Raw genomic sequence first — 115,343 nt, 5'->3', positions numbered from 1 at the left:
TGATCAACCGCATGGGGTTCAACAACGAGGGCTCCGCGGCCGTCTCCGAGCGTCTGGCGGCCCGTACGCCCGTCTTCAGGACTGTCGTGGGCGTCAACATCGGCAAGACCAAGGTCGTACCGGAGGCGGAGGCCGCCGCCGACTACGTGAAGTCGACCGAGCGGCTGGCCGCGCACGCCGACTACCTCGTGGTCAACGTCAGCTCCCCGAACACGCCCGGTCTGCGCAATCTCCAGGCCACTCAGTCGCTGCGACCGCTGCTGACCGCGGTCCGCGAAGCAGCCGACCGTGCGGTGACCGACCGGCGCGTGCCGCTGCTCGTCAAGATCGCGCCCGATCTCGCGGACGAGGACATCGACGCGGTCGCCGACCTGGCCGTCGAGCTCGGCCTGGACGGGATCATCGCCACGAACACCACCATCGCGCGCGAGGGACTCGGTTTGAAGTCCGAACCCTCTCTGGTGAAGGAGGCCGGCGGACTTTCGGGCGCGCCGCTCAGGGCACGTTCCCTGGAGGTGCTGCGCCGCCTCTACGCGCGCGTGGGCGACCGGATCACCCTGGTGGGCGTCGGCGGTATCGAGAACGCCGAGGACGCCTGGCAGCGCATTCTGGCCGGCGCCACGCTGGTCCAGGGCTACAGCGCCTTCATCTACGAGGGCCCCTTCTGGGGCCGCGCCATCCACAAAGGGCTCGCCGCCCGCCTGCGTACGAGCCCGTACGCCACCCTCGCCGACGCGGTCGGCGCCGACGTGAGGAAGCCCGCATGAGCCTGGAACCCTTTGGCGCCCGTCTTCGCCGCGTCATGGACGAGCGCGGCCCCCTGTGCGTGGGCATCGACCCGCACGCCTCCCTGCTCACCGACTGGGGCCTGAACGACGACATTGCGGGCCTGGAGCGCTTCAGTCGCACCGTCGTCGAGGCGCTGGCCGACCGGGTCGCCGTCCTCAAGCCGCAGAGCGCCTTCTTCGAGCGCTTCGGGTCGCGGGGGATCGCCGTCCTGGAGAAGTCGGTCGAGGCGGCGCGGGCGGCCGGGGCGCTGGTCGTGATGGACGCCAAGCGCGGCGACATCGGTTCGACCATGGCCGCGTACGCGGAGACCTTCCTGCGCAAGGACGCACCGCTCTTCTCGGACGCGCTGACCGTGTCGCCGTACCTCGGCTACGGCTCGCTGAAGCCCGCGGTGGAGCTCGCGCGCGAGAGCGGGGCCGGCCTCTTCGTCCTCGCGCTCACCTCCAACCCGGAGGGCGGCGAGGTGCAGCACGCGGTCCGTGCGGACGGCCGGAACGTCGGAGCGACGATGCTCGGGCACTTGGCCGCCGAGAATGCGGGGGAGGCGCCCCTCGGCTCCTTCGGCGCGGTCGTCGGGGCCACGCTCGGCGATCTCTCCTCGTACGACCTGGACATCAACGGACCGCTCCTCGCGCCCGGAATCGGCGCTCAGGGGGCGACGGCGGCCGATCTGGCGGGTGTCTTCGGCACGGTGGTGCGCAATGTCGTCCCGAACGTGAGCCGGGGTGTTCTGCGTCACGGTCCCGACGTGGCCGCGCTGCGTGAGTCCGCGGAGCGGTTCGCGCAGGAGATCAGGGCCGCTGTGGCCACCGTCTGAGTCCTCGGACAGTCGCTCGACAGTCCTGCGATGAGTGTCTTCGGAGCGCCCTGAGTCTGAATACATCCCCAAATCCTGGGCAGTATGTCGGAAATGTCCAGCTCCAGGGAGGCTGACCAGGACTTTTCCGCTGTTCTCGCTGACTCTGGCGCACTTGCCCGCTAGTCTCCGTCGAGTGAGGGCACCTCCCACGCCCTCAAGGCAGTGGGGGAGAACGGGCAAGCGTGTTGCTCGTAGCTCCCCAGGTGTGGGGCGACTAGGTTCCTCACCGGTCCGTATCCGACAGTTCGACATCCGAGGTGACGTAGGCGTGGCTCTTCCGCCCCTTACCCCTGAACAGCGCGCAGCCGCGCTCGAAAAGGCCGCCGCGGCTCGCCGGGAGCGGGCCGAGGTCAAGAATCGACTCAAGCACTCCGGCGCCTCTCTTCACGAGGTCATCAAGCAGGGCCAGGAGAACGACGTCATCGGCAAGATGAAGGTCTCCGCTCTCCTCGAGTCCCTGCCGGGCGTGGGCAAGGTCCGCGCCAAGCAGATCATGGAGCGACTCGGGATCTCCGAGAGCCGCCGCGTACGCGGCCTCGGCTCGAACCAGATCGCCTCCTTGGAGCGTGAGTTCGGCGGCTCCGGCGCCTGAGTCCTGGGCACTCCGGGATTGCTGGAATAATCGCTGCATGAGTGAACGTCCGCGGCTGACCGTGCTCTCCGGCCCCTCAGGGGTCGGCAAGAGCACGGTCGTCGCCCATATGCGCAAGGAACACCCCGAGGTCTGGCTCTCGGTGTCGGCGACGACCCGCAAGCCGCGCCCCGGTGAGAAGCACGGAGTCCACTACTTCTTCGTCACCGACGAGGAGATGGACAAGCTGATCGCCAACGGTGAGCTGCTGGAGTGGGCCGAATTCGCCGGCAACCGCTACGGGACGCCGCGTCAGGCCGTCCTGGAGCACCTGGAGGCGGGTGTGCCGGTCCTCCTGGAGATCGATCTCCAGGGTGCCCGTCAGGTCCGTGAGTCCATGCCGGAGGCCCTGCTCGTGTTCCTGGCCCCTCCCTCCTGGGAGGAGCTGGTGCGCAGGCTCACCGGGCGGGGCACCGAACCGCCCGAGGTGATCGAGCGCCGCCTGGAGGCGGCCAAGATCGAACTGGCGGCCGAGCCGGAGTTCGATGTCACCCTGGTCAACACCTCCGTCGAGGACGTGGCGCGCGAGCTGCTAGCCTTGATGGACGTTGTGTGATCTTCACTGATCAATCCCACCTTTCGGAAGGCCAAGCGTGTCCTCTTCCATCACCGCGCCCGAGGGCATCATCAACCCTCCGATCGACGAGCTCCTCGAGGCCACCGACTCGAAGTACAGCCTCGTGATCTACGCGGCCAAGCGTGCCCGTCAGATCAACGCGTACTACTCGCAGCTCGGCGAGGGTCTCCTCGAGTACGTCGGTCCGCTCGTCGACACCCACGTCCACGAGAAGCCGCTTTCGATCGCCCTGCGTGAGATCAACGCGGGTCTGCTGACGTCCGAGGCCGTTGAGGGCCCCGCCCAGTAGTCACCGCTTCTTTCCTTCATCACAGGCCCGGCAGCGCGACTGTCGGGCCTGTGGTGTGTCATGGGGTTGTACGTTTTCGAGTGTTGGGGAGGCCCGGTGGACAAGCCGAAGGTCGTTCTGGGGGTCAGCGGCGGTATCGCCGCCTACAAGGCCTGCGAGCTGTTGCGTCGTTTGACCGAGTCCGGTCATGACGTACGGGTCGTCCCCACCGAGTCGGCGCTGCACTTCGTCGGCGCCGCCACATGGTCCGCGCTCTCCGGCCACCCCGTGTCCACCGAGGTCTGGTCGGACGTCCACGAGGTCCCGCACGTTCGCATCGGCCAGCAGGCCGACCTGGTGGTCGTGGCTCCCGCGACGGCCGACATGCTCGCCAAGGCCGCCCACGGCCTGGCCGACGACCTCCTCACGAACACTCTGCTCACGGCCCGCTGTCCGGTCGTCTTCGCGCCCGCCATGCACACCGAGATGTGGGAACACCCGGCCACGCAGGAGAACGTGGCGACGCTGCGCCGCCGCGGCGCCGTCGTCATCGAGCCCGCGGTGGGCCGCCTGACCGGCGTCGACACCGGAAAGGGACGGTTGCCCGAGCCCGCCGAGATCTTCGAGATCTGCCGCCGGGTGCTCGCGCGGGCCGTGACCGAGCCCGATCTGGCCGGCCGTCACGTCGTGGTCAGCGCGGGCGGCACGCGCGAGCCGCTCGACCCGGTCCGCTTCCTGGGCAACCGCTCCTCCGGCAAGCAGGGGTACGCCCTCGCCCGTACGGCGGCCGCGCGCGGCGCCCGGGTCACCCTGATCGCCGCGAACACCGGACTGCCGGACCCGGCCGGGGTGGACGTCGTCCAGGTCGGGACGGCCGTGCAACTGCGCGAGGCGGTGCTGAAGGCGGCCGCCCACGCCGATGTCGTGGTGATGGCCGCGGCGGTGGCGGACTTCCGACCGGCCACGTACGCGGCCGGAAAGATCAAGAAGAAGGACGGCCAGGAACCGGAACCGATCGTTCTGATCCGCAATCCGGACATCCTCGCGGAGATCTCGACGGACCGCCCGCGCCCCGGCCAGGTCGTCGTCGGCTTCGCCGCCGAGACGGACGACGTCCTCGCCAATGGCCGTACGAAGCTGGAGCGCAAGGGCTGCGACCTCCTCGTGGTGAACGAGGTGGGGGAGCGCAAGACGTTCGGCTCCGAGGAGAACGAGGCCGTCGTGCTCGGGGCCGACGGCAGTGAGACCCCGGTGCCGTACGGGCCCAAGGAGGCCTTGGCCGAGACCGTGTGGGACCTGGTGACACGCCGCCTGCGGTGAATGTCTCGTTCGCCTCAACGGACGCCTCCATCCGCGCGAATTACGGTGTGACGAACCTGGTGAAGACCGATCGTCATGGCGCAGAATGCCCGTGTCGCAGGTCACAGCGCTTCCGAGAAGCGAGACAAGGGAGCCCGCGGGCGAGCGCGACCGATAAACTGTTCTCGGACGACGCCGGGCGCAGCCTCCGTCCCGTCCGCCAATGATCAGCCAGCAGCCGCTGCAACCACAGGGAGCGTTGTGTCCCGTCGCCTGTTCACCTCGGAGTCCGTGACCGAGGGTCACCCCGACAAGATCGCTGACCAGATCAGCGACACCATTCTTGACGCGCTTCTGCGAGAGGACCCGACGTCCCGGGTCGCCGTGGAGACGCTGATCACGACCGGCCTGGTGCACGTGGCCGGTGAGGTCACGACCAAGGCGTACGCGCCGATCGCGCAGCTCGTGCGGGAAAAGATCCTCGAGATCGGCTACGACTCGTCGAAGAAGGGCTTCGACGGCGCGTCCTGTGGCGTCTCCGTGTCCATCGGCTCGCAGTCGCCGGACATCGCGCAGGGCGTCGACACGGCGTACGAGAACCGGGTCGAGGGCGACGACGACGAGCTCGACCGGCAGGGTGCGGGCGACCAGGGCCTGATGTTCGGTTACGCGACCGACGAGACGCCGAATCTGATGCCGCTCCCGATCCACCTGGCGCACCGCCTGTCGCGCCGCCTCTCCGAGGCCCGCAAGAACGGCACGATCCCCTACCTCCGTCCCGACGGGAAGACCCAGGTCACCATCGAGTACGACGGTGACAAGGCGGTCCGCCTGGACACGGTCGTGGTCTCCTCCCAGCACGCTTCGGACATCGACCTGGACTCGCTCCTGGCACCCGACATCCGCGAGTTCGTGGTCGAGCCGGAGCTGAAGGCTCTCCTGGACGACGGCATCAAGCTGGAGACCGAGGGCTACCGCCTCCTGGTCAACCCGACCGGCCGCTTCGAGATCGGCGGCCCGATGGGCGACGCCGGCCTGACCGGCCGCAAGATCATCATCGACACGTACGGCGGTATGGCCCGCCACGGTGGCGGCGCCTTCTCCGGCAAGGACCCGTCCAAGGTGGACCGCTCCGCCGCGTACGCGATGCGCTGGGTCGCGAAGAACGTCGTCGCCGCGGGCCTCGCCTCCCGCTGCGAGGTCCAGGTCGCCTACGCCATCGGCAAGGCCGAGCCCGTCGGTCTGTTCGTCGAGACCTTCGGAACCGCGAAGGTCGACGCCGAGAAGATCGAGGCCGCCATCACCGAGGTCTTCGACCTCCGCCCGGCGGCCATCATCCGCGACCTCGACCTGCTGCGCCCGATCTACTCCCAGACGGCCGCGTACGGCCACTTCGGCCGCGAGCTGCCCGACTTCACGTGGGAGCGGACGGACCGCGTGGAGGCGCTGCGCAAGGCCGCCGGTCTGTAGGACCAACTGTTCGGCGAGGCCCGGTACCCCTGCGGGGGGCCGGGCCTCGCCGTTTTCACGCGCAGCCGAAATTGACTGGCTCGGCCGGCCACAGGTTCGTACGCTGGTGATCTCCCGGTGCGATGGCCGCGGTTACTTCGGTGGAGTGCACCCATGGTGCGCGGTGAATCTGGAACATGGTCCGCTGCCGCTTGGAACTCGGGAGGTGCTGACGTCGTGGCGCCCGGTGCGATGGTTGCGGGTACTTCCGGGAGATCTCCTTCGCAGGTTCGAATCCTGCTGCCGGTCCTGGACCGGTATGGCCGAGTGGTCCATGGCAGAAGCGCCCTCAGGGCGTTCGTGATCCGCGGCCGGCTTGATCTCGGGCGCGCGGCGGTGTCAGTGGGGTCTGGTAGGAATGTTGCTGTGAGCAGCGCGAATGGGCGGGGTGAGGGTGGCGCGGAGGGTGCGCCGCCCGAGCAGCTTGCGCTGATTCGCGAGGGGGTGCGGCAGGCCAAGGCGAAGCCGCGGACGTGGCGGGGGGCGCCTCTTGCCAAGGAGTTGCCCGTCGCGCGGGTGCTGGTCGACAAAGGTGTGCTGCATCTGGATCGGTACTTCGACTACGCCGTGCCCGAGGAGCTCGACGAGACAGCTCAGCCCGGGGTGCGCGTCCGGGTGCGGTTCGGGGCCGGGCGGCATCGCGTGCGGGAGGGCCGGCGTGAGGGCGGGGGGCTGATCGACGGGTATCTCGTCGAGCGGCTCGCCGACTCCGACTACTCCGGGCCGCTCGCCGCGCTGGCCCAGGTGGTGTCTCCCGAGCCGGTGCTCGGGCCCGAGTTGCTGGGGCTGGCGCGAGCCGTCGCCGATCGGTATGCGGGGAGCCTCGCGGATGTGCTGCAGCTTGCCGTGCCGCCGCGGAACGCGCGGGCCGAAGGGAAGCCCTCGCCCGCGCCGCTGCCAGTTCCCGGGGCGCCCGAGGTGGGGTCCTGGGCGCGCTACGGGCGCGGGGCCGCCTTTATGGAGTCGCTCGCGGCGGGCGGGGCGCCGCGGGCTGTGTGGAACGCGTTGCCGGGGCCCGATTGGGCCGAGGAAATCGCCAGAGCCGTGGGCGCGACGCTCGCCTCCGGGCGGGGGGCCCTCGTCGTCGTACCGGACGGCCGGGCCGTGTCCCGGGTCGACGCGGCGCTGACCTCGCTGTTGGGGGAGGGGCGGCATGCGGTGCTCACCGCCGAGGCCGGGCCCGAGAAGCGGTATCGGGAGTGGCTCGCCGTCCGGCGTGGGTCCGTGCGGGCCGTCGTGGGGACCAGGGCCGCGATGTTCGCGCCCGTGCGGGATCTGGGGCTGGTCGTCATCTGGGACGACGGGGACGACAGCCACAGCGAGCAGCACGCGCCGCAGCCCCATGCGCGAGAAGTGCTGCTGCTGCGCGCCGCCCATGACAAGTGCGCCTTTCTGCTGGGGAGTTGGGGCTGTACGGTCGAGGCGGCGCAGCTCGTCGAGAGCGGGTGGGCGCTGCCGCTGGTCGCGGAGCGCGAGCAGGTGCGGGGGGCCGCTCCGCTCGTGCGGACCGTGGGGGACGGCGATCTCGCGCGGGACGAGGCGGCTCGTGCCGCGCGGCTGCCCACACTTGCCTGGCAGGTTGTCAGGGAGGGACTGAAGAGCGGGCCCGTGCTCGTGCAGGTGCCTCGGCGGGGTTACGTGCCCCGGATGGCCTGCGCGCAGTGCCGGGCGCCCGCGCGGTGCCGGCACTGCGCCGGCCCGTTGGAGGCGCAGGACGCTGGGGCGCTGCGGTGCGCGTGGTGCGGGCGGGACGAGGCGGCCTGGCACTGCCCCGAGTGCGGCGGGTTCCGGCTGCGGGCGCAGATCGTGGGGGCGCGGCGCACCGCCGAGGAGCTGGGGCGGGCGTTTCCGGCTGTGCCGGTGCGGACGTCCGGGCGGGAGCAGGTGTTGGACACGGTCTCCGAGGCGCCCGCCCTGGTCGTCAGCACACCGGGGGCCGAGCCCGTCGCCGAGGGCGGGTACGCCGCCGCGCTGCTGCTCGACGGCTGGGCGATGCTCGGGCGGCCCGATCTGCGGGCCGGTGAGGACGCGTTGCGGCGGTGGATCGGGGCCGCGGCCCTCGTACGCCCGCAGGGGGCAGGGGGCACCGTGGTGGTCGTCGCCGAGCCGACGCTGCGGCCCGTCCAGGCACTTGTGCGGTGGGACCCCGTCGGGCATGCGGTGCGCGAGCTTGCCGAGCGGGCCGAGCTGGGGTTTCCGCCTGTCTCCCGGATGGCGGCCGTCTCCGGTGCGCCGGAGGCTCTCGCCGGATTTCTCGCCGTGCTCGAACTACCGCATGAAGCCGAAGTGTTGGGGCCCATACCGATGGCCGTCACGGAGGCGGGGCGGCCGCGGCGGGTGGGCGCGCCGCCTCCGGGTGAGCGCTGGGAGCGGGCCCTCATCCGCGTGCCGCCCGGGAGTGGCGCGGCGCTGGCGACCGCGCTGAAGACCGCGCAGGCGGCGCGGATGGCGCGTGGGGGGAGCGAGCCCGTACGGGTGCGGATCGATCCGTCGGACATTGGGTGAGGGCGCGTCAGTGAAGGCGTGACCCCTGGGCCGCCTCGGCGCGGGCTGCCTCACCATGAGGCTGCCTCCCGGGCCGGTCTGCTCCGGGAGGCAGCGGGGGAGTCGGTCAGCCGTTGCGCGGGCCCGGGAACGCGGTGGGCCTGACGTCCTCTCGGAGAGTGGGACTGCCCGCCGTCGGCTGGGTCGGCATCGAGCGGGCCGCGGGGACCGTCGGCACCGTGGGGATGCCCGTGTTGACGGCTACCGTGCGGCTGTCCGACGTCTCCGTGGCCCGCTCGGCCTCGGCCGCGGCCTGGGCGGCGGCGCGGCGGGCGCCGTAACGGCGGTGCACGGCCTGCTTGGTGACTCCGAGGGCCGAGCCCACCGCGTCCCACGAGAAGCCGAGTGAGCGATCGAAGTCCACGGCGGCCGTGACCAGGGTCTCGACACTGTCCCGCAGCTCCTGGGCGAGGCGGACGGTCGGGGCGGGGGCGCGTCCGTAGACGACGAAGCCCGTGGAGGGGCCGGAGCGGCGCGGGCGGTAGACGTTGCCCAACTGGGCGGTGAGCGTGCGCAGTGCGTCCACCTGCCGGCGGACCCGCTCGATGTCCCGCACCAGCAAGTGCAGGCTTGCCCGAGCCTGGGCGTCGTGGGTTGCGTGGTCGGCCATGAACAAGCCTCTCGAACCGGCGTTGAAAAGGATCGGGCCGCGATTGCGGCCCGTTGTGGTCAACTCTTTCTTGACCAACGCGTTTGCGCTCCGCTGGTCACGCATCAGGTGCGTAAGGGCATATGCCCGGGGCGCGTCTTGATGCGTACGCCCCCGGTGCGGGACTCGCCTCGGCCTTCGGTCTTGGCTCGCTTGTTCTCCCGCCCGCGCACGACCCGTACGAGTCAGGTGTCAAGTGCGGGTCTCCCGTGGCGGCGGGGCGCCGTTGGCGGCTGCGGTTGGGGGCTGCCGGGTGGGACCGCGGGTTGTTGGGGCTGCGGGTTGGGGGCTGCCGCTTGGGGCTGTGGGGTGGGGGCTGCCGGTTGGGACTGACGGTTTGGGCTGGAGCTTGGGCTGGCGGTTTGGGGCTGCCAGTTGGGGCTGCGGGTTGAGGCTCAGTGTTGGGGCTGCGGGTTGGGGCTGCGAGTTGGGGGGGCGGGCGGCGCGGAATCTGCGCGCCCCCGGGTCCCGGCGCCGCATAGACTGGTGCGCTGCCCCGTGCTTCGCCCCACCGGCAGGTGTGCGGGGGCTCAAGAACTCCCGCCCGAGAGGCCAACCGCCACCCATGAAGCTTGTCTTCGCAGGTACCCCCGAGGTCGCCGTTCCCGCTCTGGACGCCCTGATCGCCTCCGGGCGGCACGAGGTGGCCGCCGTCGTCACGCGGCCCGACGCGCCGGCCGGGCGGGGGCGGCGGCTCGTCGCGAGTCCGGTCGCCGAACGGGCGGAGGAGGCCGGGATCGAGGTGCTGAAGCCGGTGAAGCCGCGGGACGAGGAGTTCCTGGCCCGGCTCGGGGAGATCGCGCCCGACTGCTGCCCCGTGGTCGCGTACGGGGCGTTGCTCCCACGTGTCGCCCTCGACATCCCCGCCCACGGCTGGGTCAATCTGCACTTCTCGCTGCTGCCCGCCTGGCGCGGCGCCGCTCCCGTGCAGCACGCGATCATGGCCGGCGACGAAATCACCGGTGCGTCCACGTTCCTCATCGAGGAGGGGCTCGACTCGGGGCCGGTGTACGGGACCGTCACCGAGGAGATCCGGCCCACCGACACCAGTGGCGACCTGCTCACTCGGCTGGCCTTCGCCGGCTCCGGCCTGCTCTCCGCGACGATGGACGGGATCGAGGACGGCAGCCTCAAGGCCGTGCCGCAGCCCGCCGACGGCATCACCATGGCGCCGAAGATCACCGTCGAGAACGCCCACATCGACTGGGCCGCCCCGGCACTGCGCGTCGACCGGGTCGTCCGCGGGTGCACGCCCGCGCCCGGCGCCTGGACCGTGTTCCGGGGCGAGCGGCTCAAGCTCATCCAGGTCGCGTCGGTGCCCGATCGCACGGACCTCGCCCCGGGCGAGTTGTCCGTCGGCAAGAACAACGTGTACGTCGGGACCGGTTCGTACGCCGTCGAGCTGCTCTGGGTCCAGGCCCAGGGCAAGAAGCCGATGCGCGCCGCCGACTGGGCGCGAGGCGTACGGATTCCCTCCGGGGAGCGCCTCGGGGTCTGACCGGAGGACGCGGCCCGCGAGGGCCGCCCCCTCCGCCCCGCCGACGAGGCCGGGCCCCTCGCGGGCACTGGGCGCCCGCGCCGCGTGCCCATGTCTGTTCGGGCGCATGCCGCCCGCAAGGCCTCCTCGCGCCTGTCCGGACGTAGGCTGGACGGGTCGAACCATCCAGAATCCGGAGCACCTTCTTCGTGAGTGAGCAGTCCCGTCGGCCGCGCAAGCCCGGCAAGCCCTATCGCCGTCCGCAGAAGGACCCGGTTCGCATGCTCGCCTTCGAGGCGCTGCGGGCGGTGGACGAGCGGGACGCGTACGCGAACCTCGTTCTGCCGCCGCTGCTGCGCAAGGCGCGGGAGAAGGGCGACTTCGACGGGCGGGACGCGGCGCTGGCGACTGAGCTGGTCTACGGGACGCTGCGTCGGCAGGGGACGTACGACGCCGTCATCGCGGCATGTGTCGACCGCCCGCTCAGGGAAGTCGATCCGCCGGTGCTCGATGTGCTCAGCCTCGGTGTGCATCAGCTGCTCGGGACGCGGATTCCCACACACGCCGCCGTCTCGGCCTCAGTCGAGCTCGCCCGTGTCGTGCTCGGCGACGGTCGCGCCAAGTTCGTCAACGCCGTACTGCGCAAGGTCGCGCAGCAGGATCTCGACGGCTGGCTGGAGCAGGTCGCGCCGCCCTACGACCAGGACCCCGAGGACCATCTCGCCGTCGTGCACTCGCACCCGCGCTGGGTCGTCTCCGCGCTGTGGGACTCGCTGGGTGGCAGCCGTGCGGGCATCGAGGATCTGCTCGAAGCCGACAACGAGCGGCCCGAGGTGACCCTGGTGGCCCGGCCCGGGCGTTCCACCGCCGATGAGCTCCTCGACGTGCTCGGGGACGAGTCCGCGCTGCCCGGCCGTTGGTCGCCCTATGCCGTGCGGCTCACCGAGGGCGGCGAACCGGGCGCCATCGACGCCGTGCGGGAGGGCAGGGCGGGCGTCCAGGACGAGGGCAGCCAGCTGGTCGCCCTCGCTCTGGCGAACGCGCCGCTCGACGGGCCCGACAAGGCCTGGCTGGACGGCTGCGCCGGACCCGGTGGCAAGGCCGCCATGCTGGCCGGGCTCGCCGCCGAGCGCGGTGCCGTCCTGCTCGCCTCGGAGAAGCAGCCGCACCGGGCGGGTCTGGTGGCGAAGGCGCTCGCCGGCAACCCCGGGCCGTATCAGGTGATCGCCGCCGACGGCACCCGTCCGCCGTGGCGGCCCGGCACCTTCGACCGCGTCCTCATGGACGTGCCCTGCACGGGTCTGGGCGCCCTGCGCCGCCGCCCCGAGGCCCGCTGGCGGCGCCGCCCCGAGGACCTGGACGGCTTCGCGCCGCTCCAGCGCGGGCTGCTGCGCACGGCGCTCGACTCGGTACGGGTCGGCGGTGTCGTCGGGTACGCGACCTGCTCGCCGCACCTCGCCGAGACCCGCGCGGTCGTCGACGACGTGCTCAAGCACTACGACGACGGCTCTGCCGAGCTGCTCGACGCCCGTCCGCTCCTTCCGGGCGTACCGGCCCTGGGCGACGGACCGGACGTGCAGTTGTGGCCGCATCTGCACGGGACGGACGCCATGTACCTGGCGCTGATCCGCAGGACCGGCTGACCTGGCCCCCGGCCCTTTTCAGTCCGGCTGTGACGCCGGTTCCTTGGTTCGGCTGTGACGCCAGTTCCCTAGTCCGGCTGTGACGCCGGTTCCGGAGCCTGTGACGGCGTTGCCGCCGACCGCCCCGAGTCGGCCTCCTGGGCCAGTCGGTGCGGCCACCACACCTTCGCTCCCACGTCCAGGAACAGCGACGTCACCAGGATCGACCGTACGACGAAGGTGTCCAGGAGGACTCCCAGGGCCACCGCGAAGCCGATCTCGGCGAAGGCGACCATCGGGAGGGTGCCGAGCGCGGCGAAGGTGCCGGCCAGGACCAGGCCCGCGGACGTGATGACCGCGCCCGTCGCCGCCAGGCCCGTCACCACACCGGCACGGGTGCCCTGGCGGCCGGCCTCCTCGCGGATCCGGGTGGTCAGGAAGATGTTGTAGTCGATGCCGAGGGCGACCAGGAAGACGAAGACGAACAGCGGGAAGTCCGTCTGCTCGCCCGCGTAGTCGAAGAGGTGCCGGAAGGCGAGCGCGCTGGCGCCGAGCGCTGCGGCGAAGGACAGTACGACCGTCCCGATCAGCAGCAGCGGCGCCACCAGGGCGCGCAGCAGCACCCCCAGGATCAGCAGCACGACCAGCAGGACCGCAGGGATGATCAGGATGTTGTCGTGGGTGGTCGCCGCGTCCATGTCGAGCAGGGCCGCGGTCCCGCCGCCCACCCGCGCGTCGGCGTCCGGCACGGCGTGCGCGGCGTCCCGTACGCGCTCGACGGTCCGTTTCGCGGCCTCGCTGTCAGCGGGATCGGTCATCGTCGCCTCGAACAGCACGTTGCCATCGTACGAGGGTTTCGTACCGGCGGGCACGGTGAGGCTGTTCGGCACCACCCCCTTCGTACCGGCCACCGCGCTGCGGACCTGTTCGCCCTGGGCCCGGTGGGAGACGATGACCAGCGGATCACCGCTGCCCGCCGGGAAGTACCGCTCGGAGATCTCCTGACCGGTGATCGAGTCCGGCTTTCCGGTGAACGCGTCCGCGTTGCTGATCCCCTCGGCGCGGATCTGCAGCAGGCCGAGAGAGAGGGTCGCCAGGGCGAGGGCGGTGGCGCCCCAGACGAGGCGCGGGCGGCGGGCGATACGGCGGCCCATCCGGGCCCAGACGCCGCTCGCGGTCGGATCGGACGAGCCGAAGTGCGGGATCGCCGGCCAGAAGATCCAGCGGCCGAAGACCAGCAGCAGGGCCGGGAAGAGCGTGACCATGGCGAGGAGGGCGACGGCCACGCCGATCGCGGCGACCGGGCCCAGGCCCCGGGTCGAGTTCATCTCGGCGGCCAGCAGCACCAGCATGCTCAGGACGACCGTGGCGCCGGACGCCAGCACCGCCGGGCCCGCACGGTTCAGGGCGAGGGCCATCGCCTCGTGGCGGTCCTCGTGGCGGCGCAGCTCCTCGCGGTAGCGGGCGACCAGAAGGAGCGCGTAGTCGGTGCCCGCGCCGAAGACGAGGACGGTGAGGATGCCCGCGCTCTGCCCGTTGACGGTCAGGCCCGCGTGTTTCGCGAGGAGGTAGATCAGCGCCTGGGACGTGAAGAGCGCGGCGACCACACCGATCAACGGGACGAAGATCAGGGTGAGACTGCGGTAGGTGAGCAGCAGCATCACGATCACGACGCCCATCGCGGAGAACAGCAGCGTCGAGTCGATGCCCTCGAAGGCCTTGGAGAAGTCGGCCGAGGTGCCGCCCGGGCCCGTGATGTGCACCGCCAGACCGCCGCCGCCCTTGCCGACCTGGTCACGGAGAGAGTCGACCGCGGGTGCGATCTCCTCCCAGCCCTTCTTGTCCATCGTGATCGGCACGTAGATCTGGGCGGCTTCGGGGGCGGTCGGGTTGTTGTAGACGGGGCCGCGCGTCTCGGCGCCGCGTACGCCGTGTGCCGTGAGCCCCTTGATCCGCTGGGCGTCCTGGGCGATCGCCTTCTTGTCCTCGGCGGTCAGGCCGCCCTCGCGGGCGTACACGACGACCGCCGGGATCTGCTCGGGCCTGAACTTGTTGGACGTGTCAAGGACTTGGGTGGACTCGGCGGACCCGGGCAGCCAGGAGGCCGCGTCGTTGTCCTGGGCGTCGGTGAGCTTCGAGGCGAGCGGCGCCGCCACCACGAGCGCCACCAGCCACAGGCCGACGATCAGCCACTTGCTGCGCCGCCCGCACACGAATCCGATGAGTCCCTGGCGCACATGGCGCTGTTTCCCGTCCGTCATGGCCACCCCCGTAGCCGTATCTGGAGTCGGTCGGCCGCCTAGCATGGCATGTCGGGCCGCCGTACAACATCCGTAGAACGGCCTAGGTCTGGACCGAGGAGAGCAACCGGTGCCGGGCATGGCAGTCTTGGGGCATGGCCGTGCAGATCAACCCCAGCATCCTGTCCGCCGACTTCGCCCGTCTTGCCGAGGAGGCAAACGCGGTGGAAGGAGCCGACTGGCTCCACGTCGACGTCATGGACAACCATTTCGTACCGAACCTCACGCTCGGTGTGCCGGTCGTAGAGTCTCTGGCCCGTGCGACGGACACGCCGCTGGACTGCCATCTGATGATCGCGGACGCCGATCGGTGGGCTCCCCAGTACGTCGAAGCGGGTGCCGGTTCCGTGACCTTCCACGCCGAGGCGGCCGCCGCGCCGGTGCGACTCGCCCGCGAGATCCGGGCCAAGGGCGCCCGCGCCTCCATGGCGCTCAAGCCCGCGACCCCCATCGAGCCGTACGAGGACCTGCTCCCCGAACTCGACATGCTGCTGATCATGACGGTCGAGCCCGGCTTCGGCGGCCAGGCGTTCCTCGACATCATGCTCCCGAAGATCCGCCGCACCCGTGAGCTGATCAGCAAGCACGGCCTCGAACTGTGGCTCCAGGTCGACGGCGGTGTGTCGGCCTCCACCATCGAGCGGTGCGCGGAGGCGGGAGCCGACGTCTTCGTCGCCGGTTCGGCGGTGTACGGGGCATCGGACCCGGCCCAGGCGGTACGTGCATTGCGCACCCAGGCGCAGGAGGCGACGTCTCATGCGGCGTGGGCGTGCGACCACTGAGCCAAGGGAACGTGAACGCCGCCCATCAGGGCGGATCAAGTACGCCGGATCTGCGAGGATGAACGGCGAATCCAGAGTGTGAACAGCAGTGAGGAGATCGCCGTGTCGGGTATGTCGGCGGGCCGGTCAGCCATGCGGATGGGACCCGCTGAGCTGGTGCAGGCGGCGGCCATGGCCCGCCGCTTCTACCTCGAGGGCAAGTCCAAGATCCAGATCGCGGAGGAGTTCGGCGTCAGCCGCTTCAAAGTGGCCCGGGTCCTGGAGACCGCTCTCGAACGGGATCTGGTGAGGATCGAGATCCGCGTGCCCGCCGAGCTGGACGCGGAGCGCTCCGACGCGCTGCGCGCCCGCTACGGCCTCAGGCACGCCGTCGTGGTCGAGTCCCCGGCCGAGGCCGAGGAGTCACCCGATCCGGAGAACCTCGGAGAAGTGGCCGCCGACCTGCTCGGCGAGCTCGTCAACGAGGGCGATGTCCTCGGCCTCGCCTGGGGCCGCTCCACCATTCACATGGCGGCCGCGCTCGACCGGCTCCCGCCGTGCACGGTGGTGCAGCTGACGGGCGTGTACGACGCCGGGACCGCCGAGCGCGGTTCGGTGGAGGCGGTGCGGCGTGCCGCCCAGGTGTCGGGCGGGGACGCGCACCCCATCTACGCGCCGATGCTGCTGCCCGACGCGGCCACCGCGGCCGCGCTGCGCAACCAGACCGGCATCGCCCGCGCCTTCGAGTACTTCGACAAGGTCACGGTCGCGTGCGTGTCCATCGGTTCCTGGGAGCCGGGCATCTCCACGGTGCACGACATGCTCAGCGACGAGGAGCGCGCGCACTACGCGTCGCTCGGTGTCGCCGCCGAGATGTCCGCGCACCTCTTCGACGCCGAGGGCCGACGGGTCGGCCGTGACCTGGGCGAACGCTGCATCACGGTCGAGGCCGACCGGCTGCGGCGCATCCCCGAGGTCGTCGCCATCGCGGGCGGGCAGCGGAAGGCGGCCGCCATCGACGCGGTGCTGCGCTCCGGGCTCGTCACCAGCCTGGTGACGGACACGTCGGCCGCGGACTATCTGATGACGGCGGGGTCGCCGCCGCGTCCGGCTCTGAACCGGGCGGACCCGGACGGCCCCTGACCCAAGGCGTCCATGTGAGGGACTTGGTGGGCGGCTCCCCGGCGGGGAGCCGCCTGCTCAGCGACCCGAAGGAGATCCACGAGCACGCCATCTCCGTGAAGCCGGCGCTGGAGGACCTCGCCGCCGTCTGCGACGACGCCTGCGTCACGGAGTACATGACCGTCCAGGAGCGCGGCACCGTCCAGCATCTCGCCTCCACCGTCACCGGCCGGCTGCGCGACGGCCGCACCGCCTGGGAGGCGTTCGCCGCCCTGTTCCCCGCAGTCACCGCCGCCGACATTCCCAAAGCACCCGCCTACTCCCTCATCCGCGCCCTCGAAGGCCGCCCCCGGGGCCTGTACGCGGGGGCGGTCCTCACCTGCGACACCGACGGCACGCTCGATGCCGCGCTCGTCCTGCGCGGCGTCTTCCAGCGGCACGACCGCTGCTGGCTCCAGGCCGGCGCCGGGATCGTCCAGCAGTCCCGGGCCGAACGTGAACACGAGGAGACCTGCGAGAAACTCCGCAGCATCGCCCTCCACCTGGTCCCGGCACCGCGACCGACCGAGCCTCGACCGGCCGGGCATATTCCTTGAGCGACCTGGGGCGGCCCGGCGTGGTCCGGCCTCATCGGCGGTGGAGGGTTTCCAGCGCCTCTACCGGCACCTTGGGGTTGTGCTGTCCCTTGGTGGAAGCCGGGCGGGCGCGGGTCGAGGTTCAGCAGGCCGGCCACGGCGGTCCAGACGGTGCGGACCGAGTACTCGACGGTGAAGACCACGTCGTCGGGGACCTCGGCGTACTGGCCCATCAAGGCGAGGTTGGTGGACTTCTCGACAGGTGGACGAACCGGTTCAGGTAGCGGCGGAACTCGATCGCGCTGTGCGAGGGCTCGAACGCGAACGTGGTGCACCACATCCACCAGAAGCCGGTGGTGAAGAACTCCGGGCTGAAGCAGTCGGTGATGCGCTTGCCGTCCAGCAGATGCTGGGGCGTGGCCACGCGCTTGACCAGCTCCAGCCGGTCGCGTTCGGAGAAACCCAGAGCGCGTCGACCAGGCTGCCCGCACCGTCCACCAGCCGGGCGTGATCGTCCCAGGCGAAGCCCTCATGGAACGCGAACGTGTCCTCGGTGACCGACTTCGACGGATCCTCCGGCTGACATCGCGAAGGTAAGCCGGGCCCGGGTGTCGGCAACCGCACCCCGCGCGCTGGCACCCGCGCGCTCCGTGCGGGCGCCGACACCGGCTCACCCGGAGCCGGTGTCGCCATCCGGGTGACAGCCGAGCCGGCCGGACCGGCCGCACGGGTCACACCGTGAACTTGACGGCTTCGAGGTAGCGCGTGTTCTCGAGGGCGCCGCCGAAGATGTAGCCGGGGCGCGGGTCCGCGCAGCCCTGGCCGCCCCAGTCGTAGCCGTGGACCTTTGCGGTCTCGCAGATCCGGCCGCTGCCGATGTTGATGACGAAGCCCGTCATGTACGGGGCGGACGCCTTCGTGCTGCCGATGTAGTTGTTCTTTCCGTCGGCGATGACGTCCGTCCACTTCGGTATCCACTTGCCCTGGCCGTTGGTCGACTTGGCGTCGTGGACGAAGGCGTTGGCGGCCGAGCCGCCGCTGCCGGTCACCGCGATGTTGATGGACTTGATCGGCTTGTTCTGGCCGGTCGTACCGGCCAGCGTGCCGTCGCACACAGGCTTCTGCCAGCCCTGTCCGGACAGGTACGCGCGGTAGCAGATGTGCCGCCCGCCCGGGTCGCTCTTGGCGAGGCGGTTCACGGCAGTGGCGGCGGTGTCCTGCGGGGGCTTCGCGGTCACGGTGGTCCGCGGCGGCCTCGCGGTCACGGTCACGGTGACACTTCCGCCGCCCTTCGAGCCCTTCGAGCCCTGTGTGTCCTTCGGCTTGGCCTTCGGCGTCGTGGGCGTCGCGCTGGGCGGTGACGGCATCATGCTGGGGGTCACGGACACGGTCGGTGCAGGCTCCTCGGCCGAAGGGCTCCTGCTCGCATCGCTGGTCGCACGGGCGGCCTGCGTCTCGTCCCCTCCTCCGCCCGACCCGCCGCTGCCCAGCATCACCAGCGGAACGATGACGAGAGCGGCCACGCCGAGTGCCACCGGGCCGACTACGAGGGGCCGGTGGAGCAGCCTGGGTCCCTCGAACTCGTTGTCCGACTGGCGCAGTTCGCCGCGGCGGCCGATCTCCGGGCTCGGGCTCCGGCTCGGGTTCGAGGCCGAGGGCGAGGCCTGGGTCGAACTGAAGGCGGGGGGTGGGGGCGGGGGGCCTGAGGGTTGCGGCAGGGCGTACGCCGCTTCATCCAGTTCATCCAGATCGAGATCGAGTTCGTCTTCGGGGTCGTCGTGGGGGCCCTCGTCGAGGTCGTCATCGCGATGGCCGTCGAGTTCGGTCTCGAGGTCCTCATCGACGTCGTCATCGACGCCGGAAGGCCCGGCTTCCGTCTCGTGTCCGTACGGCCCTGTGGGTACTGCGGGTTCGCCCTGCTCGGGCGGCTGCTCCCCGTGCTGTTCCAGAAGCGTGCTCGAACCGTCGGGCGCGACCTCGACGAACGCCACATAACCCGCGGCGGGATCGGAGATGGCCGCCGTCACGGTGGCGTTCCGGTCGCGTGCGTGTCCGTGCAGGGCGTCGAGGATCGCGACGTCGACCGCCTCTCCCTCCGCCGTCGGCACTGGTACGCCGTCGATGGCGGCCGAGCCGTCGCCGGAGATGACCACCGCGAGGAACGGGGACGGCTCGGGCGCGTCCCCGGCGGGTTCCGGCTTGCTGAGTTCCGCCGGTTCCCCGGGGACGAGGTGCTCGTCCCCGGTGATCGGCTCGTCCGTTTCTTCACCCCGGCTCATGACCATTCCCTTCCGTACGTCTTCCAGCCGCGAGGCCCCGGTCGGGCCCAACCACGGCGGGTTCCCGCGTACCGCAACGGGCGCCGTACGGAAACGGTTCAAGTCCTCGGCCGGAGAAGGGGGTGCGCCGACCGGGACAGAGCACGCCGTCAGTAGAGTTCGAGGGGTGAACGACTATGCGGATTCCGTGCGTTGCTCCGTGTTGGGACCGGTCCGGGCATGGCGCGATGAACAGGAACTGGACCTCGGTTCGCCACAGCAGCGGGCGGTGCTGGCGGCGCTGCTGTTACGTCGGGAGCGCCCCGTCACGCTCGGCGAACTCCTCGATGCCGTCTGGGGGGAGGAGCCTCCGATGGCCGCCGTGTCCGTGCTGCGGACCTATGTGTCGCGCCTGCGCAAGGTGCTCGAGCCCGGTCGGGATCCGGCCGAGCCCCCACGCGTGATCGTCTCGGTCGGGGACGGATACCTCGCCCGGGTGCGGGACGACGCCCTGGATCTGGCCGTGTTCGAGCAGCGGGTCGCGGAGGCGAAGCAGCTGCGCGCCGCCGGCGAGGGGTCCGCCGCCGCCGAGCTGCTGCGCTCCGCGCTCGGCGGGTGGCAGGGAGCGGCACTGGCCGGACTTTCCGGCCCTCTGGCCGAGTCCGAGCGCTCCCGGCTGGACGAGGAGCGACTGACCACGCTGGAGACCCGGCTGGACCTCGACGTCGAACTCGGCCGCCATGGCGAGGTGATCGCCGAACTGATCTCGCTGACCGGCAAGCACCCGCTGCGGGAGCAGCTGTGCCGGCTGCTCATGCTGGCGCTGTACCGGTCCGGTAGGCAGGCCGAGGCGCTGGCCGCCTACCGCCGGACACGCGGCACCCTGGTGACCGAGCTGGGCATCGAACCGGGCGCACCGCTGCAGGACCTGCACGACCGCATACTCGCCGCCGACGTGACTCTGGCCGCCGATGTATCCGTGGCCGTCGACGTATCCGTGACAGCCGACGTGTCCCCGGCCCCCGCCTCGCCCCAGCAGCCCGACCCGACCCAACAGCCGGTCTCGTCAGCCGAGTTGGCGGAATCGGCCGAGCCGTCCTTCCCGGTCGCCGTGCAAGCGGCCGCCCGTCCGGCGCAACTCCCAGCCGACCTGCCGACCTTCGTCGGCCGGCACGCCGAACTCGAGCGGACCCGCGCCCTGTTGCCCGCCGACGGCGGCGCCCCGGCCACGGTGGTGATCAGCGCGGTCGGCGGCATGGCCGGCATAGGCAAGACCACCCTGGCGGTGCACTGGGCCCACGAGGTGGCCGACCGCTTCCCCGACGGACAGCTCTACATCAACCTGCGCGGCTTCGATCCGACCGGCTCGATGGTGGCACCGGAAGAAGCCATCCGTACCTTCCTCGACGCGCTCGGCGTCCCCCCGATGCGGATCCCCGCCGGTCTCGACGCCCAGGCGGCGCTGTACCGCAGCATGCTCGCCCAGCGGCGGGTACTGCTTCTCCTCGACAACGCCCGCGACACCGACCAGGTCCGCCCGCTGCTGCCCGGTTCCCCCGGCTGCCTGGTCATCGTGACCAGCCGTAGCCAGCTCACCGGCCTGGTCGTAGGAGAAGGCGCGCATCCGCTGACGCTGGACCAGCTGACGTCCGCCGAGGCACACGACCTGTTGGCACTCCGCCTCGGCACCGACCGGCCGGCGGCGGAACCACAGGCGGCGGACGAGATCATCACGCGGTGCGCCCGGCTGCCGCTGGCCCTGGCCATCGTCGCCGCGCATGCCGCCGCCCACCCCGGCTTCCCGCTCAGCGCCGTCGCCGAGGAACTGCGCGACAGCCACGGCAGCCTCGACGCCTTCGCCGGGGGCGACGACATCACCATCGACGTACGGGCCGTCTTCTCCTGTTCGTACAAGGCCTTGTCCGGGCCGGCCGCGCGGCTGTTCCGCCTGCTTGGCCTGCACTCCGGGCCCGACATCTCCGCACCCGCCGCGGCCGCTCTCGCCGGGCTCCCGCCGCGGGAGACCCGCGGCCTGCTCAACGAGCTCACCCGCGCGCACCTGCTCACCGAGCACTTCCCCGGCCGCTACACCCTGCACGACCTGCTACGGGTCTACGCCGCCGAACGGGTCCGCGCCGACGAGACACCCCAGGAGCGGGACCGGGCCGTGGAGCGGCTGCTCGCCTGGTACCTGCACACCGCCGACGCCGCATACCCGTACATCACCCCGAACCGCCGCCGTATCCCCCTGGAACCGCTGCCCGCCGCGTGCCGGCCCCTGGAGTTCACCACGCACGAGCAGGCCCTGGACTGGTGCGAGACCGAACGGGCCAACCTGGTCACCGCGGTGCACCAGGCCGTCGCGACCGGACAGCCGGGCATCGCCTGGCGGCTGCCCGCCGTCCTGTGGGGGTTCTTCTACCTCCGCAGCCATATGCACGACTGGCTCGACACCGCCAGGACGGGGCTGTCGGCGGCCCGCGCGGCCCACGACCGCAGGGGCGAGGCGCAGGGCCTCGCGGACACGGCCGCCGCGATGCGTATCTCCGGCCGGCACGAAGAGGCCATCGACAGCCTGCAGCAGGCGATGGCCGTGTGCCGGGAGCTCGGGGACACCGACGGCAGGTTGTCGGCCGTGGCCAACCTGGGTGATGCCTATCTTCATGCCGGCCAACTCGACAAGGCCGTGGAGTACATCCGCCGGGGGCTGGCCATCGACCGGGTCATCGGCAGCGCCTGGGGGGAGGGGATCGCCCTGAGCAACCTGGGCGACGCCTATCAGCGGCTCGGCCGGTTCGACGACGCCGTCGACTGTCTGGAGCGGGCGCTGACCGTCCTGCGCGCCAGCGGCAACCGCTGGGTCGAAGGCGTCGCACTCGACGTCCTCGGCACGGTCCACAGCCGGCTGGACCGCCATGGCGAGGCGGTCGCGTACTACCACCGGGCGCTGGAGACCCACCGGGACATCGGCAACCGGTGGGGAGAGGGGAACACGCTGGGCAACCTCGGTGACGTCCAACTGGCCGCCGGCGAGCGGGAGTCCGCTCGCGCCAGCTGGCGGCAGGCACTCGCCATCTTCGTGGAGTTCGGCCATCCGGACGCCGAGAAGATCCGCGAGAGACTCGGCCGGCCCGCCTGACATACCTGGATCTCCTTCGACGGTCTCCTTCGATCAGCGCCTCGCCGTGCCCCAGGGGGGTGGGACACGGCGAGGTCTTACCCGCACAACGGACGGCAGGTGAGAACGGTTCAGTTTTCGGGCCGGTCGGTCAGCCCGCGTTTCGGTAGGCCTGGCCGGCGGCGTTCGCGGTCGTGCCGTCGTAGAGGCCGGTCGGGCTGGTCTGGGTGGACAGCGTGAACCACGCGTAACGCTCCACGAAGTCCAGGCTGTTCAGCATTGCCGTCGACGACTGGATGAAGTCGGTCTCCTCCTGCTGGCTGGGGTAGCGGGGGGTGCCCTGGGAGAAGTCGATGAGGCCGTACTCGGTCAGCCAGATCGGTTTGTGGTAGCGGTCGTGGACGGCTTGGAGATAGCTGCGGAGCTGGTTGGCGGCGTCGGGGCCGAAGTCGGCGCCGTACCAGTGCAGGGGGACGAAGTCGACCTTCAGGCCGCGGTCGGCGGCTCCCGTCATGAAACGGTCCAGCCAGCCCCCGGCGACGTCGGCGCCCGTGGAGACCGCCGGGGCGCCGAGGCGCAGGCCGGTCGCCTGGAGCCGGGGCCACAGATCAAGGGCCTGTTCGGGCGTCATGTTGGACTGGGTGGCCGAGTCGGGCTCGTTGAAGCCGAGCAACTCCGTGCCCTGCTGGGCGGCCTGGCCGAGTTCGGCGTCGGTCACCGAGCCGGGACCCCAGATCATCGGGACGTACTCGACACCGTCCGGCTTGGCGACCGGACCGGTGGAGGAGGCCCAGTTGAAGTACCAGGACGCGCCGGACGCGGCCAGCGCCTGGGACGCTCCGTCGACGGGGTTGAGGCTGATGCCCTTGCGGGCCGAGGCCGGGGTGCCGGTGGTGGTCGCGGGGGCGGTCGTGGCGGCTGGGTCCGCCGATGCCGTGCTGCCGGTGCCGAACGCGACCGTCAGGCCACTGCACTTGGTGCACTGGTACATGACCTTGTTTCCCGGCTCGGCGTCCTGCTTGGACCAGGCGTACGCGGTCGGGCACTTCTGGTTGATCATGTCGCTGTAGGGGGTCTTGGCGTCCCGGTTGGGATTGACGCACACCAGCGACCGGCCCGTGGTCTGGTCCTTGACCAGGTTGTCGGCCGGACAGGCGGACAGCAGATCCTCGACGCAGCCCGCCGCCGCGCACTCGCCGGACTCGGGTACCGCGACGTCGTTCGGGGTGATGGTGACCGGAGCCGAGACGGCGTTGACGTAGCTGACGTCGTACCAGGGCGCCAGGTTGTCGGCCGGGTCGAAGTTGAACTCGGCCAGTCCGGTGGGCTGTTCGCCGAGCGAGCAGTGGTCGGCGTACGGACCGCAGTCGCCGACGGCGCAGTGGAACGTACTCCCGTCGTCACCGCTGCACCCCTGGCGCGCGAAGAACTTGCCGCGCCAGTGCCCGGCGCCCTCGTGTTCGGGGATGGTGATGGTGGAGCCCTGGCCCGGGTCCAGTGCCGGCAGTCCGGTGAGGGTGGCCGAGCCGTCGGCGTTGACCGTGCTGCCGATCCAGATGCGGCTGTCCGTGTTGTTCTGGAAGGTGACGGTGTGATCGGCGGTGCCGACGTCGGCGGCCGGCGTCCCGTTGATGCCGCTGCCGGAACGGTGGACCTGGACCGCCACGGCGGTGCCTGTCACACCGGCTATGACCAGTAACAGAGCCAACAGAAACGATGTGCGTCTGCGCATGGTGCGCAAGGTGCGCATAGAACGTGCCTCTCCATCGGGCTTGCGGGGGTTATGAGGTCGGCGATCGGTTGTCGCTTGCGCAGGCACGACGGACGGGGCGTGGTGGATGGTTCACCTGGGGCGCGGCTCCCGGTCGGTCGGCGGAGTCGAAGTAGTCGAAGTACAGGTACTGAACCGTCCCCTCGGCCACGCCGTTGTGGCGGTCGACCGGGCGGGCGGGTCCCGCCGTGGGTTCCGAGGGAGGCGGCAGGGGATGGCGCACAAACCCTGGCTGGTGTTCGGGCTGGACAGGACGCTCGCCGATGTGCTCGCGGGGCACCTCGGCACCCAGGACTGCAACCACAAGTGGGCGCCGAGGCGCCCGACAGAACCTCGAGCCTGTCGCCTCGCTCCTACCGACGCTTTGCGGAAGTGTTCGCTCTCGGCTGGCCGGGGCCGGGGCTGGCGGGCCTTGAGGGGGAGTTGACGCTTCCGGGGGTCGAGGACCCGTGAGAGGAGGGAAGCGGCTCGTTGACGATCGCGTGTCCTACGGGGCCGATCGGGTTGAGCGAACTGGGTGGGAGGAGCGGGCTGACTGGGCTGGGCGGGTCGGACGGCAGGGACCTGGGGGCGAGTTCGGGAGACACCGGGGGCGACAGGGGGCTTGGCGGCGGAGTGAGTGACACGACGTTGTTCTCCGCCGCTCTCGCCCGTTCGCCCGCGAGGTAGGCCGCGAGGAAGGCGTTGCCGTCCGAGATGTCGCTCATCTCCGGAGCCCCGAAACTGCTGCGTCGCTGCTGACTCGGCGGCTGTTCGGTCGCGACAACGGGATCATTCGTCGCTACGTCCCGTGGTGTCGCTGGCCGCTCCCAGCGCTTTCGCTGCGCCTCGGCCTCGGCCTCCGTGGACGTGGCTGTGGTCGTAGTCGTGGTGGTGGTCATGGACGCCCGCCGTGTATCGCCATTCGGCAGACCGGGTTCCGGCTTCGCCGAGCCGACGTTCGGGGGAATGTCTCGAAGTGACTCCCTCAGGTGCGCGTTGACGGCGTACTTCGCGACGACCGGCATGCTGTAGGGGGATTCCTCAAAAACGGCACTCCAGTTGTCATTGGCCCTGAGCCTGCGCAGAACCTCGTCCTCGAAAGCCTCGCGCTCGGCTTTCGGAAGCCCGTCGATCTTCTTTTCGAGGCGCGCCGTCTTCCTCCGCGCCGATATCTCCGAGGCGGACTGCCGATGCGGGGCCGTTGTCGCCTGGGCTGTCATCGCCGCGGCGGGCGCCGACCCGGCCCCGCCCCGCGTCGGTCCGTACCCGTCCTGGGCCGGTCCGTTCCCGCCCTGCGCGTACTCGCCTTGATCGCCCTGGCCGGACGAGCCGCCTCCCCCGGTCGCCCCTGAGCGGCCCCTGAGGCGATCGGTGAGACGGCGTATCGCGTCCCGCAGTTGGTCCCAGAGGCTGTCCGTGTCCGTTGACTCCGCACCACCGTTGCGGCGCGTCTCCCTCAGGCCGTACTCGGTCTTGAGGAGGTTTCGCGCCAGCCTGGGACGCTTCCTGGTCAACCGGTTCCTGCTTGTGGAAGCCCCGTTGTCATCCGCCACGGTGCCCCTCTTTCAAGTCGGAGGTGGTGACACGAGCGACAACGGGCCGCCGGGGCGAACGGTTCAACGCGCCTACGACGTGTCCGCGTCGAGGAGCAGCCCCGCGGGCGGACTCGTCGTGGTCGACAACTCGAATCCCGCCGGCAACGGCAGCAGGCCAGGGGGCAGTGGGGACTCGGGAAGCGGCGGGGCACTGCCGACCCGTTGCGGCGGGAACTGAGGGGAATCACACCCGTCCGTGTCCGACTCGGGCCGGCGCCGCTTCAGCAGACCACGCGGTGCGAATCGCCCGGCATCGGTAGCCGGCCGGTCGCGATCCTCGTGCTCTGCCGCACTGTCGAACTCGTCGATCTCGTGGGCGGGTTCCGTTTCGAGCATGTGCGTTCCTCCCTGGCCTGTCTGCTGAGACGGGTCGGCTGGACGCGGACGCCGGTTCGAGAGACACAACGGTTCGCGCACACCCCGGGGTTCAGCACACCGCTGAACCCACGGAGGCGTCTCCGTCAGGCCCGGACGGGCGGAGGCGGGGGCGGCGGGCCGGGCTGCGGCGCGAACGGGTCCACCGTCTCGATCGGTGGAGTCGCCTTCGGGCGGTGGGCGCCGGACTTGCATCCGGCGAAGGGACCTGACGGATCGCGGAGTGAGCCCATCACCGGTGACAGGTAGTCGCGGTGCCAGTTGGCGGGCCCGGCCGCCCCGGCTTCGGGACCGGTCAGCTCCCCCCATGCCAGCCACAGGCCATGGAGTTGGGCGACCGCTTCCGGGTGCTCCCACCAACGGGGGCACCAGGGGGCCGTGGACGTGACCTCCCTGCCGTACACCGGCAACAGCACATGGTGCGCCCACAGGGTCAACTGGCGCAGCGTGTGCGCGTACTCAAGCCCGTCCAGGTAGAGGATGAACTTCGGTGGGGTGGGCGGCGGAGGTGTGGCGGAGAGATCCCGGGGCGCTTCGGCTTCTTGCCCGGTGTGAGGGGTGTCGACGGTCATGACCGCTCCCGTTGTTCTCTGGCAGATACCACGGTGGCCGGCAGGGGGCCGCGCATGGGGGTGTTCCTTCCTGATGTGCGGGTGAGGACCGCCTGGGACGATGGTGTTCCTCCGGAACACCAGGCGGTACGCGGTACGGCTCGACGGCCGCCCCGCCAACGGGGCGGCCGTCGGGACCTGTTACCCCTTCCTGCCCCGCCTCTTGGTGGCGGCGTCCTCGTTGGCGCGGTTCTTGTAGGTGTTTCCGCTGCTCGATTCCGCGGCGTACCCCCGGCCCTGGCCTCCCCGGCCCTGGCCTCCCCGGCCCTGGCCTCCCCGCTCACTCGTCGTGGACGACGATTCAGCCGGGTAGGAGGGTGTCTGAGTGGTCGGGTTATGGGGAAGCGTGGTCGTGTACGCGGGTTGGGTCGTGGTGTACGTGGGTTGGGGCGCGGCCGGTTGAGCCGGGTACGTGTACGTCGGCTGAGTCGTGGCAGGTTGAGTCGGGTACGTGTACTGGGCCGCCGCGTTGTTGCCCGCGTCCATGATCGGTGTGATCGACAGGCTGCTGAAGTTGTCGAGCGTGAGCGGGGTCGGTGCGGGAAGCGGCGCCGCCCTCCTCGCCTCGGCTTCGAACCGTGCCTGCCGCTGGTTCAGATACACTTCGGCACCCGTCCCAAGCCCCTGCAACACCGCGCCGGCGCCCTGCACTGCCGGGTTCTGGCCCCAGCCGTACATTGCGGCACCAGCGAACTTGACCGCGCCCGCGCCGGCGGCGAAGACGTTGGGCGGATCGTTGGGATGAGGCCGCAGCGCCTTCTTGCCTTCCAGGAAGACCGTCCGTGCACCGTCGGCGCCGTTCAGGAAGACACCCCAGTCGTAGAACGATTGGGACCCTTGGCCGGCGTCCTTCCGCGCAGTGCCGATACCTTGCGACACCACCGAGGCCGGCGCCAGGGCATTGACGGCATTGTCGACGACCCACGGCGACTTTTCGATCGCCCACTTGCCGGTGTCGGCGGCGTAAGTCGCCAGCTGGGAGCCGGCGATCATGTGATACGCGTTCGTGACGGGGCTGTACCAACTGTCCGACTGGAAGTTCTCCGGCGGCGGGGACGGCGACCGGGACGCTCCCCGCTCCGCGTCTCTCGACTGGCCACCCGGATTTGGAGGGGTTGTCATGATGACTCTCCGTCCTCTCGATGAGGTTTGCACCTCCACGACGGGGCGGAAGTCCGATCGGTTCAACGTTCACGCGGGGTGGCGGTCGCAGAGTGTGCCGCCGGTGTCGTGGTGAACCACCCCGGCGCCCTTCCCGTTGGGTGAGGAGAGCGCGGAGAAGAGCCGGAAATGCCGGACAACGATACGACGGACCGCTGTCGGCCGCCTCCCGCGCACGAGGAGTGGTCGCCCGGGTACGAGGTGCGGCACCGCCCGTCTGCGCAGGGCCGTCGAGGGGGTGCGCGGGGCCGTACCTCTTCCCGAGGGGCCGCCGCCTCGTTACGAAGGCAACCAGCAAGCACCCCTACGGCCCCGGGCCGACGCCGCAGCGGCAGTCGGCGAGGCAGGTAGCTGAGCCTCTGTGCGTACGGGGTCAGGCGTCCGGCCGCACGACCCCGAGAATCTCCATCGACCCCGCCGGCGACACGTACACCACCCGCCCGGGACGGGGAGCGGAGATGATCTCGCCATCGCCGATGTAGAGGGCGACGTGGCTGGCGTCGGAGAAGTAGATGATGAGGTCGCCGGGGCGCATGTCCGCGACGGGGACGTGCTTCAGCTGCGCCCACTGGAGTTCGGACGTACGGGGGATGGTGACCCCCGCCGCCAGCCAGGCCTGGGAGGTCAGGCCCGAGCAGTCGAAGGAGTCGGGGCCCTCGTCGCCCCAGACGTAGGGCTTGCCGAGCTGGCGGGTGGCGTAGGCGATGGCCTTCTTGCCCGCGGCGGTCGCATCGGTGCCGACCTTCTTGAGGATGCCCGTGCCCACCCACTTCGCCTGCGCGTCCTTCGCGGTCTTCGCCTCCAGTGCGGCCAGTTGCTCGCGCTGCTTCGCCGCCAGGCTCGACTCCATCTTCTTCGCGGTGGCGATGTGCTGTTCGATCGTCTTGCGGTCGGCGTCCATGGTGCGGCGGTTCTTCTTCAGGCGCGTCAGGACGTCGGACGCGTCGGCGGTGCGGGTGCGCAGGTCCTTGCGGGTCGCCGCCAGGGCGGCCAGTACGTCCTGCGTGGACTGTTGGGCCTGGCGGGCCAAGGAGGCGTTGTCCAGGGCGTGTTCGGGGTCGGAGGCGAGGGCGAACTGCACCTCGGCGGGCAGGCCGCCGCTGCGGTACTGGGCGCGGGCCGCCGCTCCGGCCAGCGAGGTGAGGCCGGTCAGTCTCGTCTCGGCCGCCTTGACCTGGGCGTTGAGCGTGCGGACACGTTTCTCCTGCTCGGTCACCTGCACATCGACGGCGTTGTACTTGTCCGTGGCGACCTCGGCATCGTGGTAGAGGCGCTGGAGTTCGGCGCGTACCTCGGTGAGAGTCATGGGGTCGGCTCGGGCGACCTGCTGGGTCGCCGCCGTCAGGGCGCAGGCCAGGGCGACGGCTGCCGCCGTCCGGTAGCCGTGTGCGCGCAGAGGCCGTCTCATCTGGGCCGAAGCTCCCTTCGTCCGCGTCGGCCGGGGTCGATACCCGGGGGGTCCGTCCTCACAACGGGGGATGCCGTCCGGTGGTTCAAGGGGGAGGTGAACCCGGTGGTGCCCGGCATCCGTTGTGCGCGGGAAGGGCGTACGGCGGATGAAGGGGTCTTTATGGGCGCGGAGTTGGTCCTGTCGGTGCTGTGCGCGGGGTTCGGGCTCGGGTTTCTGCTGCTCGCCGTCCGGGCGGCGGTGGCGGCGCTGCGGCTACGCGTGCGTGGACTGCGGGTGATGGGTGTCGTGACGGCGCGGGTGGCGGCCGACCGGCGGCGTGGCGGGCTCGTGGTGTTCTCCGATCACCTGGGGCGGGTCGTCGTCCTGGATCCGGGGAGCTACGGGCCGCTGTGCGGGCTGCCGCCGGTCGGCGGGAGCGTGCCCGTGGTCTACGTACGGAACCGGCCCGCCTCGGCCCGGTTGTGGAACTCGCGGCATCTGCTGGCACCGTCGTTCGGGTGGTTCCTGTCGTCGACGGTGGCGTTCGGTACCGCGGTCGTGGTGTCGCCGTGAGGCGGGGCGAGGGCGGCCTCCCGCCTCCGGTCCAGGAGATCGATGTGCTGCGCGGGTTCGCCTTGTTCGGCATCCTGCTCGTCGACGCCCGGATGATGGCGGGGACCTACGGCCACGCCGGCGCGGCGTCCCGGCCGACGGGCGGCTACTTCTCCAGCGTCAAGCCTGTCAGCCGGCGTGCGGCCCGTTCGGTGATGGCCGCCGTCTCCGCCTTCGCCGCCGCCGAGATGGCGCCGGCGCCGGGCTCCTTGTACCAGGGGCGCAGCCGGATCAGGGCGGGCTTGACTCCGGTCGCGAGGAGGAGGGCGGTGCCCTTGGGCAGGGCGCGGATCTTGTCGGGGGGCAGGACGGCCTCCTGGCGGTAGGAGTAGGAGCGCGAAGTGCCGTCCTTGCTACGGGAGATGCTGGGCGTACGGACGTCGTGCTGGCCGACGAGCGTGGAGATCTTCTGCACGAAGTCGGCGTCGTCCAGGCCCGCGCCGAGTAGCTTGACGGTCGCCGCGCTCCACAGGGCGTCCATGCCCACCTCGCCCCACACCCGGGCGCCCTGGCGGTAACTCTGCAGCAGCGTCACGACGTTGATGCCGCGGGAGCCGAAGTGCGAGTACAGGTCGGGCAGGTCGGAGATGCGGCAGACGTTGGCGGCCTCGTCGAGGACCGCGGTCAGCGGCGGGTCGAGGCGGCCGCCCATGCGCTCGGCGGCGACCACGCCCGCCCGCATCGTCGCGTCGGCGATGCCCGCGATGACGCCCGCCGCGGACCCGCCGCCGTCCTTGGACAGCAGGTAGAGGGTGTCCTGGCCGAGGACATGCTCGGCGGGGCGGAATTCCGGCATCTCGGGGTCGGGTGTGACCCAGGCGAGGATCTCGGGGTCCAGGAGGCAGGACACGGTCTGGCGGGCGGTCTCGTAGATGCCGTCCCGGGTCTCCACCGCGCCGCGGACCGTGCCCTGCAACTGCTCCGCCATCGCGACGAGTCCGGCCTCGCGCAGCAGGTCGACGGGTGTGCGGTCGGCGGGGTCGGCGAGCCAGCCGAGGAGGTCGACGACCGAGGCCTTGCCGCGGGCGGCGGCGAGGAAGAGCGCGGTGAGGGTGTTCTGGGCGGCCGAGATCCAGAAGTCCTTCTTCGCGGTGTCGTCGTTGACGGACGCCACGAAGTGGCCGGCCAGGCGGCGGGCGCCCTCGATGGTGTGGCACTCGCCGAGCAGGTTCCACCACATGGCGCGCGGGGTGTGCGCGATGCCCTGCGGGTCGAACGTCCAGACCGTGCCCGCCTTCTCCCGCTCGGCGCGGGTGACGGCGTACACGTCGGACTTGTTGGAGGTGAGCAGTACGGCGCCCTGGGCGCGCAGCACCCGGGGGACGGCGATGCCGGTGGACTTGCCGGCCCGCGGTGCCATCAGGTCGAGTTCCACGTCCTCGTAACTGCTGCGCAGCTCGGGGCCCTTGGGGTCGAGGTCGCCGAGGAGGTTGCCGGTCTCGTCCGGGTGCAGCTGCTCGCGGCCCTTGAGGGTGGGGCGCAGTTCGCGGGCGCGGGCCTCGATGCCCTTGGGGCACATGGCGACGAGTTCACGCCGTCCGGCGAGGCCCTTGGTGTGGCCGGAGCGGTCCATGAGGAGGCGCACGGCGAGCGCGAGAGGCACCGCGATGAGCAGCAGCAGGCCGAGCATGCCCGCGTAGACGGCGGGGGGCGGAGCCGTGGGCCACAGCGGGGCCGGTCCGTCGGAGGTCAGGCGGGAGATGGTGGACAGGGCGAAGGGCGGGGCGTCGAAGCCGTGCCCGGAGAGTCCGGCGCCGAGGGTGCCGCCGGCCCAGGCGACGGTGAACAGGGTGAGGCCGGTGCCGGCGATCGAGGCGATGGCCCACGGCAGCTGGTCGGACAGGTCGCCGCCGGCGCGCGGGCCGCTCATGCGCTCCACCTCCTCGCCGCTGCTTCCGTGCCGGCTGCCGGTGGTGGCCCGGGGGCGCCGGGCATTCCCCAGGCCTCCTCCTGGGCGGCGCGCGCCACCTGCTCGGCGGCGCGGGCGGCGGCCTGCTCGATGGCCTCCTCGTTGGTCGTCCAGCGCTGGTTGGTGTTGTGCAGACGGCGTTCCGCGTCGGTGATGGCGACCTTGATGGGAATGCCGGGGCGGCCGCCGACCTTGATGAGGAAGCGGCCGCGGCCCGGCGGTTCCTCGTTCTCGCCGTTGACGCCCCAGCCGGGGGGCGAGGACCAGGACGACACGAGTTCGATCTCGCGCCGGGACAGTCCCACCACCTTGCCGAGGTCCTCCATCTCGGCCTTCGGCAGACCGGCGCACACCACCATCCCGGCCCGTTCGACGAAGCCGCGGGCCTTGGCGCGGTCGGCGTCCGTGCCGAGTGCCTCGGCGTCCTTGAGGGTGTGGGTGATCTTGGCATCGCCGAGGCCGAGGGAGCGGTTGAGGCGGGTGAGCGCGTCGATGCGGTCGACGATCCCGGTGGCTGCGCGCAGCGGACGCCACAGCTCGTCGAGCACGGTGAAGAACCAGCGCCGGGGCGCGAGACCGGCGTCCGCGAGGGCGTGCGAGGCGGCCACCGTGCCGAGCCCGTCGGACCAGGCGGCGAGCATCGCGGCGGCGGTCAGCTGGGTGTCGGCCTCGCCGATGCCGGAGATGTCGATGCACACGGCGGGCGCGTCGGGGTTGATCCGGGTGGACGTCTCGGAGGCGAAGGTGTCGCCGAGCGGGCCGTCGAGGATGCCGAGCAGGGAGCGGTGCAGCGGGTCCACGGCGTCGCGGTAGCGGGTGTCGTCGCCCCGGTCGAGCGTGACCGCGCGCACCCGGGGCGGGCCCTCGGCGAGGACCCGCAGCACGTCGGGCAGCAGCACGGTGCGGCCGGTGGGGGTGCGTTCGCGCAGGTGGTGCAGGACGGCGGAGAGCACGGACTGCTCGTGGTCGTCCATGGGACGGCCGCGCACGATGGTGATGAGGGCGGCGACCATGTTCAGTACCCGGCCGTGGGCCTCGGCCTTCAGGACCTCGCCGGCCTCGCCGCCGATCTTCGCGGCGGCGGCGCCCATGGCGCCCGGGTCGAGGACGTTGATGCCGCCCCGGCCGCGGCCGATGGAGATCACCTGGCCGCCGAGCGCGCGGACCGTGTCGGCGTAGTCGGGCTTGAGGTCGCCGAGGACCAGCGGGACGACGCCGGTCGCGGCGAGCCCGATCAGCATCCGGTTGACGAGGGTGGACTTGCCCAGGCCCGGCATACCGAGCATGAACAGGGAGGGGTTTGAGATGTAGCGGGCCCGGGTGAACCAGTTCAGGGGGTCGCCGCAGACCGTGGCGCCGGTGAACAGGTGCTGTCCGAGCGGTACTCCGGTCATGGGCGAGCCGGAACCGGCGGCGAACGGCCACATGCCGCAGGCCTGCACGGTGGTGGCGCGCCACATGGTGGGCGGGTCTATGTAGCCGACGCGTCCACCGCCGGCGCCCAGCCAGCCGCGGGGCGGGATGTACAGCTCCTTGGGGCGGGACGCGGACTTCTCCTTGCCCGTCTTCCCCTTGCCCGGCGGCTGCTTGCCGCTCGGCTGTTCGCCGGACGTCGACCCGGCCGAACTCCCGCGCCCGGACTTCTCCTTCGCCCCGGGCTTTCCCATCCAGGACGGTTCCAGCCCGGACTGCTCCTCGGCCAGCCGGTCGGCCCGTTCGGCCTTCTTCTCCTCGCTACGGCGGCTCACAGCGCCTCCTGCAGTTCGTGCGGGATGAGGGTCTGTTCCCACGGGAGGATTCCGGCGGGCAGGGTGCAGCTGAACGCGGCTGCCTGCATCCGGTCGGCAGGCCGCATCAGCACCCGGGAGGCCGCGGTCAGGTTGCGTACGGTGACGCTCGCGTCGGCCAGCTCCGCGATGTCGTCGACGGTGACCGTCAGCATCAGCGAGAACTCCACGAGCCCCGCGCCCGACGCCTCCTCCGCCGCGGTCTGTTCCGCCGCCCGCACCTCGGATGCCGCACGGGCCTGCACCATGCCCTTGCCGGACGTCGCCATGAACTGGGCGCTGCGCCGGTCCGCCTCGACGATCCGGGCCGAGGTGGCCGGGTCGATGGGCCGGTAGACCAGGGCGACCCGCTTACGGCGGGTGCCGGGGGCCGCCTCCAGCATGCCCCTCAGCACCGAGGACCGGATGGTGCCGCGCGGCGCCAGGGTCATCAGCCAGGTCCGGGACACGCCGGAGTCGTGCTGGTAGCTGCCCACGGTCTCGACGGCGGCGGCGGGGCCCGCGTCGTCCCACTCCAGGCCCGTTCCGCCGTGCGTGGCGCGGGCGTTGAGGACATCGGCGGCGACGGCGGGGTCGTAGGCGACCCGGACCACCTCGGCGATCCGCTCGGCCGACAGCGGGTACGCGGCACCGCCGCCGGCCGCGACGAGCCCGCTGAGCAGGCCCGGGATGCGGATGGCGAGGTCGGTGATCACATCGTCCTTCTTGCGCCGCTGGCCCGGCGGGATGCCATAGGTGAGGGTGATGTAGGTGTGCATCTCGGAGGAAGCGCTCGGGTAGCGCTCGACTACCTCCTCCATGACGGCACGGGCGGCGGGCGGCGCGTCCGGGTGGATGCGGGGCAGCACCTCGTGGGCGAGCCGGGTGCCCGGGTCGGGGGCGGTCTCCACGATCACGGAGGCGCCGCGCAGGCCGGGTTCGTGGGCCAGCCGGGCCAGCCACTCGCCCCACAGCGCGACCCAGACGTCGACCTGGTCCGGGTCGATGAGGGAACCGCCGTCGGGGTCGCAGCCCAGGACGATCGTGTACAGGTTGCGGGCCGGGTGGTGCAGGACGCCGAAGGGGCGGTCGTAGGCGTCTCGGCCCTCGGTCGCGGTGACCTTGTTGAGCAGACCCGGCGGACGGAAACGGCCGCCGGGCCGGGCGGACAACGGGCCGGAGACATAGAGGTGCGCGCCCTTCGCCTTCCGGCGCCACCAGCCGATGCGCAGCGTGATCAGCTGGTAGACGTTGCGCCCGTCCTGGGTGCGGATGGCGAGCGGTATCAGGAAGACGAGGACCGGGATGGCCACGATGATCGCGGCGTACAGCGAGATCAGCGACGCAAGCAGGGTGGCGATGAGCCCGCCGAAGATCCCGAACGTGCCGACGAGCCCGAGTGGTCCGAGCCCCGGCCGCCGTGGCCTGCGCCAGTTTCCGTAGGTCGGATGGGTGGCGGCTTCCGTGGACATGAGGATCCGGTTTCCCTTCGTGAAGTGGTGGGCCTACGGCGTCGGAGACACGGCGGCGGTGGTGGGACGGCGGGGAGACCGCCGAGCTCCCTGGGGGAAGGGAGCTCGGCGGCCGTTCGTCAGGGAAGGCGACAACGGGACGTACGGATGCACGGTCCGGGCGTCGTCGCCCCCCTGGGGATCACTTGTTGTTGCCCAAGTCGCCGTCGGCGCCTTCGACGGCGCCGGAGACGGCGGAGCCGGCGGTCTGCGCGGCGGCCACCGCCGCGAGCACGGCGACACCTGCCGGTCCAGCGGCAGCCGCGCCCGCCGCACCGGCACCGCCGGCACCGGCACCGCCGGCACCGGCACCGCCCGCACCGGCACCCGCGGCACCGGTCTTGCCCGCTCCCGCACCGGCACCGGTCGCACCGGCTTCCCCGCCCGCACCGGAGGAACCGCCCGCACCGGACGAACCCCCTGTTCCCGACGCGCCGCTCGGACCCATCTGCCCACCGGAGCCGCCGCCGCTGCCGCCGCTGCCGCCGAGCTGGACCGCGCCGCTTGCCAGTTGGCTTCCCGCCTGCCCCATGCTGGACATGGGGTTGCCGGTGCCCATGGCGGCGGTGGCGGGCACGATGAGCTTCAGCAGCGCCGGCAGGGCGATGGCGGACAGCAGCATCACGCCGATACCGGCGATGCGTGTGTTGATGGTGATGTCGTCGCTGTCGCCTTCGGTCTTGCCCGCGTTGATCATCGCCATGCCCGCGTTCAGCACGAGGGCGACCGCGGGTTTGTAGAGCAGCCAGGAGATCATCCAGCCGATGTGCTTGCGCCACCAGCCGGCGCCCCAGTCCGTCATCGAGGCCGCGGCGGCCAACGGCAGGGTGCCCAGCATCAGGATCATGACGCCGAGCCGGATGTACATCAGGACCGTGTGGATGATCCCGGCGATCAGCAGCAGGAAGGCGAGGACCAGCAGCAGGAAGGCCTCGATTCCGCCGCCGTCCGAACAGGCGCCGACGTTTTGCAGCGCTTCCTTCACGGCATTGTTGAACAAGTAGTCGGAATAGTTGTCCGCGACGCTGGCGGCGGCCATGACGATGGTGGTGGCGGCGCCCGAGACGAGAACCACCCGCATGATGCCCTTCAGCGCGGTCTTGCCCGCGTCGCCCCTCCGCTCGATGGCCATGCGGGCGGCGGCGAAGAGCAGCGAGCCGACCGCGAGGTAGACCACGATCCACTGTGTGTCGCTGCTGATGCCCTTCGACGTGTCCGTCTGCTCCAGGGTCGGGACATGGGTGGCCAGGGCCCCGAACACCGCGACCGCGCCCGCGAGGATGGTCTTCGCGATCAGATCGACGATCGTCCCGATGGGGTCTCCGAGAAAGCTGAAGAAACCCTTGATCAGGTCGAGGGCCGGATCACCGGAATCGCATTCCACGTCAAACCCCCCAGAGAATGAAGCTGTTGGTGTCCGAAATCGACGACACCGGCGTGTGCAGGGAACCGTCGCCGTCGGGCAGGACCTTCCAGTCACCGCCGTTCCAGCGCAGATCGATGGTGGTCGCCGCGAACCCCTGGGAGCTCTTCAGGAGCAGTTTCACGCTCGCCGCCGAGCTCTTGTACGAGGTCACCTCGAAACCGACGTACGAGGCGGGGGTCACATCGGTGTTCTCGCTGTCGATGTCCTTGACGGTGGCGCGCTTGAACTCCCACATCTCGCGTCCCGACCCGGCGACGACCTGCCGTTCGGTGACGGTGCGCCAGTTGGATCCGCTCATCTGCGAGGGGATGATGGTGGCGGCCAGCGCGGCGCCGGTGGGCGTGTGCGCGAAGCACCACCACAGGTCGCCGCTGATCCGGGTGGGCCCGGCCGAGGCGGAGACGGGCAACTGCGAGACACCGAGCTTGCGTCGTTCGACGTCCTTGGGCGCGGCCGTGGGCAGCGCGGCGCCCGCGCTGTCGTCGGTACGGCAGCCGTGCGGCCGGCTGTCCTTCGCGGCGGAGTTGTCGGAGTCGTCGGACAACGGGCCGTCGGACGTCGCCGCCTTCGCGCGGTCAGGGGTGGTGGTGTCGTTGCCGGACACCATTGTGACGATCAGGCCCACCACGACCGCGACGCCGAGGAATCCCGCCGACAGCTGCCAGTTGCGCTGCTTGTAGTACGGCCCGGACTCCTCGACCCGCCGCTCCCTGCGTTTGAACATCTCGACCGCCCGCCCGGCCTAGGCGAAGACGAAGCTGATGAGCGGGCCCGCGGTGGCCACGAGGACACAGCCGCCGAGCACCATGCCGAGTCGGCTCATGTGCTCCGAACTCTCGCCCCGCTTCACGGAGATGGCCATCATCGCGCCGGTGATCAGCACCCCGGCGACACCGGCGGCGGTGCCGGCCCAGGCGGCGATGCCGAGAACCGTGTTGACCTTGCCGGTGAGTTCGTCTGGGGCGTTGCTCACCGGCTTGGGCACGGTGCCGTCGGCCAGGAGGTTGGAGGCTGCGAGGAGAAGGGACATGAGGATCTCCGAGGAGTCGGCGCCCGGCATGATCAGTGGGCGAGAGGGTGACTGAGTGATGGAGTGACTGACAGTGCTGGGAGGTGTGTTGGGGACCGGAAGGTGTGATGGGGCTACGGGCCGCCGAGGAGCCTCAGATCGCCCAGAACCGTGACGAGCGGTTGGGCGGACGTGGCGAGCAGGCAGGCGAGGGTGACGAAGAAGACGCCACGGAAGTGCTCGCCGCCTTCGCCCGGTTCGCCACGGCGCAGCTGGAGCGCCATCAGGGTGCCGACGGTGATCAGTCCGAAGACGCCGGCGGCCGTGACGCACCAGGCGAGGAGGTTGATGATCGTGTTGGCACCCACGGGCGGGGCGTAGTCGGCCAGGAGCCGGGCATCCGGCAGGGGATGGGTCACGACGCGGCTCCCTCGCTGTAGTGCTCGCTTCCCACCAACTTGGCGAGCGTGGCGAGTTGCCTGGGTGTGGACTTCGGGCGGCCACCCGTACGCCATGCCGGTATCCACGGCACCCGGTGCACGCGGGCGACGGAGCGCAGCACGCGGATACGGCGCAGCAGACTGAGCGGCAACCGTCCGGGGGCGTCGGCGACGAGGACCACGCCCAGCAGGTCGAGCCCCTGCGGGGCGTTGCCCTCCTCGAGCGCGCCCAACGCCTGGGAGACGGACCGCAGTCCGCGCGCGCTGGTCCTGCCGACCAGCACGATCCGGCGCGGTTCGCCCCGCGCGGGCTCCGGCCAGCGGGCTCCTACGTCCACTCCGCCGAGCGTCTCGACCAGCGAGGTCACCCCGGCTCCGCCGTGCGCCTTGACCCACCCGACGTCGTCACGCGACTTGCCCCGGGCCGCCTTGGGCCGCTTCGTCTCGCCCCAGGCCGGTTCGGCGGAGGGGACGGAGGCGGGGCGGCGGGCGGAGGAGGTGCGAGAGGGGGAGGGGCGAGGGCTGGTTGCGCGTGTCGGGGTTCGGGGGGCGGCTTGTACGGAGGCCTGCGGGGCCGCCGCTTGCGGGGTGGGCCGGGCGGCGGTGCGGGTTTGGGCGGCGGTGGTGCGAGTCGGGGCGCTGGTGCGAGCCTGCGGGATGGTCCCTGCGGGGGTGACACCTGCCGGAGCGGCAGGGCCTGCCTGGGCGGCGCCCCACGAGGAGGTCGCTCCCGCCGAGGGCACGGCTGTCGCCGGGGAACCCGCCACGGAGAGGTCCACCACCGGCTGCCCGCCGGGGCCTGCGGGAGACACTGGCTGCCCGCCTGGGTTCACAGGGAACGCCGAGTTTCCGGCAGGGGCAGCAGGGTGTGCCGGATACCCGCCGGGGTCGGCAGGATGCGCCGGATATCCGCCGGGGCCTGCCGGGACATGGTCAGCCGGGACCTGACCCGCCGGGACCACCTGGCCCGTGTCCCAACCCGGAGGGGCGGTCGTACCCTCGCTCGTTCCCGCAGTCGTGCCGGTCGCGCCGGCGTCAGGGGCGGCCGGCTGAGTGTTCGGGGGCGTCGGTTGGGGGGTTTTCGGTCCCCGTACCCATCCTTGCGGGCCCGACGGCGTTGCCGAAGGTGTGCCCATGTGTGCCCTGCCCCCCTACTTCGCTCGAACTTCCGCTGTTCTGGCTCATCTGGTTTCCACTGGTTTGAACTTATTTGTGCCAGGGCCCGTTTGGATCTGTCGAGCCCGTCGGACAGCACAACGGGCCATGTGGCCACCGCGGTTCAAGGTGAGGGGAAGAAGGCAGGCGCTCATGAGTTCAGGTACGGGAGAGGGCGGAGGCGGAGAGAGCGGCACCTCGACCGCGCTCAAGGCCCTCATCGGCGCCGGCACCGGCTGCGGCTGCCTGCTGGCCGCGGTGCTCACTCTGCCCATCGTGATCGTCGTCGTGATCATCTACGGCGGGTTCGGGGTCCTGTTGGCCCCGCTCATCGCGCTGTACCTGCTCTTCCACCATGGCGGCGGGGACCAGCCCAGCCAGGACGACGCGAACCAGACGCTCCAGATCTTCCAGGGCGACGGCAAGGGCGAGTTGGACACCTCGACCGTCCCCGAAGACCTGGTGGACCCCATTCAGAAGGCCGGCGCTCTGTGCGACGCCATCGGCCCGATCGTCATCGCCTCTCAGGTCGAGAAGGAGTCCGGCTTCAACGCGGACCTGGTCGGCCCGAACGGCGAGCAGGGCCTCTCACAGCTGCCGCCCGACATCTTCAAGCAGTACGGCAAGGACGACGACGGCAACGGCAAGGTGTCCGCCCTGGACGCCAAGGACTCGATCATGGCGCAGGGCCGCTACATGTGCGAGCTGGCCGACCAGGGCCAGAAGCTGCTCGACAGCGGCGAGGTCCAGGAAACGGACGACGACGGCGGGACCACCAACAGCGTCCTGGACCTCGCCCTGGCCGGCTACGACGTCGGGATGGACGCCGTCCGCGCGGCCAAGGGGGTGCCGCAGACGAACGAGGCCCAGGGCTACGTCCTCGCCATCCGCGCCCAGTTCGCCAAGTACCAGGGCATCGGCGCTCCGCCCTCGGGCGCCACCCCCGGCGTCACCCCCGACCCCTCGGACTCGTCCACACCCAGCCCCACCGACTCACCGTCGGTCACTACTTCGCCCACCGCATGAGCATGAGGAGGACAGCCATGGCCCGCTTCGAGGTGCACATCTCCGACGAAGGGTTCGCAGAGATCGACGGGGACCCCCTCGTCTCCGAGCCGGGTCAGTCCGTGCACGAGGCCGTACTCGACCAGTTGCAACGGTACGCGCAGGAGCGCGGCGCCGCCGTCGAGGCGACGGTGAACGACCGTCCCGGAGCCGCCCACTTCGCCCTTGAGATGTCGCCGGACGGTTCCAGCCGCATCCTCGTACCGGAGGAGGCACCGGCCCCGGAACCCGAACCGGTCCTCGTGGCCTCCGTGACGGCCCCCGACCTCGCCGAGGCTCCTGCGCCCTCCGCCGTCGCCACCGCGATCGCCCGTGCCCGCGCCCGCGCCGTGGCCGGGGACCGTGTCGCCGCCGCCCCGGCCCAGCTCTCCGCCGGGACCATCGACCTCCCCGCCGAACTCGCCGAACCGATCGGCCGTATCAACGCGTTGGCGGTCGTCGGACGGCTCGACGAGGCGTTCGCCGACGCGACCGCGCTGCGCGAGAGGCTGACCGGCTCGATGGGCGCCGAGCATCCGCACGCGCTGGAGGCGCGGGCCGTGGAGGCGTACCTCGCACACCTGTGCGGCGAACACCGCGAGGCCACCGTACTGGCCCTGGCCGTGGCCCGGATCGCGTGCGGGGCGGGGGACGACCGGGCGCCGGAGGAGGTGGCGCGGGCGGCGGCCGCCTGGCAACGGCTCGACGACGACCAGGCCGCACTCACCCACGGGCACGAACTGCTGCACATGTGGGCCAAGTTGGAGCGCCGTGGCCTGCTGCCACCCGGCCACTCGGAACTCGCCGAACAGGTCCGCAGACATGTGTGGGCACTGATGGCGTACGCCTGATCCACCCACGGGCGAGTCCCTCCCACCACAACCGCCCCACCCTCCCCGACCTGCTCGTCCATCGACTCGTACACCGAGCGTCAAACGAACGTGGAACGCACCTCGGAACACTCCGTTCCCCCGGAGGCCCCGGCTCTCAGTCCCCGGACTGGGGGCCAGCCATCCCAAGGAGCAGGAGCACACCATGAACGTGACGGTCATCGGATCGGCCGGCGCTGAATCCGTCGAGGAACGGGCGCTGCGCGACCTCTACTTGGAACACGGCCCCGCGCTCTACGCGTACGTGCTGCGTATGCTGGGCGGGGACACGCACCGCACGGAGGACGTCATCCAGGAGACGCTGCTGCGGTGCTGGAACAAGCAGAACCTGGTCGACAACGAGGGAATGGCCGTACGCCCGTGGATGTTCCGGGTGGCCCGCAACCTCGTCATCGACGGGCATCGTACGAGGAGGGCGCGGCCGTTGGAGGTCGGCGGCGCCACCTGGCTGACCGAGCTGGGCTCCGAAGTGGACGACATCGAGCGGATGTTGTCGTCCATGGTGGTGCGGGACGCCCTGGAGGCACTGAGCCCCGCGCACCGGGAAGTGATCAGGGCGACGTTCTTCGCGGACCGCACGACCCAACAGGCGGCCGACGCCCTGGGTGTCCCGCAGGGCACGGTCAAGTCCCGCGTGTACTACGCCCTGCGCTGTCTGAAGGCGGCGTTGGAGGAGCGAGGGGTGCGGTGAGGGCGGCGGGCAAGGCGCGGAAGAGCCAGGCGAAGGATGGCTGAAACGTTCCCGCAGTGTGTCAGCGGTGCGGTCCGCCTTCGTCGCCCTGTGTCAGCTCGCGCAGGGACTGCCGGACCTCGTCCGCCTCCGTATGGCCGCCCTCCTCCAGCAGGGCGAGCGCCGCGGCCCAGGCCGTGCGGGCCGGACCGTGGTCGCCTGCGGCACGATGGGAGTCCCCGAGGTGCCGCAGGGTGTCGGCCTCCAGGTAACGGTTGCCGAGTTCCTGGTACAGGTCTACGGCGAGTTCGAACCGCTTGACGGCCGCGTCGTACCGGCCGAGATGGTGGTGGGCGTAGCCGACGCTGTCCTGAGCGGAGGCCTCACCGTTGAGGTCGGCGGCCTCCTGGTGCAGGGAGACGGACTTCTCGCAGTGTTCCAGCGCACGTTCGGCGTCGCCGAGCAGGATGTACGTCCAGCCGATCTCGTTCAGGACGCTGGCCTCGCCGCCGTGGTGGCCGAGGGACCGGTACAGCTCGCCGGCCTGCGCGTAGTGGTCGAGCGAGTCGACGTAGCGTCCCGTCTCGTTGGCCAGATAGGCGAGGCAGCGGTGGGTGCGGGCCTGGCCGAAGGCGTCGCCAGCCCGCTGGAAGAGGTCCAGCGCCCGGCTCAGCAGCCGTAGCGCCTCGTCCGGGTGCCCGAAACGGGTGTGGCCGAAGCCCAGACTGCGCAGGGCGTGCGCCTGGCCGACGGGGTCGCCCAGGGTGCACGCGGCGCGCAGCGCGGCCTTGTTGATCTCCATCAGGTCGTGCCGGTAACCGAGGCGGTCGAAGTACAGGTCCAGGGCGTAGGCGGTGCGCCAGGCGTGGTTGTGGTGGCCGTCGTCGGCCGCGTACTCGACGATCGCGCGCAGCACATGGCGCTCGGTGCGCAGCCAGGCGGTCGCCTGCTTGCCGTCGTTGAACCGCAGCGGCTCGCTGTCTGTGCTGCCCGGTGGCAGGGGGATGGTCTCCCGGAACGGATCGAGGACGGCGGACGCCTGGTGGGCGGTGTGCAGATAGTGGTCGAGCAACCGCAGCACCGTCGTGTCCCGTTCGTACATGCTGTGCTGGTTCGTGATGAGTTCGTGGGCGTAGGCGCGCAGCAGGTCGTGGAAGACGAACCGGCTGGGGACGCGTTCCATGAGCAGGCTCGCCCCGGTGAGCTCGGTCAGCAGGGCGCGGACCTGACGCCGGGGCATGCCGGCCAGCGCGACCGCCACTGCGGTGCTGATGTCCGGGCCAGGGTGCACGGAGAGCCGGCGGAAGAGCCCGGCGGCCTCGGGCGACAGGGCGTTGTACGACCAGGAGAAGACGGCGCGGGCGTCGGAGCCGGCGTCCTGGCCGGCGGCGAACGCGTCGAGGCTGCCGTGGTCGCTGCGCAGTTCCGCGGCGATGTCGGCGAGCCGGAAGCCGGGGTGGTGCGCGGCGCGTGCCGCCGCGATGGACAGGGCCAGCGGCAGCCGGGCGCACAGGTCGACGATGGCGTCGGCCGCCTCCGGCTCGGCGTCGACACGGGCGCTGCCCAGCCGCCGGATCAGCAACTCCCGCGATTCCTCGGCGCTCAGCAGCCCCAGTGTGAGCGGATGCGCCCCGTGCCTGGCGACCAGGCCGCTGAGCCGGCCGCGGCTGGTGACGATGACGAGACAGCCGGACGCGCCGGGCAGCAGTGGCTGGATGTGCTCGGTGTCACGGGCGTTGTCCAGCACGATCAGCACCCGGCGGTCGGACAGGACGCTGCGGTACAGGGCGGCCTGTGCGTCGAGCCCCTCGGGGACGGCATGCGGGGCCACGCCGAGCGCCACGAGGAACGTTTCGAGCGCCTCGCCGGAGTTCATCCGGGAGCCGCCGGGGTCCCAGCCGCGGAGGTTGACGTAGAGACTGCCGTCGGGGAAGCGGTGGGCGATCCGGTGGGCCCAGTGCACGGCGAGGGTGGTCTTGCCGGCCCCGGCCATTCCGTCGATGACGGCGATGGCCGTGCTGGTGGCGGTAGTTGCGGTGCCGGCGGTGGTCGCCGAGGCGGGGCCGTCGTCGGGCAGCAGGGCGGCGACGCGGACGAGTTCGCTACGACGGCCGGTGAACATGGCCAGGTCTGCCGGGAGTTGGGAAGGGCGGACCTTGTCCCCGCGGCGGGCCGGCGAACCGGGATCGCCCGACTCCGTGCGGGTATCCCAGGCGTCAGGTGTGCCAGGGGTGTCGCCGTCCCCGTCCCCGTCGCCGCCCGCCCGTCCGCTCGGGATCGGCTGCGCCAGGGCAGGGTCCCCGGCCAGCAGACGGGCGTGCAGGCCGCGCAGGGACGGCCCCGGTTCTATCCCCAGTTCGTCGACCAGCGTGCGGCGGGTCCTCGCGTAGGCTTCCAGCGCCTCGGCCTGCCGTCCGCACCGGTACAGGGCGACGAGCAGCAGCTCGCTCACGGACTCGCGCAGCGGATGCGCGTCGCGCATGGCCAGCAGTTCCGCCACCGCGGCCTCGTGCCGGCCGATCTCCAGCTCGACGCGCAGCTTCAACTCCATGGTCCCCAGCCGCCGTTCGGCCAGGTCCGTCCGCGCGGATTCGGCGTACGGGCCGGGCACTCCGGCCAGTGCGGGGGTCCCCCAGGTGGCCAGCGCGGTGGCCAGCAGCCGGAGGGCGAGGTCGCCTTCGCCGGCGGCCCGGTGGTGCGTGGCCTGCGCCACCGCCGCGTCGCATGCGGTGACGTCGCAGGCGACCGTGTCGGTCGCCATGACGTATCCGTCGCCGATGGAGAGCAGAATGCCGGGCGACTGCCCCGGCGCCCGCTCCGGCTCCAACAGCTTGCGCAGTCGGGAGATATACGTGCGCACCACCGAGACCGCGCCCTGCGGTGGCTCCGTCCCCCAGACCCCGTCGACGAGATCGGCCACGGCCACCGTGTGTCCCCGGCGCAGCAACAGCATCGCGAGAACGGCTCGCTGCTGAGGTGAGCCGAGCGCCACTTCCTCGGTACCGCGCCAGGCGCGCAGCGGACCGAGCAGGGAGAACCGGTAGATCTTGAGTCCCCTTTCCGCCACGTCCGGACATTATCGTTCGATCCTCCGAACGTCAGCTCGAACGGCAATTTCCCGCCATGCGTTCACCGGGAAATGACACCCCGGAAACGCGCAGGCCGGAGGGGGTAAGAGGGGCGGACCTTCGGCCGGACCGGGACGGCATGCGCCCAGTCCGCGCGTCGACGGCGATCAGCCTGTCCAGGCGGGTCGTGAGGAAGGCGATGCCGTTCCAGAGGAAGGGGACGATTCCGCCCTGGGGCTCAGGTGCCGCTTCCAGCGCCGGGTGCCGGTGGTGAGGCCGTCGGCGTACAGGTGCGCCTTCGACGACGGCGAGCGATCGCAGGCGCGGTCCTTCCGGCTGCCGAAGGACGAGTGGGAGCGGATCGCGGCCTCGCCCTCGGCGGGCTGGAGCAGCTTGTCCTTGGCGGTGCGGGTAGGCGACCTCGCGGCCCGCGTCACGGGCGACGGCCAGTGGCGGGGCGCCGATCGAGGCGGGCTGGTCCAGAATCACGAGTACCCGGCCGTACTTGGCCGTGAGCTTGTCGAGCATGGCCCGCATCTTCGGCTCGCTGCTCAGGACCAGAGTTCGGTCGTTGGAGCCGCCTGCTGTAACTGCCCGTCGCGTAGCGGCCGGTGAGGTCCCTGAGCAGGATGAGGTCTGCAGCAGACCAAGGTTGGAGCGGAGAGCCGTCGAGGTCGCCACGCCTGATCGACGCCCTGCCAACTCCGGCTGCCAGGAGGCAAGTTGCAGAGGGATGGCCTCTGACTGCCTCCGATCGCCTCTGCAACCCGTCCTAGCAGGTCACAGCCGTTTCGGCCCCCGTAAGTCCAGGGCAGAGGGGTGCGCCGGATGTACCACGAGTACACGATCAACACCTCCGGCGAGAGCGACCGCGGCTCCCGGCGCGTTGTCACCGGGCAGGGCGGTGAGATCTACTACACCGATGATCACTACCAATCGTTCAGGGCGGTACTGAGATGACGTACGGGCCCTTCACGGATGTGTGCCGTGCGGCCGGATGGCAGGTCACCGTTCTCGAACTCACCGGCGTCTCGGACAAGTCCGGCTTCATGGAGCGCTGTGTGCGGGCGCTTGACCTGCCGGACTGGTTCGGGCGCAACTGGGACGCCCTCGCGGACACCCTGGGCGACCCCGACTGGGGGCCCGCGAGCCCGGGCAGACTGCTCCTGGTGACCGGCTGGCGGCAGTACGCGAAGGTACGGTCCGACGAGTGGGAGATCGCTCAGGAAGTCCTGGAGTCGGCCTCCGGACACTACGAGGAGCACGACGCCACGCTCGCGGTCTTCCTCGCTCTTGGAGGATCCGCCGAACTGCCTGCTGACCAGCCTGGATGATCTGTCCGTGACTCGCATACCAGCCGACATGGGACAATGAAGTACGTGCTCTTCCCCCTGGCTGACCTGTCCGGGGGCCACCTCTGATCGACTGGGATGTGCAGCACGTGCGTTTCCTCAATGACATCCAGCCCCCGTACGACCTGACGTATGACGACGTGTTCATGGTGCCCAGCCGCTCCGCGGTCGGCTCGCGTCAGGGCGTGGACCTCGCTTCCCCGGACGGCTCGGGCACCACCATCCCGCTCGTCGTCGCCAACATGACCGCCATCGCGGGCCGCCGGATGGCCGAGACCGTCGCCCGCCGCGGCGGCCTCGTCGTCATCCCGCAGGACATCCCGATCGAGGTCATCACCGAGGTCATCTCCTGGGTCAAGGGACGCCACCTGGTGCTCGACACCCCGATCGTCCTCGCCCCCCACCAGACCGTCGCGGACGCGCTGGCGCTGCTGAACAAGCGCGCGCACAACGCGGGCGTCGTCGTGGACGAGGACGGCCGGCCGGTCGGCGTGGTCACCGACGCCGACCTCACCGGCGTGGACCGATTCACGCAGCTGACCGAGGTCATGTCCCGGGACCTGCTGCTCCTCGACGCCGACATCGAGCCGCGCGAGGCCTTCCACAAGCTCGACCACGCCAACCGCCGCTACGCCCCCGCCGTGGACGCGGACGGCAAGCTCGCCGGCATCCTGACCCGCAAGGGCGCCCTGCGCGCCACGCTGTACACCCCGGCCACCGACGCGAACGGCAAGCTGCGCATCGCCGCCGCGGTCGGCATCAACGGCGATGTCGCGGGCAAGGCCAAGCAGCTGCTCGACGCGGGCGTCGACACGCTCGTCATCGACACCGCGCACGGTCACCAGGAGTCGATGATCAGCGCGATCAGGACGGTGCGTGCGCTCGACCCGCAGGTCCCGATCGTCGCGGGCAACATCGTTGCCGCCGAGGGCGTCAAGGACCTGATCGACGCGGGCGCGGACATCATCAAGGTCGGTGTGGGCCCGGGCGCCATGTGCACCACCCGCATGATGACCGGCGTCGGCCGGCCGCAGTTCTCCGCCGTCCTGGAGTGTGCCGCCGAGGCCAAGAAGTACGGCAAGCACGTGTGGGCCGACGGCGGTGTCAGGCATCCGCGTGACGTCGCGATGGCGCTGGCCGCGGGCGCGTCCAACGTCATGATCGGCTCCTGGTTCGCCGGTACGTACGAGTCCCCGGGCGACCTTCAGCAGGACGCCGACGGGCGCCTGTACAAGGAGTCGTTCGGCATGGCGTCCGCGCGCGCGGTGCGCAACCGCACCAGCGAAGAGTCGGGGTACGACCGGGCCCGCAAGGCGCTGTTCGAGGAGGGCATCTCCACCTCGCGGATGTTCCTCGACCCGATCCGCCCGGGCGTCGAGGACCTGATCGACTCGATCATCGCGGGCGTCCGCTCCTCCTGCACCTACGCGGGCGCCCACTCTCTGGAGGAGTTCGCCGAGAAGGCCGTCGTCGGCATCCAGAGCGCGGCCGGCTACGCCGAGGGCAAGCCGCTGCACGCCAGCTGGAACTGACGCGCTCTCTGTTGCTCGTACGGCCCCTCTTCCCGGCGGGAAAAGGGGCCGTATGTGTGCGGGGGGACTCGCTACGCTCGGCGCCCAGGAGGACGAACGGCCGGCCGTCTAGGCGGTGGAGGGAGGCGTAGTCGGGCACCGGGGACGTGTCCACAGCGGGCGAGGGGTCAGGGGTGGTAGGGCCTGGGATCATGGCGCCGCCTTCGGTCGGTACCCCGCCAGCTCCGGGAAAGGGCTTCGGTACGTCGATCTCGTACAGGACATCCAGGTCCATGCCGTGCCTCCCGTATCGAGTGGCGAGCACCATGAAGCAGACCTGACGAGGTGTCAATCCATACGGCTTCAGGAACCTGCCCGGGCGCGGAAAGGCGCCTTGCGCAACCATCGAAAGGTCCCGCGCAACGAACATGCGCCGGGATGCGATGAACGCAACGATCTTGCGGAGATGCGCAAGGCTGCTGCATTACGCCCGTGAAGGCCGGACTCATAGGGTCAAGCGCTGTACAGAGGCGTGGCGGGGACCCCGCTCGGTGGGTTCCTGCTCGCAGGGGTGCCGCCGGTCTCCGCCGTCCCGACCGGCAGCGATGAAGGAGCCAGCGCGTGCTCGACCAAGGCGCACCCCCGCAGTCCCGCACCACATCCGCCCCACCGTCCCCGGGGATCGGCGCGCGCCTCATGCGCCGCAAGCCCGTGGAACGCCTGGTCGCCGAGGGCGGCCAGGGAGAGGGCGGCACCCTGCGGCGCTCCCTCGGGCTGTGGCAGCTGACCATGATCAGCATCGGTGCCACGCTCGGCACCGGCATCTTCGTCGTCCTCGGCGAGGCCGTCCCCAAGGCCGGGCCCGCGGTCACCCTGTCCTTCGTGATCGCCGGTTTCACGGCGCTCTTCTCCGCCCTCTCCTACGCCGAGCTGGCGGGCACCATCCCGGTCTCGGGGTCCTCGTACTCGTATGCGTACGCAACGATGGGCGAGCTGATCGCCTGGATCTGCGGCTGGTGTCTGGTCCTGGAGTACGGCGTGTCGGTGGCTGCGGTCGCGGTCGGCTGGGGCGAGTACCTGAACGAGCTGCTCGACGGCACGATCGGCGTCACCATCCCGGACGCCCTGTCCGCGCCGCCCGGCGACGGCGGCATCTTCAACCTGCCCGCGCTGATCGTGGTGCTGCTCGCCATGGCGTTCCTGCTCGGCGGGGCGAAGGAGTCGGCGCGCGCCAACACGATCATGGTGTGCGTGAAGATCGCCTCGCTGGTGCTCTTCTGCGCGATCGGCATCCAGGGCTTCCGGTCCGGCAACTACGAGCACTTCATGCCGCTCGGCATGGCGGGCGTCAGCGCCGCCGGGGCCACGCTCTTCTTCTCGTACATCGGCTTCGACGCCGCCTCCACCGCCGGTGAGGAGGCGAAGAACGCGCAGCGCGACCTGCCGCGCGCGATCATGCTCTCGCTGGTCATCGTGACGGCCCTGTACGTCCTCGTCGCGGCCGTCGCCGTGGGAGCGAAGCCCTGGCAGCGGTTCAACGACTCGGAGGCCGCGCTCGCCGAGATCATGAAGGACGTCACCGGGCAGACCTTCTGGGGCACGCTGCTGGCCGCCTGCGCCGTCATCGCCATCGCGAGCGTCGTCCTGACCGTGCTGTACGGCCAGACCCGCATCCTCTTCGCGATGTCCCGTGACGGGCTGGTGCCCAAGGTCTTCGCGCGGGTCGATGCGAAGACGGGTACGCCCCGTGCCAACACCGTGATCGTCTCGCTGTTCTGCGGCGTCCTCGCCGCCGCGATTCCGCTCGGCCAGCTTGCCGACGCCACCAGCATCGGCACGCTCTTCGCCTTCGCGCTGGTCAACATCGCCGTTGTCGTGCTGCGCCGGACACGCCCGGACATGCGGCGCACCTTCCGGGTTCCGCTGTCGCCCGTGCTGCCCGCGATCGGCTTCGCCCTGTGCGTGTGGATGATGGGCAGCCTGTCGACCGTCACCTGGGTGGTCTTCGGGGTCTGGATGGCCGTCGGGCTCGTGTTCTACTTCAGTTACGGCTACCGCCGGTCCCGTGTCGCCACCGCGGAAGCCGCAACCGCAGAACCACTCGCAGAAAAGTGAACCACCCGCAGTGCTGAACGATCTCGACGAACGCATCGTGCACGCCCTCGCCGAGGACGCCCGCCGCTCCTACGCCGACATCGGCCAACTGGTCGGCCTGTCCGCGCCGGCCGTGAAGCGACGGGTGGACCGGTTGCGTGCCACCGGCGCCATCACCGGATTCACCGTCCGGGTGGACCCGGCGGCGCTCGGGTGGGAGACCGAGGGGTTCGTCGAGATCTACTGCCGCCGGAACACCTCGCCGGAGACGATTCAGCGAGGGCTCGAGCGGTATCAGGAAGTCGTGGCCGCCTCCACCGTCACCGGGGAGGCAGACGCGGTCGTGCAGGTCTTCGCCTCCGACATGCGGCACTTCGAGCGGGTCCTTGAGCGGATCGCGGGCGAGCCCTTCGTGGAGCGTACGAAGTCGGTGCTGGTGCTCTCGCCTTTGCTGCGGCGGTTTTCTTCCGGGTCGCCCACGTAGGTGCCCCGAGGGGCCGGTGGGGCCGGTTCGCGGCTGCGGAGCGTGTGTGGCTGTCGCGACGTTGCCCGCGCCCTCGACGGGGCGCTGCCGCTCACTCCGCCGTCTTGCGGGCCAGGGCGTTGTTGCCGATGGAATTGTGGACGCTGAAGCTGACCGCGTCCGAGCGGTAGCGGTCGTCCGACCACTCCACGGGGCGCCCTTCGCGTGTGGTGGTGACGCGGCGGACGCGCAGGAGCGGGCTGGTGCGGCGGACGCCCAGGAGGTCGGCGTCCTGGGCGCCGGCCGCCACCGCGTCGATGACGTGCTCGCCGTAGGCGAAGACCAGACCGGTGTCCTCGAAGAGCCGCTGGGTGACCGAGGGGCATTCAGGCTCGATGGCCTCGACGGCAGGGGAGATCCAGTCCGCGTACACGGTCCGCTCCAGCAGGACCGGCTCGCCGTCCAGGCCGCGGACGCGCAGGACGTGCAACACGGTTGTCTTCTCGGAGAGTTGGAGACGTACGGCGTCCTCCGCGGTCGCCGGCCGGTATTCCTGGGCCACTACATGGCCCGTAGCCTCGCGCCCCATCGCGCGCGCCCACTGGGCGAAGCTGCGCAGTTCGGCGAAGCTCTGGCTGCGGCGGCTGGCCAGGACCACCCGGCGGGCGCCCTGGCGGGAGCCGATGAGCCCCTCGGTGGTCAGGGCCGCGACGGCCTGACGGACCGTGCCGCGCGAGACGCCGTGGTGGGCGGCGAGGTCCGTCTCCGCGGGCAGCAGACTGCCCACGGTGTACTCCTCGCGGTCGATCGCCCGCCGCAGCTCGTCGGCGATCTCCTCGTGTCGCGCCGCCATGCTTCCCCTCTGATTCGACTTCTGTGCACAGCGTCACCAGCCTAATCGAGAGGGAGCCGTGATCTGCGCGGAGCGGGATTGTGCAGGGAATCGCGGGTCACGGTTTCGCCAAAGTTTACGAACAGGACACCATCTCCGGGCCTACTAGGGCCAACTTGTTCAGACAAGTTTTCCGTCCCACCCCACCCTCGTGCGTACTCCTGGAGAGACCGTGACCGTGTTCCTGCCGAGGACCGCCGTCCTCACCGGCGGCCTCGCCGTCGCCGCCGCACTCGCCCTGAGCGCCTGTGGCGCCGCTCCCGACGACAAGGCGACCACCGCCAACGGCAAGAGCGCGGCCACCGCGACCTCGGCCGCGGACTTCGGTGGCCTCGACGCCCTGGTCAAGGCCGCAAAGAAGGAGGGCACGCTGCACGCGATCGCGCTGCCCCGCGACTGGGCCAACTACGGCGCCCTGATCGACGGTTTCAAGAAGAAGTACGGCATCAAGGTCGAGGTCGAGAACCCGGACGGCGCCAGCCAGGACGAGATCAACGCCGTCACGTCGCGCAAGGGCCAGGACCGCGCGCCCGACGTCCTCGACCTGGGCAGCTCGTTCGCGCTCAGCGCCGCCCAGCAGGGGCTGCTCGCGCCGTACAAGGTGAGCGCCTTCGGTGACATCCCCGAGGGGCAGAAGGACCCGAAGGGCCAGTGGTACAACGACTACGGCGGCTACATCTCCATCGGCTGCGACGCCAAGAAGGTCAAGGAGTGCCCGACGACCTTCAAGGACCTGCTGAAGCCGCAGTACAAGGGTCAGGTCGCTCTCAACGGCAACCCCACCAAGTCGGGTTCGGCCTTCGGCGGTGTGTACGCGGCCTCGCTCGCAAGCGGCGGCTCCTTCGACGACATCCAGCCCGGCCTCGACTTCTTCGCCAAGCTGAAGAAGAACGGCAACTACACGCCCGTCGAGTCGACGCCGGCCACCGTCGAGAAGGGCGAGACGCCCATCAGCATCGACTGGGACTACCTGAACGCCGGTTACGCCGACGAGTTCAAGTCCAAGGGCGTCGACTGGAAGGTCACCGTCCCGACGGACGGCCAGTTCTCCCAGTACTACTCGCAGGCCATCAACAAGGACGCCCCGCACCCGGCGACCGCTCGGCTGTGGCAGGAGTACCTGTACAGCGCCGAGGGCCAGAACCTCTGGCTCAAGGGCTACGCCCGCCCGGCCCTGATGACCGCCATGGACAAGGCCGGCACGCTCGACAAGACCGCCGCCGCCAAGCTCCCCGAGGTCTCGGGCACGCCGAGCTTCCCGACCGAGGCCCAGCAGAGCAAGGCCAAGGGCGTTCTCGCCCAGGGCTGGGGCAAGGCCGTCTCCGGATGACCACCGTCCTCACCGAGGCCCCGGCCGACGTGGCGCCCGCCGCTGCTGACCAGCGGCGGTGGCGCCGCGCGCCCGGCTGGCTCGCCGTCGTCCCGCTGCTCGTCGTCGTGGGCATCGCCTTCGGGATTCCCGCCCTGGCCATGCTGAACGGCGCCTTCACGGTCAAGGACCAGGCCAGCGGCGCCACGTCGTACACCGCGGCCAATCTGACCGGCTCGCTGCAGGGCGCGTATCTCACCGCCCTGATCGGCAGCGTGAAACTGTCCGCCGTCTCCGCGGGCATCGCGACCGTCCTCGGACTGCCGCTCGCCCAGGCCGTGGTGACCTCGCGCCGGCGCGCGCTGCGCGAGGCCGTGCTCACCGCGTCCGGCGTCCTCGCCAACTTCGGCGGGGTTCCGCTGGCCTTCGCCTTCGTCGCCACCCTCGGCAACTCCGGTGTGCTGACCCGGCACTTGGGCCTGACCGACAAGGGCTGGAACCTCTACAGCTTCTGGGGTCTGGTCATCGTCTATCTGTACTTCCTGATCCCGCTGATGGTCCTCACCATCACGCCCGCCCTGGAGGGCCTGCGCTCCCAGTGGCGCGAGGCCGCGCAGAACAACGGCGCCACCGCTGTCCAGTACTGGCGGCACGTGGCGCTGCCCGTCCTCGCGCCCTCGCTGCTCGGCGGCCTGGTGCTGCTCTTCGGCAGCGCGTTCGCCGCGTACGCCACCGCCGCGGCCATGGTGGGCAGCGCGGTTCCGCTGGTCACCCTGCAGATCGCCGACGCCATCTCCGGCAACGTGCTGGTCGGCCAGGAGAACGTGGCGCTCGCCCTCAGCCTCGACATGGTCCTTGTCGCGGGCCTGGTCATGGCCGTGTACCTGCCCCTGCAACGACGGAGTGCGCGATGGCTCGCCTGAACCTGTGGCGCTGGGTCGTCCTCGGCTGCGCCGCGCTGTACTTCCTGGTCCCGCTCGCCGCATCGGTGATCTTCACGGTCGACGTGCCGGGCCAGGGCGTCACCTTCGACGCGTACAGCCAGATCGTCTCGACCGACGGTTTCGTCTCCAGCCTGCTGCTCTCGTTGGAACTGGCCGCCGCCACCATCGCCGTGGTGCTGCTCCTGATGGTGCCCGCGATGGTCGCGCTGCGGCTCGGGGCGCCTCGGCTGCGGCCGGTGGTCGAGGTGGTGTGCTCCCTGCCGCTGGTCGTGCCGCCGATCGCCTTCGTCGCCGGGATCGCCACCGTGCTGAAGTGGGGGCCCGAGCACCTCTCGCGCACCCCGCTGTTCCAGACGTTCGTGGCGATCCAGAACCCCGACTTCCCCGTGGTGCTCGTCCTCGCGTACGTCGTGATGGCGCTGCCGTTCGTGTACCGGGCGCTGGACGCCGGACTGCGCGCCGTCGACGTGCGCACCCTCGTCGAGGCCGCCCGCAGCTGCGGCGCGGGCTGGCCGCAGGCGCTGGTCCGGGTCGTGCTGCCCAATCTGCGCGGTGCGCTGCTCAACGCCTCCTTCCTCACGCTGGCGCTGGTCCTCGGCGAGTTCACGGTCGCCCAGCTGCTCGGCTTCCAGCCGTTCGCCGTGTGGATCTACAGCGTCGGCGGCTCGCAGGCCCAGCTGTCCGTCGCCGTCTCCGTGCTCAGTCTGCTCGTCACCTGGGCCCTGCTCCTCTCGCTCGCCGGGCTCGGCGGGCGCTCCCGTACCGCTTCCCGGGGATGAACCATGACCGTCACCACGCTTGAGAAGGCCGCCGACGCCAAGGCCGCCACCGTTGAATTCCGGGGTCTGCGCCGGGAGTTCGGACCGACCGTCGCCCTCGACGGATTGGACCTCACCGTTCAGCCCGGCGAACTCCTCGCCCTGCTCGGCCCGTCCGGATGCGGCAAGACCACCGCGCTGCGCGTGCTGGCCGGGTTCGAACACCCCGACTCCGGTGAGGTGTTGGTCGACGGCGAGGACGTCACGCGCGTCCCGGCGCACCGTCGTGACGCGGGGATGGTCTTCCAGTCGTACAGCCTCTTCCCGCATCTGAGCGCCCTCGACAACGTGGCCTTCGGACTGCGGATGCGCAAGGTACGTACGGCCGAACGGCGGTCCCGTGCTGCCGAGTTGCTCGACCTCGTGGGTCTCGCCGACAAGGGCGAGCGGTTCCCGCACCAGCTTTCCGGTGGCCAGCAGCAGCGCATCGCACTCGCCCGCGCGCTCGCCCTGCGGCCGCGCGTGCTGCTGCTCGACGAGCCGCTGTCGGCGTTGGACGCCAAGGTGCGGCTCACGCTCCGGGAGGAGATCCGCCGTCTCCAGCAGGAACTCGGTATCACCACCCTGTTCGTGACGCACGATCAGGAAGAGGCGTTGTCCATGGCGGACCGGGTCGCGGTCATGCGGGCCGGGAAGCTCGAACAGTGCGCCGCGCCCGCCGAGTTGTACGGGCGTCCCGCCACCGCCTTCGTCGCCGAGTTCGTGGGCACGATGAGCCGGATTCCGGGACACCTGGACGGCGAGACGGTCGAGGTGCTCGGTCAGCGGCTGCCGGTGGACGGGGACGCGCCCGCAGTACCGGAGGTGGATGTGCTCGTGCGGCCCGAGGCGATGCGGGTGCGCTCGGACGACGCCGGTGACGCGCGCGTCGTGGCGACCGCCTTCCTCGGGGCGGCCACCCGGGTCACCGTGCGGCTCGCGGACGGCACCGAGGTCAAGGCAGACCTGCCCACGCACGAGGCCGCGGCGCTCGGATCGGGTGCCGCCGTGACGGTGGGACTGCCGGAGCGGGCGGTGCTGGTCGCCGAGCGCACGAACTGAAGAAGGGCCGAGTTTCGCACGCCGAAGCCCGGCCACCGAGACCGCTGCACCGACGAAAGAGGGCATCGTGACCCACCGCACCACCCCCCAACTCACCCTCCAGGCCGTCCTGTTCGACATGGACGGCACGCTCGTGGACACCGAGCGGCTGTGGTGGGAGGCGGTGGAGCAGGTGGCCGACGGGCTCGGACGCCCGCTGACGGGCGCCGACCAGGCCGAGGTGCTCGGGCGGCCCGTCGAGTACACCGCGGCCTGGCTGGGCGGGATCACGGACGCCCCGGCCGAGGAGATCGCCGCCGAGCTGCACCGGGAGTTCGCGGACCGCGTCCGCACCGGCATCGTGCCCCGGCCGGGAGCGCTTCGACTCCTCCAGGAACTGGTGCACGAGGGCGTCCCCACCGCCCTCGTCACCGCATCACCGCGCGCGGTCGCCGACACCGTGCTGGAAGCCCTCGGCGCCGGACACTTCGCCGTCTCCGTCACCGCCGACGACACCGAGCGCACCAAGCCCGCCCCCGACCCGTACCTCGCCGCCTGCCGCGCCCTGGGGGTCGAGCCCGCCGCGTGCGTCGCCGTCGAGGACACCCGCACGGGCGTCGCCTCCGCCGAGGCGGCGGGCTGCGCCGTGCTCGCGGTGCCCTCCCTCGCGCCGATCGCCCCCGCGGCCGGGCGCACCGTTCTCGCCAGCCTGGAAGAGGTGACCCCGGCACGGCTGCGCGCCATGGTCGCGCCCCGCGAGCTGCGGGTGATGAGCTGGAACCTCTGGTACGGCGGCACCAAGGTGGACGACCACCGCGAGAAGCAGCTCAAGGCCATCGCGGAGACGGGCGCGGACGTGGTCGGTCTTCAGGAGACGTATGGGAACTCGGCGGAGGAACTCGCCGTGGCGCTCGGCTGGCACCACCACCGGGCGGGCGAGAACCTAGGCGTCATCAGCCGCTATCCGATCACCGCTCGCCTGGGCGATCCGGACGTCGGTTTCTACGGGGGGACCGGCGTCCGGATCCGGCTGGACGGCGGGCAGGAGGTCGACATCTGGAGCGCCCACCTCGACTACACGCCGTACGGGCCGTACGAGGCCGCCTTCGACCGGCTCCCGGCCGGCGAACTCATCGCCCACGAAGCCGTACGGCTGGAGCAGATGCGGGAGATCCTCCGGCGGATCGCGGAGTCCGCCACCGACGCCACCCCCGTGGTGCTGGTCGGTGACTTCAACGCGCCCTCGCACCTGGACCGGCCGGACGTCGAGTGGCCGGTGACCAAGGCCGCCGAGGAGGCGGGCCTGCGCGACTCCTACCGCGAGGCCCACCCCGACCCCGTACGGGATCCGGGGCACACCTGGTCGCCGATCCACGTGGAGCACGAGGACGGCAGCGGGCGGCCCGAGCCGCAGGACCGGATCGACTTCGTCCTGCATCGCGGCCTGCGGGTGCGCGACTCGCGCACGTTCGTCAGCGGCACCCCGCGCCCCTGGCCCGACGTCGCCGGCAACCACTGGCCGTCGGACCACGCCGCGGTCGTCACCACCTTCACCGTGCCCCGGGCCGACTGACCGCGCACGCACCGCGCGTTGAGTGGACCGAGCACTCCCCTCGTATTGAACAAACAGTCAGTTCAGGAAGCCATTGCGATCCGGGTGCGTCATCCCGTAGGTTGATCCGCGCTCGCTACCAGCGGGTAACATCGATGGGTAACCACACGTCGCCCGGCCGCCCGACCGTCCTGTCGTCCTGGGGAGACCATGCGCCGCTGGCCCTTCGGCCGTCCCACCACGGTCCGTACGCGCATCGTGGCGCTCGCACTCGCTCCGGTAATCGCCCTCATGACGCTGTGGAGCTTCGCCATGGTGTCCGTCACCGGCGAACTGCGCGCGCTCGTCCGGGTCCAGGGGGTGTACGTCGACTTCGGCACACCGGTCGACACGGCGGTCGGCCAGATCCAGATCGAACGGCGGCTCGCGGCCGCGTACCTGGGGGCGAATCACGGTACGGCGGCGGCCGTCGAGCTGCTGGAGCAGCAGCGCCGCACCGACCGCGCCGTGACCGCCATGCGGGACGCGATCCGGGACGGGGACCGCGGCCGGCTGTCCGACCGGCAGCGACAGGTGCTCGACGCCATGCTCCATTCCGTCGACGCGCTGGAGGGGCTGCGGGAGCGCGTGCTGTCCCGCGCCATCTCCTGGGACCGGGCGGTCAGCGAGTACAGCACACTCGTGGAACCGGGCTTCGACGTCCAGTCCGCGCTCACCGCGCTGCAGGCCGGACAGCTCGCGCGCGAGGCCCAAGTCGTCATCGAGCTGGTGCGGGTACGGGAGTTCGTGTCGCGCGAGGACGCCCTCGTCGCCGGGGCGCGGGCCGCCGGATCGCTCAGCGACCGCCAGTACGACACACTGACCGCGACGATCGAGGACCGCCGGGTCTTCGAGCGGACGTATGTGCCCGACCTGCCCGCCGACTCGCGCTCCCTCTTCGAGGAGTTCCAGCGCGGGGGCCTCCATCGGCAGTTGACCCGGGGCGAGGACGCCCTGCTGCGGGCGGGCGCGCAGCGTGCGGGCGAGGCCGTCGCGGCCGGCTCCTGGCGCACCACCACCGACCGGGCCGTCAAGCGCTACATGCAGCTGTGCACCCGGTCGGCCGTCAACTCCGCAGAGCGTGGGCGGGAGTTCGCCTACCGGGAGCTGGCCAAGGCCGCCGTCGTCGGAGTGCTCGGACTCGCCGCCGTGGCCCTGTCCCTGTGGTTCGCCGTGCGCGGCGCCCGTCGTATCTCGCGCCGCCTGGAAACGCTGCGGGACGCCGCCGACCTCCTGAGCTCCCGCCAACTGCCGGACGTGATGCGGCGGTTGAGCGCGGGCGAGGACGTGGACGCCGCCGCCGAGGCCCCGCCCCTGGCCGACGGGGAGGCGGGTGCCGACGAGATCGGCCAGGTCGGCCGGTCCTTCAACACCGCCCGCCTCGCGGCCGTCGAGGCCGCCGTCAAGCAGGCCACCCTGCGCCGCGGGCTGTTCGCCGTGCTCCTCAACATCGCCCGCCGCAATCAGGCGCTCGTGCACCGCCAGCTCAAACTCGTCGACACGCTGGAGCGGCGCACCAACGACCCGGACGTCCTGGAGGACCTGTTCCGGATCGACCACCTCACCACCCGCATGCGGCGGCACGCCGAGAGCCTGATCATCCTGTCCGGCGCGGCGCCCGGCCGCAAATGGCGGCGGCCCGTACCCATCGCCCACGTGGTGTCCTCCGCGGTGAGCGAGATCGAGGACTACGCGCGCGTCGTGATCCCGCCTATGCCGGAGGCGGGTGTCGCGGCGGACGCCGTCGCCGACGTCGCCCATCTGATCGCCGAACTCGTCGAGAACGCCACCGTGTACTCGCCGCCCCACACCCAGGTCACCCTGCGCACCGGCCGGGCCGGGGGTGGCTTCGTCCTGGAGATCGACGACCGTGGCCTCGGCCTCGAGCCCGAGCAGATCGAGGAAGCCCACCGCACCCTCACCACGCCGGACGACTTCGACCCGACCCGCCACGACCGGCTCGGGCTGTACGTGGTGGGGCGGCTCGCCGCACGCCATGGCATCGAGGTCACGCTGTGCCGGTCGCCGTACGGCGGTACGACGGCGGTGGTGCTGCTGCCGGAGGCGGTCCTCGCGCCGATCGAACCCGAGCGGCCGGAGGCGGTGGCGGACACGGAGCGGCGGGCGCTGCCCTCCCGGAGGGGAACCGCGGTCCTCCAGGAACAGCGCGCGGTGCAGCAGGAGCACGAGCAGGGGCGCGAACGGGAGCAGGGCCAGGAGCGGGAGGGGGAGCGGGAGCACGGCCACGAGTGGGAGCGGGCGCAGGAACGAGAGCAGGAGCAGGTCGTGAGCCTGGGCCGTATGCCGGAGAGCGGTCCGGCGTCGGAGTCGCCCGCCCTGCCCACACGCGTCCGCCAGACCTCCCTCGCCCCCCAGCTGCGCACCGAGGTTCCGGCACCCGACGGGACGTCGGAGCGCGAGGTCACGCCCGAGGAGATCCGCGCGGTCTTCGGCGCCTTCCAGCGCGGCCTCGACCGAGGCCGCAAGGGCCTGCCGACCGAACCCGGCCCCGCGCAGCGAACCGACACCGAGGAAGGAACGGCCGCCGCCGATGCGCCCTGACCAGACCCCCGAGCACCCCGCCCGACTCTCCGAGCTCCCGGGCATCACCCCCGAACAGCCCGGCATCGACCCCGAACAGCCCGGCACCGATCTCGGCTGGCTGCTCGACGACCTCGTGGCCCGAACCGACCACGTCCGCCAGGCCGTGCTCCTCACCGCCGACGGCCTCCCGCTGAGCTGCTCGGACGGCATGCGCAGAGGGGACATCGAGCATCTCGCCGCCGTCTGCTCCGGCTTCCACAGTCTCGCCCGGTCGGCCGGCGAGCGCTTCGCCGCGGGGGAGGTGCGCCAGACCATGGTGATGCTCGACGACGCCTACCTCTTCATCACCCCGGCGGGTGACGGCAGTCGGCTGGCCGTCCTGAGCGAGGTGCAGACGGACGTCGGACAGCTCGCCCACGAGATGGCGCTGCTCGTCCGCCGCGTCGGCCGCCACATGGCTGCCGCCGTACGATCGGCCGCCGACCCCGCGGGCCCCTGATCCGCCCGTGACCGACGACCACTGGTACGAGGACGAGACCGGCTCGATGGTGCGGCCCTACACCGTGACGCGGGGCCGGACCCGGCCCTCGGACCGGCACACCATCGATCTGATGTCGCAGGTCACGGCCGCGCGGACGGACGAGGGACAGCCGGGCGTCGACCATGCCCGCGCCGCCCTGCTCGACCTGGTGCGCCGCGGACCCCGGCCGGTCGTCGAACTGGCCGCGGACGCCGACCTGCCCCTGACCGTCGTACGTGTGCTGCTCGGCGACCTGGCCGAGGCCGGTCTGGTGCGCATCGACGCACCGCGGCGGCCGGGGCCGGGCGGACCGGCGGCCGACCCGGAGCTGCTGCGCGAGATCGTGGAGCGGCTGCGCGAGCTGTGAGAACAGGGCCCGAGCCGTGAGCACCAGTGCCCCGGCAGGCAACGTTTGCGCGTCAAGGAGCGGCGTCCGGTGCGTGCTCTCGGTGTGGTGCCGGCCGGAAGTCCTCGTACTGGACGTACTTGGGCTTTCGGTCGGTGCGGCGAGAGGGCGTGCCGGGCGTCGCGACGGGGCGAACGTTGCCTGCTGGGGCACTAGAACGCGGGCTGCCAGGGCACGACCGTGTAGTCGCCCGTGCCCTGCTTCACCTTCTCGAAGGGCGCGGAACCGACGCACTTCGGCAGGTCCTTGGTCTCCACCGGACTGCCGACCGACGCCCAGCTGTAGCCCAGCCGGTCGTGGTGGCCGAGGTCGTGGACCGTGATGCCGACCCGCCCGCCCTTCGCGCCGGGCAGGTCGGAGTCGGTGATCACTCCGGAGACCACGGCCACCTTGCCCCCGGTGAGCAGGCAGTCGACCCTGGCCTTGGCCCAGGCCCCGTCACCGTCGATGTAGTGACTCCACGCGAAGGTGCCGGTGGCCTTCAGCGGGTTGTCGTTGTCCTTGGCCGCGAGGTGGGCGTCGAAGGAGAAGGTGATGTCGTCGCCCGCCGACCGGTACACCTTGGCGGTTCCGGTGAGCGCGGCGGCCTCCCGCTTGTCCTGATGCCCGGTGCCGGAGGCGGCGGCGGATCCGGCCGCCGCGGCGGAGAGGAGCACGGCGGCACCGAGCGCGATGAGCTCCGGACGACGGTCCAGGCGGCTCATGACAGTCCTTTCTGCAGGTGAAACGGACAGTCACCACTGTTCCGCCGACGCTCGTCGGGCACATCGTGCCGCGGACGTCACCGCCCCTCCGCCGTCCGGCGGGGGCCATGCCCGTGACCTGCGCCTCAAGGCGGATCCGGGCCACGCCCAAGGGGGATCCGGGCTACGTCCGAGGGTGCGCAACGAATCGCCGCCGGGCCCCTGGGGCACGCAACGATTCGTTCAGTGGCGCGCAACGGGTCCTTCTTGTCCGGTCGAGGCCGCCGCCCGTACCGTCTATCCAAGCGATCCCTGCGAAGTGCAGGCACGCCTCCACACCGCCCGGCGCCGCTCACCCCCAAACCCTCCGTACCCGTGAGGAACACGCATGCGCACAGCCCTGCTCCAGAGCTCCGGCCGTCCCGGCTCGGTCGTCGAGAACCTCAAGGTGCTCGACGAGGCCGCGGGCCGCGCCGCCGGTGCCGGCGCCGGGCTGCTCGTGGCGCCGGAGATGTTCCTGACCGGGTACGCGATCGGTGACGACATCGCCCGCCTCGCCGAGCCAGCCGACGGCGGCTCGGCCGACGCGATCGCCGAGATCGCCACCCGGCACGGCGTGGCCCTCGCCTACGGTTACCCCGAGCGCTCCGGCGAGCAGGTCTTCAACTCCGCGCGGCTGATCTCCGCCGACGGCACCCGTCTCGCGAACTACCGCAAGACTCACCTCTTCGGCTGCTTCGAACGCGACCACTTCACGCCCGGCGAGCAGCCGGTCGTGCAGGCCGAGCTCGGTGGCCTGCGGGTCGGCCTCATGATCTGCTACGACGTCGAGTTCCCGGAGAACGTCCGCGCGCACGCCCTCGCCGACACCGACCTCCTGCTCGTGCCGACCGCGCAGATGCACCCGTTCCAGTTCGTCGCCGAGTCCGTCGTCCCGGTGCGCGCCTTCGAGAACCAGATGTACGTCGCGTACGTCAACCGCACCGGGCCGGAGGGGGAGTTCGAGTTCGTCGGCCTCTCCACGCTGGCCGGGCCCGACGGGGTCGCCCGCGCCCGGGCCGGCCGCGGCGAGGAACTGGTCTTCGCCGACGCCGACCCCGGCTTCCTCGCGGCCTCGCGCGAGGCGAACCCGTATCTGAAGGACCGCCGCCCCGGCCTCTACGGGTCGCTGATCTGAGTCCGGCCGCACTCTCCCCTCAAACAGCTTTCGCGCAAGGAGTCCGTACCCCATGACGTCCACGGTGCCCAACGCCGTCCAGCACGCCGATGTGCAGCAGCCGCCGATCACCATGTTCGGCCCGGACTTCCCCTACGCGTACGACGACTTCCTCGCGCACCCCGCGGGCCTCGGACAGATACCCGCGACCGAGCACGGCACCGAGGTCGCGGTCATCGGCGGCGGACTCTCCGGCATCGTGGCCGCGTACGAGCTGATGAAGATGGGCCTCAAGCCCGTCGTGTACGAGGCCGACGAGATCGGCGGCCGGCTGCGGACGGTGGGCTTCGAGGGGTGCGACCCCTCGCTCACCGCCGAGATGGGCGCCATGCGCTTCCCGCCGTCCTCCACCGCCCTCCAGCACTACATCGACCTGGTGGGCCTGGAGACCCGGCCGTTCCCCAACCCGTTGGCCGAGTCGACGCCTTCGACGGTCGTCGACCTCAAGGGCGAGTCGCACTACGCGACCACCGTCGACGACCTGCCGCAGGTCTACCGCGACGTGATGAACGCCTGGAACGCCTGCCTCGAAGACGGCGCCGACTTCTCCGACATGAACCAGGCCATGCGGGAGCGCGACGTGCCGCGCATCCGCGAGATCTGGGCGAAGCTCGTCGAGAAACTCGACAACCAGACCTTCTACGGCTTTCTCTGCGAGTCGGAGTCCTTCAAGTCCTTCCGCCACCGTGAGATCTTCGGCCAGGTCGGCTTCGGCACGGGCGGCTGGGACACCGACTTCCCGAACTCCATCCTGGAGATCCTGCGCGTCGTCTACACCGAGGCCGACGACCACCACCGCGGCATCGTCGGCGGCTCCCAGCAACTGCCGCTGCGGCTGTGGGAACGCGAGCCCGAGAAGATCGTCCACTGGGCGTACGGGACGTCGCTGGCCAAGCTGCACGACGGCACCCCGCGCCCGGCCGTGACCCGACTGCACCGCACCGCGGGCAACCAGATCACGGTGACGGACGCGAACGGCGACATCCGTACGTTCAAGGCGGCCGTCTTCACCGCCCAGTCCTGGATGCTGCTGTCGAAGATCGCCTGCGACGACTCGCTCTTCCCGATCGACCACTGGACGGCGATCGAGCGGACCCACTACATGGAGTCCTCGAAGCTCTTCGTGCCTGTCGACCGGCCGTTCTGGCTGGACAAGGACGAGGAGACCGGGCGGGACGTCATGTCGATGACGCTCACCGACCGTATGACGCGCGGGACTTACCTCCTCGACGACGGCCCGGACAAGCCCGCCGTCATCTGCCTCTCGTACACGTGGTGCGACGACAGCCTCAAGTGGCTGCCGCTGTCCGCGAGCGAGCGGATGGAGGTCATGCTGAAGTCGCTCGGCGAGATCTACCCGAAGGTCGACATCAGGAAGCACATCATCGGCAACCCGGTGACCGTGTCCTGGGAGAACGAGCCCTACTTCATGGGGGCGTTCAAGGCCAACCTGCCGGGCCACTACCGCTACCAGCGGCGCCTGTTCACCCACTTCATGCAGGACGGGCTGCCCGAGGACAAGCGGGGCATCTTCCTCGCGGGCGACGACATCTCCTGGACGGCCGGCTGGGCCGAGGGCGCCGTGCAGACCGCGCTGAACGCGGTCTGGGGCGTCATGCACCAGCTGGGCGGGACGACCGACCCGACCAACCCCGGGCCCGGCGACGTCTACGACGAGATCGCGCCGGTGGAGCTGCCCGAGGACTGAGGCCGGATCGGGTTCCGCGGGCGGTGGTCAGATTCCGGCCGCCCGCGCCGCCGTGTACACCTCGGCGGCCAGGTCCTTGAGCTCCTGGGCGTCCCGCGGGGTGTCGCCGAAGTCGAGGAAGAACTCGTCGAGGCCGACCTCGGCGTGGGCCGCGAGGTCGGTCACGATCTGGTCGATGTCGCCCTGGAAGGGGGCACGGTCCGAGCCGTCGTAGGCCTTGGCCGTGTACTGGAGGTTCACCCGCGCCACCGACTGGATCGGCTCCGTGCGTCCCCGCTCGGCCGCGAAGTTCCGCACCCCCTGCCACTGCGTGGCGAGCTGCTCGGCCCCCATGGCCACCGGCATCCAGCCGTCGCCGCGCTCGACAAGCCGGGACAGCGACTTCTTGGTGAACGCGGGCAGCAGGATCGGGATCGGCCGAACGGGCTTGGGGGCGACCACGGCCGACGCGATCTTCGTCAGGCGGCCCTCGTAGCGCACGGGGTCGGGGCCCCATACCGCGCGGCAGACATCGACGACCTCGTCCAGGACCTTGCCGCGCTCCTCGAACGGGGCCACGCCCGCGGCCGCGTACTCGTCGAGCGACCAGCCCGTGCCCAAGCCCGCCACGACCCGGCCACCGCTCGCCGCGTCCAGCGTGCCGAGAGCCCTGGCCAGCTGGAACGGGCCGTGCAGCGGGGCGACCAGGACACTCGTGCCGAGCCGGGCCCGCCGCGTGGCCGGCACGGCCAGGGTCAGCGTCACCAGCGGTTCGGCCAGGCCGCGGTACGCCTCGGGCCAGGGCACTCCCGGCATGTTGTACAGCCCCTGCGTCGCGGGTTCCGGGAACAGAGCGCGCTCGAACACCCACAGGCTCTCGTAGCCGATCTCCTCGGCCGCGTGGGCCACGTCCGGCACATCGCGTCCGATGTCGTACTGGTGCGTCTGCGGAAGACTCAGGCCGAGCCGAGTGGCCATGCTGGTGCTCCTTTGCATCAGGCGTATCGATCAGCAACGTATCTCTTACTACGTCACGTTCCGCTCTGTGCGCGACGATGTGGCCGGATCAGTCCGGCAGCGGGGTGAGCAGCATCCGGCCGGCGAAGCCCACCGCCGCGTCGAGGCGGTCGCAGAACTCCTCGGCCAGGTCGGGCAGGCCGCGCAGCGCCCACAGCGCCCGCGCCGCCGACCAGGTGGCGTCGCGCGCCCGCTCCAGACTCCACGAGCCGAGCAGATGGGTGAGCGGATCGGCGATCTGGAGCAGGTCGGGGCCCGGCATCAGATCTTCGCGGATGCGTTCCTCCATCGAGATGAGGAGATCGCCCACACGGTCGAACTCGTCCTCCAGATCGGCCGGTTCGCAGCCGAGCGTACGACAGGCGTCCACGACGGCCAGCGCCAGATCGTGCCCGATGTGCGCGTTGATGCCTGCCAGCGCGAACTGCAGCGGACGTACACCGGGATGGCGCCGGAACTGCAGCAGCGGCCGCCAGCAGGCAGGCGGGCACCCCTGCTCGGCCACCCTCAGGTAGCGCTCCGCGAACCGCACGTCCAGCGTGATCGCGGCCTCGGGGTCGGGGAACGCCCCGGCGTCCAGGTGCCGGTCGACCTCCTCGGTGACGGCGAGGTAGACGCGGTTGAAGACCGCGACGCCGTCCCGCTCGGGCAGGGTCGCGTCCAGGGCGCGCATACGGGAGACGACCGCGTCCACGGGAGTAATCGACTGTGCCAACTGCGCCATGGGGACAGCGTCCCAGTCCTAGGCTGGCCGGAGTGCCGCCGGGCCGGACGCGTCCCCAGAACGGGGGAACGCCTCCGGGGCGGGAGGGGGGAGAAGTACGTGTCAGGCTTACGTGCCCAGCGCCTGGCCGCGCGCAGGGCCGAGCGCAGGCGGGCCGCCCGGCGCGGTGCCATGGTCGCGGCGGCCTCGGTCGTGGTCGCGGTCGGTACGGTGACCGGGATGGTGTCCGCGCTCGACGACGGGCGCCCTTCCGACGACGCCAAACCACTGGTGACCCGCTCGCCCAGCCTCCGTCCGCTGCCCGCCGTGCCGACGCCGTCGCGCACGTCGGCCGCGCCGTCCCCGGCCCGGTCTGCATCCCCGCCCCCGAAGCCCGGCCCGAAGCCCTCCGCGAGCAGGAAGAAGCAGGGGACCGCGGCCGCCCCCGCCCTGCTCTACCGCCACCCCGACTCCCAGGCCCTCGACTGGGTCAAGACCCATCCCGGCGACGCCCGGCGCGATGTGATCGAGTCCCGGATAGCCGACCGTCCGGCAGCGGTCTGGTTCGCGGACTTCACGCCGTCCACCATCACCGCACGGGTCAGGGCGGTGACGTCGGCCGCCGCCGCGCAGGGCCGGGTCCCGGTCGTCGTGCCGTACGCCATCCCGCAGCGGGACTGCGGCGGCGCCTCGGAGGGCGGCGCGCCCGACCTCGCCGCGTACGACGGCTGGATCGACCACTTCGCGGCGGGGCTGGGCTCCGGCGAGGTCATCGTCGTCCTGGAGCCCGACTCGATCGCCCAGTCCGACTGCCTCACCGAGGGCGAACAGGCCGACCGCTTCGGCTCGTTGGCCCGCGCGGGCCGCGTCCTCAAGGCCGCGAACCCCAACGCCCGGGTCTACTACGACGCCGGCCACTCGGACTGGAACCCCGCCGCCGAACAGGCCTCGCTGCTCGAACAGGCGGGTGCCGCATCACCGGCCTCCTCCGACGGCGTCTTCACCAACGTGTCCAATTTCCACCGTACGAGCGATGAGATCGCGTACGCCCGACAGGTGCTGTCCGCTCTCGGCGGCCCGGCGAGCCTGGGCGCCGTCATCGACACCAGCCGGAACGGCAACGGCGCCCCGACCGACGGCGCGTGGTGCGATCCGGCGGGCCGCAGGATCGGACAGGCGCCGACCCTGAACACCGGGGAGGCCAGGATCGACGCTTATCTGTGGGTGAAGCTGCCGGGCGAGTCGGACGGCTGCAAGGGGACGCCGGGGACCTTCTCGGCGGAGTACGCCTATGAGCTGGCGCGCTGATCCTCGGCCTCGTCGTACGAGGAGGTGCCCTCGCCCTGGCTCAACGCCGGGGTCGACCTGCGCAACGGTCGAAGGCCCAGGAGACCCCGTACCCGAAGACCAGTCCGAGGAAGATCGCGATCCGTGACCAGAATCCGCGCAGACAGACGACGGCCAGACCGGTGAAGAGCATCACCGGGAGCGCTGTCCACTGGTCCTGCGGCCAGTACGTGGACGCGGTCACCGGCGCCAGGTTGAAGCCGATCAGCATGACGACCGCGCCGGTCACGATCGGCGGCATGGTGGCATGGATGATCCGGGCCCCGAAGCGCCGCACGGCGAGTCCCACCAGGAACAGCGCGATGCCGACCACGAACACCGCGCCGGTCACCGTCGCGCTGGTGCCGCCCTGTGCCCGGATCACGGCCGCGACGCCCACGAAGGAGAGCGAGGAGCCCAGGTAGCTGGGCACACGGCCGCGGGTGGCGAGCAGGAAGACGACCGTCGCGACGCCCGACATCATGATCGCGAGGTTCGGGTCGAGGCCCATGAGGACGGGTGCGACGAAGGACGCCCCGAACATGGCGACCACGTGCTGGGCGCCGAGCCCGACCGTGCGGGGCCAGGAGAGGCGTTCATCGGGGCGGACGACCGCTCCGGGGGCGGGCGTGCGCCCGTCGCCGTGCAATTTCCAGCGCACGCCGAGATCCATGGTGTGGCTTTGCATTCTCTGTACGTGAATCTGTCCGCACCATTGTCAGGGATGACCAGCCGCCCTACGCTCGCACGGTCCTCCTTATGAACTGCGTTCATATTTCTGATCGGAGTGCTGGATGAGTGCAAGACCCCGACTGGGTGTGGTCCTGGCGGCCGTGGTCGCTCTCACGGCCGCGGTCGTTCCCTCCGCCGCGGCGCATACGGCGCCGAAGGTCCCGCGGACGGCGGTGCTCGACGGCGCGCGCCTGCAGCAGACGAAGGCCGGTCTGGATCACGGAGATCCCCGACTCAAGCGCACGCTCAAGGACTTGACGGGCCGCGCCGACAACTGGCTGGACCAGGGCCCCTGGACGGTCGTCGACAAGCCGAAGCCCGCACCCGGCGGCGATGTCCACGACTACCTCAGCCAGGCCCCGTACTGGTGGCCCTCGCAGCCCACGACCGCCGACAACCCCTGGGGCTGCCCCTACGTCCAGCGTGACGGCCAGCGCAATCCCGAGGTCGACACCGGCACCGACCGCCAGGACGTCGAGAAGGTCTTCGACTCGGCCTACGACCTCTCGCTGGCCTGGTACTACACCGGCAAGAAGCAGTACGCCGAGAAGGCCGCCACCGTCCTGCGCACCTGGTTCCTCGCCCCGGACACCCGGATGAACCCGAACCTGAACCACGGGCAGTTCATCCCCTGCAAGTACGACGGCCGGGCCATCGGCATCATCGACTTCTCGCAGTCCTACACGAGCGTCCTGGACGCCATCGCGATCCTGGAGACGGGTGCCCCCGGCTGGTCCAGGAGCGACCGCACCGCGATGCGCGCCTGGAACACCGACTTCCGCGACTGGCTGGCGAACAGCGCCTTCGGCAAGGAGGAGGGCGCCGCCAAGAACAACCACGGCACCTTCTACGACATGCTGCTCGCCGCTCTGGCGTACGCGACCGGCGACAACGACCTCGCCCGGCGGACCGTTCTCGACGCGCGCGCCCTGCGCATCGATCCGCAGATCGCCGCCGACGGCAGTCAGCCCCAGGAGCTGGCCCGCACCCGCAGTTGGCACTACTCGACCTTCGACCTGGTCGCGTACACCCGCCTCGCCGCCATCGGCCGGCACCTGGGCGTGAACCTCTGGTCGTACCAAGGGCCGGACGGCCAGAGCCTGTTCAAGGCGGTCGACTATCTGCTGCCCGCGGCGACGGGCGCCGAGCCGTGGACCCACCCGGAGCTGGAGTTCCACCGGTTCGCGGCGAGCGACGTCGTGCACGCGGCCGCCGACGCGGGGGACAGGGCCGCGAAGGCCGCCGTGCCGAAGCTCGAAACGCCGCCCGGCGGCGACCTGTGGGCGCTGCGACCGGCGGCGGAGCAGCTGGACTCGATCGCGGGCTGACCTGTGCAGGAGGAGCAGGGCTGCCGGAGGGTTGCCCTGCCCCGCACCGACAGGAGCTCCTGAGCGGCCGCTTAGGATGGAGTGCCCCCCACCGTCCCGTCCGGCACCCTCAGGAGCCCCGCCCGTGACCGCCGAAGCACCACCCGCCGCCCCCGTCCTTGCCCATGGGCGGCTGATACCCGTCACCGTCCACTTCGACGACCTGGACGCGCTCGGGCTGCTGCACAACGCCCGGTACCCCGTGATGGTCGAGCGCGCCTGGACGGCGTTGTGGAACGAGCGCGGCTTCGGCTTCGAGGGCGACTGGGAGGCGGCGGGCGACTTCTGCAACGCCGTCAAGGAGCTCCGGATCAGTTACGAGGCCCCGGTCGACCGGCCGGGCGCGTACGCCGTCCACCTCTGGCTGGAGCGGCTCGGCACCACCGGACTGACGTACGGCTTCCGCTTCTGCTCGGCCGACGGCTCGGTGACGTACGCGCACGGCACCAGGGTGCTGGTCCGGCTCGACGCGGGGACGCTGCGTCCGACGGCGTGGAGCGACCGGTTCAGGGCCTTGGGTCGGGAATTGCTGCGCTCGCAGGGCTGACCTTCGGCCGGTTGCGGTCACCCGCGCGCAGCACCCCCGCGAACGCGATGAGCCCGCACGCCAGCACCGTCACCAGCCCGAACGACACCACCAGGCTCGTCGCCTGCGCCAGTGTGCCGATCGCGCCCGGCGCGACCAGGCCCGAGGTGTACGTGATGGTGGCGACGCCCGCGATGGCCTGGCTGGGGTTGGGGCCGCTGCGTCCGGCCGCGGCGAAGCAGAGGGGGACGACGACGGCGATGCCGAGGCCCAGCAGGGCGAAGCCGCCCATGGCCACGGCCGGGCTTCCCGCCACCACGACGAGCAGTCCGCCGAGCGCCGCGCAGAGGCCGCCGACGCGTACGGTGCGGACGGCGCCGAAGCGGTCCACGATCCGGTCGCCCGCGATCCGCGCGAGAGCCATGGTGAGCGTGAAGCCCGTGGTGCACGCCGCCGCGAGACCCGCCGAGGTGGCCAGTTGGTCGCGCAGATAGACCGCGGACCAGTCCAGGCTCGCGCCCTCCGCGAACACCGCGCAGAACCCGACCGCACCGATGAGCAGCGCCGACCTGGGCGGCAGGGTGAAGCGCGGCGGGGGCTCCTCGTCCTCGGTCGGCTTGATGTCCAGCACCCACTGGCAGGCGACCAGGCCGAGGACGGTCAGTACCGCCGCCGCCAGCGCGTGGTGCAGGCGTGCGTCCGAACCCAGATGTGCGGCGAGGGTGCCCGCTGCCGAGCCGATCAGGGCGCCCGCGCTCCACATGCCGTGCAGCCCGGACATGATCGACTTGTCGAGGCGGTTCTCGACCTCCACACCCAGGGCGTTCATCGCGACGTCCGCCATGCCCGCCGTGGCGCCGTAGACGAAGAGCGCCAGACACAGCGTGTACAGGTTCGGTGCGAGCGACGGCAGGATCAGGGCCAGCGTCCACAGCGAGATCAGACCGCGCAGTGCCGTGCGGGCGCCGAAGGTGTGGCTGATCCGGCCCGCGAGCGGCATCGCGACGGACGCGCCGATCGCCGGGAACGCGAGCGCGATGCCGAGCCGGCCCGCGCCCACCGAGGCGTGGTCCTGGATCCAGGGCACCCGGGTCGCGAACGAGCCCGTCACCGCGCCGTGCACCGCGAACACGGCGGCCACGGCGTACCGTGCCCGCTTCAACTCGCGCATGTCGTAGCCCACTTCACTCATGGTGCCGCTGCCCCTCCCGGACGTCCTCCCCGCACTGGCGTCGTAAACTATCAGGAACCCTGCCTGATAAATAGCGGGATTAAGGCCGGGGGGCCACGCCCTCCGCTGATCCGGGAGGAACCCGTGGTGTGGGAGGAGCCCATGAGCCGGGAAGAGTCCGTGAGCCGGAAGGATCCCGTGGTCCGGATGGAGTCCGTGAGCCGGAAGGAACCTGTGGTCTGGGAAGAACCTGTGGTCCGCGAGGAGCCCGTGGGCCGGAAGGATCCCGTAATCCGGGAGGAATCCGTGGTCCGGGAGGAGCCCGTGGGCCGGAAGGATCCCGTGGTCCGGGAGGAATCCGTGGTCCGGGAGGAGCCCGTGGGCCGGAAGGATCCCGTGGGTCCGGGAGGAGCCTGTGGGCCGGGAAGAGTCCGTGGGCCGGAAGGGCCCCGTGGTCCGGGAGGAGCCTGTGGGCCGGAAGGATCCCGTGGGTCCGGGAGGAGCCTGTGGGCCGGGAAGAGTCCGTGGGCCGGAAGGGCCCCGTGGTCCGGGAGGAGCCTGTGGTCCGGGAGGGCCCCGTGGTCCGGGAGGAGCCCGTGGGCCGGAAGGACCCCGTAGGCCGGAAGGACCCCGTGGGCCGGGAAGAGGTCGTGGGCCGGAAGGAAGCCGTGATCTGGGAGGATCCCCGCATGCCCGCATCACCGAGCACCGCCCGGGCCATCAACGACCGGCTCGCCCTGCGGCTGCTGCAGCAGGAAGGCCCCTTGACGGCAGGGCAGTTGAAGCAGCTCACCGGACTGTCCCGGCCCACGGTCGCCGACCTGGTCGAGCGCCTCACGGCAGCCGGGCTGATCTCCGTCGTGGGGGAGTCCGGGGAGCAGCGGCGCGGCCCGAACGCCCGTTTGTACGGGATCGTCGCCGACCGGGCCCACCTCGCCGCCCTCGACGTGCGCACCGAGGGGGTCTCCGTCGTCGTCTCCGATCTTCTCGGCACGGAGCTGGCCCGGGCGTCGGTGCCCATCGCGGACGACACCGGCACGGGGCCCGCCGTCGAGCAGGCGGTGACGCTGGTGGAGCGCGCGGCGAAGGAGGCGGGGGCGGAGCGACTGCACACGGTCGGCATCGGCGCCCCCGGCCTGATCGACCCCGGCACCGGTGAACTCCGCGACTCCTCCGGTCTGCCCGAGTGGCACCGCCGTCTGGTGGCCGCCCTCCAGGAGCGCCTGCCCGCCCGTGTCCTGGTCGAGAACGAGACGAACCTCGCCGCCCTCGCCGAACAGCGCGACGGTGCCGCGCGCGACCGCGACACGTTCGTGCTGCTGTGGCTGGGGCACGGCACCGGTGCCGCGGTGATCCTCGACGGCCGGCTCCGCCGCGGCGCCTCCGGCGGCACCGGCGAAATCGGCTTCCTCCCCGTGCCCGGGACCTCGACCCTCCCCTCGGCGACCGACTGCGAGGGCGGCTTCCACTCGCTGGCAGGGGCGGCGGCCGTCGCCGGGCTCGCGGCGCGGTACGGCGTCGTGGCGGAGCCGGTTCCGCACGAACCACACGCGGCGGCGCTGGTGAGGGCAGCCGTTTCCACCCCCGACGCGCCGGACTCCTCCCGCTTCCTCGACGCCCTCGCCGACCGTCTCGCCGTCGGCGCCGCCTCCGTCATCGCCGTACTGGACCCCGGCTGTGTGGTTCTGGGCGGCGAGGTCGGCCGCGCGGGCGGGGACGTTCTCGCCGCGCGGGTCGAGCAACGACTCGTACGGATGTCGCCGCTGCCGACGAAGGTGCGGGCGAGTGCGTTGGGCGGCGGTGCGGTGCTGCGCGGCGCCCTCCTGACAGCCCGGGACGGCGCCCAGGACGAACTCTTCGCACCACCGTCGCGGTAGCCCCGGGAGCGGGCCTGAAGGTTCTCGCCCCCGCGCGCCCCTTCAGGGGCGCGGTGAACTGTGCGACAAACCCCCACCTTCTCGCAGCTGAAGAACAACCCGGCGGGGTCTGGGGCGCAGCCCCAGGTCGGGACGGGCAGGGGTGGAGGGGGCGAAAACCGTTTGGACCCCAGCCGCGTTGGAGACCCGGCGGCGGGGCAAGGGCCTCCGTCACCGCCGCCGGGTCGATCGGGGGCGACCATTCGGTGTCGACAAACCGGTTTCGACGACGCGATGATCGCCGACCTTAAATGGACTAGACCACACCGTCAATAGGTACGGACCATCATCAAGGGCGTGCGCCGGAGCGGAAGTTGACCGGTCGCGCGGCGCGCGAGAAGTCCATCCATATGGCCTGTGAGCCACCCCACAGGCGTTCGCCCGCATGGGCGTCGATCAGGCGTGGCACACTGGCCCTGTACCAGAAGCAGCGCACTCCGGGGTCGGTGAAATTCCGAACCGGCGGTTATAGTCCGCGACCCGGTCGCTTCCAGCGGCCGGTTGACCAGGTGAAATTCCTGGACCGACGGTTAAAGTCCGGATGGGAGGCAGTGCGCGGCGGGCGGGCATTCGTGCGCGCCGCCGTCAGTTGCGACTTGTCCCATGGGGCGAGTCTCCTTTCGGCGTCGCCCCCGGTGTCGTCGTTCGCTCATTCTGTCGTCATCGACAGGCCCCGGAGTCCGTGCCCCATGAGGCAGGAGGACCCGGGAAGTGTTCACCGGAATCGTCGAAGAGCTGGGTGAGGTCACCGCCGTCGAGAACCTCGACGACGCCTCCCGTTTCCGTCTGCGCGGCCCCGTCGTCACGCAGGGCGCGCAGCACGGCGACTCCATCGCCGTCAACGGCGTCTGTCTCACGGTGGTCGACCACGAGGGCGACGAATTCACCGCCGACGTCATGGCGGAGACCCTGGACCGCTCCAGCCTCGGTGCCCTGACCGTGGGTTCCCGGGTCAACCTGGAGCGCCCGATGGCCGTGGGTGAGCGCCTCGGCGGGCACATCGTGCAGGGGCACGTCGACGGCACGGGCGCGGTCATCGAGCGCAAGCCGTCCGACAACTGGGAGATCGTCAAGATCTCGCTCCCCGCGGACCTCTCGCGCTATGTGGTCGAGAAGGGCTCCATCACCGTCGACGGCATCAGCCTGACCGTGGTCGACGCGGGACCCGACTACTTCACCGTCAGCCTCATCCCGACGACGCTCGCGCTGACCACGCTCGGCCTCAAGCAGCCCGGCGACCCGGTCAACCTCGAGGTCGACGTCATCGCCAAATACGTCGAGCGGCTGCTGGGCACGCAGGGAGCAGCCAAGTGAACTGGCTGAACTCCGAGGCCTTCGTCCTCCTCGACCAGCACATCAAGTGGTCGGACATGATCGGCAACGTCATCGGTCTGATCGCCCTCGCGCTCGGCTGGCGCCGCTCCATATGGAGCTGGCCCGTCCAGTTCCTGTCCGGCGTCATCCTCTTCGCGGCCTTCGCGACGGCCCACCTCTCCGGCAGCGCCGGCAAGCAGGTCGTCGTCATGATCGTCGCGGTGTACGGCTGGTGGCAGTGGAACCGCGGCAAGGGGCAGGCGGCGGACGGTTCCATCGCTGTCCGCTTCGCCACCTGGCGCGAGCGCGGCTACATGATCGGCGCCGCGGCCGTCGGCACCGTCGCGGTCGCCGGCCTGTTCTTCGCGTACCCGTCCCTCTCCTGGGACCCCTGGCCGGACGCGTACATCTTCGTCGGAACGATCGTCGCCATGTACGCCCAGGCGCGCGGCATGGTCGAGTTCTGGTTCGCCTGGCTGCTGGTCGACCTGGTGGGCGTGCCGCTCAACTTCGCCAACGGCTTCGCCTTCTCCGGTTTCGTCTACGTCCTGTACGGCGCGCTCGTCCTGTGGGGCATGCGCGACTGGTGGCTGCGCTCCCGCAAGGCCGGGCAGCCCGTCCTGGAAGGAGCCCCGGCATGACCACCGCGCCGGTCTGGTACAGCACCGACAACATCGAGGACTTCGCGCTCGACCCGGTCGAGAAGGCCATCGCCGACATCGCGGCGGGCCGCCCGGTCGTGGTCGTGGACGACGAGGACCGGGAGAACGAGGGCGACCTCGTCATCGCCGCCGAGAAGGCGACCCCCGAGATCGTCGCCTTCATGATGAGCGAGTGCCGTGGGCTGATCTGCGCGCCCATGGAGGGGGACGAGCTGGACCGGCTCCGGCTCCCGCAGATGGTCGACGACAACACCGAGTCGATGAAGACCGCGTTCACCGTCTCGGTGGACGCGTCCGCGGCGCACGGTGTGACCACCGGCATCTCGGCATCCGACCGTGCCACCACGCTTCAGTTGCTGGCCGACGGGAGGGCCCGGGCGGACGACTTCGTGCGCCCCGGCCACATCTTCCCGCTGCGCGCCAAGCCCGGTGGTGTCCTGGTCCGCAACGGCCACACCGAGGCCGCCGTCGACTTGGCCCGTCTCGCGGGCCTGCGCCCCGCCGGTGCGATCGTCGAGATCGCGGGCGAGGACGGCCGCATGCTCCGCCTGCCCGAGCTGATCCCCTTCGCCCGCAAGCACGGCCTGACGATCATCTCCATCGAGGACCTGATCGCCTACCGCCGCACCGCCGAGCCCACCGTCCGCCGCGAGGCCGAGGTCCACCTGCCCACCGCCTTCGGCGAGTTCACGGCTTACGGCTACCGTTCCACCGTCGACGGCGTCGAGCACGTCGCCCTCGTCCACGGCGAGATCGGTGACGGCGAGGACGTCCTCGTCCGCGTTCACTCCGAGTGCCTCACCGGCGACGTCTTCCACTCGCTGCGCTGCGACTGCGGCCCCCAGCTGCAGACGGCCATGGAGCGCATCCAGGCCGAGGGCCGCGGCATCGTGGTCTACCTGCGCGGCCACGAGGGGCGCGGCATCGGCCTGCTCTCCAAGCTGCGCGCGTACGAACTTCAGGAGCAGGGCCGCGACACCCTCGATGCCAACCTGGAGCTGGGCCTGCCCGCCGACGCCCGGGACTACGGCGCCAGCGCCCAGATCCTGGAGGACCTCGGCGTGCACAGCCTGCGCCTGCTGACCAACAATCCCGACAAGACCGACGCGCTCGTCCGGCACGGCCTCAAGGTCACCGCGCGAGAGCCGATGCCGGTACAGGCGGGCGAGCACAACCTCCGCTACCTGCGCACCAAGCGGGACCGGATGGGGCACGACCTGCCCTGGCTGGACACGACCACCGTGTCCGCCTGCGGCAACCAGTAACGACGGCATACCGGTAACAACGGCACTGTCGGCAACAACCGCACTGTCGGCAACACAGCACAGCGGCACTGAGGAGAGACGTGAGCGGCAAGGGTGCACCTGAACTGTCCGTACGCAACTGCGGCGACCTGCGCGTCGCGGTCATCGCGGCACAGTGGCACGAAAAGGTGATGGACGGCCTTGTGGACGGCGCGCTGCGCGCCCTGCACGAGTTTGGGATCGACGAGCCGACCCTGCTTCGGGTCCCCGGCAGCTTCGAGCTGCCGGTCGTCGCCAAGGTCCTGGCGGGCCGCGGCTACGACGCGATCGTCGCGCTCGGCGTCGTCATCCGTGGCGGAACCCCCCACTTCGACTACGTGTGCCAGGGCGTCACCAACGGCCTCACCCAGGTCTCCATCGACGCCGGTGTCCCCGTCGGCTTCGGCGTGCTGACCTGCGACACCGAGGAGCAGGCCCTGGACCGCGCGGGCATCGAGGGGTCCAACGAGGACAAGGGGCACGAGGCGGTGACGGCCGCGCTGGCGACCGCGGCCACGCTGCGCTCAGTATCTGAACCCTGGCGCTGAGGAACCTCGGTGACCGCGTAGGGTGGGCAGCACCATGTCCAAGAAGACGTTCGAGGAGCTCTTCACCGAGCTCCAGCACAAGGCCGCCAACGGCGATCCCGCCACTTCGCGCACCGCCGAGCTGGTCGGTAAGGGTGTCCATGCCATCGGCAAGAAGGTCGTCGAAGAGGCCGCCGAGGTCTGGATGGCCGCCGAGTACGAGGGCAAGGACGCCGCCGCCGAGGAGATCTCGCAGCTGCTCTACCACGTCCAGGTGATGATGGTCGCGCGCGGGATCTCCCTCGACGACGTGTACGCCCACCTGTGAATCCCGCTGTTCCCCCAACCCCTTCACACAAAGGAAGCCGACCTCATGCTGCGCATCGCCGTCCCCAACAAGGGTTCCCTGTCAGGCCCTGCGGCGGAGATGCTGCATGAGGCCGGCTACCAGCAGCGCCGGGAGTCCAAGGAGCTGAGGATCGTCGACCCGGAGAACGAGGTCGAGTTCTTCTACCTCCGCCCCCGCGACATCGCGATCTACGTCTCCTCCGGCCGCCTCGACATCGGCATCACCGGCCGCGACCTGCTCATCGACTCGGGCGCCAACGCGGAGGAGATCCTGCCGCTCGGCTTCGCCCGCTCGACCTTCCGCTTCGCCACCAAGCCGGGCACGGCGAGCGGCATCGCGGACCTCTCCGGCATGACGGTCGCCACCTCCTACGAGGGCATCGTCGCCAAGCACCTCGCCGACCACGGCATCGACGCCTCCGTCGTCCACCTCGACGGCGCCGTCGAGACCGCCATCGAACTGGGCGTCGCCGAGGTCATCGCCGATGTCGTCGAGACCGGCACCTCGCTGCGCAACGCGGGCCTCGAGGTGTTCGGCGACCCGATCATGAAGTCCGAGGCCGTCGTCATCCGCCGGGTCGGAGCCGACACCGCCGAGGACGCCGAGCCCAAGGTGCAGCAGTTCCTGCGCCGCCTCCAGGGCGTCCTGGTGGCACGGACGTACGTGATGATGGACTACGACTGCCGCGCCGAGCACCTGGAGAAGGCCGTAGCGCTCACCCCGGGCCTGGAGTCGCCGACCATCTCCCCGCTGCACAACGAGGGCTGGGTCGCCGTGCGCGCCATGGTTCCCGCCAAGGAGGCCCAGCGGATCATGGACGACCTGTACGCCCTCGGCGCGCGGGCCATCCTGACCACGGCCATCCACGCCTGCCGGCTCTGACGGGACTGCCGGACATGTCGGACCTTCCCACCCTTCCCGTCACCTTCCGCCCGTCTCGCACCCGGGCCGTACTGCTCACCGCGGGCGCCGCGATCTTCGTGGTCATCACGACGGTCGCGATGCTCCTGGAGCAACTCAGCCCGGGGGAGCGGCTCAGCTTCGTCTTCACCGCGGCGCTGCTCTTCGGGGTGCTGCTGCTGCTCTCCCGGCCCAAGGTCGTCGCCGACGAGACCGGCGTCACTGTCGTCAACATCACCAGCAGGCGGCACCTGGACTGGGCGGAGATCCTCCAGGTCAACCTGCGCCCCGGTGACCCCTGGGTGTTCCTCGACCTCAGTGACGGCACCAGCCTGCCCGCGCTCGGCATCCAGCCGGGCATCGCCAAGCGGCGCGCGATCGAGGACGCCCGCGCCCTGCGTGCGCTCGCCGAGGCCCGCTCCATCGGCGACCCCGAGAAACATGAGGGCTGACTCTCAGCCTTCCACCCTGCCCTCTGGGCCCATGTCTTGATTAATCTGTTGGCGGAGGCGTTTTCGTTGCGCCTCCGTCTCTGATGTGCCACCCGGCGTTCAGAGGCTTCCTGCTACCCGAGGAGTGACTCCCTCCAGCGATGGACGGATCGTCCTGTAGTACCTGCGCCGCCCCCTCCCGACATATCGAGGCGGCGGCATGACCATCCCCCTGCTGCTCCTTGGGGCGGCGTTCCTGCTGATTCTCGCCAACGGCTTCTTCGTCGCGGCGGAGTTCGGCCTCGTCACGGTCGAGCGCCCCGACGCCGAGAAGGCCGCGGCCGACGGCGACCGACGGGCTCTGACCGTCGTGAACTCGCTCAAGGAGCTGTCCTTCCAGCTCTCCGGCACCCAGCTCGGCATCACCATCACCTCGCTCGTCGTCGGCATGCTCGCCGAACCGGCGCTCGCCGAGCTGCTGCTCGGCCCGTTCACCGCGATCGGCATCCCCGAAGGCGCCGTGTCCGGTGTCGCCGTGGTGGTCGGCATGCTGCTCGCCTCGGCCGTGCAGATGGTCATCGGCGAACTCGTGCCCAAGAACTGGGCGGTGTCCAAGCCCCTGCAGGTCGCCCGCTTCGTCGCGGGCCCGCAGCACGTCTTCTCGCGGCTGTTCCGGCCGGTGATCGCCGCCCTCAACGCGGTCGCCAACCGGCTCGTACGCGCCCTGGGCGTCGAGCCCGCCGAGGAGCTGGCCTCCGCCCGCACCCCCGGCGAACTCGTCTCGCTCGCCCGGCACTCGGCGCAGGCCGGTGCCCTGGAGCAGGACACCGCGGATCTCTTCGTACGGACCATCTCGCTCGCCGACCTGACCGCGCAGCACGTCATGACCCCGCGGGTGAAGGTCAGCGCGCTGCAGTCGTCGGCGACCGCCGAGGACGTCGTCAACCTCACCCGTGCCACCGGCCTGTCCCGCTTCCCCGTCTACCGGGAGCGGATCGACGAGATCGTCGGCATGGTGCACCTCAAGGATGCCCTCGCGATCCCCTCGCACGACCGGCGGCGCACCCCCGTCGGCCGGATCGCCCAGGCCCCGCTGCTCGTCCCGGAGACGCTGCCCGTGCAGCCCCTTCTGGAGCAGCTGCGCAGCGAGCAGCCGATCGCCGTCGTCGTCGACGAGTACGGCGGCACGGCGGGCGTGGTCACCCTGGAGGACATCGTCGAGGAGCTCGTCGGCGAGGTCCGTGACGAACACGACGGGCTGGATCTGCCCGAACTCGCGGTGGCGCCGCCCGAGGACGGACGGCCCGCGTGGGACGCCGACGGCAGCTGCCGGGTGGACATTCTGCAGCGTATAGGCCTCGATGTGCCCGAGGGCCCCTACGAGACCGTCGCGGGGCTCGTCGCCGATCTGCTCGGCCGGATCCCGGCCCCCGGCGACAAGGCCGAACTCCCGGGCTGGCGCCTGTCGGTGCGCCAGGTCGGGCACTACCGCGCCGAACGCGTCCGCCTGGTGCGGACCGTGCCCGCTGCGGAGGCCGTCCGATGAGCCTGCTTCAACTCCTGTTCGCCGGGCTGCTGGTGCTCGCCAACGGCTTCTTCGTCGGCGCCGAGTTCGCGCTCGTCTCCGTACGGCGCAGCCAGATCGAACCGCTGGGGACGGCGCGGGCCCGACAGGTCCTGTACGGCCTCGAGCGGCTCCCGCAGATGATGGCCGCGGCCCAGTTCGGCATCACCATCTGCTCGTTGACGCTCGGCGCGGTCGCCGAGCCGACCGTCGCCCATCTGCTCGAGCCGGTCTTCGAGGCGATCCAGCTGCCGGACGGGCTGATCCACCCCCTCGGGTACGTCATCGCGCTCGCCTTCGTCGTCTTCTTCCACCTCGTCATCGGCGAGATGGTGCCGAAGAACCTGGCGATGGCCGCGCCCGAGAAGACGGCGCTGTGGCTGAGCCCCGGCCTGGTCGCCTTCGCGCGGCTGTGCCGGCCGGTCACCGTCGCCCTGGGCGCCTGCGCCCGTCTGATCCTGAAGCTGTTCCGTGTGGAGCCCAAGGACGAGGTCGAGGCGGCCTTCACCAGTGAGCAGCTCAACCGTCTGGTCGAGGACTCGGGCCAGGCGGGCCTGCTGGAACCGGAGGAGCAGGAGCGCCTGGAGGACGCCCTGGAGCTGGGTTCGCGCCCGGTCACCGACGTCCTCCTGAACCGCGATTCCCTGGTGACCGTGGGGCCCTCGGTCACTCCGGGCCAGGTCGTCGCGCTCACCGCGCGCACCGGGTACTCCCGGTTCCCCGTGGTCGCCGAGAACGGCGCCTTCATGGGCTATCTCCATGTGAAGGACGTACTCGATCTGGAGGAGTCCGAGCGGGCGGTGCCGCAGCAGATCTGGCGCCCGATGACGACCCTGCGGTGCGAGCTTCCGCTGGACGACGCGTTGACCGTGATGCGTCGTGCCGCGACGCACCTCGCCCAGGTCGCCGACGCGTCGGGCAAGGTCCTGGGGCTCGTGGCCCTGGAGGACGTCCTGGAGCTGCTGGTCGGCGAGGTACGCGACCCGGCCCACCGGGAGGCTCCTCCGCTGCGCGTCTCGGAACCACGCCCGAGCGAGACGCCGGAAGAGGCGCTGGCGAGCTGACCCACGCGCAGTTCCCCGCGGGCCTTCAAGGGGCGCGGGGAACTGCGCAATCTTTTCGCGGGGGTCTGGGGGCGCAGCCCTCAGGGACGGGACGGGCAGGGGCGGAGGGGGCGAAAGCCACCCCCGGAGCCGCCCCCGGTCACATCGTCGACGGATCCTGCGGCCCCCGCCCCGACAGAACCTCCCCGTACGCCTGCATCAGATCCGGCAACCGCAGTGTCGACAGGTCGTCGCGGGACAGCGTCCCGGGATAGAGCGACAGCCGAAGGTCGCGGTACGCGCAGCTCTTCTCGTACAGCGTGCGCAGAAAACGTCCGTTGCCGAGCTCGTCGATCCACCCCTGGTCGACCACATGCCCGGCGATCGAGCGCAGCTCGTCCAGCGCCTCCTCGTCCCACACGTCGCCGTTCTCCGCGGCCAGCACCTCGCCGATGGAGGTGAGTTCGAGGGGCCGGTAGGAGGGGAAGTCGACGCGAGTGGTGAAGCGGGAGGAGAGGCCGGGGTTGGCGGCCAGGAGGCGGTCCATGCCCTCCGGGTAGCCGGCGAGGATGACGACGAGGTGGTCGCGGTTGTCCTCGGCCCGCTTCAGAAGTACCTGCAGGGCCTCGTCGCCGTATGCGTCGCCCTTGCCGTATCCGGAGTTGGACAGCGAGTACGCCTCATCCACGAAGAGGACGCCGCCGATGGCCGAGTCGATCAACTCGTTGGCCTTGACCGCCGTCTGGCCCAGATACTCGCCGACCAGGTCCGCCCGCTGCGCCTCCACCAGATGGTCGCCGCCGAGCAGCCCCAGCGCGTAGAAGACCCGGCCGAGGATGCGGGCCACGGTGGTCTTGCCGGTGCCGGAGGGGCCGGAGAAGACGAAGTGCCGCTTCGGCGGCTGGACCGGGAGACCCTGCCCGGCGCGCAGCCTCGCCATGTTCAACTGCGCGGACAGCGCCTTGACTTGGCGCTTCACGGGCTCCAGGCCCACCATGCGCTCCAGCTCGGCGAGCGCCTCTTCGAGTAATGCGGGGTCGGTCGGCCCGGCGGGCAGCGGCTGCACCGGCAGCACGGCCTTCTCGCGCACCGCGTCGGTCTCCGGAGGGAGCCCGCCCGGTGGCGCGAGATCGGGTTCCGAGAGCTTCAGGTCCCGCCCCTCCGCGCCGAACAGCGGATCCACACCGTCCGGGCCGTCCATCACGTCCTGCCCGACTCCGGCGAGCGTGATCGCCGCCAGGTCGGCGGCGGCATCGTCGTACCCGTCGCCCTCGGAGATCGCCGCGAGCCGCGCCGAGGTGTCCATGAAGGAGGGATCGACCCGGTGCACCGCCCGGTACAGGGGCAGCGCGGCGGCGGACCGCCCAGTGCCCTCGTGCGCCCGCGCCAGCCAGTACCGCAGCTCCTTGCGCTGGGGCTGCTCGCTGCGACAGCGCATCAGCGCGGAGGACAGGAGCGGCTCCGCCTGGCCGTACATCTCCAGACGGACCCGGGCCATCCCGCCGAAGAGGCCGGCTTCTATACCCAGCATGGGATCGTCGATCAACGGATCGGTGTGCCGGACCAGCTGCTCCCAGTCCTTGACCAGATAGGCGCGGCACGCGTGCAGGAACCGTACCTGGGGGTCCGCGTCGACGGGCGGCAGACCCGCGAGCGCACGGTCCAGCTCCGGGACATGACGCCCGTCGAGCCAGTGCGAGGCGTGCGCGAGCAGTAGATCGCGCGGGCTCTCCAGCACGGGCTGAACCCACCAGCCCAGCCAGTACCAGGAGTTGAGGGTGCGCCGATGCCTGGTGCGCTGCTCCCCGAAGCGGTCCCGGTGCCGGAACATCCGCAGCAGCGCGGTCGTCGTGTCCACCCGGAGCGCGTGCAGTCCGAGCCAGCCGTCCGCCATGCCCGGGTCCATCCGGACCGCGGCGCGGAACTCCTCCTCCGCCTGCGGATAGGCCCCCATCGTGTAGGCATCCACACCTCGCATCCAGGCGAGGTCGGCCGGGGCCTCGGGGCCCTGCGTGCCGAAGTCCATCACGTCCCCCACAAACCGTGCCCCCGATGGTCAGGGAGTGTCTCGTCGATCAGGACACGCCCTCGCCGCCGGGCCGGTGCCCGTCGGCAGCCTTGGTCGAACCGCCGTGCCACGGACGGGAGTTGCATCGGTGCGCAGAGCAGCCGTCCGAAGGTCGCACCGAGAGGCATCGTACCTGCGGTGCATACGCGGACCGTAGAGTGCCGCCACACCCCGTTCCACGAGGTGGGAGCAGATGGGGCGCACTTCGCACGGTAACCGAGGGTGAGCGAATCACGGCGCGCAGCGCCCGGAAAAGGAGGATGTGGGCAGAACGAAGCCCCCGATCACGGGGGAACAACCGGGGGCTTCGCGACTGCGGGCGGCTTCGAAAGACCGCACATTCAGAACGTAAGTCCTGTACGGCCCCCCGGTCAAGCCGAGTTGAAGCACTGACGGAACTTCTCATGTAGGGGTCTTCACAAGTTCAGCACATTGCGGATGGCCCGTCACCGTGAGTGATGGCGTGATCCGCTCCTGGGGTCTCAACAGGCCCCGGCAGCACCTCGTACCCCTCGGGACACTGCTGTACCAGAAGATCGGCGAACGGTCTTGAGGGGTCCTTGGCGAAGTGTTGGCGCTCGGCGCGGACCCATCCGGCCCAGAACTCGCGCTGCGCCTCTCCGTCCCGCAACCGCCCGCGCGTCCACGCTTCGCTGCGCGGCAACTCCATCCACAGCAGTCGAGCGAGGAACGGGCGCAGCGCGCGGCGACCGGCGCCGACGCCTTCCAGAAGGATCACGGGCGCGGGCGGCAGCGCGCGGGGCGGCCCGAAGCTCCGGGCGATCCAGTCGTACGGGGTGTAGTGCGCGGTCTCACCCCGGCGCAGCGGCTCGACGACCTGGGGCAGCAGTCGCTCCGTCCAGGCGAAGAGCTCCTCGTGCGTCGCGATGTCGTCGAGGTGCAGCACGGGCGCGTCGTCCAGTGCCGCCGCCAACTGCCCGGCGAATGTGGTCTTCCCGGAGCCCGCGTGCCCGTCGACGGCGATGAGGCGGGCGGGGCCGCAGGAAGGCGGCAGTCGGCGCAGCTGCGCGGCAAGGTCGTGAATGGGGCTTCCCCGGGTGCGATGAGATGTCGGCATATTCCTGGGGAACATTCTATCCGGATGGTGTCCGCGGCGTATCCATGGGTACCGAATAGTGTCGCATTGAACTATTCATTGAACAATCCTCAAGAACTCCTTTCGTTCCCTCCATAGCCGTGGACGAAGCGAAACCACTATTTCGTAAATGCCGTTCCGGTTCCCCTTGATGCTGAGTAGGGTGCCTGTTGCGCAACTGCGAAGCGTCGCACGGGGATGGACAGGGGAAGATGGCCGCGGGGTTATTCGAGGGGCAGTATGTGTGGCATCCGGCGGCCGACGACCGCAGACTCGCGAGCGTCTGCGTGGATGTCCGGGCCGGCCGCTATCTGAGCGCCCACGAAGCCCTGACGGAGACCCGCGGAGACTTCGGGCTGCGTGCACATCGTTCCCTCGTCCTGGCTTCCGAGGCCGCCGACTCCGATCTCGCCGAACGCTGGCTTGCCGAGGAGCCGGCCCCCGAGGCCGCGCTGATGTGGGCACGCGTGGCCGTGCTGCGGGCGCTGCGCGCGGCGGACGCCAAGGACGACCGGGCCGAGGCTCTGGAGCGCATCGCGCTGACCGCGTGCGACCGGGCCGCGACCATGGCCCCCGCCGATCCCACGCCGTGGGTCGCCAAACTGGCCATGGCCCGGCTGCACGACCTGCGCGACCCGGCCCCGCAGGGCCTGCTCACACAGCCGCCGGGCCCCTGGCAGCTGTTCTCGCACATCCTCCGCCTCGATCCCTGGAATCGTGAAGGCCACCATCGCTTCCTGGCGTTCTTCTTCACGCGGTACGGCGGCTCGGTGAACGCCGCCTGGGACGTCTCCGCCTTCCTGAGCCAGCGCGCCCCCGCATCCTCGCCGCTGCGGCTGCTTCCGCTGGTGGCCCTGGTGGAGAGCTACAACTCCTCGCAGCTTCTCGTCGACCGCACCTGGGAGCAGCCCCAGTGGCGTTCCACCGCGCTCGCGATCTATCAGAACTGGCTTCCCGAGGTGCCGGGCTACCGCTTCACGCCGGTGCTCGACCTGGCGTATCTGGCCCACGCGCTGTTCATGGCCCAGCGCGAGTTCGAGGCGCGCGCGGTCTTCATGGCCATGGGGCCCTACGCCTGCCGGATGCCCTGGAATGTGTTCGGCGACCCCGAGGAACAGCTCTCCCGCGCCCGCCGCTCCTGCGGCCTGCCCGTGCCGGGAGCCGCCTGAGCCGGCCCGGACCGACCGTCCGGCCCTCGGGCCGGCCTCCCGGCCACCCCGGCCTTCCGGCCACCCCGGCCTTCCGGCCACCCCGGCCTTCCGGTCAACTCCCACAGAAAGGTCAGTTGTGTCAGAACGGATATCGGCCCCGCGCGCGAAAGGTCACGCCGGCGAGGATTCCGCCGCGCTCGACGACGACGCGACACTTCATGCGATGGGATATCCGCGAAAGCTCACACGCCGATTCCAGGCGTTCGACAATTTCGCGATATCCTTCACCATCATCAATATCATCTCGGGAATCTTCTCGTCCTTCGGATTCGGTATGAATGCCGGTGGTCCGCGCATTCTCGTCTTCGGCTGGATCGGCGTCTCCGTCATGGTGCTGTTCATCGGCGCAGCCATGGCGGAGGTGGCTTCCGCCTATCCGACCAGTGGGGCGCTCTATTTCTCCGCCGGAAAGCTGGCCAAGCGCCACAAGGGTGCCTGGTCCTGGTACACGGGCTGGCTGAATTTCGTCGGCCAGGTGGGCGGCACGGCCGCCACCGGATACGCGGCCGCCACCTTCATCCAGGCCTTCATCGCCCTGCAGTGGCACTCGTACGAGCCGACCGCCCAGCAGACGGTCGTGATCACGGCGCTGATCATCGTGCTCCAGGGTCTGGCCAATACCTACACCGTGCAGTTGGTCGCCCTGCTCAACCGGATCTCCGTGTGGTGGCTGCTGATCGGGCTCCTGGTGATCGTGAGCACACTGATCGTGATGCCCGACGACCATCAGTCGGCCTCGTTCGTCACGCATTTCGTGAACAACACCGGTTTCACGAACGGTCTTTACGGAGGGATGCTCGGCCTGCTGGTCACCAGTTGGACCTTCACGGGCTTCGACGGCAGCTTCCACATGTCCGAGGAAACGGTGCGGGCCACGGTCAACGCGCCCAAGGGGATCACGCGGGCGATCGGCTATTCGGCGATCACCGGACTGATCCTCATACTCGCCCTCGTGTACAGCATTCATGACTATGACCAAGTGGCGAGCTCTTCGGCGCCGCCCGTGCAGATTCTCATCGATGGGCTTGGCATGGGCACGGCGAAGGCCATCCTGTTGATCGTGATCGGGGCCATGCTCTTCTGCGGTCTGGCCAATCTGACCAGCAACACCCGGCAGATATTCGCCTTCTCCCGCGACGGCGCGATGCCGGGCTCCCGCTGGTGGCACTCGGTCTCGCCGCGCACCCGTACCCCCGTCAAGGCCGTCTGGCTCGCGGTTGCCTGCTCGCTGGTCCTTGTCGTCCCCGGCTGGTGGTCGCACACGGCCTTCACCGCCATCGTCAGCGTGAACGTCGTCGGGCTCTTCCTGGCCTACGCCGTGCCGATCTTCCTGCGGCTGCGGCTCGGCGACGAGTTCCAGCCCGGCCCGTGGCACCTGGGCCGCTGGAGCAAGGCGGTCGGCTGCGTGGCCGTGATCTGGATCCTCGCCAGCAGCGTGATGTTCATGCTGCCGCAGGTGTCGCCGGTCACCGGCGACACCTTCAACTACGCGTCGATCGCCCTGGCCGCAGTGCTGATCATCGCCACGGTGTGGTGGTTCGCCACGGCACGCCGCCGCTTCCAGGGGCCGGTCAGCTACGGGCGGCCCGACGAGGTCGCGGCGATGGACCTCATCTGACGGCCCGTCCTCGACCCCGGTACACGCGGCACCGCCGCACCGGGGTCGAGGCCTCGCAGGTCATGCCAGTGGTCCCGACCAATATTGGTGGGTGCGGCGCGGGCCGAAGTGCTGGCAGAAGTCGGTCCCCGGCGTCCATAGTTGGCCCACGGCGATGCACCGGACAACGTCTGAACTCGCCGCTTGCAGCCGTGCGCCTGAACCGTCGCTTCCGGACGAACTGGGGGTCACCCACCCATGACCAGAGCTTCAGAGCCGTCCCGCAGAGCCGTCCTTGCCGCAGCGGTCGCCGCGGCGGCCGCCGGTGCCGCGGGACCCGCGGCCGCGGCCACCCCGGCCGGGTCGGCGGAAGCACCCTCATCGCTCGTGGACAACCGTGCCTGGACCTCGTACACCGACTGGCGGAGCGGCAGCGCGCAGGGCACGCGGGCCGTGGCGGGCGTCCGTCCTGGCCTGGTGATCGCAGCCCCGGCCGGCACCATTGACTACCCGGACCCGCACACCGGTAAGACTGCCACCTGGGAGTACGCGACCTGGACTTCCCCGGTCCACCGGCTCGCGGTCCCGTCCACCGAGGCCATCGCCTCCTGGAACGCGGACACCCCGGTCGGCACCTGGCTCCAGGTCGAGCTGACGGGCACGTACTCCGACGGCACGGACACCCCCTGGTATGTGATGGGCCGCTGGGCGGCCGGCGACCAGGACATCAGGCGGACCTCCGTGGACGATCAGAGCGACGGCAAGAGCAGCATCTGGACGGACACCTTCTCCATCGGCGACGCCGCCTCGGGCCTGCGCCTCGTCTCCTACCGGCTGCGGCTGACCCTCTACCGCACCCCGGGCACCCGGATCACGCCCACGGTGTGGCGGCTCGGCGCGATGGGCTCCGACATCCCCGACCGCTTCACCGTCCCGGCCTCCACGCCGGGCCTCGCCCAGGAACTGGGTGTCCCGCGCTACTCGCAGGAGATCCACGCGGGCCAGTACCCCGAGTACGACAACGGCGGCGAGGCCTGGTGCAGCCCCACCTCCTCGCAGATGATCATCGAGTACTGGGGTCGCAAGCCCACCGCGGAGCAACTGGCCTGGGTGAACCCGGACTACAGCGACCCGCAGGTGTGCCACGCGGCCCGCTTCACGTACGACTATCAGTACGCGGGCTGCGGCAACTGGCCCTTCAACGCCGCCTACGCGGCGACGTACAAGGACCTCCAGGGCGTGGTGACCCGCCTCGGCTCGCTCACCGACCTGGAGACGCTGATCGCCGCCGGCATCCCGGCCATAACGTCCCAGTCCTTCCTCAAGTCCGAGCTGACGGGGGCGGGGTACGGCACCTCGGGCCACCTGATGACCGTCATTGGGTTCACCGCGGACGGCGATGTCATCGCCAACGACCCGGCTTCGCCGAGCGACGACGCGGTGCGCCGCGTCTACAAGCGGCGTGAGTGGGAGAACATCTGGCTGCGGACCAAGCGGTACAACGCCTCAGGGAAGGTCGTCTCCGGCACGGGGGGCGTCTGCTATCTGTACTTCCCGGCGCATCCGTCGGCGCGGCATTGCGAGGCGCTGGCGGCGGTAGGGGTTCGCTGAAGGAAGGCGGCCCCCCGTGCAGGGCCCGCCCGCCCGCTCAGCTCTGGACCGGGTCGACCACCCAGTCGGGGTGGTTCGGCATCGGCGGGGTCTTCGCGCCGTACAGCCACGGGTGCAGGAAGCTGTCGAGGTCCTGGCCGGAGACCTTCGACGCCAGGTCGATGTAGTCCTGCGTGCCGGCGGTCTTTCCGCGGTACTTGGTGACCCAGGAGCGCTCGATCTTCCCGAACGTCTCCTGGCCGACCTTCTCGCGCAGCGCGTACAGCACGAGCGCCGAGCCGTCGTAGCGCATGCGCTTGAAGAGGTTCGGCTCGGTCGGCTCGGCCGGGGCGCCGTAGTCGTGGCGCCACTGGTCGTGGCTCGCGTACGCCGTCTTCATGGTGTCCTCGAAGCTCACGCCGCCGTGCGCCTGCGAATACAGCCGCTCGTAGAAGCGGGCGTGGCCCTCGCTCAGCCACAGGTCGGACCAGGTCTTGATGCCGACGCTGTCACCGGTCCACTGATGGGTCAGCTCGTGGACCAGGTTCCGCTCGGCGCTGACCTGGTCGCCGAGCAGGTCGGCCTTGGGGATCAGGGAGAGCGTCTGCGTCTCCAGGGCCACGCCCAGGTCGGTGTCGCCGACTAGGAGGCCGTACCGGTTGAAGGGGTACGGGCCGAGCCGCTCCTCCAGCCAGGCGATGTGGTCGGCTGTGAGCTTGCGGTACTGCTCGGTCGATGCGACCAGGTCGTCCGGGACCACGTCGCGGATCGGCAGCCCGTGCGGGCCCGCGCCGTCGACGAAGGTGAACTTGCCGATCGCCAGCTGTGCGAGTTGCGTCGCCAGCGGCTGTTCGGAGTCGTACGTCCACTTCACGCGCCCGTCGGCCTGCTCGGTGCGGTCGGTGAGCTCGCCGTTGGCGACGGCCTTGAGGCCCGGCGGCGTGGTGATGCGGAAGGTGATCGGCGCCCGCTGGCTCGGGTGGTCGTTCGACGGGAAGATCATCTTGGCGCCGTTGGGCTGCGGATACAGCACCGTGCCGTCCGGCGTGGCAATCCAGCCGTAGTCCTCGATGGCGTCGTCGCGGTGGCGTATCCGGGTCGGATCGGCGGTGTAGGTGACCTTCACGGTGAAGGCCTTGCCCTGGGCGAGGGGCTTCGCGGGGGTGATCACCAGCTCGTCGCCGTCGCGCTCGGCGGCGGCCGGTTTCCCGTTGACGGTCACCGTGTGCGGGGTGTTCCCGGCGAAGTCCAGGTCGAAGCGGGACAGCGCCTGGGTGGCGGTCGCGCTGATCGTCGTGGCGGCCTCGAAGGGCGTATTCGGCGCCTGCCAGTCGAAGTCGAGGAGATAGCGGTCGACCTTGTATCCACCGTTGCCGTCGAGCGGGAAGATCGGGTCGCCGAGGCCTGCCGCTCCCGGGGACGGGGCGCCGGCCGCTGCATGCGAGGACGGGGAGGAAGCGGCTTGCGAGACCGGACCCGTTAAGGCGGCTGTCACGGTGATCGCCGCCACCAGGGCCGGGCGAGCTCTGCGGCGAGGCGTCCGGAACGTGCTCATCAGGGACCTTTCGGTTGACTGACCGCTGTCGTGTGAGGAGACGCACAGCTCCCTCGCATCGTTGTGGAAATCCCGCGGCATTCGAAGCACGTCGAAATGATCGGCGCTCGTGGCGTGACCAAGGTCTCTACCGCGGGAACCCGCTTCGATGGCAAGGTGGTCGAGTCGGTGGGGAGCCGATGTGAGGCGGGGGGACCACACCGCACCACTACGTCAGCGAGATGCCATGACCGCGACCTCCGCCACCGCCACCCGTCTTCGTGCCCGCACCGGCGGCCCCAAGGACGACGGCCCCAAGATCCTCGAACACGTCGCGGGCTGGACCTTCGTCGTGGTCCTGGCCATGCTCGTCACGCAGCTCGGCCTGCTGTGAGCTGAGCCCCGCAAGGCGGCCCTCCGGAAGGCGACGCCCTCGCGATCGAGGCAGTCGATCGGAGTCGAACAAGCAGGTGGCACAGGTCTGCCATACTGCCGGTGTCCCGCCGGCAGTTGGAGACCAGGTCCGAAATTGAATAATAGTCAACAGCGCGGTGTCGACCGTCCACGGGCGCGCGGCACCGACCGCTCACTGGCACGCCGCGCCGAACTCATCGCCATCGGACGGAAGTTGTTCGCCGACACGTCGTACGACGCGCTGTCGATGGACGACATCGCACGGCAGGCACATGTCGCCAAGGGGCTCATCTACTACTACTTCAAGTCCAAGCGCGGCTACTACCTCGCCATCGTCGAGGACTCGGTCGCGGACCTGGTCTCCCGGGCGGCCGGCGGCCTCGAACTGCCCCCGGTGGAGCGGGTTCACCGCACCATAGACGGCTATCTGCGCTACGCCGAGCACAACCAGGCCGCGTACCGCACGATCATCACCGGCGGAGTCGGTTTCGACACCGAAGTGCAGGCCATACGTGAGGGCGTGCGCGAAGTCATCGTCGAGACCATCGCCGAAGGCGCGTACGGCAGGCGCAAGATCGCGCCGCTGCCCCGCATGGCGCTGCTCGGCTGGCTCTACAGCGTCGAGGGCGCCACTCTGGACTGGATCGGCCACCCGATACTGCCGCGCGACACCATGCGCGAGCTGCTCGTGAAGATGCTGGGCGGCGCCATGCGTGCCGTCGAGGAGCTCGACCCCTCCTACCCGGCCCCGCCGGACGCACGCCGCGACGCATGAGCGAGGGGCGGGGATCGTCACTGACCCCTGCCCCGAAGCCCTTGCGGATATGGCTAGTTGATCGACTTGATCAGCTCGCCGTTGGAAGTGTCACCGCTCAGCTCCCAGAAGAACGTGCCGCCCAGGCCCTGCGTGTTCTTGTAGCTCATCTTGCCCGCGATGGTCGACGGAGTGTCGTAACTCCACCAGCTGTTCCCGCACTTGGCGTATGCGGTGCCGCCGACCGTGCCGGTCGCCGGGCACTTCGCCTTGAGCACCTTGTAGTCGTCGATGCCCTGTTCATACGTTCCCGCCGCCGGACCGGTCGCCGTGCCACCCGGCGCCGCCTGTGTCACACCGGTCCAGCCGCGTCCGTAGAAGCCGATGCCGAGCAGCAGCTTGGAGGCAGGGATGCCGAGGCCCTTGAGCTTCGCGATCGTCGCAGAGGTGTGGTAACCCGCCTTCGGGATACCGGTGTACGAGTTCAGCGGCGAGTGCGGGGCCGTCGGTCCGGTCGCGTCCCAGGCGCCGAAGAAGTCGTACGTCATCGGGTTGTACCAGTCGACGTACTGCGCTGCGCCCGCGTAGTCCGCCGCGTCGATCTTGCCGCCGGCGGTGGCGTCGGCCGTGATCGCCGCGGTGACCAGGTTGCCGCTGCCGAACTTCGCCCGCAGCGCTGACATAAGGTTCTTGAACGCGGCCTTGCCGCTGGTGTCGCAGGTGTTGCCGCAGGCGTTCGGGTACTCCCAGTCGATGTCGATGCCGTCGAAGACGTCCGCCCACTTGGAGTTCTCGACCAGGTCGTAGCAGGACTGGGCGAATGCGGCGGGGTTCCTGGCGGCCTCGCCGAATCCGCTCGACCAGGTCCAACCGCCGAAGGACCACAGCACCTTGAGGTTCGGGTGCTTCTTCTTCAGCTTGCGCAGCTGGTTGAAGTTGCCGCGCAGCGGCTGGTCCCAGGTGTCGGCGACGCCGTCCACGGACTGGTCGGCCGTGTACGCCTTGTCGGTCGCCGCGTAGGAGTCGCCCATGGCGCACTTGCCGCCGGTGACGTTGCCGAACGCGTAGTTGATGTGGGTCAGCTTGGTGGCCGAGCCGGAGGTCTCGATGTTCTTGACGTGGTAGTTCCGGTCGTAGACGCCCCATTCGGTGAAGTAACCGACGACCTTGGAACCGGCCGCGGCGGCCTGCGGGGCGCCGGTCTTCGCGGTGGCGGTCGCCGTGCCGGCGCCGGCCAGCAGCCCCGCGCCGAGGACGGCGCAACAGGCGGCGGACAGGAGTGCCCGCAAGCGGGCGCGGGGGCGGTGCGTACTGAGCATCGGGTGTCTCCTCGTGGGGGAGAGGGGAACGCGCGCCGTTTGGCATGAACGCGGTAAGGCGTGAGGGGAGAGTAGGAGGACTAGACCAGTGCGTCAATGGTTCGGACCAATTTCCCTTTCTTTTAGTAAGCGGTCGTTAACTGGTGACGCGATGCCTCCGATCGGGCATACTCACAGCGCCACAACCGCTGATCAGCAGCTTCCGTAACCCGGAAGGGGAGCATCGGCTGAGGCCCGTGAGACCCCGGCGGAGCCGCCCCACCCAGGCGTGCGTCCGCCGATGTGCCCGACAGGGAGGAGAGCGTCGCCATGCCCGACCGCGCCCCGCAGCCGGTGGACCGTCAACTGCCCACGGACGAGGCCCGGGATCTGATCTCGCTCGTCCGCGACATCGCGCAGCGCGAGATCGCCCCGAAGGCGGCCGAGGAGGAGGACGCCGGGCACTTCCCGCGCGAGGTCTTCAGCCTGTTGTCCGAGTCGGGTCTGCTCGGGCTGCCGTACGACAGCGAGTACGGCGGCGGGGATCAGCCGTACGAGGTCTACCTCCAGGCCCTCGAAGAGCTCGCCGTGGCCCGTCTCACCGTCGGTCTCGGCGTCAGCGTGCACTCCCTCGCCTGTCATGCCCTCGCGAACTACGGCACCAAGGAACAGCAGGTCGAGCACCTGCCCGCGATGCTCGGCGGCGGCCTCCTCGGCGCGTACTGCCTCTCCGAGCCGTCCTCCGGTTCGGACGCCGCCTCGCTGCGGACCAAGGCCGTACGTGACGGTGACGACTGGGTGATCACGGGCACCAAGGCCTGGATCACGCACGGCGGCATCGCCGACTTCTACACCGTGCTCGCGCGCAGCGGAGGCGACGGTCCCCGCGGCATCACGGCCTTCCTGGTGCCCGGTGACGCCGAGGGGCTGAGTGCCGCGCCGCCCGAGAAGAAGATGGGCATGAAGGGCTCGCCCACCGCCCAGGTCCACTTCGACGGGGTGCGGGTCTGCGACGACCGGCGCATCGGCGACGAAGGTCAGGGCTTCGCCGTCGCCCTGTCGGCCCTCGACTCCGGGCGGCTGGGCATCGCGGCCTGCGCCATCGGTGTCGCCCAGGCGGCCCTCGACGAGGCCGTGTCGTACGCCACCGGCCGACAGCAGTTCGGGCGGCCGATCTCGGACTTCCAGGGGCTGCGCTTCATGCTCGCCGACATGGCGACGCAGATCGAGGCGGGCCGGGCGCTCTATCTGGCCGCGGCACGGCTGCGCGACGCGAGCCGGCCGTTCTCCAAGGAGGCGGCCATGGCCAAGCTGCTGTGCACGGACACGGCGATGAAGGTCACCACGGACGCCGTCCAGGTACTCGGTGGCTACGGGTACACGGCCGACTTCCCGGTCGAGCGGTATATGCGCGAGGCCAAGGTCCTCCAGATCGTCGAGGGCACCAATCAGATCCAGCGGATGGTCATCGCCCGTCACCTCGCGGGTCCCGACTCGCGCTGAGCGGCCCGGCGCTGCGTGGGTCGGGACCCGCGCCGAGTGGCCCGTCGCCGCGTGGGTCGCGGCTCGTGTCGAACTGCCCCTCACTCCGTGGGCCCCGGCCGATGATGAACTCCCCGTACCCGTAGATCGGCGAGGGCGCCGCCAGCCGGACCCACTCCGGGTCGTGGCGCCCCGGCAGCGTGCGTCCGCGATCGGCCCAGGTGCGCATCAGGGCGCGGTAGATGGGGGGATCCTGGGCCGGGGCCGGCCCCTGCCGAACCGATTCTGCCGGAGCGGGGACGATGATCCGGCGCCGACGCACGGTCCCAGAATATGTGGGGGTCATACCAGGGCAACGCGTCGGCGGGTGGCAGGTCACCCGCCCGCGGATTCGAGAGTGAGTTCGCGACGGGCCCGTACGGGGGCTCCGTCACGCGGTGCGATATCTGGCTCCGGACGATTATCTGACGTACCGTCAACTTCGCCGTTCGGGCCTGCACCCCTCCGGGCGGCGTCAACTGCCGTGCGTCCAGGGAGGCTTGCCGTGCCCGACGACCGCCCCGTTGCACTCGACGAGTACCCCGTGCACCAGGTGCCCCTGTCCATGAAGCATGTCGCGACCGGCGACCGGAACGCATACGATCGCTGCATCTTCCACGTCCTGGACCACCAGGGCCGGGCGCTGCTGATCCTGGGCCTCGGCGTTTATCCGAACGTCGGAGTGATCGACGCGTACGCCACCCTGCGCGTCGGCGACCGCCTGCACGCGGTACGGGCGTCGGACGCGCTCGGCGACGACCGGATGAACCTCACCGTAGGACCGCTGCGGATCACCGTGGAGGAGCCGCTGCGCCGCCTGCGCCTCGAGTCGGACGACGACACCCTGTCGTACGACCTCACCTGGTCCGCCGACTTTCCGGCGCTCTGGGAACCGCACCACATCCAGCGCCGCGGCGGTCGGCTCACCCTGGAGGGGCGCCGCTTCGTGCAGGCGGGCGGCGTCGAGGGGATCATCCGCGTCGACGGCGATGAGCTACCGGTCTCGGCGGGCGAGTGGACCGGCACCCGCGACCGCAGCTGGGGTGTGCGCCCGATCCCGGGGGAGGAGGGAAGCCTCCTCGCGGAGGACAACCCGACCGAGGGTTTCCACTGGCTCTGGTGCCCGGTCCGGTTCGAGGACCGCTTCCTGATGGTCGTCACCCAGGAGGACGCCGACGGCTACCGCTCGCTCAACGACGCGACAGTCGTACGCCCTGGGGTGCGCGACCTCCAGCTCGGCTGGCCCCAGGCCGACATCACTTATCGCCCCGGCACCCGCCACCCCTCCTCCGCCGTCATCCACCTCATGGATCCGGTGGACCGCAAGCCCCTGGAACTGGGCGTGGAGGTGCTGGCCTCGTCGCCGCTCGCGGTCGGGGCGGGCTATCCGCCGGCCGACGACTGGCAGCACGGTACCTGGCGCGGCCGCGGCTGGACCGACCGGCGCGTCTATGACCTCTCCGACCCGGCGGCGCACCCCCTTGCCGCGTACGGGGTGATCGACCATGCCGCCCGCTTCACGCTGGACGGGCAGGTCGGCTACGGGATCTTCGAGCACGGCTCGTTCGGCCGCCACGACCCGAGCGGCTTCACCGGTTTCGACTCGGTCGCGCCCTGAGTCCCCGTGGGGCCTTGAATCCCGTTCACGCCTTGATTGGAGTGGTGGCATGGCCACGGCACCGCGCCCCCGTACGACCACACGTGATCCGCAGGAGCTCGCACAGCGGCTGACGGCCTGGCTCGCCACGCGGCTGCCCGGCGCCACGGCGGAGAACGTCACCGTCCCCGCGTCCAACGGAATGTCCAGCGAGACCCTGCTCTTCGACATCGAGCACCCCGAACCACCTCTGCGCACCTGTGCGTTGAGACTCGCGGCGGACCCGGCGGCGTACACCGTCTTCCCCGTCTACGACATGCCGCGGCAGTACCGCACGATGCGCCTCGTCGCCGAGCGCACCGATCTGCCGGTGCCGCGCGTGCTGTGGTTGGAGGAGGACCCCGGGCCCCTCGGGGCGCCGTTCTTCGTCATGGAACGGATCGAGGGGCGTGTGCCCCCGGACGTCATGCCCTATACGTACGAGGGGAATTGGCTGCACGCGGCGAGCGACGAGGAGCGTGAGCGGCTGGAGGTGGCCTCCACCGGGCTCCTCGCGCGACTGCACGACCAAGTCCCGCTACGAGAGGCCGACTTCCTGGCGCTGCCCGGCGACGGCAGCCCGCTGCGCCGTCACGTCGCCGCCCAACGCGTCTACTACGAATGGGTGGTTGACGGGCTGTCGCGTTCGCCTCTCATCGAGAGCGCCTTCGACCGGCTCGACCACCTGTGGCCGCGCGACGAGGGCGAGGCGGTGCTCAACTGGGGCGACGCGCGCATCGGGAACGTCATCTACGACGGATTCGAACCCGTGGCGGTGCTGGACTGGGAGATGGCGGCGCAAGCCCCGCGCGAGGTCGACCTCGGCTGGACGGTCTATCTGCACCGCTTCTTCCAGGACCTGACGGTGAGCTTCGGCCAGAGCGGACTGCCCGACTTCCTGCGCCGCGACCGCGTGGAGCGGCGGTATGCCGAACTCACCGGCCACGTACCGCGCGACATGGATTTCTACACGCTGTACGCCGCACTGCGGCACGCGATCGTGATGCTCCGCGTCGCCTATCGCCAGGCGCACTTCGGCGAGGTCGCCGTACCGCCGGACCCGGACGCACTGATCCTGCACCACAGCAGCCTGCGGGCCATGCTGCAGGGCAGCTACTGGGAGGGACCGGGCGTCGGTCGGTGAGGGCGCGGGCCGGTCAGGCGGCCTGGCGCCGCATCTCGGGGACCCGCATCGGGCGCGAACCCGGGCCGCCGACGTGCGAGAACGGCTGCGTCCGCCAGTCGAGGCCCTGAGGGAGCGTCAACAGGAGCGCCGTGTCCTGCTCCTGGAGTTCGGCGGACTCGTCCGCGGCCTGTGCGTCGGCCGCCGTGCGGCCCGTACCGGAGCAGACCGTGAGCCCGAACGGGTTCCACGGCGAGGCGCACAGGGCGTGCTCCGGCAGGACCTCCTCGTCCGCCAGCAGCGCGATGGGCTGCGCGCAGTCCGGGCAGATGACCCGGTACATCTCGAAGGTGTCGTACCCGTCGAACTCCTCGCCGTCCAGGGCGTCCGGTTCGACGCCCTCCGGCTCGGGTTCGAGAACGGGCTGCTGCCGCTTGGACGCGGTACGACCAGGGCGCTTAAGACTCTGCATGGCTTTCTCCCCCTCGGGTGGGCCGACAAGGCGCTGCGGCCTCGACCACAGCAAGCACTTCCCGTCCGGTCTTTGCGGTAATCACGAGAACATCACGGACCTGGTTGTGGCGCTGTGGCGTTCGTCACATGCCGTCCGCAGGTGCCCGGCGTGGTGGATTTGTCCCCCGGACGGCTCACAGGAGGCTCTCTGCCACATCACAAACCGGGTATGACCTGCGCCGGTCAGGTATCCGGGGAGATCAAGGGCCCTGTAGGTTCTTGCGCCATGGAGGAGCTGGACCGACAAATTGTGCAGCTGCTCGTCGCAGACGGGCGGATGAGTTACACCGACCTGGGCAAGGCCACGGGCCTGTCCACGTCCGCCGTGCACCAGCGGGTGCGCCGGCTGGAGCAGCGCGGCGTCATCCGCGGCTATGCCGCTGTCGTGGACCCCGAGTCCGTGGGGCTGCCCCTGACCGCCTTCATCTCGGTGAAGCCGTTCGACCCGAGCGCACCGGACGACATCGCGGAACGCCTCGCCGGCGTCCCCGAGATCGAGGCCTGCCACAGCGTCGCGGGCGATGAGAACTACATCCTCAAGGTGCGCGTCTCGACCCCGCACGAACTGGAGGAGCTTCTCGCCCGGCTGCGCTCCCTCGCGGGCGTGTCGACCCGCACGACGGTGGTGCTGTCCACGCCGTACGAGGCACGGCCGCCCCGCATCTGACCGCGGCTGCCGTGGGCAATGGTTCCGCGAGGCGACGGGGGCGCCCCCGCGCGAGCGAAGCAGAGCGTGGGGCGGCGTGGGCACGGCCGGCAGCGCCGGGCACCCCGCAAACGTGCCCCAAGTGCGGCACCCGGGGGCTCGGGCGGGAAACTGTCCGTTATGAGTGAACGCACCGCCCCATCGAAAACGGTCCTGCTCCGCCGCGGCGAAGTCCACAGCCCCGCCGACCCCTTCGCGACAGCGATGGTCGTCGAGCGCGGGCAGGTCGCCTGGGTCGGCTCCGAAGGCGCGGCCGACGCCTTCGCGGACGGGGTCGATGAGGTTGTGGACCTCGAGGGTGCCCTGGTCACCCCGGCGTTCACCGACGCACATGTGCACACCACCTCCACCGGGCTCGCGCTCACCGGCCTCGACCTGTCGGACACCACCTCCTTGGACGCGGCCCTCGCCCGCGTGCGCGACTTCGCCGCCGCCCGCCCCACCGACCGGGTCCTGCTCGGCCATGGCTGGGACGCGGCCCGCTGGTCCGGTGGCCGCCCTCCGACGCGCGCCGAGCTCGACGAGGCGACCGGCGGGCGCCCGCTCTACCTCTCTCGTATCGACGTGCACTCCGCCGTGGTCACCACCGCACTCCTCGACCTGGTCCCCGGGGTCACCGCACGCGCCGGATACTCGCCCGACGGATCGCTGACCCGCGACGCCCACCACGCGGTCCGTGCCGCGGCCCTGGGCGCCGTCAGCGGTGAGCAGCGCACCAGGGCCCAGCGTGCCGCGCTCGCCCACGCCGCCTCGCTCGGCATCGGCTCCCTGCACGAGTGCGCCGGCCCCGAGATCTCCGCCGAGGACGACTTCACCGGGCTGCTGCGGCTCGCCGCCGAGGAGCCGGGCCCCCGCATGGTCGGTTACTGGGCTGAACAGGACGTCGACAAGGCCCGGGCACTCGGCGCGATCGGCGCCGCGGGCGACCTCTTCGTCGACGGCTCGCTCGGCTCGCACACCGCCTGCCTGCACCAGCCGTACGCCGACGCCGAGCACACCGGCACGGCCTACCTCGACACCGCGGCGGTTGCCGCACATGTGGTGGCCTGCACCGAGGCGGGCCTCCAGGCGGGCTTCCACGCCATCGGGGACGCCGCGGTGACCTCCGTGGTCGAGGGCGTGCGCGCCGCCGCCGAGAAGGTCGGCCTCGCCCGTGTCCGAGCCGCCCGGCACCGCGTCGAGCACGCCGAGATGCTCGCCCCGGAAACGATCGCCGGATTCGCCGAGCTCGGTCTCACCGCCTCCGTGCAGCCCGCCTTCGACGCGCTGTGGGGCGGCGAGGGCGGCATGTACGCCCAGCGCCTGGGCGCCGAGCGGGCCCGCACGCTCAACCCGTTCGCGGCCTTGCTGCGCACCGGCGTGCCGCTCGCCTTCGGCTCCGACAGCCCGGTCACGCCCCTCGACCCGTGGGGCACGGTCCGTGCCGCCGCCTTCCATCGCACGCCCGAGCACCGGGTGTCCGTACGCGCCGCGTTCACGGCGCATACGCGTGGCGGCTGGCGGGCGATCGGACGGGACGACGCGGGTGTCCTGGTGCCCGGCGCGCCCGCCGACTACGCCGTGTGGCGCACCGCTGAGCTCGTCGTGCAGGCCCCCGACGACAGGGTCGCGCGCTGGTCCACCGATCCCCGCTCCGGCACACCCGGGCTGCCGGATCTGACCCCGGGGAACGACCTGCCCGTCTGTCTGCGCACGGTGGTCGGCGGACGGACGGTGTTCGTACGGCCCAACGAGTGATGTCCTGGGGTGGCGCCGTCCCCTTCATCGCCGGCCGCCGCGTCGCGCGACCTGCGTATCCTCCGCACTGACCAGGTGATCGGGGGGAAAGCAGCAGCTCAAGCGGCTGTTGACAGCTGGCCTCAGGTGGCCGGTAGGTTCGGCCGGGTCCACCACCGGACGTCCGACCGGGGAACTTTCCGCGCGGCCTCGAAGTGCCGCTGGGTCAGGGGTGGTGTGCCGCACCGGCGCACCACCACTGGGAGCCAGGCCCAGCGCCCGTGCAACGAGGCGAGGGAACGTTTCCGACAAGTCGGCAGGTGTGACCCGGGTGGGGCCCGGACGTTCAGTAGACAACGGCTTTCGGTCGATCCGCAGCCAGCGGGTCCCTGGTCGGCCCGAAGGGCGCCGGGCCCCGATCCGCAGCACTCGATTTCCGCAGCTGGAAGCACACGATTTCGCCACCGGGTGCCCCGTCTTACCCGGCTCTTGGCGAATCGACACCTCCGTACTGACACGGCGACGCAACAGCGCAGGTTGAGCGCACTATGGTGGACCCCTGCGTATGGACACGAAGGGGCAGCAGTGAACGACGGCGACGGGACCCTCGCGGCAGGAGCCCAGGGGAGGCAGTTCGGCCCGCTCGGCACGGCCTTGGTGATCATTCCGACCTACAACGAGGCGGAGAACATCAAGAAGATCGTCGGCCGGGTGCGCGCCGCCGTGCCCGAGGCGCACGTCCTGGTGGCCGACGACAACAGCCCCGACGGCACGGGCAAGCTGGCCGACGAGCTGGCCGCCGAGGACGATCACGTCCAGGTGCTGCACCGCAAGGGCAAGGAAGGCCTGGGCGCCGCCTACCTCGCGGGCTTCCGCTGGGGCATGGAGCACGGCTACGGCGTACTCGTCGAAATGGACGCCGACGGCTCGCACCAGCCCGAGGAGCTGCCCCGCCTGCTGACCGCCCTCAAGGGCGCCGACCTCGTGCTCGGCTCGCGCTGGGTGCCGGGCGGGCGGGTCGTGAACTGGCCCAAGTCCCGCGAGTTCATCTCCCGTGGCGGCAGCCTGTACTCCCGCGTCCTGCTCGACGTGCCGATCCGGGACGTCACCGGCGGCTACCGGGCCTTCCGCCGCGAGACCCTCGAAGGACTCGGCCTCGGCGAGGTCGCCTCCCAGGGGTACTGCTTCCAGGTCGACCTGGCCCGCCGCGCCGTCAAGGCCGGCTTCCATGTCGTCGAGGTCCCCATCACCTTCGTCGAGCGGGAACTCGGCGACTCCAAGATGAGCCGCGACATCCTCGTGGAGGCTCTGTGGCGGGTCACCACGTGGGGCGTGAGGGAGCGGGTCGCGCGGATCACTGGGCGCAAGCCGTCCTGACGTCGCGCGGGCCGCAGGCTGTCCTGACGTCCTACCGTCGGCGAGTCCTTCTGACGCCGGTCTCGATCCGCAGCTGCCGTCGGCGTTCCCACAGCAGGTGTTGATCATCCGCTTATCCCGTACTGAGCTGCGCCCAGGCACACTGGGAGCATGACGACTGGCGCTCCGACTCCCACGTACCCCGCCCGCCCGCGGCGCTCGCGGCTGCGCACCTTCCTGCCGCTCGGCATCGCCGCGTGGCTGGTGCTGGAGATCTGGCTGCTGACCGTGGTCGCGGGCGCGGCGAGCGGCTTCACGGTCTTCCTGCTGCTGGTCGCCGGGTTCGTCCTCGGCGGTGTGGTCATCAAGCGGGCCGGACGCCGGGCCTTCCGCAACCTCAGCGAGACGCTGCAACAGCAGCAGAGCGGCACCGCCCCCACGACCGGGGGCGGCGACGGCAACGGTCTGATGATGCTCGGCGGTCTCCTTCTGATGATCCCCGGCCTCATCTCGGACGCCGTGGGCCTGCTCCTGCTGATCCCGCCGGTCCAGAAGGTCCTCAGCCGCTACGCCGAGCGCACCCTCGACCGCAAGATGCGCGAGGCCGCCCCCGGAACCTTCGGCGACGCCTTCCAGCAGGCCCGCATCCACCGCCCCGACGGCAAGGTCGTCCAGGGCGAGGTCATCAGGGACGAGGACCTGCGGGGCCCGGCTTCGGAGCCTGGCACGCACCCGCCGCTGAACCGCTAGTGCCGCGTCAGCCAGGGTTTGCCCGTTGAGGAGCGGCGTCCGGTGCGTGCTCTGGGGGTCCCCCCGGCCGAAGGCTGGGGGAGTGCCGGCCGGAAGTCCTCGTACTGGATGTACTTGGGCTTTCGGCCGGTGCGGCGAGTGGGGGCACCTCCCACGTCCTTGAGGCAGTGGGGGAGCGTGCCGGGCGTCGCGACGGGGCGAACCTCGGCTGACGCGGCCCTAGTCCTCAGCCCGACCCTGCTTCTTCTCGGCCTGTCTCCGGGGGTCCAGCCCCCGGAGACAGGCCGTGCCATGACGCCGGGCTGAACGCGGACGCCGCACGGAACGCGCGAAACCGCGAGCACCGGTACACAAGGTGTACGGCGCCCGCGGTCACGTGCGTGCGTTGTATGCCGCCCAGCCCCCGGAGGGACTACGCGGACTTGCGGCTGTCTCGCGGGTGTACCGCGATGTTCATCGCACCGGAGCGGAGTACGGCCAGGCGCTCCTCCAGGACCTCTTCGAGCTCCTCGCGAGTGCGTCGCTCCATCAGCATGTCCCAGTGCGTGCGCGCGGGCTTCGCCTTCTTCTCCTCAGGGCCGTCGCCGTCCACGAGAAGTGCCTGGGCCCCGCAGACCTTGCACTCCCACTCCGGCGGAATTTCGGCCTCCACCGAGAAGGGCATCTCAAAACGGTGCCCCTTCTCGCATGCGTACTCCACGGCCTGGCGCGGAGCCAAGTCGATGCCGCGGTCCGTCTCATAGCTGGTCACTACGAGGCGTGTGCCGCGAAGAGCTCGCTCACTCATGAATCGTGCCTCCCGGGCTTGTCGCCCACAGGACAGGTGTCGCTGTCGTCGTCATCCGGTCAACGTCCGGTCGGCGGTAAAGATTCCCGTTCCGGGTCATGCGTCGCCGTCGTAGCCGCCCCTTGTTGTACCCACCGGCGCCCGGTTTGTCACATCTGGCAGCAGATGTCACCCAGCGTTTCAGTATCTTTGACGCGCAGTAACGGTACGCCTGGCAGGCCAAACGCGTACACTACCGGCCTTTGGCCTCGGGCGCTAAATCCTGTCCGGTACGGGATTGCCCGCGTCGCGCACCGCCCGGCGCACCGGAACCCGCGCGAGCAGCACGAATCCGATGACGAAGAAGGCCACGAGCGAGATGATCGCGTCCCGATAACTTCCCGTCAGCTGGTAGGTCAACCCGAAAAGAAGGGGACCCAGCCAGCTCATGCCGCGGTCGCTCATCTCGTACGCCGAGAAGTACTCGGCCTCCTTGCCGCTCGGCACGAGATGCGAGAACAAAGAGCGCGACAGCGCCTGGCTGCCGCCCAGGACGAGGCCGATGCCGGCGGCCAGGACGAAGAACCAGACGGGCGCGCCGGCAGGCAGGAAGTACCCGGCGCCGAGCGTCACGGTCCAGGCGACGAGCGAGCCGAGGATCGTCCGTTTCGCGCCGTACGTCCGCGCCAGCCGTCCCATCCCGAGCGCGCCCCCGACCGCGAGCACCTGGACCAGCAGCACGGCGACGATCAGGGTCGACTGGCTGAGACCCAGCTCCTCCGATCCGTAGACGGAAGCCTGCGAGATGACCGTCTGGATGCCGTCGTTGTAGACGAGGTACGCGAGCAGGAAGGCGAGCGTGAGCGGTTTGCCGCGCATGTCCCGGACCGTGGCCGCCAGCTGCCGCCATCCGTGCACGGACGCCGTCCCGGCAGCGGCCGCAGGGCGATCGCGCAGCTGCTTGAGGGGGACGAGGGTGAAGGCGCCCCACCAGATGCCGGCCGAGGCGAGACAGATGCGGACGGCCGTCGACTCGGAGACGCCGAAGCTGTCATGGGCCGTGAACAGGATCAGGTTCGCGACCAGCACCAGCGAGCCCGCCGCGTAGCCGAAGGCCCAGCCCCGGGACGAGACGGCGTCGCGCTCCTCGGGCGGAGCGATCTGGGGCAGATAGGAGTTGTAGAGGACCATCGACACCGCCACCGAGGCATTGGCCACGATCAGCAGCAGGCCGCCCAGCAGATAGCGGTCCCCGTTGAGGAAGAACATGCCCGTGGTGGCCGCGGCGCCCATGTAGGCGGCGGCCGCGAGCAGTGGCTTCTTGCGGCCCGTGCGGTCGGCGGCCGCGCCCGCCATCGGCATCACGAAGATCGACAGGATGACGGAGGCGGAGACCGCGTACGCGAAGAAGGACCCGGCGCGAACCGGGATGCCCAGGGGGTGCACGAAACCGTCCGCGTCCGCCGCGTGCTTGGCGACCGACGTCAGATAGGGGCCCAGGAAGACGGTCAGCACGCTCGTCGAGTAGACGGAGCACGCCCAGTCGTAGAAGTACCAGCCGTGTTGCTCGCGCCGCCGCTCGGCGGCCTCGTCGGCCGGCTGTGCCCGCACGGTGTCAGTGCCCACCCGTGCCCCTCGCTTCCCCGTGAACGGACCGCGCGAGGAGGCTCAGAACCAGGTGCCCCGGTCTTCCAGGACCTTGCGCAGTGTGTCGATGTGATCGGTCATGATGCCATCGACTCCCAGGTCCAGGAGCCGGTGCATACGTTCCGGTTCGTTCACGGTCCACACGTGCACCTGCAGCCTGCGCGCATGAGCGGTCCGTACGAAGCGGCGGTCGACCACCAGCACACCGGACTGGGACTCGGGGACCTGGGCGGCGATCGCCGAGCGGCGCACGGCGGCCGGTATGCCCCAGGAGCGCAGCCGCAGATTGAGCACACCGCGGGTGCCGTACGACGTCGCCAAGCGCGGCCCGGCCAGGTGCTGGGCTCGGGCGACGCGCGCCTCGGAGAAGGAGCCGACGCAGACGCGGTCCCAGGCATTGGTGCGGTCGATCAGGTCGAGCAGCGGCTGGAGGGCGGGTTCGGCCTTGATGTCGACGTTCCAGCGCACCTCGGGGAGAGTGTCGAGCAGCTCTTCGAAGAGGGGGACCGGTTCCTTGCCCGCCACGCGCGCGTGGCGCACGTCTTCCCAGGGGAGGTCCGCTATCCGGCCCGCCCCGTCCGTCACCCGGTCGAGAGTCGCGTCGTGGAAGGCGACGAGCCTGCCGTCCGCGGTCGCGTGCACGTCCGTCTCGATGTAGCGGTAGCCCGCTGCCACCGCGCGCCGGAACTGGGTCAGGGTGTTCTCCAGACCGTCCGCCGCCCCGCCCCGGTGTGCGAAGGCGATCGGGCCGGGGTGGTCGAGGTACGGATGGCGTATGCGGGTGCTCACCCGGGCAGTATCGCGCGCTCCGGTTGACCGGCGGCAACGACGGTGCTGCCGCCCGGTGCCCGGCGGACGGCGAACACTCGCAGGAAGAGCTGGGCGAGGGGGCCGATGGCGACGGCGTACAGCACCGTGCCGATGCCGACCGTGCCTCCGAGCGCGAACCCGGTCGCGACGACGGCCACTTCGAGGACGGTGCGGACCAGACGGATGGAGTGGCCCGTGCGCTTGTGCAGGCCGGTCATCAGGCCGTCGCGCGGGCCCGGACCGAAGCCGGCCGAGATGTACAGGCCCGTCGCCACCCCGTTCAGCACGATGCCCGCCACGAGCAGCGCAATCCGTACGGCCAAGGTGTGCGCGTCGGGCAACACGGCGAGCGTGCCGTCCATGGCGATGCCGACCACGAAGACGTTCGAGACCGTGCCGAGGCCGGGGCGCTGGCGCAGCGGGATCCACAGGAGCAGCACCGTCGCGCCCACGATGATCGACACCACGCCGATCGTGAGGCCGGTCAGCTCGGCGAGGCCCTGGTGCAGGACGTTCCAGGGCTCCAGCCCGAGGCCCGACTCCACGAGAAGGGCCGAACTCGCGCCGTACAGAGCCAGGCCGACGTACAGCTGGAGGAGGCGGCGGGGGAGCCTCCTGGACTGCGAGCGTGTGGACATGAAAGTCCCCCCAGTGGTGGTAGTGGCCTGACGCATGACACTCTGTGGCTTGGGAAGAATCGTCATCCATGGCCAATTCGGGGAAGGTGGACTGGGAATTATGGCGCAGTGGACTTCGGCGGTGGGTGCCGCACAGTTGGCCCGGCTCCTCAACTCCCAGCAGGAGCGACCCGCCGGGCCGGGCACCCGCCGTCCGCCCGCCTATCGCGCGCTCGCCGACGGCATCCGGCTGCTGGTGCTCGAGGGTCGGGTGCCGGTCGCCGCGCGGCTGCCCGCCGAGCGGGAACTCGCGCTGTCCCTGTCGGTCAGCCGTACGACGGTCGCCGCGGCCTACGAGGCGCTGCGGGCCGAGGGGTTCCTGGAGTCCCGCCGGGGCGCGGGCAGCTGGACCGCCGTGCCGGCCGGGAACCCGCTGCCCGCGCGCGGCCTGGAACCCCTGCCACCCGAGGCACTCGGATCCATGATCGACCTCGGCTGCGCGGCGCTGCCCGCACCCGAGCCATGGCTCACCCGCGCCGTGCAGGGCGCCCTGGAGGAGCTGCCGCCGTACGCGCACACGCACGGCGACTATCCCGCCGGTTTGCCCGCGCTGCGCTCGATGATCGCCGAGCGGTACACCGCCCGCGGCATTGCGACCATGCCCGAGCAGATCATGGTGACCACCGGGGCGATGGGCGCGATGGACGCGATCTGCCACCTCTTCGCCGGGCGCGGCGAGCGCATCGCCGTCGAGTCGCCCTCCTACGCCAACATCCTTCAGCTGATGCGCGAGGCCGGGGCCCGGCTGGTGCCCGTCGCCATGGCCGAGGGCCTCGCCGGATGGGACATGGACCGCTGGCGCCAGGTCCTGCGGGACGCGGCACCCCGTCTCGCGTACGTGGTGGCCGACTTCCACAACCCCACGGGAGCCCTTGCCGACGAGCACCAGCGGCGCGGGCTCGTGGACGCCGCGCGTTCCGCGGGCACCGTGCTCGTCGTCGACGAGACGATGAGTGAGCTGCACCTGGACGAGGGGTTGGACATGCCGCGCCCCGTGTGCGGCTTCGACCCGGCCGGCTCGACCGTGATCACCGTCGGCTCCGCCAGCAAGGCCTTCTGGGCCGGCATGCGGATCGGCTGGGTGCGGGCCGCGCCCGATGTGATCCGCAGTCTCGTCGCCGCGCGCGCGTACGCCGACCTGGGCACGCCCGTGCTGGAGCAGCTGGCCGTCAACTGGCTGCTCAGCACCGGGGGATGGGAGCAGGCCGTGGACATTCGCCGGGGCCAGGCCCGGGAGAACCGAGACGCCCTCGTCGCCGCCGTGCGGCGGGAGCTGCCCGAATGGGATTTCTCGGTACCGAAGGGCGGGCTCACGCTGTGGGTGCGGACCGGGGGACTGTCGGGGTCACGGCTCGCCGAGGTGGGGGAGCGGGTGGGGGTGCGGGTGCCGTCCGGTCCTCGGTTCGGCGTGGACGGGGCCTTCGAGGGGTATGTGCGGTTGCCGTTCACCGTGGGGGGTGCGGTGGCCGAGGAGGCGGCGGTGCGGTTGGCCGCGGCGGCGCGGTTGGTGGAGACGGGGGCGAGCGGGGGGAACGAGACGCCGCGGACGTTCGTGGCGTAGGGGTTCTCGCCCCACCGCCCCTACCCCGTCCCGTACCTGGGGGGCCGCCCCCAGCCCCCGTATTGCGCTGGCGCGCTTGAGGAGCGGGCGTTGGGGGCGGAGCCCCAAGGACGGGAAGGGCAGGGGGGCGGAGGGGGCGAAAGACATATCCAGCTGCGGACCTCAGCCCTCCGCCACCGCCGCCTCCGCGGGCACCGGCTCCGCATCCGCGCGCAGCGGCTCCGCATCCGCAGGCACCGGCTCCGCATCCGCGGGAGTCGTCCGCTCCGGAAGGAGATCGAGAACCGCCCGCCGATGGGACTCGCTCGTCGCGTCGTCGTACGGGTCCGGCGTGGCCGGGACCTGGAGGCGCAGAACGGCACCGGTGCCGAGGCGGGCGTACCCGCGGCCGGGCGGCACGTCCCGGGTGGGGGTCGTGTGCGGCGGCGCGCCCAGGATCGACTCCAGCTGGGCGGAGGAGGCCGGACCGAGCACCACGCGCGCGCGGGTGTGCTGGCGAATCGCGTCGCTGAGGAGCTCCAGACCGTCGAAGTGCTCGGCCACGACCACCGTGACGCCCGCCGCGCGCCCGTGCCGGAAGGGGACCTGAAGGAGGGCCAGCGGATCCTTGCGCCCGTCGGCGGCGGCCAGGTGGCCGAGCGCGCTGGGCCGGTCCAGGAGGATCCACAGCGGGTTCTTGATGTCGTCGGGCGGGGGATGACCGGCCTGACGGGCACGGTTGGCGGCGATCAGCCGCCGCTCCGTCTCGTGCGCGGCCCATTCCAGACTGGCGAGCGCCCCCGCCAGACCGCACTCGACGGCCAGCACGCCCTCCCGCCCGGTCAAACAGGCGTACTCGCCGGTGCCGCCCCCCTCGATGACGACGACATCGCCGAACTGAAGGGCCTGCAGGGCGATGGAGCGGAGGAGGGTCGTCGTGCCGCTGCCGGGCTCGCCGACCACCAGTAGGTGCGGCTCCGTGGAGCGGATCCCCGTGCGCCAGACGACCGGGGGAACGTCCCGCTGTTCCTCACCGTAGGTGAGAGGGAGTGTGCGCTGGACGTCGGCCGGGTCCGTGAAGCCGAGGACGGTCTCGCCCGGGGTGGTGACGAAGCGCTGGGCGGAGATGTCGGTGGGGAGGGGCGGGAGGACGCTGACGGTGAGTTCGTTGCCCTCCTCGTCCCAGTCGAAGTGGTACTCGCGGCCACGCCCCGACTTGGCGTGCAGGAGGTGCTCGATGCGGGCGCGGGACTCCGCTTCGCCGTCCGTGAAGTAGGCCGGGTAGCGGATGAGGAGTCGGGACACGCGTCCGTCGTCGTCGAAGTCGTACGAGGAGAAGGCCTTCTCCCAGTCGCCGCCGTGGGCGTACAGGGGATCGGGATCCTCGGCCGCCGAGAAGTACGGGACCAGGGCCTCGTACAGCGACTTGAGCCGCCCGGTCTGCGCCTCATCGGGGCCCGTGGGCTTCGACGAGGCGCGGTCGCGGCCGGTCCAGGCTGCCGCCGCCATCAGGCTGATGACGGCGAGCAGCGGTCCGTACGGCACCAGCGCCACGATCAGGATCACCGAGGCCACCAGGAACAGCAGCGGCCCGCGCCGGTCCTTGGGAGTGGCGGCCCACTTGCGCCGCCCGGCCCCTGCCAGCCGGCGCAGTCCACGGGTGACCGTGATCAGCGGGTGGAGAACGTCGGTGGCGCCGTCGGCTGCCGTCCGGGCCAGCTCCCGGCTTCGGGCGATCTGCGCGCTGCCGTTGCTCAGAATGCGGGGGAGAGGGCGCCGAGCCACTGCTGTCTCCTGATGGTGCGTGTGTGGGGGAGGGGCGTCAGAACTTGATCCCGCCAAGGAGGCTCGCCAGGCTCTCTCCGCCGGCCTTGATGCTCGGAGCGATCGCCGTGCTCGCGAGGTAGAAGCCGAAGAGTACGGAGACGGAGGCGTGCGAGCCCTTGAGCCCGTCCTTGCGGAAGAAGAGGAAGACGATGATGCCGAGCAGGACGACGCCTGACATGGACAGAATCATTTGAGTTCTCCTGGGTCGTGGGGACAGTCACCATGAGTTCTTCCAGGATCACAGGATGTATCCATACGATAAAAGGTGCAACTGGGTGAATGTCGTCGGATTTCACCAGAGTGGCGGAGCCGTTTGGGCCGCCCGAGCAGGTCTGTTGCGCCCGACGGCGCCTGCTGTGATCTTTGCCGGTGACGGTGCCGGTCATGTGCTCTTGGAGCCAGTACGCTGGCGATTCACCCGTACGGGGGCGCCGCTCGCCGCCGTACCGGCCCGGGCATGACAGCTCCGCTCGCTGTCGTAAGCTCCCGCAGTCCCCGTTGTAGTCGTTGTGAGAGGCGGTCCGCCGATGAGTGAAGCCCCCGACCCCGAGGTCGTGGAGCTGGCGACCAAGATCTTCGATCTGGCGCGTCGTGGCGAGACCGAGGCGCTCGTCGCGTACGTGGACGCGGGCGTTCCGGCCAATCTCACCAACGACCGCGGCGACTCGCTCGTGATGCTCGCCGCGTACCACGGCCACGCCGAGGCGGTACGCGCCCTGCTGGAGCGCGGCGCCGAGGCCGACCGCATCAACGACCGGGGTCAGACACCGCTTGCCGGGGCCGTCTTCAAGGGCGAGGCGGCCGTGATCCGGGTGCTCCTGGACGGCGGCGCGGATCCGGCCGCGGGTACGCCCTCGGCCGTGGACACGGCGCGCATGTTCGGCAAGATGGAACTGCTCGAATTGTTCGGCGCACACTGACTCGAACGCCCTGACCAGGCGAAACGCGAGAAATAAGGGAGGCGGAACGGGGCCGCCGGAAATGCGGTCGCGGCAGGAAGAACCGCTGGGTCATCATGACGTCGTGATTCACGGACGCGATGGCTGGGCAGGTGTTGCCGCACCGCGCGGGCCGTGATGCGGCCCGCATGGGCCACCGACGAGAGGCAGAGGAAGATGGTCTACAGCAAGCAAGAAACGGCGGGCGCTCCGACGTGTTGTCTCGCGGCCAGGTAATGCAGGATCCCGGTTGCGTCGACGCTTGATGTGAGGCTGTTTCCCATGTTCGATCCGGTCATAGCGCCCAGCGGAACGCTGCTCGGCCTGCTCCAGAGGGGCCGCGGCGACGGCACGCTGCACGCGCTCACCGCACCGCGGGCCGAAGCGCTCGCGGCACTGAACCACTGTGTGCTGCGCGATCCCCGCCACGACTGGCAGGTGGAGAACCGCTCCCTGTACTACGCCCGTCTCTATCTCGATCTGAGCGGTGAGCTCGACGAGATCGAGCGGCACCTCTTCGACGCCGAGGACGTCCTCGACACGTGCGAGTCACGCACGGGGCTCGCCCTGGCGGTCCTCGGGCACCTCGCCTCGTACGGCAGGCGCGACGCGCTCGAACTGCTGCGCAGGTACGCCGCCTTCGGCACCAACTGGGCCTGGGCCCTCGACGAGCTGGCCCTGCGCGACGACGACGCGGGTCTGCGCGCCCTGGCCGCGCCCGTACTCGCCCGCTTCCCGGCCGACGCGGAGGGCGAGGCCGAACTCGCCGCCGCCGTGCGCGACGCCTTCGAGCCACGGCCCTGGCGCCTGTGGGCCGACGATCCGCGCGAATCCATCGGCACGCGCGTGCGTGCCGCTCAGGAACAGGGCTCCTTCGATCGCTGGCAGCGGCAGATGCGACCGTCCGGGCCCCGTCCGGGGTGGAGCGTCCAGGCCGTCTTCGACTGGGCGCAGCAGGGCATCGACCGCGGCGCCGCGCTCCATGTCCCGGCCGCCCGCTGCCTCACCGCCGTCGCCGGCCCCGAGGACCGGCCCGAGATCGTCGAGGCCGCCCGCGGCGGTGGCGACGGAGCGCGCTGCACCGCCTTGCGCTATCTCGCCGACAGCAATGATCCGGACGCCCTCGACCTGATCGAGACAGCCGTGGCGGACGGATCGACGACCGTGGCCGAGGCCGCCGTCGACGCCTTCGAGCGGATGCGCAGTGTCGCCGCCGTCGACCGGGCACGAGGCTGGGCGCACCGGCCCGACGCTCTGGGCGCCGCCGCGGGACGGATGCTCGCCTGCCGGGGCGGAGCGCAGGACAGCGAACTGGTCCTGGGCGCACTGCGGGAAGCGGTACGGGGCGAAGGCCCCGACGCACCGACCCTGTGGACCCTCGTCGACGGCACCGGACGGCTCGGCATCGCCTGTGCCGCACCCGTGCTGCGGCACATCTATCGCGAGACCGCGTCATCCCATCTGCGCGGGCGCGCCGCCCGTGCCCTGGCCACCACCGACCCCTCGTTCGCCGCGGGCTTCGCCGTCGAGTGCCTGTGGGACTGCGAGGAGACCACGCGCGAGGTGGCCGCCCGGCACGCCGAGACCGGTGATGCCCGTGTGGTGGATCAGCTGCGCCGGCTGGCGGCGGATCCGGCCGAGGAGGCGGACGTCCAGACAGCGGTACGGAGCCGGATCGGGCCCGACATGCCAGCCGTATGAACGTTCGGTGACCCCGGAGTCAGGAGGGCATGGACGGGGGCCGACCTGCTCGGGTGTGCAGCGCAACGCTCATGGGACGTTCACCGTTCGCAAAGATCCACGTTGACGCGGCCACGTCCGGTGCGGCGACAACACGGGTATGCGTGTCGTCATCGTGACCGAATCCTTTCCCCCCGATGTGAACGGCGTGGCCCACTGCGCGCTCCAGACCGCCCGGCACCTCGTCGATCGCGGTCACGCTCCCCTCGTCGTCGCCCCGGCCACCGCGGCCGGGAGCGGGCCCGACGCTCTCGCGCCGTGCCCCGTCATCCGTGTCCCCTCCCTACCGCTCCCGGGCTACCCCCAGGTCCGCGTCGCCCTCCCCAGTCGGCGCGTCGCCGCGGCGATCACCGAACACCGCGCCGACATCGTCCACCTGGCCAGCCCCTTCATCCTCGGCGTCCGCGGCATGGCGGCCGCCGCCCGGCTCGGCATTCCCGCCGTGGCCGTCTACCAGACCGACCTCGCCGGTTACGCCCGCACGTACATCAGCGCAGGTGAGGCCACGGCGTGGCGGCGCATACGCTCCGTGCACGCCGCCGCCGACCGGACGCTCGCCCCGTCCAGCGCGGCCCTGCACGACCTGGAGGCACACGGTGTGCCCCGGGTACGGCTGTGGCCGCGCGGCGTGGACACGGTCCGCTTCCGTCCCGACCGCCGGGACGAGGCACTCCGTCGTGAACTGGCGCCGAACGGCGAGCTGATCGTCGGCTACGTCGGCAGGCTCGCCCCCGAGAAGCAGGTCGAACTGCTCGCCGGGGCGTGCGGACTGGACGGCGTACGCGTCGTCGTGGTCGGCGACGGGCCGAGCGAAACCACCTTGCAGGGCGCGCTTCCCGGCGCGGTCTTCCTCGGACGTCGCACCGGCGACGAACTCGCCCGGATCTTCGCCTCCTTGGACGTCTTCGTGCACACGGGCCCCTTCGAGACCTTCTGCCAGACCGTGCAGGAGGCCATGGCGAGCGGGGTGCCCGTCGTCGCGCCCGCGGCGGGCGGGCCGCTCGACCTGGTGGCCCACGGGCGTACGGGGCTGCTGGTGCCGCCGCGCGACGCGGCCGCCGTGCGCGACGCGGTGTGGGCCCTGACCTCCGATCCGGCCGTCCGTACCGCCTACGGGGCCGCCGGGCGTGCCATGGTCGAGGGCCGCACCTGGGCCGCCGTGGGCGACCAGCTCATCGGGCACTACGCCGATGTGCTCTCGGCGCGGAAGCTGGTGGCGGCATGAGCCTGCGCATCGTACGGCTCGCCAACTTCGTCGCCCCCGCGTCCGGCGGCCTGCGCACCGCGCTGCGGGAGCTGGGCGCCGGCTACCGGGCGGCCGGGCACGAACCTGTGCTCATCAACCCCGGCGAGCGCGCGAGCGACCGCGACACCGAACAGGGTCGGGTGATCACGCTCCCCGGGCCGCTGCTGCCCGGGACCGGCGGCTATCGCGTGCTCACGGACAAGCGGCGCGTGGCCCGGCTCCTGGAGTCGCTCGCACCCGACCGCCTCGAAGTCTCCGACCGGACCACCCTGCGCTGGACCGGAGTGTGGGCACGGCGGGCCCGGGTGCCCGCCGTGATGGTCTCCCACGAGACCGCCGACGGAGTGCTGCGGACCTGGGGCCTTCCCGAGGGGATGGCCCGGCGGACCGCCGACGCCCTCAACGTCCGTACGGCGCACACCTATGCGCGGGTCGTATGCACCACGGAGTTCGCCGAGCGCGAGTTCGTCCGCATCGGCGCCCGCAATGTCGTACGTGCCCCGCTGGGCGTCGATCTGGTGGGTCGGCACCCCGCGCTGCGGGACCCCGGGCTGCGCGCCCACCACGCGCGCGCGGACGAGGCGTTGCTCGTGATGTGCTCCCGGTTGTCCGTCGAGAAGCGGCCGGGCACGGCACTCGACGCGCTGGAGGCGCTGCTGCGGCGCGGACAGCGGGCCGTGCTCGTCGTCGCCGGGGACGGACCGCTCAGGACCCGGCTCGAACAGCGCGCCAGGGAGCGGCGGCTGCCCGTCACCTTCCTCGGGCACGTCTCCGACCGCGCCGTGCTCGGTGCGCTGCAGGCCTCCGCCGACGTGTGCCTGGCCCCCGGGCCCGCCGAGACGTTCGGGCTCGCCGCCCTGGAGGCGATGGCCTGCGGCACGCCCGTGGTGGCCAGCGCCCTGTCCGCCCTGCCGGAGGTCGTCGGGTCCGCCGGGGCCACCGCGGGGGACAGCGGGGACTCCTTCGCGGACGCGGTACGGCTGTTGCTCGGGCGTCCCGAGGGTGAGCGCAGGCAGGCCGCACGCGCGCGTGCCGAGTGCTTCGGCTGGGACGCCGCGGTGGAGGGCTTCCTCGCCGCGCACGACGCGACGGTTCCGGTGCGCCCGCGCGCGCAGGAGGGCGTCGGATGAGACCGCTGCGGTTCGTGGCCCTCGGGGACTCGCTGACCGAAGGCGTCGGCGACCCGGTCGGGGAAACTTGGCGGGGGTGGGCCGCACTGCTCGCGCAGGGGCTGGCCCCCGCAAACACGCCCGTGGAGTTCACCAACCTCGCCGTCAGCGGGGCGCAGACGCGGGATGTGCTGGAACGGCAGACACCGGCGGCGCTGGCCTTGGAGCCCGACGTCGTCTCTGTCGTGATCGGTGTCAACGACACCCTGCGCTGCACCTTCGACATTCACTCCGTGGCAGCGCGGCTCGACAAGGTGTACGCCGCCTTCCGGGCTGGGGATGCAGTGGTGATGACGGCCTGTCTGCCGGATCCCGGCTCCATGCTGGGTCTGCCGGGCGCGCTGGCACGCCCGCTGGCCCGGCGGCAGCGGGCCGTCAACACGGTCGTGCACGCGCTGTCCGAGCGGTACGGGGCGGTGCATCTGCATGCCGCGGAGGAGGAGTGGCTGACGGACCGGGCGATGTGGAGCGCGGACCGGCTCCACCCGGGGGAGCAGGGGCACCGGCAACTCGCCCTCCGGTTCCATGCGCTGCTGACCGAGCAGGGCATCGCCACGGGGGCCGCGCCCTCGGCCGAGCCCGAATTTCCCGCGCCCACGCGGTCGGCGAGTCTGTTGTGGCTGGCCACCGCCGGGACGGGGTGGGTGGCCCGGCGGTGCACGGACCTGCTGCCGCAGCTGCTCACGCTCGCCGCCGCCGAGGTGCGCCACCGGGCGCGAGGCACCAGTGCGCGGCTCGACCTGAGTGCCTCGCACGCCGTCGCGTCCGCGCTGGCCGCACTTTCAGTGGCCGAACAGCCGGACGCGGCATGACGGGTCAGCGGCTGCGCGGGGGCACTCAGCGGCGGCGTACGGTCACGAAGCGGACCGGCGTGCCCGGGACCGCCTGAGCGGCCGCGGCGAGGTCGGTGGAACGGACGACCGCGATCACCGGGTATCCCCCGGTGGTCGGGTGGTCGGCGAGGAAGACGACCGGGCGGCCGTCGGGTGGCACCTGGACGGCGCCCAGAACCATGCCCTCACTGGGGAGTTCGCCGGAAACGGCCCTCTTCAGTGAGGGCCCTTCCGTCCGCAGGCCGATGCGGTTGCTCGCGGACGACACCCGGTAGGCGCCGGTGAGGAGGGTGCGCACGGCCGTCTCCGTGAACCAGTCGTCTCGCGGGCCCGTCGTCACGCGCAGGACCAGTTCGGCGGGCGGAGCGACGTGCGGGACGACGTCCACGCGCGCGTGGAGCGTGTCCGGGCGGCCCAGGGGGAGCACCATGCCGTCCGAGAGCGGCGGGGGGCCGAGGCCCGAGAGGAGGTCCGTGGAGCGGCTGCCGAGGACCGGGTCCACGGCCACTCCACCGGAGACGGCCACATAGCCGCGCAGCCCGGCTCGTGCGTGGCCGACGTCCAGCAGTGCTCCGGCGGGGACGCGTACGGGCGCTCCCCAGGCGGCCGGTCGCCCGTCCACGGTGACCGGGCAGGGCGCTCC

98 protein-coding genes, 4 pseudogenes and 1 riboswitch (2 of these 103 only partly in view) are annotated in these 115,343 nt (G+C 70.9%); of the genes and pseudogenes, 64 read left to right on the top strand and 38 right to left on the bottom strand.

Annotated features, from left to right (window positions below; translation table 11 throughout):
• The 8 genes from OG390_RS09305 to OG390_RS09270 form a co-directional block, all read left to right on the top strand.
• Nucleotides 1–767: the 3' portion of a quinone-dependent dihydroorotate dehydrogenase gene (locus OG390_RS09305; protein ID WP_406166591.1), read on the top strand. The gene continues 340 nt to the left of window position 1, outside the view; only the last 767 of its 1,107 coding nucleotides appear in the window; its start codon lies beyond the left edge, outside the window; it ends in the stop codon at nt 765–767.
• Nucleotides 764–1,606, top strand: a complete 843-nt coding sequence (pyrF, locus tag OG390_RS09300) for an orotidine-5'-phosphate decarboxylase (RefSeq protein WP_406166589.1) — start codon at nt 764–766, stop codon at nt 1,604–1,606. Before OG390_RS09305 ends, pyrF begins: the two co-directional genes overlap by 4 nt.
• Nucleotides 1,607–1,916: 310 nt before the next feature.
• A complete protein-coding gene (locus tag OG390_RS09295) occupies nt 1,917–2,240 on the top strand; it encodes an integration host factor (RefSeq protein ID WP_016638838.1) in 324 nt (107 codons plus the stop codon).
• A 37-nt stretch (nt 2,241–2,277) separates the two neighbouring features.
• Nucleotides 2,278–2,835, top strand: coding sequence for a guanylate kinase (gene gmk / locus OG390_RS09290; RefSeq protein WP_399076274.1), 558 nt, complete (start codon nt 2,278–2,280; stop codon nt 2,833–2,835).
• A gap of 37 nt (nt 2,836–2,872) precedes the next feature.
• Nucleotides 2,873–3,145, top strand: a complete 273-nt coding sequence (rpoZ, locus tag OG390_RS09285; protein ID WP_003982715.1) for a DNA-directed RNA polymerase subunit omega — start codon at nt 2,873–2,875, stop codon at nt 3,143–3,145.
• 96 nt (nt 3,146–3,241) lie between these two features.
• The gene (gene coaBC / locus OG390_RS09280) at nt 3,242–4,444 is read left to right on the top strand and encodes a bifunctional phosphopantothenoylcysteine decarboxylase/phosphopantothenate--cysteine ligase CoaBC (protein WP_406166587.1); all 1,203 of its coding nucleotides are present in this window, start codon (nt 3,242–3,244) and stop codon (nt 4,442–4,444) included.
• A 240-nt stretch (nt 4,445–4,684) separates the two neighbouring features.
• A complete protein-coding gene (gene metK / locus OG390_RS09275; protein ID WP_406166585.1) occupies nt 4,685–5,893 on the top strand; it encodes a methionine adenosyltransferase in 1,209 nt (402 codons plus the stop codon).
• Between the two features lie 405 nt (nt 5,894–6,298).
• On the top strand, nt 6,299–8,437 hold the full coding sequence (locus tag OG390_RS09270) for a primosomal protein N' (protein WP_406166584.1): 2,139 nt from the start codon (nt 6,299–6,301) through the stop codon (nt 8,435–8,437).
• A 106-nt stretch (nt 8,438–8,543) separates the two neighbouring features.
• Here the strand turns inward: OG390_RS09270 and OG390_RS09265 are convergent, their stop codons facing one another.
• Nucleotides 8,544–9,086, bottom strand: coding sequence for a hypothetical protein (locus OG390_RS09265; RefSeq protein ID WP_406166582.1), 543 nt, complete (start codon nt 9,084–9,086; stop codon nt 8,544–8,546).
• Between the two features lie 604 nt (nt 9,087–9,690).
• Between OG390_RS09265 and fmt the strand changes: the two genes are divergently transcribed.
• Complete coding sequence (fmt, locus tag OG390_RS09260; protein WP_399076261.1) at nt 9,691–10,623, top strand: methionyl-tRNA formyltransferase; 933 nt, start codon at nt 9,691–9,693, stop codon at nt 10,621–10,623.
• 188 nt (nt 10,624–10,811) lie between these two features.
• A complete protein-coding gene (locus tag OG390_RS09255; protein WP_406166580.1) occupies nt 10,812–12,245 on the top strand; it encodes an RsmB/NOP family class I SAM-dependent RNA methyltransferase in 1,434 nt (477 codons plus the stop codon).
• A 68-nt stretch (nt 12,246–12,313) separates the two neighbouring features.
• On the opposite strand, the gene OG390_RS09250 is transcribed toward OG390_RS09255, so the two are convergent.
• On the bottom strand, nt 12,314–14,485 hold the full coding sequence (locus OG390_RS09250; RefSeq protein WP_406166578.1) for an MMPL family transporter: 2,172 nt from the start codon (nt 14,483–14,485) through the stop codon (nt 12,314–12,316).
• A gap of 134 nt (nt 14,486–14,619) precedes the next feature.
• Between OG390_RS09250 and rpe the strand changes: the two genes are divergently transcribed.
• The 3 genes from rpe to OG390_RS09235 all read left to right on the top strand — a co-directional run bounded on the left by rpe (nt 14,620) and on the right by OG390_RS09235 (nt 17,003).
• Complete coding sequence (gene rpe, locus OG390_RS09245) at nt 14,620–15,306, top strand: ribulose-phosphate 3-epimerase (RefSeq protein ID WP_399076255.1); 687 nt, start codon at nt 14,620–14,622, stop codon at nt 15,304–15,306.
• Nucleotides 15,307–15,384: 78 nt separating this feature from the next.
• A complete protein-coding gene (locus tag OG390_RS09240; protein WP_406166575.1) occupies nt 15,385–16,428 on the top strand; it encodes a sugar-binding transcriptional regulator in 1,044 nt (347 codons plus the stop codon).
• Between the two features lie 14 nt (nt 16,429–16,442).
• Nucleotides 16,443–17,003 carry a chorismate-binding protein gene (locus OG390_RS09235; RefSeq protein WP_406166574.1) on the top strand — a complete coding sequence of 187 codons (561 nt, stop codon included), beginning with the start codon at nt 16,443–16,445 and terminating at the stop codon, nt 17,001–17,003.
• 229 nt (nt 17,004–17,232) lie between these two features.
• Here OG390_RS09235 and OG390_RS09230 read toward each other — a convergent pair.
• Together OG390_RS09230 and OG390_RS09225 are read right to left on the bottom strand one after the other, a co-directional pair.
• Nucleotides 17,233–17,558 (bottom strand): annotated as a pseudogene (locus OG390_RS09230) (oleate hydratase); the annotation flags it as partial.
• A 155-nt stretch (nt 17,559–17,713) separates the two neighbouring features.
• On the bottom strand, nt 17,714–19,261 hold the full coding sequence (locus OG390_RS09225) for a hypothetical protein (RefSeq protein ID WP_406166572.1): 1,548 nt from the start codon (nt 19,259–19,261) through the stop codon (nt 17,714–17,716).
• Nucleotides 19,262–19,427: 166 nt separating this feature from the next.
• On the opposite strand from OG390_RS09225, the gene OG390_RS09220 reads away from it, so the two are divergent.
• Entirely contained in the window at nt 19,428–22,379 is a 2,952-nt protein-coding gene (locus tag OG390_RS09220) for an AfsR/SARP family transcriptional regulator (protein WP_406166570.1), read from the top strand.
• 130 nt (nt 22,380–22,509) lie between these two features.
• Here OG390_RS09220 and OG390_RS09215 read toward each other — a convergent pair whose 3' ends face one another.
• From OG390_RS09215 to OG390_RS09190, 6 genes are all read right to left on the bottom strand, one after another.
• On the bottom strand, nt 22,510–24,090 hold the full coding sequence (locus tag OG390_RS09215; RefSeq protein ID WP_406166569.1) for a glycosyl hydrolase: 1,581 nt from the start codon (nt 24,088–24,090) through the stop codon (nt 22,510–22,512).
• A 392-nt stretch (nt 24,091–24,482) separates the two neighbouring features.
• A complete protein-coding gene (locus tag OG390_RS09210; RefSeq protein WP_406166567.1) occupies nt 24,483–25,625 on the bottom strand; it encodes a hypothetical protein in 1,143 nt (380 codons plus the stop codon).
• A 111-nt stretch (nt 25,626–25,736) separates the two neighbouring features.
• Nucleotides 25,737–26,042, bottom strand: coding sequence for a hypothetical protein (locus tag OG390_RS09205; protein ID WP_406166565.1), 306 nt, complete (start codon nt 26,040–26,042; stop codon nt 25,737–25,739).
• A 125-nt stretch (nt 26,043–26,167) separates the two neighbouring features.
• A complete protein-coding gene (locus OG390_RS09200) occupies nt 26,168–26,653 on the bottom strand; it encodes a DUF4913 domain-containing protein (protein WP_406166563.1) in 486 nt (161 codons plus the stop codon).
• A 180-nt stretch (nt 26,654–26,833) separates the two neighbouring features.
• On the bottom strand, nt 26,834–27,685 hold the full coding sequence (locus OG390_RS09195) for a hypothetical protein (protein WP_406166561.1): 852 nt from the start codon (nt 27,683–27,685) through the stop codon (nt 26,834–26,836).
• 541 nt (nt 27,686–28,226) lie between these two features.
• Nucleotides 28,227–29,261: an NlpC/P60 family protein gene (locus OG390_RS09190; RefSeq protein ID WP_406166559.1), complete on the bottom strand. Its 1,035-nt coding sequence runs from the start codon at nt 29,259–29,261 to the stop codon at nt 28,227–28,229.
• 162 nt (nt 29,262–29,423) lie between these two features.
• On the opposite strand from OG390_RS09190, the gene OG390_RS09185 reads away from it, so the two are divergent.
• The gene (locus OG390_RS09185) at nt 29,424–29,816 is read left to right on the top strand and encodes a hypothetical protein (protein WP_406166558.1); all 393 of its coding nucleotides are present in this window, start codon (nt 29,424–29,426) and stop codon (nt 29,814–29,816) included.
• 145 nt (nt 29,817–29,961) lie between these two features.
• On the opposite strand, the gene OG390_RS09180 is transcribed toward OG390_RS09185, so the two are convergent.
• The 8 genes from OG390_RS09180 to OG390_RS09145 all read right to left on the bottom strand — a co-directional run bounded on the left by OG390_RS09180 (nt 29,962) and on the right by OG390_RS09145 (nt 38,728).
• Nucleotides 29,962–31,725, bottom strand: coding sequence for a TraM recognition domain-containing protein (locus tag OG390_RS09180; RefSeq protein WP_406166556.1), 1,764 nt, complete (start codon nt 31,723–31,725; stop codon nt 29,962–29,964).
• On the bottom strand, nt 31,722–33,512 hold the full coding sequence (locus OG390_RS09175; protein WP_406166554.1) for an ATP/GTP-binding protein: 1,791 nt from the start codon (nt 33,510–33,512) through the stop codon (nt 31,722–31,724). Before OG390_RS09175 ends, OG390_RS09180 begins: the two co-directional genes overlap by 4 nt.
• Nucleotides 33,509–35,002, bottom strand: coding sequence for an SCO6880 family protein (locus OG390_RS09170; protein ID WP_406166552.1), 1,494 nt, complete (start codon nt 35,000–35,002; stop codon nt 33,509–33,511). The genes OG390_RS09175 and OG390_RS09170 overlap by 4 nt, the downstream gene beginning before the upstream one ends.
• Before the next feature lie 181 nt (nt 35,003–35,183).
• A complete protein-coding gene (locus OG390_RS09165) occupies nt 35,184–36,425 on the bottom strand; it encodes a hypothetical protein (protein ID WP_406166550.1) in 1,242 nt (413 codons plus the stop codon).
• 1 nt (nt 36,426) lies between these two features.
• Nucleotides 36,427–37,191, bottom strand: coding sequence for a hypothetical protein (locus tag OG390_RS09160; RefSeq protein ID WP_406166548.1), 765 nt, complete (start codon nt 37,189–37,191; stop codon nt 36,427–36,429).
• Between the two features lie 18 nt (nt 37,192–37,209).
• Nucleotides 37,210–37,497, bottom strand: coding sequence for a hypothetical protein (locus tag OG390_RS09155; RefSeq protein WP_406166546.1), 288 nt, complete (start codon nt 37,495–37,497; stop codon nt 37,210–37,212).
• A gap of 113 nt (nt 37,498–37,610) precedes the next feature.
• The gene (locus OG390_RS09150; RefSeq protein WP_406166544.1) at nt 37,611–37,895 is read right to left on the bottom strand and encodes a hypothetical protein; all 285 of its coding nucleotides are present in this window, start codon (nt 37,893–37,895) and stop codon (nt 37,611–37,613) included.
• Nucleotides 37,892–38,728: a hypothetical protein gene (locus OG390_RS09145; protein ID WP_406166542.1), complete on the bottom strand. Its 837-nt coding sequence runs from the start codon at nt 38,726–38,728 to the stop codon at nt 37,892–37,894. The genes OG390_RS09150 and OG390_RS09145 overlap by 4 nt, the downstream gene beginning before the upstream one ends.
• Before the next feature lie 496 nt (nt 38,729–39,224).
• Here OG390_RS09145 and OG390_RS09140 point away from each other — a divergent pair, with 496 nt between their 5' ends.
• The 3 genes from OG390_RS09140 (at nt 39,225) to OG390_RS09130 (ending at nt 41,696) form a co-directional block, all read left to right on the top strand.
• Nucleotides 39,225–40,097 carry a transglycosylase SLT domain-containing protein gene (locus OG390_RS09140; protein WP_406166540.1) on the top strand — a complete coding sequence of 291 codons (873 nt, stop codon included), beginning with the start codon at nt 39,225–39,227 and terminating at the stop codon, nt 40,095–40,097.
• 17 nt (nt 40,098–40,114) lie between these two features.
• Complete coding sequence (locus OG390_RS09135) at nt 40,115–40,966, top strand: hypothetical protein (RefSeq protein WP_406166538.1); 852 nt, start codon at nt 40,115–40,117, stop codon at nt 40,964–40,966.
• Nucleotides 40,967–41,150: 184 nt separating this feature from the next.
• Nucleotides 41,151–41,696 (top strand): sigma-70 family RNA polymerase sigma factor, encoded by a 546-nt coding sequence (locus OG390_RS09130; protein WP_406166536.1) that lies wholly within the window; start codon nt 41,151–41,153, stop codon nt 41,694–41,696.
• Nucleotides 41,697–41,757: 61 nt separating this feature from the next.
• On the opposite strand, the gene OG390_RS09125 is transcribed toward OG390_RS09130, so the two are convergent.
• Together OG390_RS09125 and OG390_RS09120 are read right to left on the bottom strand one after the other, a co-directional pair.
• Nucleotides 41,758–44,742, bottom strand: coding sequence for an AfsR/SARP family transcriptional regulator (locus OG390_RS09125; RefSeq protein WP_406166534.1), 2,985 nt, complete (start codon nt 44,740–44,742; stop codon nt 41,758–41,760).
• 412 nt (nt 44,743–45,154) lie between these two features.
• Nucleotides 45,155–45,295, bottom strand: a pseudogene (locus OG390_RS09120) (IS110 family transposase); the annotation flags it as partial.
• 270 nt (nt 45,296–45,565) lie between these two features.
• On the opposite strand from OG390_RS09120, the pseudogene OG390_RS09115 reads away from it, so the two are divergent.
• The 5 genes and pseudogenes from OG390_RS09115 to OG390_RS09095 form a co-directional block, all read left to right on the top strand.
• Nucleotides 45,566–45,703: pseudogene (locus tag OG390_RS09115) on the top strand (ribonuclease domain-containing protein); the annotation flags it as partial.
• A complete protein-coding gene (locus tag OG390_RS09110; protein WP_406166532.1) occupies nt 45,700–46,077 on the top strand; it encodes a barstar family protein in 378 nt (125 codons plus the stop codon). The pseudogene OG390_RS09115 and the gene OG390_RS09110, both read left to right, overlap by 4 nt.
• A 107-nt stretch (nt 46,078–46,184) precedes the next feature.
• On the top strand, nt 46,185–47,627 hold the full coding sequence (locus OG390_RS09105; protein ID WP_406166530.1) for a GuaB1 family IMP dehydrogenase-related protein: 1,443 nt from the start codon (nt 46,185–46,187) through the stop codon (nt 47,625–47,627).
• Between the two features lie 600 nt (nt 47,628–48,227).
• Complete coding sequence (locus OG390_RS09100; RefSeq protein ID WP_406166528.1) at nt 48,228–49,721, top strand: amino acid permease; 1,494 nt, start codon at nt 48,228–48,230, stop codon at nt 49,719–49,721.
• Nucleotides 49,722–49,731: 10 nt separating this feature from the next.
• On the top strand, nt 49,732–50,184 hold the full coding sequence (locus OG390_RS09095; protein WP_015661832.1) for an Lrp/AsnC family transcriptional regulator: 453 nt from the start codon (nt 49,732–49,734) through the stop codon (nt 50,182–50,184).
• Nucleotides 50,185–50,275: 91 nt separating this feature from the next.
• Here the strand turns inward: OG390_RS09095 and OG390_RS09090 are convergent, their stop codons facing one another.
• Nucleotides 50,276–51,016, bottom strand: coding sequence for a GntR family transcriptional regulator (locus OG390_RS09090; protein ID WP_406166526.1), 741 nt, complete (start codon nt 51,014–51,016; stop codon nt 50,276–50,278).
• A gap of 211 nt (nt 51,017–51,227) precedes the next feature.
• Here OG390_RS09090 and OG390_RS09085 point away from each other — a divergent pair, with 211 nt between their 5' ends.
• The 8 genes from OG390_RS09085 to OG390_RS09050 all read left to right on the top strand — a co-directional run bounded on the left by OG390_RS09085 (nt 51,228) and on the right by OG390_RS09050 (nt 60,168).
• On the top strand, nt 51,228–52,385 hold the full coding sequence (locus OG390_RS09085; RefSeq protein WP_399076231.1) for an ABC transporter substrate-binding protein: 1,158 nt from the start codon (nt 51,228–51,230) through the stop codon (nt 52,383–52,385).
• A complete protein-coding gene (locus OG390_RS09080) occupies nt 52,382–53,287 on the top strand; it encodes an ABC transporter permease (RefSeq protein ID WP_406166524.1) in 906 nt (301 codons plus the stop codon). The genes OG390_RS09085 and OG390_RS09080 overlap by 4 nt, the downstream gene beginning before the upstream one ends.
• Nucleotides 53,275–54,087 carry an ABC transporter permease gene (locus OG390_RS09075; protein WP_406166522.1) on the top strand — a complete coding sequence of 271 codons (813 nt, stop codon included), beginning with the start codon at nt 53,275–53,277 and terminating at the stop codon, nt 54,085–54,087. The genes OG390_RS09080 and OG390_RS09075 overlap by 13 nt, the downstream gene beginning before the upstream one ends.
• A 3-nt stretch (nt 54,088–54,090) precedes the next feature.
• Nucleotides 54,091–55,167, top strand: coding sequence for an ABC transporter ATP-binding protein (locus OG390_RS09070; protein ID WP_406166520.1), 1,077 nt, complete (start codon nt 54,091–54,093; stop codon nt 55,165–55,167).
• A 67-nt stretch (nt 55,168–55,234) separates the two neighbouring features.
• On the top strand, nt 55,235–56,719 hold the full coding sequence (locus OG390_RS09065) for an HAD-IA family hydrolase (protein WP_406166518.1): 1,485 nt from the start codon (nt 55,235–55,237) through the stop codon (nt 56,717–56,719).
• 189 nt (nt 56,720–56,908) lie between these two features.
• Nucleotides 56,909–59,299 (top strand): nitrate- and nitrite sensing domain-containing protein, encoded by a 2,391-nt coding sequence (locus OG390_RS09060; RefSeq protein WP_406166516.1) that lies wholly within the window; start codon nt 56,909–56,911, stop codon nt 59,297–59,299.
• A complete protein-coding gene (locus OG390_RS09055) occupies nt 59,289–59,780 on the top strand; it encodes a roadblock/LC7 domain-containing protein (RefSeq protein ID WP_406166515.1) in 492 nt (163 codons plus the stop codon). Before OG390_RS09060 ends, OG390_RS09055 begins: the two co-directional genes overlap by 11 nt.
• A gap of 7 nt (nt 59,781–59,787) precedes the next feature.
• Nucleotides 59,788–60,168, top strand: coding sequence for a DUF742 domain-containing protein (locus tag OG390_RS09050; RefSeq protein ID WP_406166513.1), 381 nt, complete (start codon nt 59,788–59,790; stop codon nt 60,166–60,168).
• A 191-nt stretch (nt 60,169–60,359) separates the two neighbouring features.
• Here OG390_RS09050 and OG390_RS09045 read toward each other — a convergent pair whose 3' ends face one another.
• Nucleotides 60,360–60,911, bottom strand: a complete 552-nt coding sequence (locus OG390_RS09045; protein ID WP_406166511.1) for a Repetin — start codon at nt 60,909–60,911, stop codon at nt 60,360–60,362.
• A gap of 367 nt (nt 60,912–61,278) precedes the next feature.
• Between OG390_RS09045 and OG390_RS09040 the strand changes: the two genes are divergently transcribed.
• Together OG390_RS09040 and OG390_RS09035 are read left to right on the top strand one after the other, a co-directional pair.
• The gene (locus OG390_RS09040) at nt 61,279–62,067 is read left to right on the top strand and encodes a carbon-nitrogen hydrolase family protein (RefSeq protein WP_406166509.1); all 789 of its coding nucleotides are present in this window, start codon (nt 61,279–61,281) and stop codon (nt 62,065–62,067) included.
• A gap of 52 nt (nt 62,068–62,119) precedes the next feature.
• Entirely contained in the window at nt 62,120–63,814 is a 1,695-nt protein-coding gene (locus OG390_RS09035) for a flavin monoamine oxidase family protein (RefSeq protein WP_406166507.1), read from the top strand.
• Nucleotides 63,815–63,841: 27 nt separating this feature from the next.
• On the opposite strand, the gene OG390_RS09030 is transcribed toward OG390_RS09035, so the two are convergent.
• Nucleotides 63,842–64,771 (bottom strand): LLM class F420-dependent oxidoreductase, encoded by a 930-nt coding sequence (locus OG390_RS09030; protein ID WP_406166505.1) that lies wholly within the window; start codon nt 64,769–64,771, stop codon nt 63,842–63,844.
• An 88-nt stretch (nt 64,772–64,859) separates the two neighbouring features.
• Nucleotides 64,860–65,534, bottom strand: a complete 675-nt coding sequence (locus OG390_RS09025; RefSeq protein WP_406166503.1) for a DUF5995 family protein — start codon at nt 65,532–65,534, stop codon at nt 64,860–64,862.
• 171 nt (nt 65,535–65,705) lie between these two features.
• On the opposite strand from OG390_RS09025, the gene OG390_RS09020 reads away from it, so the two are divergent.
• On the top strand, nt 65,706–66,821 hold the full coding sequence (locus OG390_RS09020) for a glycoside hydrolase family 6 protein (protein WP_406177568.1): 1,116 nt from the start codon (nt 65,706–65,708) through the stop codon (nt 66,819–66,821).
• A gap of 52 nt (nt 66,822–66,873) precedes the next feature.
• On the opposite strand, the pseudogene OG390_RS09015 reads toward OG390_RS09020, so the two are convergent.
• Nucleotides 66,874–67,512, bottom strand: a pseudogene (locus OG390_RS09015) (solute carrier family 23 protein); the annotation flags it as partial.
• Nucleotides 67,513–67,633: 121 nt separating this feature from the next.
• On the opposite strand from OG390_RS09015, the gene OG390_RS09010 reads away from it, so the two are divergent.
• Nucleotides 67,634–68,899, top strand: coding sequence for an alginate lyase family protein (locus OG390_RS09010; protein WP_406166501.1), 1,266 nt, complete (start codon nt 67,634–67,636; stop codon nt 68,897–68,899).
• A 124-nt stretch (nt 68,900–69,023) separates the two neighbouring features.
• Complete coding sequence (locus OG390_RS09005) at nt 69,024–69,485, top strand: acyl-CoA thioesterase (RefSeq protein WP_406166499.1); 462 nt, start codon at nt 69,024–69,026, stop codon at nt 69,483–69,485.
• Here OG390_RS09005 and OG390_RS09000 read toward each other — a convergent pair.
• On the bottom strand, nt 69,445–70,656 hold the full coding sequence (locus tag OG390_RS09000; RefSeq protein WP_406166497.1) for an MFS transporter: 1,212 nt from the start codon (nt 70,654–70,656) through the stop codon (nt 69,445–69,447). The two genes, OG390_RS09005 and OG390_RS09000, sit on opposite strands and share 41 nt — an antisense overlap.
• A 668-nt stretch (nt 70,657–71,324) precedes the next feature.
• On the opposite strand from OG390_RS09000, the gene OG390_RS08995 reads away from it, so the two are divergent.
• The 10 genes from OG390_RS08995 to OG390_RS08950 all read left to right on the top strand — a co-directional run bounded on the left by OG390_RS08995 (nt 71,325) and on the right by OG390_RS08950 (nt 80,645).
• Entirely contained in the window at nt 71,325–72,512 is a 1,188-nt protein-coding gene (locus OG390_RS08995) for an ROK family transcriptional regulator (protein WP_406166495.1), read from the top strand.
• Nucleotides 72,513–72,979: 467 nt separating this feature from the next.
• Nucleotides 72,980–73,110, top strand: a riboswitch (FMN riboswitch).
• Between the two features lie 152 nt (nt 73,111–73,262).
• Nucleotides 73,263–73,865, top strand: a complete 603-nt coding sequence (locus OG390_RS08990; protein WP_406166493.1) for a riboflavin synthase — start codon at nt 73,263–73,265, stop codon at nt 73,863–73,865.
• Nucleotides 73,862–74,506 (top strand): nicotinamide riboside transporter PnuC, encoded by a 645-nt coding sequence (locus tag OG390_RS08985; RefSeq protein WP_406166491.1) that lies wholly within the window; start codon nt 73,862–73,864, stop codon nt 74,504–74,506. The genes OG390_RS08990 and OG390_RS08985 overlap by 4 nt, the downstream gene beginning before the upstream one ends.
• Nucleotides 74,503–75,792: a bifunctional 3,4-dihydroxy-2-butanone-4-phosphate synthase/GTP cyclohydrolase II gene (locus tag OG390_RS08980; RefSeq protein WP_406166490.1), complete on the top strand. Its 1,290-nt coding sequence runs from the start codon at nt 74,503–74,505 to the stop codon at nt 75,790–75,792. The genes OG390_RS08985 and OG390_RS08980 overlap by 4 nt, the downstream gene beginning before the upstream one ends.
• Before the next feature lie 80 nt (nt 75,793–75,872).
• Nucleotides 75,873–76,358 carry a 6,7-dimethyl-8-ribityllumazine synthase gene (gene ribH, locus OG390_RS08975; RefSeq protein WP_406166488.1) on the top strand — a complete coding sequence of 162 codons (486 nt, stop codon included), beginning with the start codon at nt 75,873–75,875 and terminating at the stop codon, nt 76,356–76,358.
• 34 nt (nt 76,359–76,392) lie between these two features.
• Nucleotides 76,393–76,665 (top strand): phosphoribosyl-ATP diphosphatase, encoded by a 273-nt coding sequence (locus tag OG390_RS08970; protein ID WP_028803646.1) that lies wholly within the window; start codon nt 76,393–76,395, stop codon nt 76,663–76,665.
• A gap of 45 nt (nt 76,666–76,710) precedes the next feature.
• Complete coding sequence (gene hisG / locus OG390_RS08965; RefSeq protein ID WP_406166486.1) at nt 76,711–77,568, top strand: ATP phosphoribosyltransferase; 858 nt, start codon at nt 76,711–76,713, stop codon at nt 77,566–77,568.
• Between the two features lie 14 nt (nt 77,569–77,582).
• Nucleotides 77,583–78,038: a PH domain-containing protein gene (locus OG390_RS08960; protein WP_406166484.1), complete on the top strand. Its 456-nt coding sequence runs from the start codon at nt 77,583–77,585 to the stop codon at nt 78,036–78,038.
• Nucleotides 78,039–78,237: 199 nt separating this feature from the next.
• Entirely contained in the window at nt 78,238–79,563 is a 1,326-nt protein-coding gene (locus tag OG390_RS08955) for a hemolysin family protein (RefSeq protein ID WP_406166483.1), read from the top strand.
• A complete protein-coding gene (locus tag OG390_RS08950; RefSeq protein WP_406166481.1) occupies nt 79,560–80,645 on the top strand; it encodes a hemolysin family protein in 1,086 nt (361 codons plus the stop codon). Before OG390_RS08955 ends, OG390_RS08950 begins: the two co-directional genes overlap by 4 nt.
• A 139-nt stretch (nt 80,646–80,784) precedes the next feature.
• Here OG390_RS08950 and OG390_RS08945 read toward each other — a convergent pair whose 3' ends face one another.
• Entirely contained in the window at nt 80,785–82,650 is a 1,866-nt protein-coding gene (locus OG390_RS08945) for an AAA family ATPase (protein ID WP_406166480.1), read from the bottom strand.
• Between the two features lie 466 nt (nt 82,651–83,116).
• Complete coding sequence (locus tag OG390_RS08940) at nt 83,117–83,770, bottom strand: uridine kinase (protein WP_406166478.1); 654 nt, start codon at nt 83,768–83,770, stop codon at nt 83,117–83,119.
• Nucleotides 83,771–84,000: 230 nt separating this feature from the next.
• Here OG390_RS08940 and OG390_RS08935 point away from each other — a divergent pair, with 230 nt between their 5' ends.
• The 3 genes from OG390_RS08935 (at nt 84,001) to OG390_RS08925 (ending at nt 88,207) form a co-directional block, all read left to right on the top strand.
• Nucleotides 84,001–84,957 (top strand): hypothetical protein, encoded by a 957-nt coding sequence (locus OG390_RS08935; RefSeq protein ID WP_406166476.1) that lies wholly within the window; start codon nt 84,001–84,003, stop codon nt 84,955–84,957.
• Nucleotides 84,958–85,075: 118 nt separating this feature from the next.
• A complete protein-coding gene (locus tag OG390_RS08930; protein WP_406166474.1) occupies nt 85,076–86,617 on the top strand; it encodes an amino acid permease in 1,542 nt (513 codons plus the stop codon).
• Between the two features lie 237 nt (nt 86,618–86,854).
• Complete coding sequence (locus OG390_RS08925) at nt 86,855–88,207, top strand: peptidase C39 family protein (RefSeq protein WP_406166473.1); 1,353 nt, start codon at nt 86,855–86,857, stop codon at nt 88,205–88,207.
• Between the two features lie 37 nt (nt 88,208–88,244).
• Here the strand turns inward: OG390_RS08925 and OG390_RS08920 are convergent, their stop codons facing one another.
• A complete protein-coding gene (locus tag OG390_RS08920; RefSeq protein ID WP_406166471.1) occupies nt 88,245–89,741 on the bottom strand; it encodes a M1 family metallopeptidase in 1,497 nt (498 codons plus the stop codon).
• A 226-nt stretch (nt 89,742–89,967) separates the two neighbouring features.
• Here OG390_RS08920 and OG390_RS08915 point away from each other — a divergent pair, with 226 nt between their 5' ends.
• The gene (locus OG390_RS08915) at nt 89,968–90,114 is read left to right on the top strand and encodes an SCO1431 family membrane protein (RefSeq protein WP_189188089.1); all 147 of its coding nucleotides are present in this window, start codon (nt 89,968–89,970) and stop codon (nt 90,112–90,114) included.
• 135 nt (nt 90,115–90,249) lie between these two features.
• Nucleotides 90,250–90,909, top strand: coding sequence for a TetR/AcrR family transcriptional regulator (locus OG390_RS08910; RefSeq protein ID WP_406166469.1), 660 nt, complete (start codon nt 90,250–90,252; stop codon nt 90,907–90,909).
• Between the two features lie 53 nt (nt 90,910–90,962).
• On the opposite strand, the gene OG390_RS08905 is transcribed toward OG390_RS08910, so the two are convergent.
• A complete protein-coding gene (locus tag OG390_RS08905; protein ID WP_406166467.1) occupies nt 90,963–92,207 on the bottom strand; it encodes a glycoside hydrolase family 18 protein in 1,245 nt (414 codons plus the stop codon).
• Nucleotides 92,208–92,516: 309 nt separating this feature from the next.
• Here OG390_RS08905 and OG390_RS08900 point away from each other — a divergent pair, with 309 nt between their 5' ends.
• The 3 genes from OG390_RS08900 to OG390_RS08890 all read left to right on the top strand — a co-directional run bounded on the left by OG390_RS08900 (nt 92,517) and on the right by OG390_RS08890 (nt 96,487).
• Nucleotides 92,517–93,689 carry an acyl-CoA dehydrogenase family protein gene (locus OG390_RS08900; RefSeq protein WP_406166465.1) on the top strand — a complete coding sequence of 391 codons (1,173 nt, stop codon included), beginning with the start codon at nt 92,517–92,519 and terminating at the stop codon, nt 93,687–93,689.
• Between the two features lie 523 nt (nt 93,690–94,212).
• On the top strand, nt 94,213–95,325 hold the full coding sequence (locus OG390_RS08895) for a hypothetical protein (protein ID WP_406166463.1): 1,113 nt from the start codon (nt 94,213–94,215) through the stop codon (nt 95,323–95,325).
• A 49-nt stretch (nt 95,326–95,374) separates the two neighbouring features.
• Complete coding sequence (locus OG390_RS08890; RefSeq protein ID WP_406166461.1) at nt 95,375–96,487, top strand: phosphotransferase family protein; 1,113 nt, start codon at nt 95,375–95,377, stop codon at nt 96,485–96,487.
• A gap of 13 nt (nt 96,488–96,500) precedes the next feature.
• Here OG390_RS08890 and OG390_RS08885 read toward each other — a convergent pair whose 3' ends face one another.
• Nucleotides 96,501–96,938, bottom strand: coding sequence for a hypothetical protein (locus tag OG390_RS08885; RefSeq protein ID WP_406166459.1), 438 nt, complete (start codon nt 96,936–96,938; stop codon nt 96,501–96,503).
• Nucleotides 96,939–97,205: 267 nt separating this feature from the next.
• Here OG390_RS08885 and OG390_RS08880 point away from each other — a divergent pair, with 267 nt between their 5' ends.
• The 4 genes from OG390_RS08880 (at nt 97,206) to fxsA (ending at nt 101,507) form a co-directional block, all read left to right on the top strand.
• Nucleotides 97,206–97,646 carry an Lrp/AsnC family transcriptional regulator gene (locus tag OG390_RS08880; RefSeq protein ID WP_081223282.1) on the top strand — a complete coding sequence of 147 codons (441 nt, stop codon included), beginning with the start codon at nt 97,206–97,208 and terminating at the stop codon, nt 97,644–97,646.
• A gap of 159 nt (nt 97,647–97,805) precedes the next feature.
• Nucleotides 97,806–99,422 (top strand): amidohydrolase, encoded by a 1,617-nt coding sequence (locus OG390_RS08875; protein WP_406166457.1) that lies wholly within the window; start codon nt 97,806–97,808, stop codon nt 99,420–99,422.
• Between the two features lie 564 nt (nt 99,423–99,986).
• Complete coding sequence (locus OG390_RS08870; RefSeq protein ID WP_406166455.1) at nt 99,987–100,778, top strand: polyprenol monophosphomannose synthase; 792 nt, start codon at nt 99,987–99,989, stop codon at nt 100,776–100,778.
• 150 nt (nt 100,779–100,928) lie between these two features.
• Nucleotides 100,929–101,507, top strand: a complete 579-nt coding sequence (gene fxsA / locus OG390_RS08865) for an FxsA family membrane protein (protein ID WP_406166453.1) — start codon at nt 100,929–100,931, stop codon at nt 101,505–101,507.
• 412 nt (nt 101,508–101,919) lie between these two features.
• On the opposite strand, the gene OG390_RS08860 is transcribed toward fxsA, so the two are convergent.
• From OG390_RS08860 to OG390_RS08845, 4 genes are all read right to left on the bottom strand, one after another.
• Nucleotides 101,920–102,294, bottom strand: coding sequence for an RNA polymerase-binding protein RbpA (locus tag OG390_RS08860; RefSeq protein WP_003977404.1), 375 nt, complete (start codon nt 102,292–102,294; stop codon nt 101,920–101,922).
• Nucleotides 102,295–102,549: 255 nt separating this feature from the next.
• Complete coding sequence (locus OG390_RS08855) at nt 102,550–103,899, bottom strand: MFS transporter (protein ID WP_406166451.1); 1,350 nt, start codon at nt 103,897–103,899, stop codon at nt 102,550–102,552.
• Nucleotides 103,900–103,941: 42 nt separating this feature from the next.
• Nucleotides 103,942–104,709, bottom strand: coding sequence for a glycerophosphodiester phosphodiesterase (locus OG390_RS08850; protein ID WP_406166449.1), 768 nt, complete (start codon nt 104,707–104,709; stop codon nt 103,942–103,944).
• Nucleotides 104,706–105,404 carry a YitT family protein gene (locus tag OG390_RS08845; protein WP_406166447.1) on the bottom strand — a complete coding sequence of 233 codons (699 nt, stop codon included), beginning with the start codon at nt 105,402–105,404 and terminating at the stop codon, nt 104,706–104,708. The genes OG390_RS08850 and OG390_RS08845 overlap by 4 nt, the downstream gene beginning before the upstream one ends.
• 64 nt (nt 105,405–105,468) lie before the next feature.
• Between OG390_RS08845 and OG390_RS08840 the strand changes: the two genes are divergently transcribed.
• Nucleotides 105,469–106,968 carry a PLP-dependent aminotransferase family protein gene (locus OG390_RS08840; protein WP_406166445.1) on the top strand — a complete coding sequence of 500 codons (1,500 nt, stop codon included), beginning with the start codon at nt 105,469–105,471 and terminating at the stop codon, nt 106,966–106,968.
• Nucleotides 106,969–107,130: 162 nt separating this feature from the next.
• Here OG390_RS08840 and OG390_RS08835 read toward each other — a convergent pair whose 3' ends face one another.
• Nucleotides 107,131–108,732, bottom strand: coding sequence for an ATP-binding protein (locus OG390_RS08835; RefSeq protein WP_406166443.1), 1,602 nt, complete (start codon nt 108,730–108,732; stop codon nt 107,131–107,133).
• Between the two features lie 37 nt (nt 108,733–108,769).
• Nucleotides 108,770–108,964: a hypothetical protein gene (locus OG390_RS08830; RefSeq protein ID WP_399076138.1), complete on the bottom strand. Its 195-nt coding sequence runs from the start codon at nt 108,962–108,964 to the stop codon at nt 108,770–108,772.
• A 337-nt stretch (nt 108,965–109,301) separates the two neighbouring features.
• On the opposite strand from OG390_RS08830, the gene OG390_RS08825 reads away from it, so the two are divergent.
• The 5 genes from OG390_RS08825 (at nt 109,302) to OG390_RS08805 (ending at nt 114,679) form a co-directional block, all read left to right on the top strand.
• A complete protein-coding gene (locus OG390_RS08825) occupies nt 109,302–109,694 on the top strand; it encodes an ankyrin repeat domain-containing protein (RefSeq protein ID WP_406166441.1) in 393 nt (130 codons plus the stop codon).
• Nucleotides 109,695–109,994: 300 nt separating this feature from the next.
• Nucleotides 109,995–111,413, top strand: a complete 1,419-nt coding sequence (locus OG390_RS08820) for a HEAT repeat domain-containing protein (RefSeq protein WP_406166439.1) — start codon at nt 109,995–109,997, stop codon at nt 111,411–111,413.
• A 139-nt stretch (nt 111,414–111,552) separates the two neighbouring features.
• A complete protein-coding gene (locus tag OG390_RS08815) occupies nt 111,553–112,677 on the top strand; it encodes a glycosyltransferase family 4 protein (protein WP_399076132.1) in 1,125 nt (374 codons plus the stop codon).
• The gene (locus OG390_RS08810) at nt 112,674–113,828 is read left to right on the top strand and encodes a glycosyltransferase (RefSeq protein WP_406166437.1); all 1,155 of its coding nucleotides are present in this window, start codon (nt 112,674–112,676) and stop codon (nt 113,826–113,828) included. Before OG390_RS08815 ends, OG390_RS08810 begins: the two co-directional genes overlap by 4 nt.
• A complete protein-coding gene (locus tag OG390_RS08805; protein ID WP_406166435.1) occupies nt 113,825–114,679 on the top strand; it encodes an SGNH/GDSL hydrolase family protein in 855 nt (284 codons plus the stop codon). Before OG390_RS08810 ends, OG390_RS08805 begins: the two co-directional genes overlap by 4 nt.
• A gap of 25 nt (nt 114,680–114,704) precedes the next feature.
• Here the strand turns inward: OG390_RS08805 and OG390_RS08800 are convergent, their stop codons facing one another.
• Nucleotides 114,705–115,343: the 3' portion of a biotin-dependent carboxyltransferase family protein gene (locus OG390_RS08800; protein WP_406166433.1), read on the bottom strand. It continues 231 nt past the right edge of the window; the window shows 639 of its 870 coding nt (coding positions 232–870); its start codon lies beyond the right edge, outside the window; it ends in the stop codon at nt 114,705–114,707.

It is taken from the genome of Streptomyces sp. NBC_00996 (assembly GCF_045162675.1).
Lineage (GTDB): Bacteria > Actinomycetota > Actinomycetes > Streptomycetales > Streptomycetaceae > Streptomyces.
This window is presented reverse-complemented; position numbering and strand designations above follow the sequence as displayed.

Bases quoted from the DNA above. Each gene is read 5' to 3' on its own strand.
- pyrF (WP_406166589.1), top strand. From the start codon at position 764: ATGAGCCTGGAACCCTTTGGCGCCCGTCTTCGCCGCGTCATGGACGAG.
- gmk (WP_399076274.1), top strand. From the start codon at position 2,278: ATGAGTGAACGTCCGCGGCTGACCGTGCTCTCCGGCCCCTCAGGGGTC.
- OG390_RS09265 (WP_406166582.1), bottom strand. From the start codon at position 9,086: ATGGCCGACCACGCAACCCACGACGCCCAGGCTCGGGCAAGCCTGCAC.
- fmt (WP_399076261.1), top strand. From the start codon at position 9,691: ATGAAGCTTGTCTTCGCAGGTACCCCCGAGGTCGCCGTTCCCGCTCTG.
- OG390_RS09250 (WP_406166578.1), bottom strand. From the start codon at position 14,485: ATGACGGACGGGAAACAGCGCCATGTGCGCCAGGGACTCATCGGATTC.
- rpe (WP_399076255.1), top strand. From the start codon at position 14,620: ATGGCCGTGCAGATCAACCCCAGCATCCTGTCCGCCGACTTCGCCCGT.
- OG390_RS09225 (WP_406166572.1), bottom strand. From the start codon at position 19,261: ATGAGCCGGGGTGAAGAAACGGACGAGCCGATCACCGGGGACGAGCAC.
- OG390_RS09215 (WP_406166569.1), bottom strand. From the start codon at position 24,090: ATGCGCAGACGCACATCGTTTCTGTTGGCTCTGTTACTGGTCATAGCC.
- OG390_RS09205 (WP_406166565.1), bottom strand. From the start codon at position 26,042: ATGCTCGAAACGGAACCCGCCCACGAGATCGACGAGTTCGACAGTGCG.
- OG390_RS09200 (WP_406166563.1), bottom strand. From the start codon at position 26,653: ATGACCGTCGACACCCCTCACACCGGGCAAGAAGCCGAAGCGCCCCGG.
- OG390_RS09195 (WP_406166561.1), bottom strand. From the start codon at position 27,685: ATGATCGCCGGCTCCCAGCTGGCGACTTACGCCGCCGACACCGGCAAG.
- OG390_RS09190 (WP_406166559.1), bottom strand. From the start codon at position 29,261: ATGAGACGGCCTCTGCGCGCACACGGCTACCGGACGGCGGCAGCCGTC.
- OG390_RS09185 (WP_406166558.1), top strand. From the start codon at position 29,424: ATGGGCGCGGAGTTGGTCCTGTCGGTGCTGTGCGCGGGGTTCGGGCTC.
- OG390_RS09180 (WP_406166556.1), bottom strand. From the start codon at position 31,725: ATGAGCGGCCCGCGCGCCGGCGGCGACCTGTCCGACCAGCTGCCGTGG.
- OG390_RS09170 (WP_406166552.1), bottom strand. From the start codon at position 35,002: ATGTCCACGGAAGCCGCCACCCATCCGACCTACGGAAACTGGCGCAGG.
- OG390_RS09160 (WP_406166548.1), bottom strand. From the start codon at position 37,191: ATGTTCAAACGCAGGGAGCGGCGGGTCGAGGAGTCCGGGCCGTACTAC.
- OG390_RS09155 (WP_406166546.1), bottom strand. From the start codon at position 37,497: ATGTCCCTTCTCCTCGCAGCCTCCAACCTCCTGGCCGACGGCACCGTG.
- OG390_RS09140 (WP_406166540.1), top strand. From the start codon at position 39,225: ATGAGTTCAGGTACGGGAGAGGGCGGAGGCGGAGAGAGCGGCACCTCG.
- OG390_RS09135 (WP_406166538.1), top strand. From the start codon at position 40,115: ATGGCCCGCTTCGAGGTGCACATCTCCGACGAAGGGTTCGCAGAGATC.
- OG390_RS09130 (WP_406166536.1), top strand. From the start codon at position 41,151: ATGAACGTGACGGTCATCGGATCGGCCGGCGCTGAATCCGTCGAGGAA.
- OG390_RS09110 (WP_406166532.1), top strand. From the start codon at position 45,700: ATGACGTACGGGCCCTTCACGGATGTGTGCCGTGCGGCCGGATGGCAG.
- OG390_RS09090 (WP_406166526.1), bottom strand. From the start codon at position 51,016: ATGGCGGCGCGACACGAGGAGATCGCCGACGAGCTGCGGCGGGCGATC.
- OG390_RS09080 (WP_406166524.1), top strand. From the start codon at position 52,382: ATGACCACCGTCCTCACCGAGGCCCCGGCCGACGTGGCGCCCGCCGCT.
- OG390_RS09075 (WP_406166522.1), top strand. From the start codon at position 53,275: ATGGCTCGCCTGAACCTGTGGCGCTGGGTCGTCCTCGGCTGCGCCGCG.
- OG390_RS09070 (WP_406166520.1), top strand. From the start codon at position 54,091: ATGACCGTCACCACGCTTGAGAAGGCCGCCGACGCCAAGGCCGCCACC.
- OG390_RS09060 (WP_406166516.1), top strand. From the start codon at position 56,909: ATGCGCCGCTGGCCCTTCGGCCGTCCCACCACGGTCCGTACGCGCATC.
- OG390_RS09055 (WP_406166515.1), top strand. From the start codon at position 59,289: ATGCGCCCTGACCAGACCCCCGAGCACCCCGCCCGACTCTCCGAGCTC.
- OG390_RS09045 (WP_406166511.1), bottom strand. From the start codon at position 60,911: ATGAGCCGCCTGGACCGTCGTCCGGAGCTCATCGCGCTCGGTGCCGCC.
- OG390_RS09040 (WP_406166509.1), top strand. From the start codon at position 61,279: ATGCGCACAGCCCTGCTCCAGAGCTCCGGCCGTCCCGGCTCGGTCGTC.
- OG390_RS09035 (WP_406166507.1), top strand. From the start codon at position 62,120: ATGACGTCCACGGTGCCCAACGCCGTCCAGCACGCCGATGTGCAGCAG.
- OG390_RS09030 (WP_406166505.1), bottom strand. From the start codon at position 64,771: ATGGCCACTCGGCTCGGCCTGAGTCTTCCGCAGACGCACCAGTACGAC.
- OG390_RS09025 (WP_406166503.1), bottom strand. From the start codon at position 65,534: ATGGCGCAGTTGGCACAGTCGATTACTCCCGTGGACGCGGTCGTCTCC.
- OG390_RS09020 (WP_406177568.1), top strand. From the start codon at position 65,706: ATGGTCGCGGCGGCCTCGGTCGTGGTCGCGGTCGGTACGGTGACCGGG.
- OG390_RS09010 (WP_406166501.1), top strand. From the start codon at position 67,634: ATGAGTGCAAGACCCCGACTGGGTGTGGTCCTGGCGGCCGTGGTCGCT.
- OG390_RS09000 (WP_406166497.1), bottom strand. From the start codon at position 70,656: ATGAGTGAAGTGGGCTACGACATGCGCGAGTTGAAGCGGGCACGGTAC.
- OG390_RS08995 (WP_406166495.1), top strand. From the start codon at position 71,325: ATGCCCGCATCACCGAGCACCGCCCGGGCCATCAACGACCGGCTCGCC.
- OG390_RS08980 (WP_406166490.1), top strand. From the start codon at position 74,503: ATGACCACCGCGCCGGTCTGGTACAGCACCGACAACATCGAGGACTTC.
- OG390_RS08970 (WP_028803646.1), top strand. From the start codon at position 76,393: ATGTCCAAGAAGACGTTCGAGGAGCTCTTCACCGAGCTCCAGCACAAG.
- hisG (WP_406166486.1), top strand. From the start codon at position 76,711: ATGCTGCGCATCGCCGTCCCCAACAAGGGTTCCCTGTCAGGCCCTGCG.
- OG390_RS08960 (WP_406166484.1), top strand. From the start codon at position 77,583: ATGTCGGACCTTCCCACCCTTCCCGTCACCTTCCGCCCGTCTCGCACC.
- OG390_RS08955 (WP_406166483.1), top strand. From the start codon at position 78,238: ATGACCATCCCCCTGCTGCTCCTTGGGGCGGCGTTCCTGCTGATTCTC.
- OG390_RS08950 (WP_406166481.1), top strand. From the start codon at position 79,560: ATGAGCCTGCTTCAACTCCTGTTCGCCGGGCTGCTGGTGCTCGCCAAC.
- OG390_RS08945 (WP_406166480.1), bottom strand. From the start codon at position 82,650: ATGGACTTCGGCACGCAGGGCCCCGAGGCCCCGGCCGACCTCGCCTGG.
- OG390_RS08940 (WP_406166478.1), bottom strand. From the start codon at position 83,770: ATGCCGACATCTCATCGCACCCGGGGAAGCCCCATTCACGACCTTGCC.
- OG390_RS08935 (WP_406166476.1), top strand. From the start codon at position 84,001: ATGGCCGCGGGGTTATTCGAGGGGCAGTATGTGTGGCATCCGGCGGCC.
- OG390_RS08925 (WP_406166473.1), top strand. From the start codon at position 86,855: ATGACCAGAGCTTCAGAGCCGTCCCGCAGAGCCGTCCTTGCCGCAGCG.
- OG390_RS08920 (WP_406166471.1), bottom strand. From the start codon at position 89,741: ATGAGCACGTTCCGGACGCCTCGCCGCAGAGCTCGCCCGGCCCTGGTG.
- OG390_RS08915 (WP_189188089.1), top strand. From the start codon at position 89,968: ATGACCGCGACCTCCGCCACCGCCACCCGTCTTCGTGCCCGCACCGGC.
- OG390_RS08905 (WP_406166467.1), bottom strand. From the start codon at position 92,207: ATGCTCAGTACGCACCGCCCCCGCGCCCGCTTGCGGGCACTCCTGTCC.
- OG390_RS08900 (WP_406166465.1), top strand. From the start codon at position 92,517: ATGCCCGACCGCGCCCCGCAGCCGGTGGACCGTCAACTGCCCACGGAC.
- OG390_RS08890 (WP_406166461.1), top strand. From the start codon at position 95,375: ATGGCCACGGCACCGCGCCCCCGTACGACCACACGTGATCCGCAGGAG.
- OG390_RS08885 (WP_406166459.1), bottom strand. From the start codon at position 96,938: ATGCAGAGTCTTAAGCGCCCTGGTCGTACCGCGTCCAAGCGGCAGCAG.
- OG390_RS08880 (WP_081223282.1), top strand. From the start codon at position 97,206: ATGGAGGAGCTGGACCGACAAATTGTGCAGCTGCTCGTCGCAGACGGG.
- OG390_RS08875 (WP_406166457.1), top strand. From the start codon at position 97,806: ATGAGTGAACGCACCGCCCCATCGAAAACGGTCCTGCTCCGCCGCGGC.
- fxsA (WP_406166453.1), top strand. From the start codon at position 100,929: ATGACGACTGGCGCTCCGACTCCCACGTACCCCGCCCGCCCGCGGCGC.
- OG390_RS08860 (WP_003977404.1), bottom strand. From the start codon at position 102,294: ATGAGTGAGCGAGCTCTTCGCGGCACACGCCTCGTAGTGACCAGCTAT.
- OG390_RS08845 (WP_406166447.1), bottom strand. From the start codon at position 105,404: ATGCGTCAGGCCACTACCACCACTGGGGGGACTTTCATGTCCACACGC.
- OG390_RS08840 (WP_406166445.1), top strand. From the start codon at position 105,469: ATGGCGCAGTGGACTTCGGCGGTGGGTGCCGCACAGTTGGCCCGGCTC.
- OG390_RS08830 (WP_399076138.1), bottom strand. From the start codon at position 108,964: ATGATTCTGTCCATGTCAGGCGTCGTCCTGCTCGGCATCATCGTCTTC.
- OG390_RS08825 (WP_406166441.1), top strand. From the start codon at position 109,302: ATGAGTGAAGCCCCCGACCCCGAGGTCGTGGAGCTGGCGACCAAGATC.
- OG390_RS08820 (WP_406166439.1), top strand. From the start codon at position 109,995: ATGTTCGATCCGGTCATAGCGCCCAGCGGAACGCTGCTCGGCCTGCTC.
- OG390_RS08815 (WP_399076132.1), top strand. From the start codon at position 111,553: ATGCGTGTCGTCATCGTGACCGAATCCTTTCCCCCCGATGTGAACGGC.
- OG390_RS08810 (WP_406166437.1), top strand. From the start codon at position 112,674: ATGAGCCTGCGCATCGTACGGCTCGCCAACTTCGTCGCCCCCGCGTCC.
- OG390_RS08805 (WP_406166435.1), top strand. From the start codon at position 113,825: ATGAGACCGCTGCGGTTCGTGGCCCTCGGGGACTCGCTGACCGAAGGC.